This window comes from Pseudomonas retamae, from assembly GCF_043496865.1.
GTDB classification, from domain to species: Bacteria; Pseudomonadota; Gammaproteobacteria; order Pseudomonadales; family Pseudomonadaceae; genus Aquipseudomonas; species Aquipseudomonas retamae.
The window spans coordinates 344,741-460,083 of sequence record NZ_JBIEIL010000001.1 but is presented as its reverse complement, the minus strand read 5'-3'; the positions used below and the strand labels follow the sequence as shown (position 1 = coordinate 460,083).

At 59.9% G+C, this 115,343-nt stretch carries 93 protein-coding genes (2 of these 93 running past the window's edge); 42 read left to right on the top strand and 51 right to left on the bottom strand.

Translation table 11 applies throughout. The annotated features are described in order from the left end of the window. The 15 genes from ACGSLL_RS01860 to ACGSLL_RS01790 form a co-directional block, all read right to left on the bottom strand. Positions 1–416: the 5' portion of a DUF4123 domain-containing protein gene (locus tag ACGSLL_RS01860; RefSeq protein ID WP_394502602.1), read on the bottom strand. The gene continues 448 nt to the left of window position 1, outside the view; 416 of the gene's 864 nt are visible here — the first part of the coding sequence; it begins with the start codon at positions 414–416; its stop codon lies off the left edge, out of view. Further along, a complete protein-coding gene (locus ACGSLL_RS01855; protein WP_394502600.1) occupies positions 407–2,461 on the bottom strand; it encodes a type VI secretion system Vgr family protein in 2,055 nt (684 codons plus the stop codon). The genes ACGSLL_RS01860 and ACGSLL_RS01855 overlap by 10 nt, the downstream gene beginning before the upstream one ends. 450 nt (positions 2,462–2,911) lie before the next feature. Then, a complete protein-coding gene (locus tag ACGSLL_RS01850; protein WP_208937464.1) occupies positions 2,912–3,532 on the bottom strand; it encodes a transglycosylase SLT domain-containing protein in 621 nt (206 codons plus the stop codon). A 45-nt stretch (positions 3,533–3,577) separates the two neighbouring features. Continuing rightward, on the bottom strand, positions 3,578–4,516 hold the full coding sequence (locus ACGSLL_RS01845) for a carbohydrate kinase family protein (RefSeq protein ID WP_394503074.1): 939 nt from the start codon (positions 4,514–4,516) through the stop codon (positions 3,578–3,580). A 13-nt stretch (positions 4,517–4,529) separates the two neighbouring features. After that, on the bottom strand, positions 4,530–6,026 hold the full coding sequence (gene xylB, locus ACGSLL_RS01840; protein WP_394502597.1) for a xylulokinase: 1,497 nt from the start codon (positions 6,024–6,026) through the stop codon (positions 4,530–4,532). Between the two features lie 310 nt (positions 6,027–6,336). Beyond that, positions 6,337–7,809, bottom strand: a complete 1,473-nt coding sequence (locus tag ACGSLL_RS01835) for a mannitol dehydrogenase family protein (protein WP_394502595.1) — start codon at positions 7,807–7,809, stop codon at positions 6,337–6,339. A 15-nt stretch (positions 7,810–7,824) separates the two neighbouring features. Further along, positions 7,825–8,928 (bottom strand): ABC transporter ATP-binding protein, encoded by a 1,104-nt coding sequence (locus ACGSLL_RS01830; RefSeq protein WP_394502593.1) that lies wholly within the window; start codon positions 8,926–8,928, stop codon positions 7,825–7,827. Between the two features lie 164 nt (positions 8,929–9,092). Then, the gene (locus tag ACGSLL_RS01825) at positions 9,093–9,923 is read right to left on the bottom strand and encodes a carbohydrate ABC transporter permease (RefSeq protein ID WP_394502591.1); all 831 of its coding nucleotides are present in this window, start codon (positions 9,921–9,923) and stop codon (positions 9,093–9,095) included. A gap of 8 nt (positions 9,924–9,931) precedes the next feature. Continuing rightward, positions 9,932–10,858 (bottom strand): carbohydrate ABC transporter permease, encoded by a 927-nt coding sequence (locus tag ACGSLL_RS01820; RefSeq protein WP_394502588.1) that lies wholly within the window; start codon positions 10,856–10,858, stop codon positions 9,932–9,934. A 154-nt stretch (positions 10,859–11,012) separates the two neighbouring features. Beyond that, complete coding sequence (locus ACGSLL_RS01815; RefSeq protein WP_394502586.1) at positions 11,013–12,323, bottom strand: ABC transporter substrate-binding protein; 1,311 nt, start codon at positions 12,321–12,323, stop codon at positions 11,013–11,015. 283 nt (positions 12,324–12,606) lie between these two features. Next, entirely contained in the window at positions 12,607–13,512 is a 906-nt protein-coding gene (locus ACGSLL_RS01810) for an AraC family transcriptional regulator (RefSeq protein WP_394502584.1), read from the bottom strand. Between the two features lie 88 nt (positions 13,513–13,600). After that, positions 13,601–14,455, bottom strand: coding sequence for a PI-PLC domain-containing protein (locus tag ACGSLL_RS01805; protein WP_394502582.1), 855 nt, complete (start codon positions 14,453–14,455; stop codon positions 13,601–13,603). Positions 14,456–14,577: 122 nt separating this feature from the next. After that, the gene (locus tag ACGSLL_RS01800) at positions 14,578–15,882 is read right to left on the bottom strand and encodes a glycosyltransferase (RefSeq protein ID WP_394502580.1); all 1,305 of its coding nucleotides are present in this window, start codon (positions 15,880–15,882) and stop codon (positions 14,578–14,580) included. An 86-nt stretch (positions 15,883–15,968) separates the two neighbouring features. Next, complete coding sequence (locus tag ACGSLL_RS01795; RefSeq protein WP_394502578.1) at positions 15,969–19,886, bottom strand: hypothetical protein; 3,918 nt, start codon at positions 19,884–19,886, stop codon at positions 15,969–15,971. 178 nt (positions 19,887–20,064) lie between these two features. After that, positions 20,065–20,424 carry a response regulator gene (locus ACGSLL_RS01790; RefSeq protein ID WP_394502576.1) on the bottom strand — a complete coding sequence of 120 codons (360 nt, stop codon included), beginning with the start codon at positions 20,422–20,424 and terminating at the stop codon, positions 20,065–20,067. Between the two features lie 259 nt (positions 20,425–20,683). Here ACGSLL_RS01790 and ACGSLL_RS01785 point away from each other — a divergent pair, with 259 nt between their 5' ends. The 5 genes from ACGSLL_RS01785 to ACGSLL_RS01765 are packed head-to-tail and all read left to right on the top strand — an operon-like array spanning position 20,684 to position 27,228. Next, positions 20,684–24,175 carry a response regulator gene (locus ACGSLL_RS01785; RefSeq protein WP_394502574.1) on the top strand — a complete coding sequence of 1,164 codons (3,492 nt, stop codon included), beginning with the start codon at positions 20,684–20,686 and terminating at the stop codon, positions 24,173–24,175. Continuing rightward, complete coding sequence (locus ACGSLL_RS01780) at positions 24,175–25,008, top strand: CheR family methyltransferase (RefSeq protein ID WP_394502572.1); 834 nt, start codon at positions 24,175–24,177, stop codon at positions 25,006–25,008. The genes ACGSLL_RS01785 and ACGSLL_RS01780 overlap by 1 nt, the downstream gene beginning before the upstream one ends. Next, complete coding sequence (locus tag ACGSLL_RS01775) at positions 25,005–25,598, top strand: chemotaxis protein CheB (RefSeq protein WP_394502570.1); 594 nt, start codon at positions 25,005–25,007, stop codon at positions 25,596–25,598. Before ACGSLL_RS01780 ends, ACGSLL_RS01775 begins: the two co-directional genes overlap by 4 nt. Then, a complete protein-coding gene (locus ACGSLL_RS01770) occupies positions 25,592–26,806 on the top strand; it encodes a hybrid sensor histidine kinase/response regulator (protein WP_394502568.1) in 1,215 nt (404 codons plus the stop codon). The genes ACGSLL_RS01775 and ACGSLL_RS01770 overlap by 7 nt, the downstream gene beginning before the upstream one ends. 44 nt (positions 26,807–26,850) lie before the next feature. Then, the gene (locus tag ACGSLL_RS01765) at positions 26,851–27,228 is read left to right on the top strand and encodes a response regulator (protein WP_039761562.1); all 378 of its coding nucleotides are present in this window, start codon (positions 26,851–26,853) and stop codon (positions 27,226–27,228) included. Positions 27,229–27,264: 36 nt separating this feature from the next. Here the strand turns inward: ACGSLL_RS01765 and ACGSLL_RS01760 are convergent, their stop codons facing one another. The 3 genes from ACGSLL_RS01760 to ACGSLL_RS01750 all read right to left on the bottom strand — a co-directional run bounded on the left by ACGSLL_RS01760 (position 27,265) and on the right by ACGSLL_RS01750 (position 31,613). Continuing rightward, the gene (locus ACGSLL_RS01760; protein WP_394502565.1) at positions 27,265–28,935 is read right to left on the bottom strand and encodes an ATP-binding protein; all 1,671 of its coding nucleotides are present in this window, start codon (positions 28,933–28,935) and stop codon (positions 27,265–27,267) included. After that, on the bottom strand, positions 28,932–30,434 hold the full coding sequence (locus tag ACGSLL_RS01755; protein WP_208937475.1) for an ATPase domain-containing protein: 1,503 nt from the start codon (positions 30,432–30,434) through the stop codon (positions 28,932–28,934). The genes ACGSLL_RS01760 and ACGSLL_RS01755 overlap by 4 nt, the downstream gene beginning before the upstream one ends. Positions 30,435–30,557: 123 nt before the next feature. After that, complete coding sequence (locus tag ACGSLL_RS01750; protein WP_394502562.1) at positions 30,558–31,613, bottom strand: tetratricopeptide repeat protein; 1,056 nt, start codon at positions 31,611–31,613, stop codon at positions 30,558–30,560. A 171-nt stretch (positions 31,614–31,784) separates the two neighbouring features. Between ACGSLL_RS01750 and ACGSLL_RS01745 the strand changes: the two genes are divergently transcribed. The 3 genes from ACGSLL_RS01745 to ACGSLL_RS01735 are packed head-to-tail and all read left to right on the top strand — an operon-like array spanning position 31,785 to position 35,079. Continuing rightward, positions 31,785–33,920 (top strand): FUSC family protein, encoded by a 2,136-nt coding sequence (locus ACGSLL_RS01745; RefSeq protein WP_394502560.1) that lies wholly within the window; start codon positions 31,785–31,787, stop codon positions 33,918–33,920. After that, positions 33,910–34,110 carry a DUF1656 domain-containing protein gene (locus ACGSLL_RS01740; RefSeq protein ID WP_394502558.1) on the top strand — a complete coding sequence of 67 codons (201 nt, stop codon included), beginning with the start codon at positions 33,910–33,912 and terminating at the stop codon, positions 34,108–34,110. Before ACGSLL_RS01745 ends, ACGSLL_RS01740 begins: the two co-directional genes overlap by 11 nt. A 3-nt stretch (positions 34,111–34,113) precedes the next feature. Then, a complete protein-coding gene (locus ACGSLL_RS01735; protein ID WP_394502556.1) occupies positions 34,114–35,079 on the top strand; it encodes an HlyD family efflux transporter periplasmic adaptor subunit in 966 nt (321 codons plus the stop codon). Positions 35,080–35,239: 160 nt separating this feature from the next. On the opposite strand, the gene ACGSLL_RS01730 is transcribed toward ACGSLL_RS01735, so the two are convergent. Continuing rightward, positions 35,240–36,616 (bottom strand): aspartate aminotransferase family protein, encoded by a 1,377-nt coding sequence (locus ACGSLL_RS01730; RefSeq protein WP_394502554.1) that lies wholly within the window; start codon positions 36,614–36,616, stop codon positions 35,240–35,242. Positions 36,617–36,773: 157 nt separating this feature from the next. Between ACGSLL_RS01730 and ACGSLL_RS01725 the strand changes: the two genes are divergently transcribed. Next, on the top strand, positions 36,774–37,379 hold the full coding sequence (locus ACGSLL_RS01725) for a TetR/AcrR family transcriptional regulator (protein WP_394502552.1): 606 nt from the start codon (positions 36,774–36,776) through the stop codon (positions 37,377–37,379). 12 nt (positions 37,380–37,391) lie between these two features. Here the strand turns inward: ACGSLL_RS01725 and ACGSLL_RS01720 are convergent, their stop codons facing one another. Continuing rightward, complete coding sequence (locus ACGSLL_RS01720) at positions 37,392–38,669, bottom strand: OmpP1/FadL family transporter (protein ID WP_394502550.1); 1,278 nt, start codon at positions 38,667–38,669, stop codon at positions 37,392–37,394. A 131-nt stretch (positions 38,670–38,800) separates the two neighbouring features. Between ACGSLL_RS01720 and ACGSLL_RS01715 the strand changes: the two genes are divergently transcribed. Together ACGSLL_RS01715 and ACGSLL_RS01710 are read left to right on the top strand one after the other, a co-directional pair. Continuing rightward, on the top strand, positions 38,801–39,922 hold the full coding sequence (locus ACGSLL_RS01715) for an AI-2E family transporter (protein ID WP_394502548.1): 1,122 nt from the start codon (positions 38,801–38,803) through the stop codon (positions 39,920–39,922). A gap of 89 nt (positions 39,923–40,011) precedes the next feature. After that, on the top strand, positions 40,012–41,625 hold the full coding sequence (locus tag ACGSLL_RS01710; RefSeq protein WP_394502546.1) for a mechanosensitive ion channel family protein: 1,614 nt from the start codon (positions 40,012–40,014) through the stop codon (positions 41,623–41,625). A 55-nt stretch (positions 41,626–41,680) separates the two neighbouring features. Here ACGSLL_RS01710 and proP read toward each other — a convergent pair whose 3' ends face one another. The 6 genes from proP to ACGSLL_RS01680 all read right to left on the bottom strand — a co-directional run bounded on the left by proP (position 41,681) and on the right by ACGSLL_RS01680 (position 51,653). Continuing rightward, on the bottom strand, positions 41,681–43,183 hold the full coding sequence (gene proP, locus ACGSLL_RS01705; protein WP_208937535.1) for a glycine betaine/L-proline transporter ProP: 1,503 nt from the start codon (positions 43,181–43,183) through the stop codon (positions 41,681–41,683). Between the two features lie 329 nt (positions 43,184–43,512). Continuing rightward, positions 43,513–44,811, bottom strand: a complete 1,299-nt coding sequence (locus tag ACGSLL_RS01700; RefSeq protein ID WP_394502544.1) for a carbohydrate porin — start codon at positions 44,809–44,811, stop codon at positions 43,513–43,515. Positions 44,812–44,895: 84 nt separating this feature from the next. Further along, the gene (locus ACGSLL_RS01695) at positions 44,896–47,301 is read right to left on the bottom strand and encodes a glucose/quinate/shikimate family membrane-bound PQQ-dependent dehydrogenase (RefSeq protein WP_394502542.1); all 2,406 of its coding nucleotides are present in this window, start codon (positions 47,299–47,301) and stop codon (positions 44,896–44,898) included. Between the two features lie 230 nt (positions 47,302–47,531). Beyond that, positions 47,532–48,434, bottom strand: coding sequence for a bestrophin family protein (locus ACGSLL_RS01690; protein ID WP_394502540.1), 903 nt, complete (start codon positions 48,432–48,434; stop codon positions 47,532–47,534). A 91-nt stretch (positions 48,435–48,525) separates the two neighbouring features. After that, positions 48,526–49,404, bottom strand: coding sequence for a ZIP family metal transporter (locus ACGSLL_RS01685; RefSeq protein ID WP_394503072.1), 879 nt, complete (start codon positions 49,402–49,404; stop codon positions 48,526–48,528). Positions 49,405–49,835: 431 nt separating this feature from the next. Beyond that, positions 49,836–51,653 carry an NAD(P)-binding domain-containing protein gene (locus tag ACGSLL_RS01680; protein ID WP_394502538.1) on the bottom strand — a complete coding sequence of 606 codons (1,818 nt, stop codon included), beginning with the start codon at positions 51,651–51,653 and terminating at the stop codon, positions 49,836–49,838. Positions 51,654–51,895: 242 nt separating this feature from the next. On the opposite strand from ACGSLL_RS01680, the gene ACGSLL_RS01675 reads away from it, so the two are divergent. From ACGSLL_RS01675 to ACGSLL_RS01665, 3 genes are all read left to right on the top strand, one after another. Continuing rightward, on the top strand, positions 51,896–53,782 hold the full coding sequence (locus tag ACGSLL_RS01675; RefSeq protein ID WP_394502536.1) for a sigma-54-dependent Fis family transcriptional regulator: 1,887 nt from the start codon (positions 51,896–51,898) through the stop codon (positions 53,780–53,782). A 72-nt stretch (positions 53,783–53,854) separates the two neighbouring features. Next, complete coding sequence (locus tag ACGSLL_RS01670; RefSeq protein ID WP_394502533.1) at positions 53,855–54,373, top strand: DUF3833 domain-containing protein; 519 nt, start codon at positions 53,855–53,857, stop codon at positions 54,371–54,373. A 117-nt stretch (positions 54,374–54,490) separates the two neighbouring features. Then, complete coding sequence (locus tag ACGSLL_RS01665) at positions 54,491–56,548, top strand: 2Fe-2S iron-sulfur cluster-binding protein (protein WP_394502531.1); 2,058 nt, start codon at positions 54,491–54,493, stop codon at positions 56,546–56,548. Between the two features lie 18 nt (positions 56,549–56,566). On the opposite strand, the gene ACGSLL_RS01660 is transcribed toward ACGSLL_RS01665, so the two are convergent. Continuing rightward, positions 56,567–57,025 carry a winged helix-turn-helix transcriptional regulator gene (locus ACGSLL_RS01660; RefSeq protein ID WP_394502529.1) on the bottom strand — a complete coding sequence of 153 codons (459 nt, stop codon included), beginning with the start codon at positions 57,023–57,025 and terminating at the stop codon, positions 56,567–56,569. 96 nt (positions 57,026–57,121) lie between these two features. On the opposite strand from ACGSLL_RS01660, the gene ACGSLL_RS01655 reads away from it, so the two are divergent. Next, positions 57,122–58,051 carry an aromatic alcohol reductase gene (locus tag ACGSLL_RS01655; protein ID WP_394502527.1) on the top strand — a complete coding sequence of 310 codons (930 nt, stop codon included), beginning with the start codon at positions 57,122–57,124 and terminating at the stop codon, positions 58,049–58,051. 51 nt (positions 58,052–58,102) lie between these two features. Here the strand turns inward: ACGSLL_RS01655 and ACGSLL_RS01650 are convergent, their stop codons facing one another. Further along, entirely contained in the window at positions 58,103–58,879 is a 777-nt protein-coding gene (locus tag ACGSLL_RS01650) for an alpha/beta fold hydrolase (RefSeq protein ID WP_394502524.1), read from the bottom strand. 300 nt (positions 58,880–59,179) lie between these two features. On the opposite strand from ACGSLL_RS01650, the gene ACGSLL_RS01645 reads away from it, so the two are divergent. Both ACGSLL_RS01645 and ACGSLL_RS01640 read left to right on the top strand, forming a co-directional pair. After that, a complete protein-coding gene (locus ACGSLL_RS01645; RefSeq protein WP_394502522.1) occupies positions 59,180–59,392 on the top strand; it encodes a hypothetical protein in 213 nt (70 codons plus the stop codon). A gap of 138 nt (positions 59,393–59,530) precedes the next feature. After that, positions 59,531–60,160, top strand: a complete 630-nt coding sequence (locus ACGSLL_RS01640; RefSeq protein ID WP_394502520.1) for a glutathione S-transferase family protein — start codon at positions 59,531–59,533, stop codon at positions 60,158–60,160. A 48-nt stretch (positions 60,161–60,208) separates the two neighbouring features. Here the strand turns inward: ACGSLL_RS01640 and ACGSLL_RS01635 are convergent, their stop codons facing one another. Next, positions 60,209–61,114 carry a LysR family transcriptional regulator gene (locus ACGSLL_RS01635; protein ID WP_394502518.1) on the bottom strand — a complete coding sequence of 302 codons (906 nt, stop codon included), beginning with the start codon at positions 61,112–61,114 and terminating at the stop codon, positions 60,209–60,211. Positions 61,115–61,226: 112 nt separating this feature from the next. On the opposite strand from ACGSLL_RS01635, the gene ACGSLL_RS01630 reads away from it, so the two are divergent. Further along, entirely contained in the window at positions 61,227–62,150 is a 924-nt protein-coding gene (locus tag ACGSLL_RS01630; RefSeq protein ID WP_394502516.1) for an SDR family NAD(P)-dependent oxidoreductase, read from the top strand. On the opposite strand, the gene ACGSLL_RS01625 is transcribed toward ACGSLL_RS01630, so the two are convergent. From ACGSLL_RS01625 to ACGSLL_RS01595, 7 genes are all read right to left on the bottom strand, one after another. Next, positions 62,147–63,601 (bottom strand): TrkH family potassium uptake protein, encoded by a 1,455-nt coding sequence (locus ACGSLL_RS01625; RefSeq protein ID WP_394502514.1) that lies wholly within the window; start codon positions 63,599–63,601, stop codon positions 62,147–62,149. The two genes, ACGSLL_RS01630 and ACGSLL_RS01625, sit on opposite strands and share 4 nt — an antisense overlap. 140 nt (positions 63,602–63,741) lie before the next feature. Continuing rightward, positions 63,742–65,709, bottom strand: coding sequence for a choline BCCT transporter BetT (betT, locus tag ACGSLL_RS01620; protein ID WP_258449296.1), 1,968 nt, complete (start codon positions 65,707–65,709; stop codon positions 63,742–63,744). A 135-nt stretch (positions 65,710–65,844) separates the two neighbouring features. Further along, a complete protein-coding gene (locus ACGSLL_RS01615) occupies positions 65,845–66,789 on the bottom strand; it encodes an alpha/beta hydrolase (RefSeq protein ID WP_394502511.1) in 945 nt (314 codons plus the stop codon). A 62-nt stretch (positions 66,790–66,851) separates the two neighbouring features. Further along, positions 66,852–67,874, bottom strand: coding sequence for a transketolase family protein (locus ACGSLL_RS01610; protein WP_090283349.1), 1,023 nt, complete (start codon positions 67,872–67,874; stop codon positions 66,852–66,854). Further along, complete coding sequence (locus ACGSLL_RS01605) at positions 67,871–68,719, bottom strand: transketolase (RefSeq protein WP_394502508.1); 849 nt, start codon at positions 68,717–68,719, stop codon at positions 67,871–67,873. Before ACGSLL_RS01605 ends, ACGSLL_RS01610 begins: the two co-directional genes overlap by 4 nt. Positions 68,720–68,736: 17 nt before the next feature. Beyond that, a complete protein-coding gene (locus tag ACGSLL_RS01600) occupies positions 68,737–70,035 on the bottom strand; it encodes an MFS transporter (protein WP_394502506.1) in 1,299 nt (432 codons plus the stop codon). 97 nt (positions 70,036–70,132) lie between these two features. Beyond that, complete coding sequence (locus ACGSLL_RS01595) at positions 70,133–70,882, bottom strand: SDR family NAD(P)-dependent oxidoreductase (RefSeq protein WP_394502504.1); 750 nt, start codon at positions 70,880–70,882, stop codon at positions 70,133–70,135. Between the two features lie 193 nt (positions 70,883–71,075). Between ACGSLL_RS01595 and ACGSLL_RS01590 the strand changes: the two genes are divergently transcribed. Beyond that, positions 71,076–71,993 (top strand): LysR substrate-binding domain-containing protein, encoded by a 918-nt coding sequence (locus ACGSLL_RS01590; RefSeq protein ID WP_203417900.1) that lies wholly within the window; start codon positions 71,076–71,078, stop codon positions 71,991–71,993. A gap of 12 nt (positions 71,994–72,005) precedes the next feature. Here the strand turns inward: ACGSLL_RS01590 and ACGSLL_RS01585 are convergent, their stop codons facing one another. The 3 genes from ACGSLL_RS01585 to ACGSLL_RS01575 form a co-directional block, all read right to left on the bottom strand. Continuing rightward, positions 72,006–73,313 (bottom strand): CitMHS family transporter, encoded by a 1,308-nt coding sequence (locus tag ACGSLL_RS01585; RefSeq protein WP_394502501.1) that lies wholly within the window; start codon positions 73,311–73,313, stop codon positions 72,006–72,008. A gap of 81 nt (positions 73,314–73,394) precedes the next feature. After that, positions 73,395–73,718: an AtuA-related protein gene (locus tag ACGSLL_RS01580; protein ID WP_394502499.1), complete on the bottom strand. Its 324-nt coding sequence runs from the start codon at positions 73,716–73,718 to the stop codon at positions 73,395–73,397. Next, on the bottom strand, positions 73,718–75,070 hold the full coding sequence (locus ACGSLL_RS01575; RefSeq protein ID WP_394502497.1) for an acyclic terpene utilization AtuA family protein: 1,353 nt from the start codon (positions 75,068–75,070) through the stop codon (positions 73,718–73,720). Before ACGSLL_RS01575 ends, ACGSLL_RS01580 begins: the two co-directional genes overlap by 1 nt. Before the next feature lie 103 nt (positions 75,071–75,173). Here ACGSLL_RS01575 and ACGSLL_RS01570 point away from each other — a divergent pair, with 103 nt between their 5' ends. Further along, positions 75,174–76,073: a LysR family transcriptional regulator gene (locus ACGSLL_RS01570; protein ID WP_394502495.1), complete on the top strand. Its 900-nt coding sequence runs from the start codon at positions 75,174–75,176 to the stop codon at positions 76,071–76,073. A 34-nt stretch (positions 76,074–76,107) separates the two neighbouring features. Here the strand turns inward: ACGSLL_RS01570 and ACGSLL_RS01565 are convergent, their stop codons facing one another. Beyond that, positions 76,108–77,430, bottom strand: coding sequence for a chloride channel protein (locus tag ACGSLL_RS01565; RefSeq protein ID WP_394502493.1), 1,323 nt, complete (start codon positions 77,428–77,430; stop codon positions 76,108–76,110). A 151-nt stretch (positions 77,431–77,581) separates the two neighbouring features. Here ACGSLL_RS01565 and ACGSLL_RS01560 point away from each other — a divergent pair, with 151 nt between their 5' ends. Together ACGSLL_RS01560 and ACGSLL_RS01555 are read left to right on the top strand one after the other, a co-directional pair. Then, positions 77,582–78,466: a diguanylate cyclase domain-containing protein gene (locus ACGSLL_RS01560; protein ID WP_394502491.1), complete on the top strand. Its 885-nt coding sequence runs from the start codon at positions 77,582–77,584 to the stop codon at positions 78,464–78,466. Between the two features lie 60 nt (positions 78,467–78,526). Continuing rightward, positions 78,527–80,203 (top strand): SulP family inorganic anion transporter, encoded by a 1,677-nt coding sequence (locus ACGSLL_RS01555; RefSeq protein WP_394502489.1) that lies wholly within the window; start codon positions 78,527–78,529, stop codon positions 80,201–80,203. A 6-nt stretch (positions 80,204–80,209) separates the two neighbouring features. On the opposite strand, the gene ACGSLL_RS01550 is transcribed toward ACGSLL_RS01555, so the two are convergent. Both ACGSLL_RS01550 and ACGSLL_RS01545 read right to left on the bottom strand, forming a co-directional pair. Beyond that, the gene (locus tag ACGSLL_RS01550; protein ID WP_394502487.1) at positions 80,210–81,373 is read right to left on the bottom strand and encodes a serine hydrolase domain-containing protein; all 1,164 of its coding nucleotides are present in this window, start codon (positions 81,371–81,373) and stop codon (positions 80,210–80,212) included. Positions 81,374–81,552: 179 nt separating this feature from the next. Beyond that, positions 81,553–83,406, bottom strand: a complete 1,854-nt coding sequence (locus ACGSLL_RS01545; RefSeq protein ID WP_394502485.1) for a DUF1302 domain-containing protein — start codon at positions 83,404–83,406, stop codon at positions 81,553–81,555. A gap of 334 nt (positions 83,407–83,740) precedes the next feature. On the opposite strand from ACGSLL_RS01545, the gene ACGSLL_RS01540 reads away from it, so the two are divergent. The 3 genes from ACGSLL_RS01540 (at position 83,741) to ACGSLL_RS01530 (ending at position 87,832) form a co-directional block, all read left to right on the top strand. After that, positions 83,741–85,288, top strand: a complete 1,548-nt coding sequence (locus ACGSLL_RS01540) for an AMP-binding protein (RefSeq protein ID WP_394502483.1) — start codon at positions 83,741–83,743, stop codon at positions 85,286–85,288. Between the two features lie 13 nt (positions 85,289–85,301). Continuing rightward, positions 85,302–86,465, top strand: a complete 1,164-nt coding sequence (locus ACGSLL_RS01535) for an acyl-CoA dehydrogenase family protein (RefSeq protein WP_394502481.1) — start codon at positions 85,302–85,304, stop codon at positions 86,463–86,465. A 110-nt stretch (positions 86,466–86,575) separates the two neighbouring features. Continuing rightward, on the top strand, positions 86,576–87,832 hold the full coding sequence (locus ACGSLL_RS01530; RefSeq protein ID WP_394503070.1) for an MFS transporter: 1,257 nt from the start codon (positions 86,576–86,578) through the stop codon (positions 87,830–87,832). Between the two features lie 37 nt (positions 87,833–87,869). Here ACGSLL_RS01530 and ACGSLL_RS01525 read toward each other — a convergent pair whose 3' ends face one another. Beyond that, the gene (locus ACGSLL_RS01525) at positions 87,870–88,823 is read right to left on the bottom strand and encodes a LysR family transcriptional regulator (RefSeq protein ID WP_394502479.1); all 954 of its coding nucleotides are present in this window, start codon (positions 88,821–88,823) and stop codon (positions 87,870–87,872) included. 219 nt (positions 88,824–89,042) lie between these two features. Between ACGSLL_RS01525 and ACGSLL_RS01520 the strand changes: the two genes are divergently transcribed. Genes ACGSLL_RS01520 through ACGSLL_RS01510 form a run of 3 tightly spaced genes read left to right on the top strand, consistent with a single transcriptional unit; the run spans position 89,043 to position 91,079 of the window. Continuing rightward, the gene (locus ACGSLL_RS01520; RefSeq protein ID WP_394502477.1) at positions 89,043–90,407 is read left to right on the top strand and encodes a DUF1329 domain-containing protein; all 1,365 of its coding nucleotides are present in this window, start codon (positions 89,043–89,045) and stop codon (positions 90,405–90,407) included. Further along, positions 90,407–90,793 (top strand): YidH family protein, encoded by a 387-nt coding sequence (locus ACGSLL_RS01515; protein WP_394502475.1) that lies wholly within the window; start codon positions 90,407–90,409, stop codon positions 90,791–90,793. The genes ACGSLL_RS01520 and ACGSLL_RS01515 overlap by 1 nt, the downstream gene beginning before the upstream one ends. Positions 90,794–90,839: 46 nt before the next feature. Next, positions 90,840–91,079 (top strand): hypothetical protein, encoded by a 240-nt coding sequence (locus ACGSLL_RS01510; RefSeq protein ID WP_394502473.1) that lies wholly within the window; start codon positions 90,840–90,842, stop codon positions 91,077–91,079. A 13-nt stretch (positions 91,080–91,092) separates the two neighbouring features. Here ACGSLL_RS01510 and ACGSLL_RS01505 read toward each other — a convergent pair whose 3' ends face one another. Further along, the gene (locus tag ACGSLL_RS01505; RefSeq protein ID WP_394502471.1) at positions 91,093–93,054 is read right to left on the bottom strand and encodes an alkyl/aryl-sulfatase; all 1,962 of its coding nucleotides are present in this window, start codon (positions 93,052–93,054) and stop codon (positions 91,093–91,095) included. A 400-nt stretch (positions 93,055–93,454) separates the two neighbouring features. Then, entirely contained in the window at positions 93,455–93,922 is a 468-nt protein-coding gene (locus ACGSLL_RS01500; RefSeq protein WP_394502469.1) for a metallophosphoesterase family protein, read from the bottom strand. 394 nt (positions 93,923–94,316) lie between these two features. Between ACGSLL_RS01500 and ACGSLL_RS01495 the strand changes: the two genes are divergently transcribed. Both ACGSLL_RS01495 and ACGSLL_RS01490 read left to right on the top strand, forming a co-directional pair. Further along, positions 94,317–94,547 carry a hypothetical protein gene (locus ACGSLL_RS01495; protein ID WP_394502467.1) on the top strand — a complete coding sequence of 77 codons (231 nt, stop codon included), beginning with the start codon at positions 94,317–94,319 and terminating at the stop codon, positions 94,545–94,547. 66 nt (positions 94,548–94,613) lie between these two features. After that, positions 94,614–95,489: a DNA-binding protein gene (locus ACGSLL_RS01490; protein WP_394503068.1), complete on the top strand. Its 876-nt coding sequence runs from the start codon at positions 94,614–94,616 to the stop codon at positions 95,487–95,489. Between the two features lie 531 nt (positions 95,490–96,020). Here the strand turns inward: ACGSLL_RS01490 and ACGSLL_RS01485 are convergent. Further along, on the bottom strand, positions 96,021–96,920 hold the full coding sequence (locus ACGSLL_RS01485) for a LysR family transcriptional regulator (RefSeq protein WP_394502465.1): 900 nt from the start codon (positions 96,918–96,920) through the stop codon (positions 96,021–96,023). A 131-nt stretch (positions 96,921–97,051) separates the two neighbouring features. Here ACGSLL_RS01485 and ACGSLL_RS01480 point away from each other — a divergent pair, with 131 nt between their 5' ends. From ACGSLL_RS01480 to ACGSLL_RS01465, 4 genes are all read left to right on the top strand, one after another. After that, positions 97,052–97,855, top strand: a complete 804-nt coding sequence (locus ACGSLL_RS01480) for an NADPH-dependent F420 reductase (RefSeq protein WP_394502463.1) — start codon at positions 97,052–97,054, stop codon at positions 97,853–97,855. Between the two features lie 177 nt (positions 97,856–98,032). Further along, positions 98,033–98,731 (top strand): NADPH-dependent F420 reductase, encoded by a 699-nt coding sequence (locus ACGSLL_RS01475; protein WP_394502460.1) that lies wholly within the window; start codon positions 98,033–98,035, stop codon positions 98,729–98,731. Positions 98,732–98,781: 50 nt separating this feature from the next. After that, positions 98,782–99,549, top strand: a complete 768-nt coding sequence (locus ACGSLL_RS01470; protein WP_394502458.1) for an SDR family NAD(P)-dependent oxidoreductase — start codon at positions 98,782–98,784, stop codon at positions 99,547–99,549. A gap of 326 nt (positions 99,550–99,875) precedes the next feature. Beyond that, entirely contained in the window at positions 99,876–100,316 is a 441-nt protein-coding gene (locus ACGSLL_RS01465) for a GNAT family N-acetyltransferase (protein WP_394502455.1), read from the top strand. A gap of 571 nt (positions 100,317–100,887) precedes the next feature. Here ACGSLL_RS01465 and ACGSLL_RS01460 read toward each other — a convergent pair. The 3 genes from ACGSLL_RS01460 to ACGSLL_RS01450 form a co-directional block, all read right to left on the bottom strand. Beyond that, positions 100,888–101,940: an AraC family transcriptional regulator gene (locus tag ACGSLL_RS01460; RefSeq protein ID WP_394502452.1), complete on the bottom strand. Its 1,053-nt coding sequence runs from the start codon at positions 101,938–101,940 to the stop codon at positions 100,888–100,890. 6 nt (positions 101,941–101,946) lie between these two features. Further along, the gene (locus ACGSLL_RS01455; RefSeq protein ID WP_394502450.1) at positions 101,947–102,945 is read right to left on the bottom strand and encodes an AraC family transcriptional regulator; all 999 of its coding nucleotides are present in this window, start codon (positions 102,943–102,945) and stop codon (positions 101,947–101,949) included. Between the two features lie 319 nt (positions 102,946–103,264). Continuing rightward, positions 103,265–103,861, bottom strand: a complete 597-nt coding sequence (locus ACGSLL_RS01450) for a TetR/AcrR family transcriptional regulator (RefSeq protein ID WP_394502448.1) — start codon at positions 103,859–103,861, stop codon at positions 103,265–103,267. 119 nt (positions 103,862–103,980) lie between these two features. Here ACGSLL_RS01450 and ACGSLL_RS01445 point away from each other — a divergent pair, with 119 nt between their 5' ends. From ACGSLL_RS01445 to ACGSLL_RS01435, 3 genes are read left to right on the top strand one after another with little or no spacing between them, the layout of a single operon-like run. Continuing rightward, entirely contained in the window at positions 103,981–105,138 is a 1,158-nt protein-coding gene (locus ACGSLL_RS01445; protein ID WP_394502445.1) for a MexC family multidrug efflux RND transporter periplasmic adaptor subunit, read from the top strand. A gap of 27 nt (positions 105,139–105,165) precedes the next feature. Further along, the gene (locus tag ACGSLL_RS01440; RefSeq protein ID WP_394502443.1) at positions 105,166–108,297 is read left to right on the top strand and encodes a multidrug efflux RND transporter permease subunit; all 3,132 of its coding nucleotides are present in this window, start codon (positions 105,166–105,168) and stop codon (positions 108,295–108,297) included. 3 nt (positions 108,298–108,300) lie between these two features. Beyond that, positions 108,301–109,710, top strand: a complete 1,410-nt coding sequence (locus ACGSLL_RS01435; RefSeq protein ID WP_394502441.1) for an efflux transporter outer membrane subunit — start codon at positions 108,301–108,303, stop codon at positions 109,708–109,710. 96 nt (positions 109,711–109,806) lie between these two features. Here the strand turns inward: ACGSLL_RS01435 and ACGSLL_RS01430 are convergent, their stop codons facing one another. After that, the gene (locus tag ACGSLL_RS01430; RefSeq protein ID WP_394502439.1) at positions 109,807–110,373 is read right to left on the bottom strand and encodes a TetR/AcrR family transcriptional regulator; all 567 of its coding nucleotides are present in this window, start codon (positions 110,371–110,373) and stop codon (positions 109,807–109,809) included. A 267-nt stretch (positions 110,374–110,640) separates the two neighbouring features. On the opposite strand from ACGSLL_RS01430, the gene ACGSLL_RS01425 reads away from it, so the two are divergent. From ACGSLL_RS01425 to ACGSLL_RS01415, 3 genes are read left to right on the top strand one after another with little or no spacing between them, the layout of a single operon-like run. Beyond that, a complete protein-coding gene (locus ACGSLL_RS01425; protein ID WP_394502436.1) occupies positions 110,641–110,823 on the top strand; it encodes a hypothetical protein in 183 nt (60 codons plus the stop codon). 8 nt (positions 110,824–110,831) lie between these two features. Then, entirely contained in the window at positions 110,832–111,479 is a 648-nt protein-coding gene (locus tag ACGSLL_RS01420; RefSeq protein WP_394502434.1) for a 3-hydroxyacyl-CoA dehydrogenase family protein, read from the top strand. Beyond that, positions 111,479–112,261, top strand: a complete 783-nt coding sequence (locus tag ACGSLL_RS01415) for an SDR family NAD(P)-dependent oxidoreductase (protein WP_394502432.1) — start codon at positions 111,479–111,481, stop codon at positions 112,259–112,261. Before ACGSLL_RS01420 ends, ACGSLL_RS01415 begins: the two co-directional genes overlap by 1 nt. Positions 112,262–112,269: 8 nt before the next feature. On the opposite strand, the gene ACGSLL_RS01410 is transcribed toward ACGSLL_RS01415, so the two are convergent. After that, a complete protein-coding gene (locus ACGSLL_RS01410; RefSeq protein WP_394502430.1) occupies positions 112,270–112,851 on the bottom strand; it encodes a TetR/AcrR family transcriptional regulator in 582 nt (193 codons plus the stop codon). A gap of 405 nt (positions 112,852–113,256) precedes the next feature. Here ACGSLL_RS01410 and ACGSLL_RS01405 point away from each other — a divergent pair, with 405 nt between their 5' ends. Then, positions 113,257–114,681: a DUF1329 domain-containing protein gene (locus tag ACGSLL_RS01405; RefSeq protein ID WP_394502428.1), complete on the top strand. Its 1,425-nt coding sequence runs from the start codon at positions 113,257–113,259 to the stop codon at positions 114,679–114,681. A gap of 21 nt (positions 114,682–114,702) precedes the next feature. Next, on the top strand, positions 114,703–115,343 hold the start of the coding sequence (locus tag ACGSLL_RS01400; protein WP_394502426.1) for a DUF1302 domain-containing protein. 1,003 nt of this gene lie beyond the right edge of the window; the window shows 641 of its 1,644 coding nt (coding positions 1–641); it begins with the start codon at positions 114,703–114,705; its stop codon lies beyond the right edge, outside the window.

Genomic DNA, 115,343 nt, shown 5'->3' with positions numbered 1-115,343 from the left:
GCCAGTGCAGCCCACAGACTAGGTTTGTGATAGCTCAACAAACTCTGGCCGCCAGAACCATCATTGGCCCGCAGGAGCCAACGTGCGTGCGCCAATGACTTGATCGGATCCGCGGTGGTAAGGGCGATGCCAGAGTAGTTCTCTTCGCACAGTTTTGCCGCCTCGGCGGCCAAACGACTGCCCCAAGGTGCGACCAGCCAGAGAGGCCCGTCGGCGGCGATTTCAGCAAAATCGGTATTGAGAAAAAGAGCTTGTGCCTCCACAGGTTCACCGACGAGGTAAAGACGGCTCATGGCCTCTGGCTGGCGGACGCGGTCAATGATGAAACATAGCGTCACATCAGAGCTTTCTCTCGGCAGTTCCTCGAATGAGTAACGTGGAGCTTCGAGGAGGGTGCTCAGCGCTTTTACATGCATGTGCAATCCTTACGGCTGCAAGCGCCGTTACTTTGTTTTCCGCACAACGGCGTGATGCCGGACTCGCTCAGGCGCTTGGGTAGCGGAATAGGGACGGTACCAGCCTTATCTGCATCAGCCACCTTCATCGGCCCCGGCAACAACGGCGCCGCCGGCGTGCCCACCCCAGGCGAGCCGCCGGTGTTGACCTTCACTTCAGCGCCGCTGATGGTCACGCCACCGGCGTCGACTTTTACGAAGCTGCCGCCGGCCTTGGCGGTCAGTTCCATCGCGCCTTCGACCACCACTCGCTGGCCGGCGTAGTAATGGATTTCGTTGCCAGCCTCAACAAACTGCCCAGTCCCCACCTTCACATGCTGCGTTACACCCACCGTCAGGTGATCGTCAGCGCGCATCTCACTGATCCGGTCCAGATGGGTAATCCGGTGCTCTTCAACCTTGAATTCGCTCAGAGTATTGGCTTCAACCGTGTCATGCCGTTCGTTGCCGACGCGAATCTTCTGGTCGTGTTCGATGTTTTCGTCCCAGTCGCGCTGGGCGTGGAGGTAGATCTGTTCGGCGCCTTTCTTGTCTTCGATGCGGAATTCGTTGTAGCCCTTGCCGCCCGGGGAGCTGAGGGTTTTGAAGGTGCTGCGGGTCTTGTTCGCCGGCAGGTCGTAGGGGACGACGTTTTCCTTGTGGTACAGGCAGCCGCTGACCAGTGGCTGGTCGGGGTCGCCTTCGAGGAAGGTGACGAGGACTTCCATGCCGATGCGCGGGATGGCGATGCCGCCGTAGGCCGCGCCGGCCCAGCCGCTGGCGACGCGCAGCCAGCAGGTGGTTTTGTCGTCGGACTGGCCGTCGCGGTCCCAGTGGAACTGCACTTTGACGCGGCCGTACTGGTCGCAGTGGATCTCTTCACCGGCGGGGCCGGTGACGATCGCGGTCTGGCTGCCGAGGACTTTTGGTTTCGGGTGTTCGAGGGCAGGGCGGTAGTGCGCGTCCCACGGGGTGGCGAGGAAGCTGTTGCGGTAGCCCTGGTGGAAATCGCTTTTGTTGTCGGTGACGTCGCTGGTGACGTTTTCGCCGAGCACTTGCGGTTGTTTGCCTTCGTGGAAGACTTCGAGCAACAGCCACAGGTCGTTCCATTCGGCGCGCGGGTGTTCGGCGAGCGTGAGGAAATGGCCGCTGGTCAGGGTTGGTTCGTCACCTTTGCCTTCGGCGAGTTTGTAGTCGCTGCGATGGCGTTCCAGCGCACGCGTCGAGAGGAACTTGCCGCGCTCGCGGGTGGTGAAGCGGCCGGGGTAGTCGTAGTCCTCGAGGTCCGGAGCGAATTCGGACTTGACCGCACCCTCGGGCAAAAGCTTGGGTTTCTCGAAATCGTAATCGCGGCGGCTGACGCGGGTGGTGCGGGTTTCCAGGCGCAGGTTGAAGCGTTTGATCACCGGTTTGTCGGCGGCCATGCCGGAGTCTTGCTGGTAGCTCACCGGTTTGAGCTTGCGGAAGACCGTCTGATCGTCGCCGAACACCAGTTTGTGGCCGCTGCTGCTGTGCTGGAAGTGGAAGTGAATGCCTTCCTCTTCGCACAGGCGCTGGATGAAATGCAGGTCTGACTCGTCGTACTGCACGCAGTAATCGCGTTCCGGGTACTCAGCGCCGAGCTGAAAGCTGTAGGCGTCGGCGAGGATGCCGCGGTCTTCCAGTACCTGCGCGATGATTTTCGGCACCGTGAGTTGCTGGAAGATCTGCTGATCGTGGTTGTGCCGCAGGTAGGCCAGTTGCGGCACCAGGCTGAGGCTGTAACGGGTCAGGGTCTTGCCGGAGTCGCCTTGCTCGATGCGATAGACCAGACCGTGGATCTGGCCTTCGCCGGTGGCGCCGAAGGTCAGCACGCCGGGCTTGTGCAGTAGCTCTTCGAGGTTGAGGTCGGGGCGGGCGCTGACCAGTTCGAGGTCGAAACGGAACGGCTCATTCAGGGCTTCGCGACCGGTGAAGCTGAGGACCTGCAGGTCGGCGTTGGCGCCTTCGAGGGTGAGGGTGATGTGGGTTGCGTTGGCGTCCAGCATGCCTTGAATTCCGTCCGTGAATAAGCAGGACACAGATGTTGCAGGATTCGGCCGTCTCGTTCAAGGCGCAAAAGGCGTAGGTGGGGTGAGTCTGGGGTATAGGGAAAACCCTTAGGGGTGGCGTTTCGGCTAATGAAATCGGGTGATTGGTGGGGAGTGGGCCGCGCAATTGGCGATTTTTCTTACGCGTTGATGTTGGAGAATCAACTGTCGAAGTTGCCGGGGCGTACGGCAGGTGGCGATCTTTGGCGTCTGGTCGATGGCTTTCGCGAGCAGGCTCGCTCCCACAGGGATTGTTGTCGTATTGAGGGATGAGGCTGGTTTTCAATAGGTCAGTGACTGGAAGTCAGCTATCGCGAGCAGGCTCACTCCTACAGGGGAATGGTTTCAGGCATGAGGGTTCAACTATGGAAGTTGGCCCTGCTAGCGACGGCGGTCGAACATTCGCCATTACAACCAATGCCAGAACCGGCTCCAGAATCCGCGGTTCAAGTCCTCTTTGCACCCGGCATATTGCCTTGCGTAAGTGTCGGAGCGCACCTGTACCTTGCGCGCGGTCGGGGGGAGCCAGGCTTTGCTGGCGTAGGTTTTGTTGCGGAAGCCGCCCCAGCCTTCGTGGTAGTTGAGGTACTGATTGTAGGCGTCGTACTTGTAGACGCCGTTGATCGAGGTGGTTTTGTCCATGTACCAGCCGATGAAGTCGATGGCGTCATCGAAGTCTTCGCGGTCGGCCCAGTTGCGGCCTGTGCTTTTCTGGTAGTCGGCCCAGACTTCATCCTTGGCCTGCGCGTAGCCCGAGGCGGTGGAAACCCGGCCCCACGGGATCACCCACAACAGATATTTGCGCGGGGTCTTGGCGTCGTAGCGGTAGCCGGATTCCTGATACATGATCGCGAAGGGCACCTGAATCGGCACGCCCCAGCGTTTTTGCGTGACTTGGGCGGCGTCGTACCAGTCGCTTTTTTCGCGAAAGATTTCGCAGATGTCTTCTGGCGAACGGGGCGGCGAGGTGCCGCACCCGGTCATCAGTGCTGCCAGTGTCAGTAGTCCAAGTGTCTGCCCGTATTTCAAAAGCGGTTATCCCGTCGTGCGCAAAAAAGCCGACAGTCTACGCGCTCAGCTCAACTGCTGACGATAGGGCAGATCCGGGCCGGTGTTGCTGCAGGTCAGCGCGGCGGCCTGGACGGCGAAGCGGAGCATGGCGTCGATCTGTTCGCGCGCCAGTTGCTGTACGCCTTCGACCGAGTCCAGACCATTTTCGGTGAGCCAGGTAATCAGCGCCGCCTGGAAGGTATCGCCAGCGCCAACAGTGTCGGCGATTTTCACCGAGACTGCTGGCACCGACCAATGTCCATGCTGACGGCTGAAGACGCTGGCGCCGTCGCCGCCACGAGTAAGGAAAACGATCTGACAGCGATGCTCGAGCCAGCGCTCGATGACCTGCTGCGGATCCTGTTCGGGATAGAGCAGGCTCAGGTCTTCATCGCTGACCTTGATCAGGTCCACTAGCGGCACCAGTGTGGCGATGCGTTCGCGCCACAACTCAATGCTCGGTTCGGGATTGAGGCGTACGTTCGGGTCGAGGGTGATCAGGCGCTGGCCGCTTTCGCGCTGCACCAGTTGCAGCAGGGCGTCGCCGATCGGCTGCACCACCAGCGAGAACGAGCCCACATGCAGGCCGCGCACCTCGGTACCGAGAATCGGCAGATGCGCCGCGCTCAACTGCCGGTCGGCGCAGCCTTCGCCACGAAAGCTGTAATGCGGCGAGCCGTTGGCGCCGACCGCGACCATCGCCAGCGTGGTCGGAGCGGCGAACTCGACCAGATAATCCGGGCACACGCCTTCGTCTTCCAACACCTGCTGCAAACGGCGACCGAGGTAGTCGGTGGACACTCCGCCGAACAGCGCCGAGTCGACACCCAAGCGGCGCAAACCGACGGCGACGTTGAACGGCGAACCGCCGGCGATCGCCTTGAAATTGACCTTCGAGGCCAGACCGCTGGCATCGTCTTCACTGAAAAAATCGAACAGGGCTTCGCCACACACCAGGTACATGAATGTTTGCTCTTTATAAGGTTGCGACATGCTGTTGATAGCGTTCATAAGCCTGCTGGAACGCCGCGACATTGGCGGCGATCGGCAGGGTTTCGCTGCTGGCATCGAGTTTCACGCAGCGCTGGCACAGATCTTCGAGGCGGTCTTGCTCACCGTTGGCCGATGCAGTGCACCACGCTGCCTGGATTGCCGCGCCAAGCGCCGCGGCTTCGCTTTGCTCGGTGCAGATGACCGGGGTGTTCATGATATCGGCGACGATCTGCCGCCATACCGCACTCTTCGAACCACCGCCGATCAGGCAGATGCGCAGGCTTTGTAAACCATTGCGCCGCAGTAGATCCAGTCCGTAACGCAAACCGAAGGTTGTGCCTTCGACGGCGGCGCGGCACAGGTTGGCCTGGGTCAGGTTGTCCAGCGTCAGGCCATGCAGGCTGCCGGTGGCGTGGGGCAGGGCGGGGACGCGCTCGCCGTTGAGGAAGGGCAGCATGCACACGCCCTCGGCGCCGATCGGGGCTTGGGCGACCAGCTCGTTGAAGCGCGGCAAATCCAGCGCGAACAACTCGCGAATCGCACCGGTGGCGTTGGTCAGGTTCATCGTGCAGATCAGCGGTAACCAGCCACCGCTGGAGGAGCAGAACGTAGCCACGGAGGCATCCGGGCTGACGGCCGCTGTGTCGGAATAGGCGTAAACCGTGCCGGAAGAGCCGAGGCTCATGGTGATCGCGCCGGGTTGAATATTGCCTGTACCGATGGCGCCCATCATGTTGTCGCCGCCGCCACTGGCGACCCGCGCGTTGCGGTTCAGGCCAAGCTGTTCGGCGACCGCCGGCAGGATCGTGCCGACCGCTTCGTGGGCTTCGATCAGCTCGGGCAGCGCCGCTTCGAGGCGCCCGCTGCTGTCGATGTCGCGCAGCAGTTGCAAGTCCCACTGGCGGGTGCGCACGTTGAAATAGCCGGTGCCGGAGGCATCGCCATATTCACTGCAGGCGCGGCCGGTCAGCCAGAAGTTCAGGTAGCCATGGGGCAGTAGAATGCGTGCGATTTTGGAGAAAACGATGGGGTGTTGCTCTTTGGTCCAGAGCAGTTTCGACACGGTATACCCCGGCGCAATGACCACGCCCAGACGCTCCAGCGAACCTTGCTGGCCGCCCAGATGGCTGAGCAATCGGTCGTTTTCGGGGCTGGTTTCGGTGTCGCACCACAGCTTGGCCGGGCGCAGCACTTCGCCTTGATCGTCGAGCAGGACCAGACCGTGCTGCTGGCCGGAAACGCCGATACCGAGGATGTCCTGACCATCGACATTCGCTGCCTGCAACGCCTGGCGAGTGGCGAGGGCGAAAGCCTCCAGCCATTGCTGTGGGTCCTGCTCGCGGCGCCCGTTGGCGCCGCTGATCATGGTGTGGGGTGCGGCGCCTTGGCCGAGGACCTGACCACTGACGGCGTCGAGGATGATCGCTTTGGTGCCTTGGGTGCCGCAGTCGATGCCGAGGAAGAGCTTTGTTGTTGTCATTTATGCACCGGTCGGATTGTGTTGAAGATCAAAAGCTACCCCCTCACCCCAGCCCTCTCCCCCAAAGGGGGCGAGGGGGAAGGGAGCAGATCGGGGGATGTTCAAATCCAGCGTTCGACTCAATATCGATCGTTCCCACGCTCAGCGTGAAATGCCTCAATGGACGCTCCGCGTCCGCTGTTCGCTTTTTGGTGGGACGCAGAGCGTCCCGGGCTGCATTCCCACGCAGAGCGTGGGAACGATCAGTCACTCGCAGCCACCACGGTCAGTCCCCTCTCCCTTTGGGAGACGGTTAGGGTGAGGGGGCTTTTCAGGCGAGCACTCGTTCCAGCGTTCGCGTCACGCCTTCGTCGCGCAAGCTGTTGTAGCACCACTCGAACGCCGCCACAAACTCCGCCGATTTCGGGATCGCCGCACCAAAAATCTCCTCGACCCCCAGCAACCGCTCAGTGATCAACTCATCCTCTGCCACCAACGTCTGACAAAATGCCGCCCGTGGGTCAGGAATCGTGTACGTATCGCCGTTCTCATCGACACCCTTCAAGTACAACGCCCACGCCGCCACCACCAACGCGGCGCGCCGGGTCTCGCGGCCATCGGCGATCAGCCGATTGATCGTCGGGATGGTGAACTTGGGAAACTTCGACGAGCCGTCCGAACACACTCGTTCCAGTTGATCGGCAATCGCCTGATTGGAAAACCGCGCAACCAGCGTGTCCTTGTAATCGCTCAGATCAATGCCCGGCACGGGCGCCAGTTGCGGAGTCACGTCCAGGTCCATGTAGGCGCGCATATAACGCACGAACAGCGGGTCGTTCATGGTCTCGTGGACGAAGCGATAACCCTTGAGGAAGCCCAGATAAGTCAGCGCCAGATGGCTGCCGTTGAGCAGTTTGATCTTCATTTCCTCGTAGGGCGAAACGTCGTCGGTGAACTGCACGCCGACCTTCTCCCACGCCGGACGGCCATTCACGAACTTGTCTTCGAGCACCCATTGCACAAACGGCTCGCAGACCACCGGCCAGGCATCGTCGACGCCGTGTTTGTCCGCCAGTTGCAGGCGATGCGCGGTGCTGGTCATCGGCGTGATGCGATCGACCATCGCATTGGGGAAGCTGACGTTGGCGTCGATCCAGCTGCACAGATCGCGGTTGCGCAGCGTGGCAAACGCGAGCAACGCCTTGCGGGTCACCGCGCCGTTGTGCGGCAGGTTATCGCAGGACATCACGGTAAACGCCGGAATCCCCGCCGCGCGGCGCTTTTCCAGAGCAGCACAGAGAAAGCCGAACACGGTTTTCGGTGCCTCTGGATGAGCCAGGTCATGCTGGATCTGCGGCAGGTGCGCCATGAACTCGCCGTTGCTGTCGTCGATGCAATAGCCGCCCTCGGTGATGGTCAGCGAGACGATGCGGATCTGCGGATCGGCGAGTTTGTCGATCAGCGCCTGAGCGCTGTCCTCGGCCAGCAGCATGTCGCGGATCGCGCCGATTACCCGCACTTCGGTGTCATCGCTGTCACCCAGTTCGAAGAGGGTGAACAGATAATCCTGTTCCTTGAGATCGTCACGGGCGCGGCGGTCTTCGTCGCGTAAACCGACGCCGCAGATCGCCCAGTCCAGTGCTTCGCCGCTGTTCATCAGGGCGTCGGTGTAGTACGCCTGATGCGCGCGGTGGAAGCCGCCGACGCCAATGTGCGCAATGCCCTGGCGGGTGTCGCTGAGGCGATAGGCCGGCAGTTGCACTTCGGCGGCAAGACGGTTGAGGTTCTGTTGGTTGAGTTTCATCGGATAGTCTCGAATTCAGGCGGCGGCACGCAGCGGTCGGGTCAACGCGACACCTTCGGCATCGAATAAATGGCAGTGGGCAGCGTCCAGGTGCAGGTTCAGTTGTTCGCCATAACGGCTGGCGAGATCACCGCGCACGCGCATGGTCAGGGCTTCGCCGGCGTTGGTGGTGACGTGGCAGAACGTATCGCTGCCCAGGCGTTCGCTGACGTCGGCGACCACCGCCAGGCTGCAATCGCCCGGTTTCGCCAGTTCCAGATGCTCAGGGCGGATGCCCAAAGTCACCGCGCTGCCGACGCTGAGGCTGGCGGCGTTGAACGGCAGGTTGATGCGCGTGCCGGCATCCAGCGCGACTTCGCAGCTCTGCGCATCGACGCGGGCGATCTTGCCCTTGAGAAAGCCCATCTTCGGCGTGCCGAGAAAACCTGCAACGAACAGGTTGGCCGGATTGTGATACAGGTCCAGCGGCGAGCCGACCTGTTCGATGCGGCCGCCATTGAGCACCACGACCTTGTCGGCCATGGTCATTGCTTCGACCTGATCGTGGGTGACGTAGATCATCGTCGCTTGCAGGTCTTTGTGCAGGCGCAGCAGTTCCAGGCGCATCTGCACGCGCAGCGCGGCGTCGAGGTTGGACAGCGGTTCATCGAAGAGAAAAATCTTCGGGTTGCGCACGATGGCACGGCCGATCGCCACGCGCTGGCGCTGGCCACCGGAGAGTTGTTTCGGCTTGCGTTCCAGCATCGGGCCAAGCTCGAGAATGCGCGCCGCTTCGCCGACTTTCTTCTCGACTTCGGCTTTCGGCACGCCGGCCAGATCGAGGGCGAACGACATGTTCTTCTTAACGGTCATGTGCGGGTACAGCGCGTAGGTCTGGAACACCATCGCCAGATCGCGCTTGGCCGGGCTGACTTCGGTGATGTCGCGGCCATCGAGTTCGATGGTGCCGTCGCTGACTTCCTCCAGGCCCGCGATCAAACGCAGCAGGGTGGATTTGCCGCAGCCCGACGGACCGACGAAGACCACGAATTCCTTGTCGTTCACTTCAAGGTCGATGCCCTTGATGATGGAAAAACCTTCGAAGCCTTTTTGCAGATTCTTGATTTTCAGGTTGGCCATGAGATGGGCCTCCGCAATTTACTATTCAGTTAAACCGGGCACGCTGTTCCATGTAGGAGCGAGCCTGCTCGCGAACGCGGTGTGTCATTCAACCGTGAAGTCGCTGACACGGCCCTTTCGCGAGCAGGCTCGCTCCCACAAGGGCGGGGTTGGGTTGTGGATGCTCATTTCACGGCACCGAACGAGAGGCCGCGCACCAGTTGTTTCTGGCTGATCCAGCCGAAAATCAGGATCGGCGCGCAGGCCAGCGTCGACACGGCCGACAACTTGGCCCAGAACAAACCTTCAGGGCTGGAATACGAGGCGATCAGTGCGGTCAGCGGTGCGGCTTTCGACGAAGTCAGGTTCAGCGACCAGAACGCCTCGTTCCAGCACAGGATCAGCGACAGCAACACGGTCGAGGCGAGGCCGCCCTTGGCGATCGGCAGCAGCACCCGGACCATTTCCTGCCACAGCGTGGCACCGTCGAGGCGGGCGGCTTCGAGGATGTCTTTGGGGATGTCCTTGAAGTAGGTGTAAACCATCCAGACCACGATCGGCAGGTTGATCAGCGTGTAGATCACGATCAGCGCAATGCGCGTGTCGAGCAGGCCGAAACTTTTGGCCAGCAAGTAAATCGGCATCAGCACGCCCACCGGCGGCAGCATCTTGGTCGAGAGCATCCACAGCAGCGTGCCTTTGGTGCGCTGGGTTTCGTAGAACGCCATCGAGTACGCCGCCGGCACCGCAATCAGCAGGCACAGGGCGGTGGCAGTGAAGGAAATCACCACCGAGTTCCAGGCGAAACTGAAGTAGTCGCTGCGTTCGTTGATGTGCAGGTAGTTCTCCAGCGTCGGCATGAAGATGAACCGCGGCGGTGTGGCGAATGCGTCGATTTCGGTCTTGAAGCTGGTCATCACCATCCACAGGATCGGGAAAAAGATCACGATCGCGATGGCCCAGGCCAAAGTGCCGAGCAACAGGCTTTGCAGGCGGCGGGATTGTTGGAGAGTCATGGCGGGCCTCACGCTTTGTCAGTCAGGTTTTTGCCGATCATTCGCACCAGAATGATCGCCGCGATGTTGGCGATGACCACGGCAATCAAGCCGCCCGCCGAGGCCATGCCGACGTCGAACTGCACCAGCGCCTGGTTGTAAATCAGATAGGCGAGGTTGGTCGAGGCGTAGCCGGGGCCACCGTTGGTGGTGGTGAAGATTTCGGCGAACACCGACAGCAGGAAGATCGTTTCGATCATCACCACCACGGCAATCGGCCGTGCCAGATGCGGCAAGGTCAGGTGCCAGAAAATCGCGATCGGGCCGGCGCCGTCCAGCCGTGCAGCTTCTTTCTGTTCCTGATCCAGCGACTGCATGGCGGTCATCAGAATCAGGATGGCGAAGGGCAGCCATTGCCAGGAGACAATGATGATGATCGACAGCAGCGGGTAGTGCGCCAGCCAGTCCACCGGTTGCGCGCCGAACAGCTTCCAGATGTAGGCGAGAATCCCTGAGACCGGATGAAAAATCAGGTTCTTCCAGATCAGCGCGCCGACGGTGGGCATGATGAAGAACGGCGAGATCAGCATGACCCGCACCAGACCGCGACCAAGGAATTCGCTGGCTTCGAGCAACGCACTGATCAACACGCCGAACACCACGCTGATCAGCAACACGCTGCCCACCAGCAGCAACGTATTGGTGGCGCCAGGCATGAAGCCCGAGTCGGTCAGAAAGTAGGTGAAGTTCTCCACCCCGACAAATTCGTTCTCGCCGGGGTAGAGCAGGTTGTAGCGGATCATCGAAAAGTACAGCGTCATGCCCAGCGGCACGATCATCCACAGCAGCAACAGGGCCACCGATGGGCTGACCAGAAACCAGCCGGGATTGCGCACCCGCAGTTTGCGCTGGGGTGGCGCCAGTTCAATGTGGGCTTTGGCAGTTGAAGTATTCATGGTGATCACAACCGAGTCAGACAGACCAATGGAGATCCCTTGTGGGAGCGAGCCTGCTCGCGAAAGCGGTGGGTCAGTGTCATAGATATTGATTGACACGACGCCTTCGCGAGCAGGCTCGCTCCCACAAAGGCAGGAGCAAGTCGCTCAGCGGTTACTTGGGATAACCCGCACGCTTCATCTCGCGCTCGGTGGTTTGCTGGGCCGCAGCCAGGGCTTGATCCACTGTGGTCTGGCCGATCAGCGCCGCCGAGAACAACTTGCCGACCTGAGTGCCAACGGCCTGGAATTCAGGAATGGTCACCAGTTGAATGCCGATGTAAGGCACCGGTTTCAGTGTCGGTTTGCCCGGGTCTGCGGCCTTCAGTGATTCCAGGGTGACCTTGGCGAACGGCGCGGCGCTCATGTAAGCGTCGCTGTAGGTCGAGGCGCGAGTGCCGGGCGGCACGTTGGCGATGCCATCGGTTTTCGCCACCAGCTCACCGTATTCTTTGGAGGTGGCCCAGGCGCTGAACTGCTTGGCGGCGTCCTTGGCTTTGGAGCTGGTTGGAATCGCCAGCGCCCACGAATACAGCCAGGCCGAACCCTTATCGGTGACCTGATGTGGAGCGAAGGTGAAGCCGACGTGCTCGGCGACTTTGCTTTGGGTTTTGTCGGTGACGAAGGAGCCGGCGACGCTGGCGTCTACCCAGATCGCGCACTTGCCGCTGTTGAACAGAGCGAGGTTTTCGTTGAAACCGTTGCTGGAAGCGCCCGGCGGGCCGGATTTCTTCATGGTGTTGACATAGAAATTCAGCGCGTTTTTCCATTCCGGGCCGCTGAATTCCGGTTTCCACTGCTCATCGAACCAGCGCGCGCCATAGGCATTGGCCACGGTGGTGATCAGCGCCATGTTCTCACCCCAGCCAGCCTTGCCGCGCAGGCAGATACCGTACTGTTCCTTGTCCTTGTTGGTGAGTTTTTCGGCGAACCCGGCGATCTCTTCCCAGGTCGGCCGCTCGGGCATCGTCAGCCCGGCGTCCTTGAACAGGTCGGTGCGGTAATAGGTGATCGAGCTTTCGGCATAGAACGGCAGGGCATACAGCGAACCTTTCACTGACAAACCTTCGCGGACCGAAGGAAATACATCGTCGAGGGCGTAACTGGCCGGCAGGTCTTTCATCGGCTCCAGCCACCCCTTGGCGCCCCACAGTGCGGCTTCGTACATGCCGATGGTCAACACATCGAACTGACCGCCCTGGGTGGCGATGTCGGTGGTCAGGCGCTGACGCAGAACGTTTTCTTCGAGCACGACCCAATTGAGCTTGATATCCGGGTGCTCGCTCTCGAACGTTTTCGAGAGTTTCTGCATGCGGATCATGTCGCTGTTGTTGACGGTGGCGATGGTCAGGGTCTGGGCGCCAAGGCTGACGCTGCTCAGGGTCATGCAGGTGAGGGCAAGCAGAGCTTTTGCAGTGGGTTGCATCGTGCACTCCTTTTCTGCACCCGGCGGGCAACAGAAGGACAGTTATTGTTTTTGTGTCTTCCGACGACAGGAAGAATCTGCGCTGATTACAGCCTTCAATCAGCGCAGTGACAAATCATCCCTAGCACTTTTATCGATACTTTTTTGCACTGGGGTTTAAAGGTGTTAACGCAGGGAAGGGGTTTGCAGCGGGGGAGGAGTATGGAATCTGTATAGGTTTTCGACCGCAACGGTGTCCTCTGTGGGAGCGAGCAGGCTCGCTCCCACAGGGGATGCGGTGGTGTCAGAGATGGTTCTGCTCGGTCAGGCGCTGCACCGCGAGCCGCCGATAATGTGACGGCGTCATGCCCTTGAGTTGTTGAAAACGCCGGTTGAAGTTGGAGATGTTATTGAACCCGGATTCGAAGCACACCTCAGTCACCGGTTTGTCGCCATCGGCCAGCAACTCGCAGGACTTGCTGATGCGCAGGCGATTGACGAACTCGATGAAGTTGCGTCCGGTGGCCTGTTTGAACACGCGGCTGAAATAGGTCGGGGTCATGCCCAGGTGCTCGGCAACTTCCTCCAGCGAGATATCCCGAGCGTAATGGCTGAAAATGTAATCGACCGCGCGGTTGGTGCGGTCGATGTTGTGTTCATCGGCCAGTTGCGGCGTGGTTGCGCCCGACAACAACAGGAAATCATCACTGGCCGCGAGCAACTCCATCAGGATGAAGAAATGCCCGAGGCGAGTAATGCCGGTGGAGTCGGCGATGCGCTGCATCAGCGTCATGGCCTGGCGAATGGTGCGCTTGCAGCGAAACTCGATACCGTACTGCGCGCGATCAAGCAGCGGTGCCAGGGTTTTCAACTCGGCAAACACTTGATGGCCGCTTTCAAACAATTCATCAGTGAAATTGACCAGCATGTCGCGCTTTTCCACCACTTCGTCTTCGCCGACCTGGCTGATCCAGTTGTGCGGCAGATTGGGGCCGGTCAGGAACAGCGTTTCCGGGTAAAAGTTGCCGATGTAGTCGCCGATGAACACCTTGCCGGAACTGGCGACGATCAGGTGCAGTTCGTATTCCTTGTGAAAGTGCCAGCGCACCAGTGGGCAGGGGAAGCCGTGCTGACGATAGATGATGGACAAGCCGTTATGGTCGTCCATCAATTCGTAGGAGGGGTCGGTCACGCGAGCGGTTCGGGTCATGGCGCGCTTCTTGTTGTTGATCGCCTGGCGATGATGCCTCGTTTATCCAACGTTGCGCCAGTTCACGTTGGTCTTGCGGTGCCTGTGCTTATGCAGACTTCTCAGCGGCTTTTTGCAGGTTGGCCGTCAGGCAAAAGCGCACCAGACCGGAATTCTTGATGAAATCGAAATTGATGATGTGGCACTTTCTCGCCCAGTCCGATTTGTCCGTGTCAAACCATTCATCCAGCGACTCGAGAATACGCTGCGGACCGCCCACGGTGTAACTCGTCGCCGACAACGACCATGCGCGCAGCGTGCTGATTGGCGTACTTAAAACGTTCGCTATGTAAGCTTGCAGATCGGTTGCGCTGACAAACGATTTTCCAATCCATTTATGATCGATCTTGCTCTGGAAACGATGGTCGTCAGTTGCCCAGGTCATCGGCGCCGCCACCATGATTCGTTGCAGCGGACTGACTGCTTTGAGTTGCCCCAGGTTCAAATGCAGATTTTGCGCCGGAATCATTCGATCGCCGAGGTGCTCGAGCATTAGCGCTTTGAATTGCGAATGGTCAAATTCCTTTGCGCCATCTTTGAGTTCATGAAAGTCGAGAATGATGAATTCATCAGGGCTTCGCTCATAAAACCCTTTTATATCTCGCACCAGATCTTCCAGTGTCCGAGAGGAGCGGTTGCCATTATGTTGAAAGCGAAATTGCGCGAGGCCTTGGGCGTCCGCCACAAACACTAGACGAACATCAAGCGCTCGAGCGCCACGATTCAACTGTGAATAGAACGAAACGTCCTGGCAGGCCAGCCAGTTTTCGCCAAACGGCACCGCATATCTGGCTTCCAGGTCGCAGCCGGCGTTATGCGTGCCCGGCAGGGTCAATTCATAAAGCGACAGGTTGTCAATTTGTGAAGCGTCGGCCATCCATTGATGAGCTTGAAAGTTGTTCATGTCATATATCCTGCGTAGTTTTCAATAATTTAAAGTGCGCGCGCAGGATGTTTATAAAGGCTCGTTATCGAATGGCCAACATGACATTCAATGCAAGTCATGTAGATAATCTTTGTTATATTTCAGTCGCTTTCTTTAGCGCAGCGATTTTTCGCTTCAATCCACTGTGACATGTATTGAGTGCTCTTGTGCGAATGATGACGCAACATGCTGCCGGTGAAGTTTTCAACTCTCCGGCGTTGAAGATGTTGCATACAATAAAGCAGTTTTTCAATCAGCGCCGGCCCATGCACCGACTGTGAATAACGCTCGGTCAGCAGGGTATGACCGGCCGCACGCGCCTGCTGCCAATGCGCCTCGTTGTCATGGAGCGCGACAGCGCTGTTGGCGAAATCGACTGCGCTTTGGGTAATTGCACCGGGCCAGGAATATTCGCCGTGCATGCCCTCGGCGCCCACCGGCGTGGTCACACTGGGTGTGCCGCACAGCATGGCGTCGACCAGTTTGCCTTTGATGCCTGCGCCAAAGCGCAACGGCGCCAGGCAAACCCGCGCGACCGACATGACCTGCAACGCATCTTCGGCCCAGTTCATGATGTGAAAGCCTTCCTTGACGTTGTGCAGTGCCGTGGCTTTCGGAGGGGTATAGGCGCCATAAATGTGCAGTTGAGCCTGCGGCAATTGCTGCCGAATCAGCGGCCAGATCGTGGTTTTCAGCCATAGCACCGCGTCCCAGTTGGGTGCGTGGCGAAAATTGCCGATACTGAGAAAGTTCGCCCGTTCAGCCCAAGCTGCGGCCTGATCAGCAGGCGGATCGATCATCAATGGACACCAGTGCAGTAACTGCGCAGGCATGCCGAACTGCTCGACGAGCAACTGGATCTCGACCTGAGAAATCATCAGGTTCAAATCGCAACGATACAGCGCGGCTATTTCGCGTTTGGCCAGATCGGTCTCGGCCATCAATGCGAACTTATCACTCAGCGCGGGCGCAAACACGTCGCTGAAATCATTCTGCTCAGGATCGAGCTTGAGGCGTTGCTTGAGACGTTGATGGCGGGCATGTCGCAGACTTTGCAAGTCAGAGGTTTCCAGCACCCGCAGCGCCTGCGGACAGTGTTTTTCCACGCGCCAGCCAAACTGCTCCTCCATCATGAATTGATCGAACAGGACAATATCCGGCGCCAGTTCGCTGATGAAATGGTCGAAGCTGCTGTTGTTGAGTTCGATCGGCACTTCACGGATGCCGAACGCAGCCAAGTCGGCCTTGTGCTCACCGGGGCCGGCCGGGCTGCTGAAGGTGATGTGCCAGCCTTGCTGCAGGAAGGTTTCAAGGATCTGCATGACATGCCCGCTGGCCGCCGAAGAGCGTGGCTCGGGCCAGACGTAGCCGATAACCAGAACTTTGGTGATGTGATTGTGAGGCATGGAGAACCCTTGAAGCCTTGAAGAAAAAAGGGCGCAATTAAACCACACTGCCGGTGGCCCTATGCGCCCTGCTCAAAGTTGAGCGATCAAGGATACGGCGTGGCTTTGGACAGACTGAGCAGAACCGGTCCATCGATGAACTTGCCATCGGTGGCCTTGTTCAGCGCTTTTTCAATGGTTTTTACATTGAAATCAAGCGTAGCGGGGCGGGTTTTGTGTTGGTCCAGCAGCGCAACGGCAAGTAAAAAGGATTCTGCGTTAATCAGCGCCGGATGATCCTGTATTAATTTCGGCAATCGGCCTTTTATCTGCTTGAATTCGTCGAAGCCCGGGCTGTGCGCCAGTGCGAAGTGCGGATTAGCCAGATTCGCAGGATCGGCTTTGTGAGCATCCCGGGCAAATTCCAGTAGGCCGACCGCGTCGAATTCTGCGTGATGCAAATCCGGGAAAGTTTGTCCGTAGTACATATCCAGCGCATCGGGTGCGCCATGCGACATTTCATGCACGATGACATCGCCGACGCTGGCGTCGTCATATCTGGACAGCTTGTAAAACTCATCCAGATTGTCCGGGTAGATGGCCAGAAACCGGGTTGCAGCCCTGTCTATTTTTACACCGTTGAAGTAACCGTCCTTCCAACGTTTGTAGGTCATCGGCAGCAAGGCCGCCAATGTCCCCCGTTCATAAGGGCGAAAGACCACGTTCGACAATGCCACCGAATCCAGATCGTTGCGCATTGAGCGAAAACTCAGGGTCAAATGGTCGATCGCTTCGGCCGAATCGGTTCCGAACACATGCCTGAGCACTGCACGTACGTCATTGTTGTGGTCGACTTGCGCCAGCGCGCTGATGGCGCTTTCCAGCTTGCTTTTAGCATGTGGAATGGCCTTTTTCAGGTAACCGCGGGTATAGCTGTGCGGTTTGGGGCGACCGAACAGGCGCTTGATCGGCGCGAAGTTGCCCAGATCCAGGATTTTCAGCCGAGGCCCCCAGGCTCCGCCGACCTTGAGGTTGAGCGCATGCCAATTCTTGTTGCGTTCCAGCACGGCAATATCGAGCACCTGGCCCACGCTGTCCGCGTGATGCCATGAGGCATGGCGCAAGTCATCAAGCCGCTCGAACCTGATCAGGTTGTAAGCGTCGGCCCCCGCTACCAGTTTGCGTAACTGTGTACTGGCGGCCCTGATGGAATCGAGGCCGTGCTCACCGAGAAACACAATGCCGCGTCCGGCCAGCCTGAACCCCTTGCGAGCCAGTGCGGGCAAGCCGTCGATCGGATTGATCAACGACACCGCGGCCCGCGCGACGGCCTTGGATATTTTCAACAACTTAAGGGTTGTCGACCCGGTTTTGGCGATGATGCTGGCCGCAGATGCCCCAAGCCCCACAAGCAGACCAATGATCGACAACCCGTCGAGAATACAACCGCCGATACCTTCTGCCACCCGGTCAGTTCGTCCCGAGCCGATGTCCTCTACGCACTGTTTGAATGGCACGACAACGTTGATTACCACGGTTTGAATCGTTTCCTTGAGGTCGCGCCATTTTTGCAAATCAGTTTGGGTATTGAGCGATGCGTACAATTCTTCGCGATGCGCGACGGGGTGGTTGTTCAGTATGCACTCGGCAATTTCTTCGACTTGCCGGGAAAAAAACAGCGCGACGGGCCTGAACTCAGTTGCATCAAGATCCAGTTGCCAGAGTTTTTCCACGACAACACTGGAAGTCACGTCACTGCGCGGTTCGCTGCCTGCCTGATAGGCCGCAAAGTCCAAGGGCCAGTCCCGCGTCGGGTTCTTGGGTTGAAAGTCGTGAACGCTACCCGTGAATGAAAGCGTAGGACGATCATTTATGATGCCGCTGTCTTGCAGTCTGGCAGCCAGTTCGGGGCGCTCGCGACACAAGCCGCGCAAGGTGAATAATTCATAGGCGCGCACATCGTCGCCGTTCTCGCAGCACAAAATAATGCCGTAGCGTCCTTTTGCCTCGTTCCGTGCGAGTTGGGTTTCTTGTTGTGAGTTGAGCGAATTAACTGACTTCCTGACGGTGTAAAGCGTCATGTTGCCACGGGTCAGCATACGACGATGTTCTTCGGGCATGTTGCAGACGGCCAGCTTGATCAACGACGACAGCCCTTCGCGCACGCCTTGGTAGTACTCGTCGAAAGCCTGGTCAAACAGTTGTCCCGGCGACTCCAGTTCAGCAAGACGCGAGAAGGCATCGGCAGGAGGATTGAAATTGCTCTGGCTCTTGAACTTGGCGGACAACTTTCCATGTTCAACAAGATCGCCGGACAAATACAGGTCGAGAATCGACAGGCGTAGCCGCAGCAAATCGTGCGCCGCGTATTCGCTGTAGTCATTGTTGGCGGCGAGAATATCCCAGAACTCGCTGAGAATACCGGTTGGATGGGCAGCCCTCAGACCTTCCAGCCAACTGCGTTCGCCAAGGCTGCTCAGGTAGGTGAGTTCGAAGGTTTTCTGTTCCAGATAGGGACCGTCCGGCATCACCTTTTTGAGCGCTTGCAGGCCAATCCGCGCGCGGTCCGGCGGAACGCTGGACAGGGCCGTCTCAGACTGACCGAGTGCTTCCATGTACCGCTTGAAATACGTTGCGGCTTTTATGAGGTCCGCTTTGTCGTAGGCTTTGTCACTTCGGTAAGCAACTACGTCGTTAAGCACTGCCCAGTTGAGCACGGGGACAATTGCTGTGAGCTCGTGCAACTCGGCTTGCCCGGAAGATACCGGAGCCAGCTCTGAGAACGCCTTTATCCGCTCGAATGCCATCATTCGCGACGAGCCAGGCGATGCCAGTTCGATCAGCGCCACGGCCTGTGCAATGGACACCCAGCCCGGCTTGTCCAGGGTCAGCCCGGCGGGAATGTCCTGAACAAGAAATTCGGGCGCTGTCCCGGCGAGCAGCAGGTGCGCAGCCAACGGAGCATGATCCGGTGTCGCCAGACCCTTGCGCACCAGATGCTCTTCAAATGCTGCGCGCACTTGCGCCGGGTGGCATGTCGCGCTGGCGGGTTGGTAGAGGTCATAGCCGGCGATCATGGATGAGCTTGCTGGCTCGATCATATCGATGATCAGTGCAGCCGCTACCATCTCTCTGAGTTGGCGGGTTCGTACCGAATCATCTTGCGTGGACAACGACCATTCGAGGCGTTGATGGACAGTTTCACCCAGTGTTTTTGCAATCGGCTTCTTCAGGAAGCTTTCGATGAACTTGTCCGCGTGCTCACGTTTATCGGCTATCGGAATCAAATTGAAGTTCGCGTATGACAGCTTCTGTAAAAGACCGGACTTGCCAAGCGTCAGTTCGTTGGCCAGTTGTCTGATGGTCTCGCGGTCAGTCGCCGACAAATAAAATGGCGACTTTTCAGCGGCGCTCAATAACTCGTGGTAATCGCCAAGAGCAGGTGGGGCGGGCAACTCGAATTCGAGCCAGGCGATGAGATTCCTGGTCTCGGCAATGCTGTTCGGCACGTTCAAACCTTCGAAGGCCAGCCACTGATCGATCGCATAATAATCATCAGCATAAACATAGCCGCCGGTCTTGCCGGCAAACTCCGCAAGCATAGCCAGATCTTCCGCCAACGTCGCGTCAACATCGGCAGCCACTTCGATATCGAACCGGGAAGATCTGTAAAGCATGAACAGATTGGCTTTAGCGTCGATACCAAACTGTACGTCGACGGGGTATGAGTATTTGCGCAGCAGATCAGCGAAGGACTGGCTCTGGCTCAACTTGCGCAATGCCTTGCGCGGCGGATCGCAAACTTCATCGAAGCTGCTGCCGACCACCCGGCTTATGAATCGGTTGCCCAGGTCAAGAAAAGTGCCGGGTGGCTGCGCGGCGCTTGCCGAGTAGTCACCAAAAGTCGTGGTGGCATCGGTTTGTGTAATGGCTTGAAGCAGCGCTTGGGCAACCAGCGCTTTTTCCTGTTTGTCATAAACGGAGCGGTCGACAATGATACTGGCGTCGGCTGACAGGGACTGCATGGCGTCTATCCTTGATATTATTTTGAGGGTTATTGGTTGCGTATCGTTTGAGACGCATCCAAAAGAGCCCATTCAGAATAATTGCAGGACAGTAAGAAACAGCAGCGTTAGTTAATTACCGTTTGTTTGGCAATATGACAAGTTGCTTCCGTAAGATTCTATTTACGGTAATGTTTGGTTATTCAAGTATGGCTTTGACTTTGTCGCGAAGTTGATCAATGGAAAACGGTTTGCCGATCATGTGCATGCCTTCCGGGACATCAATGGATTCCGCGTAACCACTGGCGAACAGGACCTTGAGGGCAGGGCGCAGTTTGCGCGCTTCAATCGCCAGCTCGCGACCATCCATGCCGGGCAGCCCGACGTCCGTCATCATCAGATTGATTTGCTCGGATGGCGCTCCGAGAACAGTCAGGGCCTGCTCGCTGCCGTCAGCCTCAAGCACCTTGTATTCCAGCTCCTCCAGCACATCCACAATAAGCATGCGCACGATAGCGTCGTCTTCTACGACAAGGATGGTGGGTGGAGTGGCAGACATGGCAGGGCTCTCAAAAAAACGGGGGACAGCGGTCAATCGAATGACCGGACTCTTGCATGAGTAAGTGGCGCATAGCCACAAGTTCCCGGCCTGATACAAAAAAAAGCGCGGGGCAGCGTGGCGGCGACAGGATAGCGGTTGGCGCCGTCCGCGTGCAGGGGGATGTAGGAAATTGCCATCAAAAGTGTCAGAAAAATGGATCCAGACCGGGGTTTTCGGGCAAACTCCACGTTTTTCAACAGTTCGACAAGGCTGCCTCATGTCCTCTCCGTCTTCGGTTGATGAACAACGGTTTCGCAAACTCCTGACTCGCAACATCAGCCTGCCTTTGGGCGTTGGCGCACTGAGCGCCGTGTTCTTCGTGTCGCTGATCACCTATTTGCTGTCGGTCATCCAATGGGTGGAGCACACCGACCGGGTGATCAATAACGCCAACGAAGCGGTGAAACTCACCGTGGACCTGGAAACCGGCATGCGCGGCTATTTGCTCAGCGGTGACGAGCATTTCCTCGACCCATACGAGACTGCCAAGCCGCGCATCGCCGTGGCGCTCAATACTCTGCTTGAGCTGACCGCCGACAACCCGGTGCAGACGGATCGTTTGCGCCGCCTGCAGGCATTGCAGGTCGAATGGGCTAATTACGCGCAATCGATGATCGATCTGCAACGCAGCAGCGGCGATTATCGCGGCGCGGTCAAGGCCGGGCGCGGCAAGCGCCTGACCGACGAAATCCGCAAACAGTTCGAAGACGTCATCGAAACCGAACAAGTGTTGCGCGCCACGCGCAATGAAGATGTGCGGCGTACCACGATCTGGAGCATCAGCCTTTATCTGCTGTTTATCGGCGTGATCAGTGGCTTGCTGGCGTATGTCGGTCGCCGCGATCTGGTCAATCTTTCGCAGAGCTATAGCGCGACTTTGGCGGCCCAAGAGGCCAGTGCCGAGCGTCTGGAAAAACAGGCGTGGTTGCGCAACGGCCAGACACAACTGGCCGAGCAAGTGTTGGGGCAACTGACGCTGAATCTGTTGGGGCGCAATATTCTGCAATTCTGCGCGCAGTATCTGGGCAGCGCCGTGGCCGCGTTGTACGTGCGCGAAGAGCACGGCGGACTGAAACGCGTAGCCACTTACGGGTTCTCCCGTGAACAGGAAGAGCAGGACCAGGCAATATTCAGTGGCGAAGGCATCGTTGGCCAGGTCGCGCAGCAGGCGCGGCTGATTCGTCTGGATTCGGTGCCGAGCGATTACTTCAAAGTCAGTTCCGGCCTGGGCGAGGGCTTGCCGCACAGTGTCGTGGTGGTGCCGACCAGCGAGGATGAGCGCGTCAACGGCGTGATCGAGCTGGGCTTCCTGCGTCCGCTGAACCAGCGCGACATCGAATTGCTGGAACTGATTGCCGGCAACATCGGCACATCGATCGAAGCGGCGCGTTACCGTCAGCGCCTGCAGGAAGTCCTCGCCGAAACCCAGCAGCTCAATGAAGAGTTGCAAGTTCAGCAGGAAGAATTGAAAACCGCCAACGAAGAGCTGGAAGAACAGTCGCGGATTCTCAAGGAATCCCAGGCGCATCTGGAAACCCAGCAGGTCGAACTGGAACAGACCAACGAGCAACTTGCCGAACAGGCGCAGACCCTGGCCGAGCAGCGCGATGCCATGGACCAGAAAAACACCGAGCTCAATCAGGCCCAGGTGCAACTGGAAGAACGCGCCGAAGAATTGCAGCGTTCGAGCAAATACAAGTCCGAATTCCTCGCCAACATGTCCCACGAATTGCGCACGCCGTTGAACAGCTCGCTGATTCTGGCCAAGTTGCTGGCAGAGAACCCGCAGGAAAACCTCAGCGCCGAGCAGGTCAAGTTTGCCGAGTCGATCTATTCCGCCGGCAACGACTTGCTCAACCTGATCAACGACATTCTGGATATTTCCAAGGTCGAGGCGGGCAAGCTTGAAGTGCTGCCGGAAAACACCAGCGTCGGGCGCCTGGCCGAAGGTCTGCGCAATATGTTCGAGCCGTTGGCCGCAGACAAACAGTTGGCCTTTACTGTCGACCTGCAGCCGGGTGCGCCGGCCATGTTGTACACCGACCGCCAGCGTCTGGAGCAAGTGATCAAGAACCTGCTGTCGAACGCATTGAAGTTCACCGAAAAGGGTTCGGTGAGCTTGACCATCGCCGGCCAACCCGACGACCGTATTGCATTCATCGTTCGCGATTCGGGCATCGGTATTGCGCCCGACCAACAGGAAAGCATCTTCGAAGCGTTCCGCCAGGCCGATGGCACCACCAACCGCAAATACGGTGGCACCGGTCTGGGCTTGTCGATCTCCCGTGATCTGGCAACCTTGCTTGGCGGCTCGATCAGCGTCAGCAGCACGCCGGGGCAGGGCAGTGTGTTCACGCTGCTGCTGCCAACTCAATACAGCGAGTCTGCTGAAGTGGCCTCGGCGCCGTTGACCTTCACGCCGCCTGCGCCAGCAGCGCCCGCAGCGCCGGCGCTCAATGTGTCACCGCTGGCCCCGGTGCACATTCCGCGTTTCGCCGATGACCGTGACAAGGCACCGTTCAACACACGCTGCATTCTGGTGGTAGAAGACGAACCGAATTTCGCCCACATCCTTTACGACCTCGCGCACGAGCTGGGTTATCAGTGCCTGGTCGCCCACGGTGCCGACGAAGGCTACGATCTGGCCAAAGAGTTCGTCCCGGATGCGATCCTGCTCGACATGCGCCTGCCGGACCACTCGGGTCTGACCGTGCTGCAACGCCTCAAGGAACACGCCGGCACCCGGCACATCCCGGTGCACGTGATTTCCGTCGAAGACCGCGTCGAAGCAGCGATGCACATGGGCGCCATCGGCTATGCGGTCAAACCGACCACCCGCGAAGAGCTCAAAGACGTATTCGCCCGTCTCGAAGCCAAGCTGACGCAGAAGGTCAAACGCGTGCTGCTGGTCGAGGATGACGATCTGCAACGCGAAAGCATCGCGCGGCTGATTGGCGATGAAGACATTGAAATCACCGCGGTGGGCCTGGCCCAGGATGCGCTGGAGCTGCTGCGCACGACGATCTACGATTGCATGGTCATCGATCTGAAGTTGCCGGACATGCTCGGCAATGACCTGCTCAAGCGCATGTCCACCGAGGACATCTGCTCGTTCCCGCCGGTGATTGTCTACACCGGGCGCAACCTGACCCGCGACGAGGAATCCGAGCTGCGCAAGTATTCGCGCTCGATCATCATCAAGGGCGCACGCTCGCCGGAGCGCTTGCTCGATGAGGTCACACTCTTTCTGCACAAAGTCGAATCGCAGTTGTCCCATGAACGGCAGAAGATGCTCAAGACCGCACGCAGCCGCGACAAAGTCTTCGAGGGCCGCAAGGTGCTGTTGGTGGACGATGATGTGCGCAACATTTTCGCCCTGACCAGTGCCCTGGAGACCAAAGGCGCAGTCGTGGTGATCGGCCGTAACGGTCGTGAAGCGATTGATAAACTCAACGAAGTCGAGGACATCGATCTGGTGTTGATGGACGTGATGATGCCGGAAATGGACGGCTTTGAAGCCACCATTGAAATCCGCAAGGATCCGCGCTGGCGCAAGCTGCCAATCATCGCGGTCACGGCCAAGGCCATGAAGGACGATCAGGAGCGCTGCCTGCAGGCGGGCGCCAATGATTATCTGGCCAAGCCCATCGACCTGGATCGTCTGTTCTCACTGATTCGTGTGTGGTTACCGAAAATGGAACGCATTTAGTGGAACGCAGTACACCCGCCGAACGAAACAGCGAAATCGAGCTGCGCCTGCTGATCGAGGCGATTTATCTCAAATACAGCTACGATTTTCGCGATTACTCCGGCGCTTCGATCAAGCGCCGGGTGCAACACGCGTTGAGCCAGTTCGAGTGCGCGACGATTTCGGCGCTACAGGAAAAAGTGCTGCATGACCCGACGGCGTTCATGCAGCTGCTGCAGCTGCTAACGATTCCGGTCAGCGAGATGTTTCGCGACCCTTCGCACTTTCTCGCCATCCGCAACGAAGTGGTGCCGCTGCTGCGCACCTATCCTTCGCTGAAAATCTGGATTGCTGGCTGCAGCACGGGTGAGGAGGTCTATTCGATGGCGATTCTGCTGCGCGAAGAAGGCCTGCTCGATCGCACGATCATTTATGCCACGGACATCAACCCTCGCTCGCTGGACAAGGCCAAGCAGGGCATTTTCTCGATGGAGAATGTCCGCGCCTACACCGCCAATTATCAGCAGGCCGGTGGTCAGCGCTCATTCGCCGACTACTACACGGCGGCCTATGGCTACGCGATGTTTGACAAGACCCTGTGCGAGAACGTGACGTTTGCCGACCACAGTCTGGCCACTGACAGCGTGTTCTCGGAAACCCACTTGATTTCCTGCCGCAACGTGCTGATCTATTTCAACAAGAAGCTGCAGGATCGGGCCTTCGGGCTGTTTCATGAATCGCTGTGTCACCGCGGCTTTCTGGTGCTGGGCAGCAAAGAGACGCTGGATTTTTCCAACTATGCCAACCGGTTCGAAGCGCTGGTGAAGCAAGAACGGATCTACCGCAAAACATGAACGAAACGGCGGTTTTGCCTCGTGTCGAGGCCGTTGTGGTCGGAGCTTCCGCCGGTGGCGTCGAGGCGCTGCTGAGCCTGCTCGGGCCGCTGCGCCGTGGCTTCAGATTGCCGATCGTTGTGGTGTTGCACCTGCCTGAAGAACGCCGTAGCCAATTGGCCGAGGTCTTCGCCCGACGTTTGCAAATGCCCGTGATCGAAGCCGCCGACAAGCAGGATATCGAAGCCGGCACGGTGTATTTCGCCACGCCCGGTTATCACCTTTCGATCGAAATTGACCGTAGCTTTTCCTTGAGTCAGGAAGACCGTTTGCACCATTCGCGGCCCTCGATCGATTTCCTGTTCGAGTCCGCCGCCGACGTCTACGGAGCGACGCTGGCCGCTGTTTTACTGACCGGTGCCAATCACGATGGCGCCCGCGGCCTGGCTTACGTCAAGCGTTGCGGTGGTTTGACCATCGTCCAGGACCCCAACGAAGCGCAGGTCGCCACCATGCCTCAGGCTGCAATGAACATTCGGCAGCCGGATCATGTCCTACCCATTCACGACATCAGCGGTCTGCTTGTCGAGCTGGAACGAATCGCATGCTAAGTAACATCCAAGCCAAACTGCTGATCGTCGATGATCTGCCGGAGAATCTGCTGGCACTCGAAGCGCTGATCAAGCGCGAAGACCGCACGGTCTACAAAGCCCTGTCAGCGGATGAGGCGTTGTCGTTGCTGCTGCAACACGAGTTCGCCATGGCCATTCTCGATGTGCAGATGCCGGGCATGAACGGCTTCGAACTCGCCGAATTGATGCGCGGCACCGAGAAAACCAAGAACATCCCGATCATTTTCGTCAGCGCCGCCGGCCGTGAACTGAACTACGCGTTCAAAGGCTATGAGAGCGGGGCGGTGGACTTTCTGCACAAACCGCTGGATATCCATGCGGTGAAAAGCAAGGTCAACGTGTTCGTCGATCTGTATCGCCAAAGCAAAGCGTTGAAGCAACAGCTCGAAGCGCTCGAACAGGCTCGTCGCGAACAGGAAGCTTTGTTGCAACAACTGCAAAGCACTCAGGCCGACCTCGAGCAGGCCGTGCGCATGCGCGACGACTTCATGTCGATCGTCGCCCACGAAGTGCGCACGCCGCTGAACGGTCTGATCCTTGAAACCCAGCTGCGCAAAATGCACCTGGCCCGCGACAACGCTTCGGCGTTCACCCTCGACAAGATGCACGCGATGGTTGATCGCGATGAGCGGCAGATCAAAAGCCTGATTCGCCTGATAGAAGACATGCTCGACGTGTCGCGCATTCGCACCGGCAAGTTGTCGATCCGCCCGAGCCGTTTCGATCTGGTGCAACTGGTGAGCAATCTGCTGCAGAACTTCGCTCAACAAATCGAGGCCGCCGAGACCGAAGTGTCGTTGACCGTATTCGGCCCCGTGGAAGGTTACTGGGACGAGTTCCGTATCGAGCAAGTGGTCTCGAATCTGCTGACCAATGCCTTGCGTTATGGCGGCCGAAGCCCGATTCAGGTGCGCGTCTACCGTGAGGGCGAGGAAGCGCGAATCGAAGTCCAGGACCACGGCATCGGCATCAGCAAAGAGAACCAGAAGCGCATTTTCCAACAGTTCGAACGGGTTTCCGCCAAGACGGTAGTGGCCGGGCTCGGGCTGGGTCTGTTCATTTCCGAGCAGATCGTCGCCGCCCATGGCGGCTCCATCGTCGTCGAAAGTGAAATCAACGAAGGCGCCCTGTTTCGCGTTTGTCTGCCAATCCAGGAAAACGGCATATCCGACGCAACCTCTGATTGACCGCACGGTCGTATCAGCAGCTATTGACCGAACAAAGGCTTCCCATGAGCGTAGATGCACAAGATGTAGTACTCGTCGTCGAAGACGAACCGGTTATCTTGATGGTTCTGACGGATTATCTGTCGGGGCAGGGCTATCGCGTGTTGCAGGCGGAAAACGGTGAGCAGGCGTTCGAAATTCTGGCGAGCAAGCCGCACCTGGACATGTTGATCACTGATTTTCGTTTGCCGGGCGGAATCTCCGGCGTGCAGATCGCCGAGCCCGCCGTCAAACTGCGCCCGGATCTGAAAGTGATCTTCATCAGTGGTTATCCGCAGGAAATCCGCGAGACCGGTAGCCCGATCACCAACAAGGCTCCCATTCTGGAGAAACCCTTCGATCTGGACGTGCTGCAGGAAAAGATACAGGAATTGCTGGCCTGACTGCCTGGCCCGCTTGCGCGGGCCGTGGATTGCCAGTCAGTTCTTGATCATCTCGCGTACCTTGGCGGTGAGCAGATCGAAGGTGAACGGCTTGGTGATCATCTGCATGCCAGAGTCCAGAAACCCGCCGCGCACTGCCGCGTGCTCGGCGTAACCGGTGATGAACAGCACCTTCAGACCGGGCCGGTATTGGCGGCCGACTTCCGCCAGTTGCCGGCCATTCATGCCCGGCAAACCGACGTCGCTGATCAGCAGATCGATGCGCTGCGTCGAATTGAGGAACGGCAGCGCTGTGTCGGCGTCGCCTGCCTCAACGTAGGCATAACCCAGCTCGCTGAGCACAGCACAGACCAGAACGCGCACCGCTGGATCATCCTCGACGATCAGTACGGTTTCGCCATCCAGCGCATCCGGCGAATGCTCAACGTCTTTATCGTCGCTGACCATCTCTTCACCGCGAAAGCGCGGCAGGTAGAGTTTTACCGTAGTGCCTTGATCGATTTCGCTTTCGATCGAAACATGGCCGCGCGACTGCTTGCTGAACCCGTAAATCATCGACAGGCCCAAGCCTGTGCCCTGGCCGATCGGTTTGGTGGTGAAAAACGGATCGAAGGCACGGCTCATGACACTTTGCGGCATGCCGCAGCCGTTATCGGTGACGCTGAGCATCACGTAATCACCAGGCTCGAGATTACTGTAGGCCTCAGTGAAATCGCGATGCAGCACCTGATTGCTGGTCTCGACCACCAGTTTGCCGCCGTCGGGCATGGCATCACGGGCGTTGATCACCAGGTTGAGCAGGGCGCTTTCCAGTTGATTGGGGTCGGCTTCCGCGATCCAGAGGTTTTCATCCAGACGCATCTCCAGATGAATGCTTTCATTGAGGCTGCGCTGCAATAACTCGCCCATCGACAGCACCAGGGTGTTCATCTGTACGGCTTTGGAGTCCAGCGACTGGCGACGCGAAAAAGCCAGCAGACGATGGGTCAGGCCGGCAGCGCGGTTGGCTGAGGTGACGCCCAGATCGATCAGGCTGTCGAGATCTTCGGTGCGCCCACGGGCCAGGCGCCGACGGATCAATTCGAGGCTGCCGATGATCCCGGTAAGCATGTTGTTGAAGTCGTGCGCGATGCCGCCGGTGAGCTGGCCAACCGCTTCCATTTTCTGCGACTGGCGCAACGCTTCTTCGTTGTGGCGCAGCTGCGCGGTGCGCTCCTCGACCTGTTGCTCAAGGGTTTCGAGGGTCGATTGCAGGCGCCGTTCGCTTTCGCTCAGGTCGATCAGGCGATCGCGCGCTTCATATTGTCGTCGTCGCCCACGCAATGCGGCGGAGACCATACTGACCAGCGTCACCGGATGAAAAGGCCGTTCAAGGAAACTCACGTTACCGAGCAGATCACTCAGTCTGGATGACGGTCCCTGTTCCTGACCGCCGTGGTGGGTCAACAGAATGATCGGCAGATCCGACCACGCCGGTTGCTGTTCCAGCCAGGCGAACAGCGTTTCCATTTCCGGTCCGCGCAGGGCCTCGGCGGCGACCAGCAGCAAACCTGCACCCAGGTCCAGTTGCGTACACAACTCACCGAGAGCGGGAGTGACGACGCCACCGTAACCGGCCTCATTGAGAATCTTCAGCGCAATCTGACTGTCGCGACCCAGGGGCGCCAGAATCAGCGCCCGTTCGGCCAGTGGCACCTCGAGATTCACAAGCTGTCTTCCTGAAGCAGCGGATTGTTCGCGCCGAGGTAAGTTGGAACGCCGCGCAGTACACCTTGAAACGCTTCCAGCGGTTCGCCGATGGTCATGCCGACTTTCGAGATCCGGAATTCACGAATGGTCGATTCGTGACTGCCGGTGCGTTTCTTGATGATGGAAATCGCTCGGCGGACTTTGCCCAGCGCTTCGAAATAACGCAGCAGCACCACGGTGTCAGCCAGATAGGTGATGTCGACCGGCGCTTGCATGTCACCGACCAGGCCATGCTGGGCGACCGTCATGAACGTCGCCGCGCCTTTACGGTTCAGGTACAGCAACAGTTCGTGCATGTGCAGGACCAGCGCGTTTTCTTCCGGCATTGCAGCCTGATAGCCGTTGATGCTGTCGATCACCACCGTCTTGATTTCGCGCTCGTCGACGCAACGCCGCACACGATGGGAGAACTCGCCCGGCGACAGTTCGGCAGCGTCCACCTGTTCGATCAGCAGATTGCCGGTGGCTTGCAGCGCCTTGAGGTCGATACCGATGTTTTTCATCCGTTCATGCAGCAGGCCGAGTTCTTCGTCGAAGATAAACAGCGCAGCCTTTTCACCACGACCGACCGCGGCTGCGGCGAAGATCATCGAGATCAGCGACTTGCCGGTACCGGCAGGACCAAGAATCAGCGTGCTGGAGCCGGTCTCGATGCCGCCGCCGAGCAGCGCGTCCATTTCCTTGATGCCGCTGGACAGCTGCAACCGCGCGTACTCGCCACGGTGTTCGGCCGCTACCAGACGGGGGAACACATGCACGCCGTCACCCATGATGGTGAAATCATGGAAACCGCCGCGATACTTCTGCCCACGGTATTTGACCACCCGCACGCGTCGCCGCTCGGCGCCGTAGGTCGGCGTCAGTTCCTCAAGGCGAATCACCCCGTGAGCAACACTGTGCACGGTCTTATCGAGGGATTCGGTTGTCAGGTCGTCAAGCAGCACCACGGTTGCGTTATAACGCACGAAATAATGCTTGATGGCCAGGATCTGCCGGCGATAACGCAGGGAGCTTTGCGCCAGCAAGCGTATCTCGGAAAGGCTGTCGAGCACCACGCGGGTCGGCTTGAAACGCTCGACCGCTTCGAAAATCTGCTTGGTCGCCTCGCCCAATTCCAGGTCGGAGGAGTACAGCAGACTTTGCTGATGCTCGGCGTTGAGCAGGCTTTCCGGCGGCGTCAGCTCGAAGATTTCGATGTTTTCGTCCAGCGTCCAGCCGTGGGACAGCGCGCCTTGGCGCAGTTCGTGCTCGGTTTCCGAAAGCGTGATGTACAACGAGCGCTCGCCGGCTTTCGCGCCGGCCAGGAGAAAATGCAAAGCGACCGTGGTTTTGCCGGTTCCGGGCTCACCCTCCAGCAGAAACACATGACCGCGAGACAAGCCACCGGCCAGGATGTCATCCAGACCCGCAATGCCGGTAGCGGCTTTCGCACTGATCAACTCGTTAGAAGTAGACAAATAATGTCCTCTCATGACTAAGGGAAGCGCGACCATCGATGCATTGGGTCGGCCTGAATAACTTGACCTTAAGCCGTGATGGCAGTTCCGCTTATTGTTTGCGGATGTTGCGGGTTTTTACGCTCAAAGACCCTGCTGCAGCGCCGGATCGTCCGGGTTCAGCTGTTCGAGTTGCGCGAGCAGAATCTGCACATTTTGCAGCTGGCCGCTTTCTTTCCAGTAATTGATCAGCAGAACCCGAGCCTTGCGGTCGGCGGGATGGCGCTGGACGATTTCCTGTAGTTGCTTCTGCGCCGCCTCCAGTTCTTCTGCGCTGTGCAGGGTGGTGGCGAGGTCGTAGCGGTAATCCTTGTTGTCCGGTTCCAGCTCGACGGCTTTGGACAAACCGAGCAGGGCGTATTCACGCTGGCCGTGGTGCAGCAACCACAAGCCCAGGGCATGTTGCAGATAGGCCGAATCAGGCTGGGCCTTGAGTTGTCGAGCCAGCAATTGGCGGGCGGCATCGCTTTGGCCCAAGCGGTCGAGGACATCAATTTGCATGACCAGCGCCGGCAGATTACCCGGCTCCAGACGCAGCGAGTTTTCCAGGGCGACTTGCGCTTGCTTGAATTCGGCGTTGTGGATGTGCAGGCGCGCCAGTTGCGCGTAATTGCTGGCGCTTTCCGGTTGTGCCTTGAGCGTCTGTTCCCAACCATCGATGGCTTGTTGCAGCGGCGCGAAATACAGCCCCAGCTCATCAGGCGTCAGGCCGAGCAGGGCGTTGATGGCGGCAAAACGCACATTCTGATCGGCATCGTCGAGCATCGGCCCCAACAGCAGGCTGCGTTGCCCGCCCGGGACCAGCCCGACCACGCTCTTGATGGCGGCCAATCGTACTTCGGGGGCTTCATTCTGCAGGTCGGTATCCGCCAGTTTCAGCGCCTGTGGGCTCGGGTAGTTGGGCAGCTCACCGTGCAGCCATACCCGGCGTTTGACCGAGATATCCGGGCGCCCCAGTTGCTGATACAACTGGCGTGCCGCGCCCGGTTCGCCGGTACGCGCCGCGTTCAGTGCTTCACTGTAACCGTGCTTGATCGCATCGGGGATCACTGGCGTAGTGCTGCGCAGCGAAATCCAGGCCACGATGACGATAAGCACCAGGCCGAGGCTGATAAACAGATAGCGGCGAGACTGAGGCATGCAGGTTTCCGAAACAGGCGTTGTGGAGCAGAGCGGCAAGCTTCGGTCAGCGCGGGCGATCAGTCAAACCCTGTGCATGTGAATCGTCCTACAAGCTGCGTCGACTCCGTTGCGCACCAAGCTGGCGATGCAGTGTCTACGCTTGCAGAAGTCGCCTCAACGAGTGTGCCCATGCAAGCCCTGTTCATTTACTTCAAGGCTGTGATCCAACCCGGTCAGGCCGTTCTGCTGTTTGCCCTGCGTACCATTGCGGCGGGGTTGCTGACGCTGTATCTGGCGTTCGTATTCGACCTCGACCAGCCCAAGTGGTCGATCATGGCGGTGGTCATCGTCAGTCAGCCATTGGCCGGGATGGCGCTGGCGCGCAGCTTCGGCCAGGTGATCGGTACCACCCTCGGCGCGGCCGTTGCCGTGCTGATCATGGCCATTTTTCCCCAGGCGCCATTGCCCTTTATCACGACGCTCGCGCTGTGGCTGGCGCTGTGCACGGCCGGTGGCACACTGCTGCGCTACACCAGTTCGCAAGCGTTCGTGCTTAGTGGTTACACCGCGGTGGTCGTCGCGCTGCTGGCGATTCCCGATCAGGACGGCACGTTCCTGCTGGCGGTGACTCGCGTGACTGAAACCTTGCTGGCGGTGGCGTGCGTGTGCGTGGTCAGCCTGCTGACGGCGCGACCGCAAGCTGTGGCCAAGGGTTATTTCGCCAAGGTCGATCAGGTGATCAAACTGGCGGCCAGTCATGCCGCGGCGGTGCTGCGCACTGAAGAAAGCGAAGAGGATTTTCAGCGCCGCCAGCAGCAACTGCTCGGTGAAATCAGCGCACTGGAGGGATTGCGTCGTCATCTGTACTTCGATGCACCGCGTCTGCGCAGTGCGAACAATCTGGTTTTGCTGCTGGGCAATCAATTGATGCTGCTGACCTCGCGACTCACCGCATTGCGCCACCAGCGCGAACTGCTCACCGAGCGCTGGGAGGGTGATCTGCCGCTGGAGGTGCAGCGCCTGCGCAGCGAAGAACTGGCACTGCTGGACGAGCTGGCGGCGCAGGGACGCTCATTGTCCAGCGAACGCCGTCATCATTTCGTGACCTTGCAGCAGCAATTCGAAGGGCTGGCGTACGAGGCTGAACAACTGACGGAAAACATGAGCGCGACCCTGCGTTCGCTGGCCTGGGCGTTACGCTGGGAGCAGGCGCGGCTGTTGCAGCAACTCGATCAGATCCTCGAATTGAGTGATGCGATTCAGGAGGGGCGGGAGGCCAGCGTGCTCTTTCGCGGTCAGGTCAGTCCGCTGCATCTGGACTTCACCCTGGCTTCGATGAACGCGATCCGCGCGTTCACGGCGCTGCTGGTGGCCGGCTTGATCTGGATCGAAACCGCCTGGGATGGCGCACGCGGCGGAATGATTCTGGTGGGGATTCTCTGCTCGCTGATGGCGACATTTCCCCGACCGCTGATGGCCGCGCAGAGCTACGCCCGCGGCCTCGGCCTGGCGCTGGTGGTTTCGGCGCTTTATCAATTCATGCTGGTGCCGGCGATCAGTGATTTCGAACCATTGGCGTTACTGCTGGCACCGCTGCTGTATGTCATCGCGATCGGACTGGCGAATCCGGCGACGACGGGTATTGCCATGGGCCTGGGCTTGTCGAGCTTCTTGATGATCGGTCCGCAGAACGTCGGCACCGGGCAGAACACGGCGATTCAATGGTTCGAGTTCGCTGGCGCCTACGTCAGTGCGGCGATGCTCGCGCTGTTGGTCTACGCGTGGATCTTCCCGTTTCGCCCGGCATTGCGCTTGAGCCGCTTGTATAACGAAGCGCGCGAACAGGTGTATGCGCTGAGCAAAACCCCAGCAACCGATGAGGAACAATTTGCCTTCGAAAGCCGTATGGTGGATCGCCTGACCAGCATGCTCGGCCTGCTGCCCGCCGCCAACGGTCGGGAGACACAACGACTGTATGAAATCAGCCTGGCATGCGTGGCGCTGGGTGTGGCGATGCACCAATTGCGGCAGCAGGCACAAAACAATGCGTTGCTCAATGACGCGTTCAGTCAGCATCTGGCGTCTGCGCTGCGCAAGACCGGGCGTTTTGTCGCCGGGCGCGAGGATGTAAAACTGGCGCCACTGCTGACGACGCTGCGTACCTTGGGCGACGAACTGGACGATTTGCACGTCGCCAGCCATGAACATTTGTGGTCGGTATTTCGTATGCGTGTGGCTCTGCTGATTATCGTGTCATTCCTGCAGCGTCACGGTGAATTCATCGAACGCTCGATTGCGGAAGGAGAACCGGCCCTTGCCCATTGATTTCGAGATTGGCGGTGTGTACCTGCCGCCCATTACCCAGGCTTTGTTGTTGGCCATACCGATATTCATGGTGCTCGACTGGGGGCTGCGCCGTCTCGGCGTGCTGCGGCGGGTCTGGCACGAAGCGCTGTTCGAAGGCGCCTTGTATGCGTGCGTCTGTGCGACGCTGATTCTGTTGATGGGAGCCTGAGCCTTGAAAGTGTTATTTGCGCGTTTGGTCACATTGGCGGTGGTGGGGCTGGCCATCGTGCTGGGCTGGTTTGCCTGGGAGTATTACACACGTGCACCGTGGACTCGGGATGCGCGGGTGAGGGCGGATGTGGTGACGCTGTCGGCGGATGTTTCAGGGCGCATTGTCAGCCTGGCGGTGCAGGACAACCAGCATGTCGACAAGGGGCAACTGCTGATGGAGATCGATCCGGCGCGCTATCGCCTGGCGGTGGAGCATGCGCGCCGCTCAGTGGAAGTTGCCCGGGCATCGCTGGGCCAGTCGCAAGCGGCCATCGTCGCCAGCGAAGCCTTGCTCAAGCAGCGCCAGAGCGAGGAGCGTCGGCGGCGCAAGCTCAAACAGGGTTTTGCGATTTCCGGTGAAGAGTGGGAGAAATCCAGTACCGATGTGGCAGTGGCCCAGGCGGATCTGTTGCGCAATCAGGCCAATCTCGGCCTGGCCGAGGCCAATGTGCAGTTGGCGGTCGCCGCACTGACACAGGCCGAACTTGATCTGCAGCGTACCCGCGTCGAGTCGCCGGTCAGCGGCTATGTCACCAACCTGTTGACCCGTCAGGGCGACTATGCGACAGCGGGTGGTGCGTTGATGGCGCTGGTCGACAGTGATTCGTTCTATATCAGCGGTTACTTCGAGGAAACAAAATTGCCGCGCATCAGCGAGGGTGATCGAGTACGTGTGCAATTGATGAGCGGGGGAACCTTTGGCGGTACGGTGCAGAGCATTGCCTTCGCCATTGCCGACCGGGAAAACGCACCGGGTAGCCGGCTGCTGGCCAATATCAACCCGAGTTACACCTGGGTGAAACTGGCGCAGCGGGTGCCAGTGCGGATCGAGATCGATGGCGACTATGCCGGGAAGAGCCGTTTGCGTGCGGGTACGACTGCTACCGTGACGGTGCTTGAGGACCATAGCTCAGAGGTGCGCCGTTAGCCCTTGCGGGACTTGCCTGCAAGCGATGGGATCGAGCATCGTCATCGCCAGCAGGCTGGCTCAACGGATAGACTGCGGTCCAACTGAACGAATGCGATCAAAGGGTGGGAGCTTGCCTGCAAGCGATGGCGACGGTTCGGCCACGCATCACTTCAGGCAATCACAACACACCAAACTCCTGCGCCGTTCTATCCACCGCAATCCGCGTCTTGTCGATCAATTCATCGAGCTCCCGACGTGTGGCTATCAGCGCTGGCGCCATGATCATCCGCCCGAGCGTCGAGCGAATGATCAAGCCCTCCTCAAAGCCGATCGTACGGCAGCGCCAGGCAATGTCGTTTTCGTTGGCAAAGCGTTTGCGGCTGGCCTTGTCTTCGGCGAACTGCAGCGCCGCCACTAGCCCCACACCTTGAATTTCACCGACCAGCGGATGATTGCCAAACACTTCGCGCAAACAGTTTTGCAAGTACGGACCGGTGTCGGTCCTGACTTGGCTGACCACGCCTTCGTCGCGCAATGCCTTGAGATTGGCGATCGCCACCGCTGCTGCCACCGGGTGTCCGGAGTACGTCAGGCCGTGGGCAAAGACGCCACCTTTTTCCACCAGCGCTTCGGCCATGCGCCGCGAGAGGATCAAGCCACCCATGGGGATGTAACCGGAGGTCAGGCCTTTGGCAATCGACAAGGTATCAGGCTCAAACCCGAACGCCTCATGCGCAAACCATTCACCAGTACGGCCGAACCCACCGATCACTTCGTCTGCGCAGAGCAACACATCGTATTGACGGCAGATGCGCTGAATTTCCGGCCAGTAAGTGGCCGGCGGAATGATCATGCCGCCCGCACCCTGAAACGGTTCGGCGACGAATGCGGCGACCTTGTCGGCACCCAGTTCAAGGATTTTGTCTTCCAGCTGTCGCGCTGCACGCAGGCCGAATTCCTCCGGGCTCAGATCGCCTTCGTGGGCGAACCAGTACGGCTCATCAATGTGCGCAACGTCGGGAATGCTACCGCCCATTTCATGCATGAATTTCATCCCGCCCAACGCCGTCGCCGCGAGGGTCGAGCCGTGGTAGCCGTTCCAGCGGCCAATCATGACTTTCTTCTCGGGCTTGCCCATGACCTGCCAGAACTTGCGCACGGTGCGGATCAGCACCTCGTTAGCCTCGGAACCAGAGTTGGTGTAGATCGCGTGGCTGTAGTGTTTGGGCAGCAGGCTGAAGAGCAGCTCCGAGAGCTCGATCACCGCCGGGTGAGTCGTGTGGAAGAACATGTTGTAGTAGGGCAGTTGCTCCAGCTGTTTCGCTGCCGCGGCGGCCAGATCCTTGCGCCCGTAACCAAGGTTGGTGCACCACAGTCCGGACATTCCGTCCAGATAACGTTTGCCGTCGTTGTCCCATAGGGCCAGCCGATGACCGCTGACCATCACCCGCGGGCCTTCTTCGTTGAGCGCTTTCTGGTCGACGAAGGCGTGAATGTGATGAGCGGCGTCGGCAGCCTGATAGTCGCGGGTCGAACGGTTGAGTTCAGCGGGCATGGCGGTTCTCCAGAGGAATGGAAGGGCGCGTGCGCTCAATCCAGCGCTGCACAACTGAAGTTTTGTCACCTTAAAATATTTTTGTAAAGAAAATATTTGTCGATGGAAAAATATCGCCGTACGCTGGGCGTCATTGGCACGGATCATCAGAGGCAACATGAGCGGACTCAGAGAGCGGCAGAAGGAACAGCGCAGGGAAGTCATCGCGGCAGCGGCACTTGAACTGTTCAAAACCCATGGATTTGCCGCAACCACCCTGGACCAGATCGCCGTGCAGGCAGGCGTTTCCGCCCCGACCGTGGTGAATTACTTCGGTGGCAAACAGGAGATTCTGCTGGCTTTGCTCAAGCAACCCGACGAGCAGGCCATGCGCGAGGCGCGGGCCAATCTGGACGCAGACAGCGATCCGCTGGAAGCATTGTGCGAGTTCGAAGGGTTGATGACCGATTACCAGTTGCAAGCCATGCCGGCCTCGTTATGGCGCGAGCTGGCGCCGTTTCTGCTGACCGGCGAACTGGCCGAGGCGATGAGCCCGTGGAATGCGGCAGTGATCGAAGAAACCAAGGCCCTGCTGCTGCATTTTCAAGCGCAGGGGAAAGTGCGCGAATCGATCGACCTCGACGTGGTGGCGACTCTGTTCAATCAGTACGCAAACATGGCTTTCATCCGCCTTGCCACGCAGGAAACACCGGACCGCAGCGCGCACGCTTCGCACATGCGCGGGGTGCTCAATCTGCTATGCCACGGCATGCTCGCGAACTGACCAGCATAAAAGTCAGAAGCGCCAGGTCACGCCACCGCCAACAATATGCAGCGCACTGTTCGGGTAACTGCCCGACAGCGTCTGGCCGTTTCGCTTGGTCTGTTGCACGTCCATATCGCCGAGCCAGACCAACGTGTAATTGAGGTTGAGGTCGGTGTCTTCGGCAAGTTTGTAGCTCAGACCGGTTGCCAGGCGCCAGGCGTCGTTCATCGGGTTGTCGACGGTGCGGTCCTTGTCTTTGACGGCCGAACTGTCGTAGCCCACGCCCATGTTCCAGCGCAGTTTTGGGCTGATCTGGTTCTGTGCGCCCACTGACAGGTGCCAGGTGTCCTGATATTTGCGGTCCACCGCACGGGAGACGTTGCCGGCGGCGGAATCCACCGAGACGCCGATATCGGCAAAGTCGCTCCAGTCCTGCCAGTTCACCGAACTGAGCAGCGTCCATTGTTCATTCAATTGATGGGCGATACTCAGCGTTGCGGTCTGCGGGATGTTCATGTCGATTTCCAGCTCGTCGACATCTAGCCTCGACAACGCCAGATTGAGCAGCGGATTGCGCACGCCGTGGACTGACGGCGAATCCTTGAACTCCATTTTGACTTTGCTGGTATAGGCCAGACCGACTGTGGTGCGCTCGTTCAATTGATAGCGTACGCCGAGATTGAGCCCGGTGCCGACGTCTGTGTCCTTGTATTGCAGGCGGCCATCCTGCTGGAACGGGTCGCCGGGCAGGAAGGCGTTATTGTCGATGGCCATTTTGGTGTAGTAGTAGCCGTAGACCAGACGCGGGCCGATGCCCACTGACAGGTCGTCAGTGATCTTGTAGGCGAAGGTCGGCTGCATCGAGATGCCGATCAGCGTCGATTCCTGAGAGAAATAGCGCCCGGCCCAGTCGTCATCATATTTGACGCTCAAACCGAAGTTGCCGTACATGCCGAAGCCGATACTGGCGCGGTCATTGAGCTCATGGCTGATAAAAAAACTGCTGCCCGGCAGGATCGGCAGCGGGTTGCCGCCTTCGTTGCCGCCGAAATCATTGTCGCTGTCGCGATCAAAACCCAGGCCACCGAATATCGCCTGGCCGGTCAGGGTGACCTGCGTCCCCTTCAGCGCGGCGATGCCGGCCGGGTTGCTCATCAGCACGCTCGGGTCAGTCGCCAGCGCCGCCGAGCCGGCATTCGCCAGCCCCGCGCCTTCCTGGCCTGCCTCGTACAAATCGATCCCGCCAGCGAATGCCTGACTGCCGGCGCCGGCCAGCGCGAGAAGGATCAGTGATTGCGTGGTTTTCATCCCGGCTTCCTTATCAATGAAGATCAGCCTTCAGGTTTAGTCGCGAATCGGCCTGATCACCAGTCGAGACGGGTTACCGTTTGTGAACTAGGCTCACAGCGGTTCAACGGTACCCTGGCAGGAGAGCCTGAATGGACGACAAACCGCTGCTGACCTTCAACAGTTCCCGCGCGTTGCTGGACGTGCTCATCCGGGCCGGATTGATCACCGTGCTGGTGTTGTTCTGTTACGACATCTTTCATCCATTTTTGAATGTGATGCTGTGGGCGCTGATCCTCGCGGTCACCCTGTATCCACTGAACCAGAAGCTCGGTGCGAAACTGGGCAATCGCTATGGCTGGGCGGCGATCATCCTGGTACTGCTGGGGCTGGCGATTCTGATGTTGCCGCTGAGCCTGCTCGGCGCCTCGATTGCCGACTCGGTCAAGAGCGGCATGCACACGATCGAAGCCGGGCAGTTCGAGATTCCGCCGCCACCGGCCAGCGTCGAGGCGTGGCCGCTGATTGGCGCGCCGCTGTATGGCATCTGGCTGCACGCCTCGCAGGATCTTAGCTGGGCGTTTGAAGAATTGGCGCCGCACCTCAAGGACTGGGGCCGAGTGGTGCTGCATCAAGCCGCGGGTGTTGGCGCCGGGATCGTGGTGTTTGTGATTGCGCTGATTGTCGCCGGACTGATCATGACCCACGGCGCGCGCGGCCACAGCACCGCCGTGGCGATCACCACGCGGATTTCCGGGCCGGTGCGCGGCCCGCAGATCGCCGAACTGTGTACGGCGACCATTCGCGCCGTGGCGCAGGGCGTGGTCGGTATCGCGTTCATCCAAATGCTGTTGATCGGCGTCGCGCTGGTAATCATGGGCGTGCCCGCCGCCGGTATTCTCGCCTTGCTGGTGCTGCTGCTGGGCATCACCCAATTGCCCGTGCTGCTGATCACGGTGCCAGTGGTGATTTACGTCTTCGCCCATCAAGGGGTTGGCGCCGGCACGGTTGTTTTTGCGGTATGGATGGTGATTGCCGGGCTTTCCGATAACGTCCTCAAACCGATGCTGCTGGGACGCGGCGTCGCCGTGCCGATGCCGGTGGTGCTGATCGGCGCGCTGGGTGGCATGGTCACCAGCGGCATTATCGGGCTGTTTACCGGGCCGGTGATTCTGGCGGTCGGTTATGAATTGTTCATCGGCTGGGTCTATCAACCGGCCAATGTGACTGACGTTCTGGAGGATCCGGGCAGCGAAATTGGCCGTGACATTTAACCCGGCGCGCGAATCTGACAACCGTTCATCGCTCGACTACGCTGGCTTACGTATCCCTCTCTGACACTTGGGCGTAAGGAAACAGGCGCATGCGAAGCAGGCTGCTGGCGGTTGGGATGGTGCTGTTCGCGATGCTCTGGAGCGATATTGGCTGGGCGCTGGATGTCGCGCCGAAAACGGCCGACGAAGCGGTTGAATTGAAGGTCGCCAACCGCAGCATCATGCTGTTTCGCGCGACCATTCTCGGCGAGGCGCCGGCATCGCGGGTCAAACGCGCGAAAATGGTCATCAACGAAGCGCTTAACGAAGACGCCGAACTGAGGGTCAGCACGGATTCGATCCAGAACAGCTACATCGTGCTGATCGGCGACAAACGCGCCTTTATCGTTGCGCCCAAGGACATCGACAGCCTCGAATATTCCTCGGTACAGGAAGCCGCCGAAGGTGCGGCCGAGCGGCTGCGTCAGGTGGTGACGGAAACCCGCGAAGCACGCAATCTACAGATGATCGTGCGGTCGCTGGGGCTGGCCGCCGTGGCCACGCTGATTTATCTCGGCCTGCTCTGGTGCCTCGCGTGGTTGCGTCGCAAGTTGCTCAGCAAACTGCCAGCGCTGATGGACCGCCACACCCGCGCACTGAAGTTCGGGCGGGTGCAATTGATCGATGCAAATTTTCTCTATCCGCTGGTCAGCCGTTTTCTGTTGCTGTTGCGCTGGTTGCTGATTTTGCTGCTCACCTACGAGTGGCTGGGTTTTATCCTGTCGCGGTTTCCCTATACCCGGCCGTGGGGCGAGAGCCTCAACAATTACCTGTTCGAACTGGCCGGCTATCTGCTGCAAGGGATTGTCGATGCGATCCCGGGCCTCGGCGTGGCGCTGGCGATTTTCTTTATCGCCCGTGGCGTCGTTGCTTTCACCCGGCGGGTCCTGCGGCGCATGGCCACGCCGGGGACGTTCAGCTGGCTGAACCACGAAACCTTGCAACCGACGCAGCGCCTGACCGCGCTGGCGGTGTGGCTGTTTGCGTTGGCCATGGCGTATCCGTATTTGCCCGGCGCCGGCACCGATGCGTTCAAGGGTTTGTCGGTGTTGATCGGTCTGATGATTTCCCTTGGCGCGACCAGCGTGGTCGGGCAGGCCGCAGCGGGTTTGATCCTGACCTACACGCGCACGCTGCGTCCCGGCGAGTTCGTGCGCATTGGCGAGTATGAAGGCACGGTGACTGAACTGGGCATGTTCACCACGCGGATTCGTACCGGTCTGGGCGAGGTGCTGACGCTGCCGAATTCGATGATCACCGGCACCGTTACCAAGAACTATTCGCGCACCGTGCAAGGCCCCGGTTATGTGGTCGACACCGTGGTGACCATCGGTTACGACACGCCGTGGCGACAAGTGGAGGCGATGCTGCTGGAAGCGGCAAAACGCACGCCGGGCGTGCTGGAAGATCCACCGGCGCAGGTGTTCCAGACGGCACTTTCGGACTTTTATCCCGAGTACCGACTGGTCGCCCAGGCTATTCCAAGCCAGCCACGCCCGCGCGCCGTGCTGCTGAGCATGCTCCACGCCAATATTCAGGATGTGTTCAACGAATACGGCGTGCAGATCATGTCGCCGCATTATCTGGGCGATCCGCCGCAAGAGAAGCGTGTGCCGCCAGAGAAGTGGTTCACCGCGCCCGCGCAAGCGCCGCGGGACCAATGACCTACGCATAAAAAAGTCCGCCACAACGGGCGGACTTTTATGCTGAGGTTTCGCCTCAATCGATACGCGGATGCTGTTGCGCCAGTTCATTGCGCTTGGCTTGCAACGTAGCGATTTCAGCATCGATGTCTTCGATTTTCTGTTCGATGTTGTCGTGGTGCTCTTGCAGCAGTTCCTTGGCTTCTTCAAGGTCGGAGGCCGCAGGGGCTGCTCCGCGCAGGGGTTTGTTGGCGGTTTCCTTCATGGTCACGCCGGTGACCAGACCGACCACCGCGATGACCATCAGGTAGTACGCCGGCATGTACAGGTCGTTGGTACTTTCCACCAGCCAGGCCACAGCGGTCGGCGTCAGACCGGCAATCAGCACCGAGACGTTGAAGGCGCTGGCCAGTGCGCTGTAGCGGATGTGTGTGGGGAACATCGCCGGCAGGGTCGAAGCCATCACGCCGATGAAGAAGTTCAGCAGCACGGCGAGAATCAGCAGACCGGAAAAGATCAGGCCGATGCTGCCGCTGTTGATCAGCATGAACGCCGGAATGGCGAAGATGAACAGGCCAATGCTCCCAACCACAATAAATGGCTTACGGCCGATCTTGTCGCTGATGAAGCCAATCAATGGCTGCACGAACAGCATGCCGACCATGATCGCGATGATGATCAGCACACCGTGGTTTTCGCTGTAATGCAGATTGTGCGTCAGGTAGCTCGGCATGTAGGTCAGCAGCATGTAATAGGTGACGTTGGTCGCCGCCACCACGCCAATGCAGGTCATCAGGCTGCGCCAGTGTTTGGTCGCGACTTCCTTGAAGGAGACTTTCGGGCCGCCGGCCAGACCTTCGCGGTCGCCTTGCTCGAGTTTTTCCACGTGCTGCTGGAACGCTGGGGTTTCTTCGAGAGCATGGCGCAGATACAGGCCGATCATGCCCAGCGGCAGGGCGAGGAAGAACGGCAGGCGCCAGCCCCATTCCTCGAAACGCTGCTCGCCAAGAATCGTCGAGATCAACACCACGACACCGGCGCCGAAAACGAACCCGGCAATCGAGCCGAAGTCCAGCCAGCTGCCAAGAAATCCGCGCTTGCGGTCCGGCGCGTATTCGGCGACGAAGATCGAGGCACCGGTGTACTCGCCACCGACCGAGAAACCCTGCGCCATTTTCGCCAGCAACAGCAGAATCGGCGCCCAGATGCCGATCGAGGCATAGGAGGGGATCAGGCCGATGGCGAAGGTACTCAGCGACATGATCACAATGGTCGCGGCGAGGACTTTCTGCCGCCCGTATTTATCGCCCAGCGCACCGAAGAACAAGCCGCCCAACGGCCGGATCAGGAACGGTACGGAAAAGGTGGCGAGTGCGGCGATCATCTGTACACCGGGATCGGCACCGGGGAAGAACACTTTGCCGAGCACATAGGCGACGAAGCCATATACACCGAAGTCGAACCATTCCATGGCGTTGCCCAGTGCGGCGGCGGTTATCGCCTTGCGCATCTTGGCGTCGTCGACAATGGTGATGTCTTTCAAACCGATCGGTTTGACGGTTTTCTTGCGTGGTTTCATTGCGATGTTCCCGCTCGCTGATTCAGATGACCGCTGCGATGCCATCTCTATGATGGCGTCGGTTCTTCTGGCTCAGATACATGCGGACACGAAATAATTCACCGATGGCGGGAATTAATTTCGACAGGTGTGCGGCGCAATACCGAACCCTGTGGGAGCGAGCCTGCTCGCGAAGGCGGCGGTACATTCAGCATCGCAGTCGCCTGATCCGGCGCTTTCGCGAGCAGGCTCGCTCCCACAGTGGTTTGTGTCCTGCCACGATGTTGCTGCCGCCCCCAAACCCTGGAGTGAGCCTGCTCGCGAAGGCGGCGGTACAGCCACTACAAGACTTACAGCGCTGCCTTCACCTGCAACCCAAACACCAACGCATTGTCGATGTCCTGCCCGGAAAACGCGCCCGGTTCGATGATGTATTGCAGGTTCGGCCGCAGCGTCAGCCACGGTGTGGCCTGGTAACCGTAGCCGAGTTCGATCAGTTGCTCGGCGCTGTCCAGGTTGGGAAACGCGGTGCCATTGGCCAGCGCGGCGTCTTGTTGCACGTCGCGGCTGCGCGGGTTGGGCACGGCGCGGCCGTAGCCGAGGGCGAGGGTGTCGCGCGGGCGACCTTCGAACGGTTTGTACAAGACCACGCCGGTGCCGTACCACCTGCTGAACGGCGAGGCGGCTTGGCTGGCAGCCGAATACTGGCCGAAAGCGTGCAGGGTGCGGCCTTCGGAGGATTGCGAACGCCATACCGCTTGATCGATCAGCAGGTAATGCCCGCCACGACCGGAAACTTCGTCATCGCTGCCGATGCGTTTGACGTCGGAGCTGTCGTAGTAATAGCCGAGCTTGTACTCGCCCGGAAGCGCGCCGGCGTGTTTGTACACCAGCTCGATCGGCACCACGGTGCCAGTGGTGTGTTTCGGCCCCAGGTGCCAGGCGCGGCTGGAGTTGCCGTTGCTCGACGGGTCGACATTGAACGCGGCGACGCGCAGTTGCCACGCTGGCGACAGGTCGTATTTAAGTCGCACGCCCAAGTGCGCGTTGGGGTAATTGGCCCAGCCGCTGCCGCCGGACATGTTCAGCGGGTGGCCGCAGAAACCGGCGTTCATGAAGTTGCACAGAATGCCGCTGTCGAGGCCGCCGAGGTCGTTGCCCATGGCCATGTAACCGAGTTTGACGTTGAGCGCCGGGGTGAACAGGCTGCGCTCGTAACTCAGTTCGGTCAGGCGCGTGTACAGGCCGCCGTAGTTTTCCTGGATCGGCAAGCGGTTGCCGACCAGATCTTCCGAGGCGCTGTTGCCGCGGCGGTCGTTGATGGTCAACTGGACCTTGCCGGCATTGTCGACGCCGTAGAGTTTGCTCAGATCGAACTGCACACCGAGCTTGATGTTCTGCGAGTAACGCGCCGAGCGATGCAGGCCGCCGTCGGCGTTGTAAGCGGTTTCGCCGCTGTAGTCGCCGCTGAATTTGATGCCGTCTGCGTCGAGTTGATGGCGCAGGCCGCCCCAGTCACCGGTGAGGGTGCTGCGGCTCAACAGGTCGGAATCGTCAGCGGCGAACGCGGGGAGGGTGGCGGTGCAGGTGAGGCCCAGCAACAGGCCTTGCAACAGCGTGGAGCGGGAAAAGCCAACAGCCAAAAACATCAGAAACTTCCTGCTGAAAACTTGAGCGATAGGGAAAAGCAGCGCGGCACCCGAAGGTGCCGCGCTTGACGTCGAAGACGTGGATTACGGCAGGGCGTAGGCCATCACGTAGTCGCCACGATCAGTCGACTGACGTGCGCCACCGGCGGTGACGACGATGTACTGCTTGCCGGTTTTCGGCGAAACGTAGGTCATCGGGCCGCCCTGGCTACCGACTGGCAGACGCGCTTTCCAGACTTCCTCGCCGTTGCCGCTGTTGAAGGCGCGCAGGTAGAAGTCCTGGGTGCCGGCGATGAAGATCAGGCCGCCCTGGGTCGACAGGGTGCCGCCGAGGGTTGGCAGGCCGATCTTGATCGGCAGGTGCATGCGGATACCCAGGGGACCGGTGTCTTCAACGGTGCCGACCGGCACTTGCCAGGCGACTTTCCGGGTCTTCATGTCGATCGCGGTCAGGGTGCCGAATGGCGGCGCCTGGCACGGAATGCCGGCCACCGACAGGAAGCGGTTCTTGTTCACCGCATACGGCGTGCCTTTGAGCGGCACTGCGCCCATACCGGTGTTCAGTGCTTCACCACCGCCAGCGGCCTGGCCTTTGTTCTGCGACGGAATCATCTGAATCCACAGGCCCAGGCGCATGTCGTTGACGAAGATGAAACCGTGCACCGGGTCGGTGGAAATGCTGCCCCAGTTCATGCCACCCAGCGAACCCGGGAAACTCAGCGATTTGTCGGTACCCGGCGCGGTGTACAAGCCGTCGTAGCGCATGCCCTTGAAGTCGATGCGGCACAGCAGTTGATCGTAAGGCGTGGCGCCCCACATGTCCGACTCGGTCAGGTGTTGCGCACCGATCTGCGGCATGCCCACCGATTTTGGCTGGGTTGGCGAATACGGCTCGTTAGGAATGTTCGCTGCTTTGACCGGCACGTCCTTGACCTCGGTCAGCGGTTTGCCGGTGGCCCGGTCGAGCACGTAGATCTGCCCGGCCTTGGTGCCGATGACCAGCGCCGGAATGCTTTTGCCGTCCTTGTCGAAGTCGATCAGGCTCGGTTGCATCGGCAGGTCGAAATCCCAGAGATCGTTGTGCACGGTCTGGTACACCCAACGCTCTTCGCCGGTGCTGGCGTCCAGCGCCAGGATCGACGCGCCGTACTTGTGGTCCAGTTCACTGCGCTCGACCCCGTAGATGTCGGTGGACGAACTGCCCATCGGCAGAAACACAGTGTTGGTTGCCGGGTCGTAGGACATTGGCGCCCAGCTGTTCGGCGTGCTGCGCACATAGGTGCTGCCGTCGGCCGGAGCCTTGCGATCCTGCGGGTTGCCCGGGTCGAACGCCCAGCGCATGGCGCCGGTGATCACGTCAAAGCCACGAATCACGCCGCCGGGCATGTCACTTTGCACGTTGTCAGCGACGCGACCACCCACCACAACGGTGGTGCCGGCCATCAGTGGTGCGGACGACAACTGATAGTAGCTGTCCGGTACATCACCCAGACCGGCCTTCAGATCAACCTGACCGTTGTTGCCGAACCCCTGGCAGAACTCGCCGGTGTCGGCATCGACTGCGATCAGACGAGCATCGATGGTGTTGGTCAGCAGGCGGCGCTGGCAATTGGCAGCTGGCGCCGGTTTGGCTTCGATGATCGGCGAATTGGCCGGCTGCGCGATGGCGGCGGTGGCGTCGAAATACGCCATGCCACGGCAACGTTGCCAGACTTTCGATTGAGCGTTGATCTGGTTTTTCCAGATTTCCTTGCCGGTGTCGGCGTCCAGCGCGATCAGGTTGTTGTGCGGGGTGCAGATGAACACCTTGTTGCCGACCTGCAACGGGGTGAGCTGGTCTTCAGCGCCATTGCCGTCGCTTTCGGCGACATCGCCGGTGTGGTAGGTCCACGCCACTTTGAGTTTGTCGACGTTGTTGCGGTTGATCTGATCCAGCGCAGCAAAGCGGCTGCCGCCTTCGGTATTGCCGTAGTGCGCCCAGTCTTTCTGCGCCTTGGCCGGCTCGACCGGGGTCAGGCCCGGGCCGGCGCCGGTGTCGGCAACGGTCGGGTGGGCGACGAACATGTTGCCGCCAGCCACGGCCACGCCCACCGCCAACACGGCGGCAACGGCATAAGCACCACGACCGGCAACTTCACCGTTGGCACGTTTGAGCAGGGGATACACCAGCGCCACGACCAGACCGATCACGCTGAACATGAACAGTCGCGAGAACACCGGCCAGAACACCAGCCCGGCATCGCTCAGCGCCCAGATCGCGGTGCCCACGAGGAACGCTGCGAATAGCCACGCACCACTAGTCTTGAAGCGGGCGATCAGCAGGCCGGAAACCGTCATCACCAATCCACCGACCAGGAAGTACCACGACCCTCCCAGGCTGACCAACTTCACGCCGCCTGCGGCCAGCGCCAGGCCGAGCAGGGCGATGACCACGCCCAGCCCGACGAGAATGAATTTTGATATGCCCGAGAGGCGTTGACTCTGGTTCACGTTGAATGTCCCCGTTGAAATGAGGCGTGCAGTATATCGTTAGGTAACTACCTAGTTAAAACACAAATTTTCACGATAAAGCGTAGCCCGCGATTCAGGCGCGCGTTGAACGCTGTGTTACTGGATGAGTTTGTACGAAGGCAGCCGAGGAAAAGCTTCGTTGTGTCAGTACCGGTGGGATTTCTGACAGCTTTTGACTGGCCGACGCGCGGCGGCCGACGGCAAGGGGATCAGGCGTTTTCTTCGATCCGGCGCACATCGCCAAGCGAATCGCGCTGCATCGACTGCAGGTTTTTCTCGATGGTTTCGCACAGTGCTTCCATTTGGATCTGGTGCTCGCTGTGGCGGAACGGGCTCTGCAGGTCGGTGCCGATGCGTTCAATGGCCAACAGCATGAAGCCGACCACCGTCGAGGCCAGAGGCGTGAACCAGCCCAGCGACTCGACCAGCCCGACCGGCACGATCAGGCAGAACAGCGAAATGAACAGCCGCGGAAAATACACATAAGGGTAGGGCAGCGGCGTATTGGCAATTCGCTCCATGCCGCCCTGGCTGTTGGACAGGTCCACCAGCGTCGACTCCAGCCGCGCCAGACGAATACTGTCCAGACGCCCGGCCTTGTATTCGCGCGCCAGCAATGCTGCCGAGCCGGTAAGAATGTCGTTGGCGAAATTGTTGGTGGTGCCGCTGCGGGCGAATTCATCCGCCGGAATGAACGCGCGGACTTCATCCGGGCACGGCAGCCCTTGCAGATGCGCGGCGAGGCAATTGACGTACGCGACGTGACGGCGCAACAACGTCGACTTGACCGGATTGACCTCACGGCCGCCATCGTCCAGCAGCGTCAGCACCTGACGGGCGAAGCTGCGCGAGTTGTTGATCATCGAACCCCACAGCGTGCGCGCCTCCCACCAACGGTTGTACGCGCTGCTGTTGCGGAAACTGATCAGCACCACCAGCGCCGAACCGAGCAACGTCAGTGGCATCAACGGCAGATTCAGCTTGGCGTTGAGAAACAACATGAAATCCACGGTGACGGCGATGTCCCAGAGCAACAGCCAGAACAGCGACCAGCCCACATAGCCGAGGGTCTTGATGATCAGACGGTATTTTTTGGCGATGGCAGCTTTCAAACCGGAACCTCGTACGAGCAGTGGCGATCAGGATTGATGCCCTAACTCCGACGCTGTTTTTGCGCTAAAGGTCCGCGGCCTGCTAAATCGATTAACCCAGCGCGGTGTCGAGGAACATCATGACGCCGAAGCCGAGCATCAGCCCCAGCGTTGCCGGGGTTTCGTGACCGTTGCGGTGGGTTTCCGGAATCACTTCATGGGAAACGACAAAGATCATTGCGCCGGCGGCCAGCCCCAGCGCGATCGGATAGCCGAGCGCAAAGCCGCTGGAAACCCCCAACCCGATCACAGAGCCCAACGGCTCCATCAAACCCGAGCCAATGGCAATCAACGCGGCGCGCCAGGCCGAAATACCGGTCACGCGCAGCGCCAGGGCAATGGCCAGACCTTCGGGGATGTCCTGAATGGCGATGGCGGTGGTCAGCGGCAGGCCGACTTTCATGTCGCCATCGGCGAAACTCACACCGATCGCCATGCCTTCGGGCAGGTTGTGCAGGGTGATGGCGAGGACGAACAGCCAGACCCGATTGATGCGCTGCGACTCGGGTCCACGGCGACCGCTTTCCTGGTGCTCGTGGGGCACGAAGCGATCAAGGCCGATCATCAACGCCACGCCGAGCGCCAGACCGAACACCACCACACCGGCGGCCAACAATGAATTGCCGGTCATTTTTTCCGCGGCGTCGATGCCCGGCAGAATCAGCGAAAACGAACTGGCGGCGAGCATCATGCCGGCAGCGAAGCCGAGCATGGTGTCTTGGGTACGTGAGGCAATGTCGCGCAGGACCATGGCTGCCACGGCGCCCAGTGCCGTCGCGCCGAAACCCGACAAGCCGCCCAGTACGGCCAGACGCAGGTTGTTTTCGTCAGCACCGACCAGTGCGGCGTAGCCGCTGATCAACAGCAACCCGGTGACGACAATCAGCGTCGCCCAGAACAAGATCCCCGGCCAGCCGCCACTCGACGCCATGCTCCACCAACTGCGCATGGTCGAGTTTGCGGAAGACGAGGGAAGTGACATGGGGCCTCCTGTGGTTTGGGTTGAGATGCGGGTGTGCTCACAGATATCAGAAGCGATGGGGTGGGGAGGAATTGCAAATTTTTTCCGGGACAGGCGACAGACGGCAAAAGCAAAGATCAAAAGCCCCTCACCCTAGCCCTCTCCCGGAGGGAGAGGGGACTGACCGCTGTGGATGTAAGAGATACGCCGACCTGAGCGTTCGGAGGTGGCCTCAGGCTTTGAATATCAGCCCCGAGCCTGACCGAGATCTGGCCAACGACGAAGATCGGCTCCCTTTCCCCTCGCCCCCATGGGGGAGAGGGCTGGGGTGAGGGGGATCGATACCGGCCACCACATATAACCAGCGCCGACCCCCACAAGCATAGGCACCCGCAACTCAATCAGCGCAATGACCCGCCATCCCCATAAACACTGACATCCAGCCCTTCAAACCGCGCCTTCAACTGCAACGCCAGATACAACGAATAATGCCGCGACTGATGCAGATTACCGCCGTGAAACCACAGATTGTCCTGCCGAGTCGGCTTCCACATATTGCGCAATTCCCCCTCGTACGGCCCCGGGTCGTTGGTCGTGCCAGACCCCAGCCCCCAGCAGCGCCCGACCTTGTCAGCCACCTCCTGGGAAATCAGCTTCGCCGCCCAGCCATTCATCGAGCCATAGCCGGTGGCATAGACAATCAGGTCCGCCGCCAGCCGGCTGCCGTCGGTCAACACCACCGCGTCCGCTTCTATGTGATCGACGCCCAGCCCCGGCGCACTCTTGAGTTTGATCGTGCCGTTGGCGATCAGCTCGGACGCGCCGACGTCGATGTAATACCCGGAGCCACGGCGCACGTACTTGAGGAACAGACCAGACTCATCATCACCGAAATCGAGCATGAAACCGGCCTTGGCCAAACGCTCGTAAAAGTCTTTGTCGCGGGTTTTGATCGCGTCGAAGATCGGTTTGTGAAAGCTCGGCATGACCTTGTACGGAATCGAGGCAAACAACATATCGGCCTTGTCGGTGGTCAAGCCTGCCTCCAGCGCGTCTTCGGAATAGAGCCCGCCGAACACCAGTTCCATCAAGCTGTCGGAGCGTACGATGTGCGTGCTCGAACGTTGCACCATGGTCACTTCGGCGCCGTTTTCCACGAGGTCGGCGCAAATATCGTGGGCCGAGTTGTTCGCACCGATGACCACCGCACGCTTGCCGCGCCAGGCATCGCCGCCGGGGTGACGACTGGAATGATGTTGCTGCCCTTGAAACACGTCGGCACCTGGAAAACGCGGCACATTGGGCACGCCGGACATGCCGGTGGCGAGAATCAGCTGCGTCGGTTTCAACGTCAGCCGTTCGCCGTCGCGCAGCACTTCTACCGTCCAGGTCTGAGTCTGCTCATCGAACCCGGCGCTCAGGCATTCGGTGCGCGACCAGTAGTCGAGCTCCATGACCTTGCTGTACATCTCCAGCCAGTCGCCAATCTGGTCCTTGGGCGTGAACACCGGCCAATGATCGGGGAAGGGCAGGTACGGCATGTGGTCGTACCAGACCGGGTCGTGCAGGCACAGCGATTTGTAGCGCCCGCGCCACTGATCGCCGGGCCGTTCGGCCTTGTCGATAATCAGGGTCGGCACGCCGAGACGCTTGAGCCGCGCGGCGAGGCCGAGCCCGCCCTGACCGCCGCCGACAATCAGGCAATACGGTTGGGTGGTGATGCCCAGCGCCGCTTGTTCATCGCGGCGCCGCTCCAGCCAGTTACGTTTGTCGGCATGAGCGTGGCCATGGGTGGCGCCCATTGGTCGGCGGCGACCACTGGGTTCTTCGAAGCCCTTGAGTTCGCGCATGGTTGTCAGCAGCGTCCAGCACAAACCGTCCTTGAGTCGCACGTAACCCTTGCCGCGCGCGGCCTCGGTTTCCAGGCTCATCCACCCTTCGAGCACGCCGTCGGTCAGCGTGGCTTCGCCGTCGAGTTTCCATTGTTGTGGCCGGGTCTGCTCAAGACGGGTTTCGAGCAGGTCGCGGATCGCCGGTTTGCCTTCGAGCGTGACAAGGTTCCAGCTGAACAGCAGCAGGTCACGCCAGTAGCATTCGTCGGCAAACAGCTCCAGCGTTGCCTCCACGTCACGTTGAGCGAGACGCTCGCCGAGGGTTTCGATCCAGGCAGCCAGTTGTGCGGTCGGCGTTTGCAGGGGCGCATCGATAGCGATGTTCATAGGGCTTCTCCGATCTTGTTGTTGTAGGAACAACAGCCCCGGAGCAAGGCTCGGGCCAGCTTCGGCAAAGCCCCGTGGCAGAGCGGTTGGCGGCATGAATCGCCAATCGTGTATCGGCGCTGTGTCACGAATTCGGGAATGGGCGATGACACAGTGTCACGTCGGGCAAAAAACGCCGGTTTCGGACTTTTCATATAAGCTGCAAACAGTCCCGTGTCCGACCGTAGCGGAGAACAACAACAATGAAACCGGCCTTGATCAACGCCCATGCACAGCAAGTGCTGCAAGCCGTACAGGGCAGCGTCGCCAGTCCTGGCCCCGTTGCCGATCTGGCGATCACTCGCTCGTGGCGCCGCTGCCTCGATCAATACCGCCTCGATCCCGCCAGCCGCCGTGCGCCGGATGTGGTCGAGCAAGCACGTTTGCAGGATCACCGCGCGCCGCTGGAACACATCATCGCCGTGGCGCACTGGCAGATGAACAGCCTGCACCAGCAGCTCGGGCGTGACGGCCATGTGGTGTTGCTCACCGATGCGCGCGGTGTGGCGATCGACAGTGTGTTCAACGATGCCGAGCGCGCCGGGTTCCAGCGGGCCGGGCTGTGGCTGGGCTCGGTGTGGAGCGAGGAGCACGAAGGCACCAATGGCGTCGGCACCTGCCTGGTCGAGCGTCAGCACGTGACCATCCGCCGCGACGAACACTTTCGCGGCAAGCACGTTGGCCTGACGTGCTCTGCCAGTCCGATCTTCGACCCGAGCGGCGAATTGCTCGCGGTGCTCAACCTGTCCTCGGTGCGCGAGGAGCAGAGCCTCGAACAGCGTTTCAAAGCCATGGCGCTGACCAATCTGTCGGCCAAGCTGATCGAGAGCTGTTTCTTTCTGGGACATGACCCGCAGCGCTATCTGCTGCGTTTTCATCCTGACGCCGGGTTTGTCGGATTGCTGGGCGAAGGGCTGCTCAGCTTCGATGAGAATGCGCGGATCTGCTCGATCAACGACGCGGGCCTGGAACTGCTTGGCCTTAGTCGTGAGCCGATCATCGGCCAGTCGCTGACGCTGCTGCTGGAGACACCGATTGATCAACTGATCAGTCACGCCGGCGCGCAACCCAGCGTTTGCTGGCCGCTGCGCCTGGCTGACGGTCGGCCGATGTTTGCCCAGTTGCGCGAACCGCTGCGTCGGCCACAGCCTGCCATTCCCGCGATCGCGCCCATCAACGACGCGCGCGTCTGTCTCGAAGACCCGCGCCTGCAACGCGGGTTTGCCCGTGCGCTGCGGGTGCTGGAACGCGACGTACCGGTGTTTCTTCAGGGCGAAACCGGCACAGGTAAAGAAGCCTTCGCGGCGGCGCTGCACCGCGCCAGCTCGCGGGCGAGCCAGCCGTTTGTGGCGATCAATTGCGCGGCGATTCCGGAAACGCTGATTGAGAGCGAGCTGTTCGGCTATCGCGGCGGCAGCTTCACCGGGGCGCGCAAGGAAGGCATGCTCGGCAAGCTCGAACAGGCCCACGGCGGCATCCTGTTTCTCGATGAAATCGCCGACATGCCCCTGGCCCTGCAGACGCGCCTGCTGCGTGTACTGGAGGAACGCCAGGTGGTGCCGCTGGGCGCCACAAGCGCACGGCCACTGGATATACGTCTGATCAGCGCCAGCCACCAGAACCTGCAAGCCTGCGTGGCCGAAGGGCGCTTGCGTGAAGACCTGTTCTACCGCATCGGCGGTTTTGCCGTGCAACTACCGGCGCTGCGCGAACGCTCGGACAAAGGACAGCTGTTTGATCTGCTGCTGCGTGAAGAAGCGGCCGAAATGCGCGTCCGACTGGACGCCGGGGTCAAGGAGCGCCTGCTCAAACAACCCTGGCCCGGTAACGTCCGGCAATTGCGCACCTGCCTGCGGACCTTGGTCGCGCTAGCCATCGATGGGCGCATCAGCCTCGATGATCTGCACGAATTGCTGCCGGACAACGCCGAGGCAGTGGAAAACCCGCTGAACGTGTCTGAACGACAAACCCTGCTGACCTTGATCAACACCGAGCATTGGCACATCGCCCGGGTCGCCGCGCGGCTGGGTATCAGCCGCAATACGCTGTATCGCAAGTTGCGCCAGCACGGGATAACCCGGCCCGGGTGATCGCAGACTTCGTGCTATTGGCGCAACGCAACGGCTTTACCGTCCGATTCCTGAACCCAGAGGCAAGCGCTCATGTTGAAACTCTGCACCCTCCTGTTATGCCTCGCCCTGGCCAGTTGCAGCGGCGTCGACGTGCGCAGCTACAGCCAGGAAAAACCCACGCTGGAGTTGCGCGAATTCTTCGAGGGTCGGGTCGAGGCCTGGGGGATTTTTCAGAAGCGTTCAGGTGAAGTCGCCAAGCGCTTTCATGTGGTGATCAATGGCCATTCCGAAGGCAGCAAGCTGATTCTCGACGAGTCGTTCACCTACAGCGATGGTACGAAACAGAAACGCGTCTGGACCCTGACCCCGGACGGCCCCGGCCAATGGCGTGGCACTGCCGGCGATGTGGTCGGCGAGGCGCGTGGCGAGACCGCCGGCAACGCCTTGCGCTGGCGGTATGTGCTGCGTTTGCCGGTGGACGGCGAGGAGTACGACGTCGAGCTCGACGACTGGATGTACCTGATGGATGACAAGACCCTGATCAACCGCTCGTACATGAGCAAGTTTGGGGTCGAGGTCGGTCAGATCACGTTGTTTTTCCGTAAATAACCGCCGACGAAAGGCGCCAGTCCGCAAGCCGAGGCACGCGAAGCTTTGGACTACACTCGTAGCTCCAACCGGCGGGCGTGCTCGCCTGTCTCGTCGCGGCGCGTGCGGAGAATGGCGATGAACCCAGTGGCTGACGCAGCAGAACCCTCTCCCTGGCATGACGGCGAGCTGGCGTTACAGCGTTCCGTGGGCGCGGTGGAGATCATGGCGGGGCCGGGGCAGCGGCAAATGGCCCGCACCTGGATGCCCGATCAACACCGGGATTTTTACGCCCAGTTGCCGTTTATCGTCGTCGGCGCGGTCGATCCGCAAGGCGAGCCATGGGCGACGATTCGCTGCGGTCAGCCCGGTTTCCTGAGTTCGCCAAACCCCGAAACCCTGCACATGGCCATTGCGCGCGAGCCCACCGATCCGGCGGAAAGCGGCATCAACGAGGGCGATGCAATTGGCCTGTTAGGCATTGAATTGCACACACGGCGACGCAATCGCATGAACGGCATCGTCCTGCGCCAGGGCGACGACAGCTTTGCCGTCACCGTCAGCCAGGCTTACGGCAACTGCCCGCGCTACATCAACCTGCGCCAGTTCAGCTTTACCGATGAGCCGGTCGGCGGCGTCAGCGAAACCACCACGCTGGACGCGCGGGCGCGTGAACTGATCAGCACGGCCGATTGCTTCTATGTCGCCAGCTATATCGTGCGCGACGGCGCGCGGCAGGTCGATGTTTCACATCGCGGCGGCAAACCCGGATTTGTGCGCATTGACGAGGAGGGCGTGCTGACCATTCCGGATTTCTCCGGCAACCTGTTCTTCAACACCCTGGGCAATATGCTCGTCAATCCGCGAGCGGGGCTGACGTTCATCGACTTCGACAGCGGCGACCTGCTGCAAATGAACGGTCACTCGGAGATCATTCTCGACAGCCCGGAAATCGCCGCGTTTCAAGGCGTCGAGCGCTTGTGGCGCTTCACGCCGCAGCGGATTATCCATCGGCAGAAGGCGATCCCGCTGCGCTGGGCGAGCGTGGCCGAGGGCGACTCGCCGAACTCGTTGATGACCGGCAGTTGGGCGCAAGCCGCCGAGCGCTTGAAGGCCGAAGCGTTGCGCGATACCTGGCGCTGGTTACGGCTGGTGCGGGTCGTCGACGAGAGCCAAAGCATCCGCTCGTTCTATTTCGAATCCACCGATGGCGCGGCACTGCCTCGTTTCTCTGCCGGGCAACATCTGCCTTTGCGGCTGCAACTGGACGGCCAGAAAGCGCCGGCCATTCGCACCTACAGCCTGTCGAGCGCGCCCTCGGATGATTTTGTGCGCATCAGCGTCAAGCGCGATGGCAGCGTATCTTCACATCTGCACGCGCATTTCAGACCCGGTGACACCATCGAAGCGCGAGCGCCGCAAGGGCATTTCACCGTCGACCCGACGCAGCGCCGTCCGCTGGTGCTGATTGCCGCCGGCGTAGGCGTTACGCCGCTGTTGTCGATGCTGCGCGAAGTGATTTATGAAGGCCGGCGCATCAACCGCATACGCCCGACGTGGTTTGTCCAGAGTGCGCGATCCGTGGCCGATCTGGCCTTTGGCGAAGAAATCAGCGAACTCGCACGCCTGGGCGGCGACAAAGTTCGCGTGCTGCGCCTGATCAGTCAGCCGGAAACCGATGCGCGCGAAGGCGAGGGCTTTGAACTGGCCGGGCGGATCGACCTGCAGGTGCTAAAAAATCTGCTGCCGCTCGACGATTACGACTTTTACCTGTGCGGCCCCGGCGCCTTCACGCAGGCACTGTATGACGGCCTGCGCACGCTGCGCATCCATGACGAGCGCATTCACGCAGAAACCTTCGGCCCGTCGACGCTGGTGCGGGACCTGGAAACGCTGGTCCCGGCGCAGCAGCAAGTGGCGAAATCCAGCGAACCGGTGAAAGTGCTGTTCTCCGGCAGCGGCAAGGAAGCACGCTGGATGCCGGACAGCGGCACCTTGCTGCAGCTTGCCGAGAGTCGCGGGCTGAGCCCGGAATTCAGTTGTCGCGGCGGCTCATGTGGCACCTGCAAAACACGGCTGGTCAGCGGCCAGGTGCATTACCTGAACATGCCGGCGGAAACGCTGGCGGAAGGTGAGGTGCTGATCTGCTGTTCGGTGCCGGCGCAGGGCAGCGAGACGCTGGTGCTGGAGATCTGACGCGAGGTCCTGGCGCGGCTACTTGATCGCGTCAGGATCTTCCGCCATCGGCGTCGGAATCTGCCACGCCGGTTTTTGCCCGTCCTGACGGTCGAAAGCGCGCCGCGCGGTGCGAAAGTCTTCGACGTTTTCGACCACCCAGGTCCACACCGGTGACATGCGCACCAATAACTCCCGGCCCAGCGCCGTCAGCTCGTACTCGACACGCGGCGGCACCTCACCGAACTCACGACGCACCAGTAGACCGTCGCGCTCCAGCGCGCGCAGGGTCTTGGTCAACATGCGCTGGGTCACGCCGGTCATCTGGCGTTTTATCTCGGCGTGACGCATCGCGCCATACACCCCCAAGGCATGCAGGATGCCCAGTGACCAGCGGCTGCCGGCGTGTGCAAGCACTTCGCGGCGCACGCCGTCATCGTCTTTTCTGAGCGTCTGGCAGATTGCTTCGGCGTGCCTCAGCGCTTGCTGGTCGGTCATGTCTTCCCCTGGTATCACGCGTGTGCCTTCTTACGAGCGCTGACGGTTGCTGCCAGCATTGGCGCATCTTACAGGCAACGGTTTTGAGGAGACATCATGACTCACACAACACAATCCATTCTGGTGCTGGGCGCCGGAGAACTCGGCTTTGCGGTATTGCGCAATCTTGCGCGAGTGGCAAAGCGCGCGCCCGGCTCGACCATCAGCGTCCTGCTCAGGGACTCGACCATCAATTCCCGAGTGGCGGAAAAAAAGGCCGAAATCGATGAGCTGCGCAGCCTCGGCATCCACATGGTGGCCGCCGACCTGGTCAACGATTCGATCGAGCAACTGGCAGCCGTGTTTGCCCGGTTCGACACGGTCATCGGCTGCGCCGGCATGGTTGCCGGTCGCGAAACGCCGATGAAACTGGCGAAAGCGGCGCTCCAGTCTGGGGTGAAGCGCTATTTCCCGTGGCAGTTCGGCGTGGACTTTGAGGTGATCGGCCGTGGCAGTCCGCAGGACCTGTTCGATGCGCAGCTCGACGTGCGTGAATTGCTGCGCGCGCAGAACCAGACCGAATGGGTGATCATCTCAACCGGCATGTTCACCAGTTTTCTGTTCGAACCGGTGTTCGAGGTGGTTGATTTCGACAACGACACCGTCAATGCGCTGGGCAGTCTGGAAAACAGCGTGACGCTCACCACGCCCGAGGACATCGGTACGCTGACGGCGCAGATCGTGTTCTTTGAGCCTCGCTTGCGCAATGAAATTGTTTACCTGTCCGGCGATACGCTGAGCTATGGACAGGTCGCGGGCATCCTCGAACATGCGCTAGGGCGACCATTCAAGTCCAACGTGTGGAGCGTTCAACACCTGATGGACGAACTGCGAAAAGACCCCACCCATCACATCAAGAAATACCGCGCGGTGTTCGCCCAAGGTCGTGGCGTGGCATGGCCCAAGGCAGGGACGTTCAATGAACGGCAGGGGATCGCGGTGACCACTGCGCAGCAATGGGTTCAGCAGAATCTGGCGGGCAAGTAACGCTTGAAAAGCATCCGGCAACCAGGCCGGATGCGGTCAGCGGCTTTGCCGTCATTGCGCGTTGGCAGCCTTTTCGATCAGGCTGGCGACGACTTTCGGGTTGGACACCATCACCACGTGCGACGCGCCTTTGACCACGATGGTCTGTTTCGCGTGCGCGCGTTCGGCCATGAATGCCTGAGCTTGCGCGGGGATGTTGTGATCCTGGTCGCCGTAGACGAACCACGACGGGATGGTTTTCCACGCCGGTTGCGTTGCGGCTTCGTTGAGCGCCGCGACGGTGACCGGACGTTGCGTCGCCGCCATTACGTTCGCGTCAGCGGTGGAAACATCGGCCGCGAACTGGGCGTGGAATTTGTCCTGCTGGATATACAGATCCTTGCCGCCGTCAGCCAATGGCACAGGCGGGGCGAGGGTAGGGCCCAGCGTGCCGCCGGGGAAGCGCCCGGACAGTGCCGCGGCTGACTCGCCGGCGTCGGGCGCAATGGCTGCGACGAATACCAGCGCTTTGACATTGGCGTTGCCGTAAGCCGCTTCGCTGATCACCGGCCCGCCGTAGGAATGCCCGACCAGCACGATTGGCGTTTTGATGGTGGCAAGGATATCGGCGACCGATTGCGCATCGCCTTTGAGCGAGCGCAGCGGGTTCGACGCGGCGATGACCGGGTAGCCGTCCTTTTCCAGAAGGTTGACCACGCCGTTCCAGCTGCTCGAGTCGGCGAAAGCACCGTGGACGAGCAGGACGGTTGGTTTGACCGGTGCGGCGAATGCAGCGCTGGCGGCAGCCATCGCGGCGACGAGGGCCAGGCCTGTAAATAACTTGTTCATTGGTTGTTACCTGTGGGTGAAGGAGGGATGAAGCAGCGCGACCTCTTGATGCACTGCGGGGCGCATGGTCGGTTGTGAGCACGGCAGGAGAGAACAACCAGGAACGGCAAACCACTGTTGCGGTATTTGCAATGGCAGCTTTTGCTTTTGAACCGTCGCCAGCGCGCCGATTGTTTCATCCAGCGCAATCAAGCCATGACATCGCTGCGCATTCTCTAAACCGCCGGTGCTGGAGAGACTGCTGCCCGGAGCGAACGACCGTTGCGGTCATCGCGAATGTCACATAACCGGGAGATAACCATGGCCGACGTCACTTCACACCGCTTTTGCCCAGCCGTCTCGCAAACGTCGCACCCGCTCGACCGTGAGCACGAAGCCAGTTTCCTGCTGCCGCAATTCATGAGTGCGCTGGCCGGCGAGTTCAGCGCATTCGGCGTGAGCGAGCACTATCAACCGTGCGCAGATAAAAGCCTGTTGGCGAAAATCTGTGCCTTACTCAAGCGGCTGCGCTGAAGATCGGCGCCGATCATTCCATCCAGTGAAATGCTCGATTGCTGTCGGCGGTTATTCCGCCGTTTCACCACCGGGAGCAAGATCAGCCCATCGACGCGATCACCGGGTCGAATCCAATAACAACCGGAGTACGCCACCATGTCCCAGCAACCGATCAAACTGTATCGCCACCCCTTGTCCGGCCACGCCCATCGCGTCGAACTGATGCTGTCACTGCTCGGCCAGCCGACCGAACTGGTATTCGTCGACCTGATGAAAGGCGCCCACAAAACCCCTGAATTTCTTGCCTTGAACCGGTTCGGCCAAGTGCCAGTGATCGACGATAACGGCACCGTGCTGGCGGACTCGAATGCGATTCTGGTGTACCTCGCCGCGAAATACGGCAACGGCGAGTGGTTGCCCAGCGATCCGGACGCCCTGGCCAAGGTTCAGCGCTGGTTGTCGGTGGCTGCCGGGCAGATCAGTTCAGGCCCGGCGACGGCGCGTTTGATTACGGTGTTCGGTGCCGGTTACAACGCTGAAGAGGCGATCAGCAAATCGCATAACCTGCTCAAGGTCATGGAAGACGAGTTGGCCAACAGCCGATTCCTCGCCGGCGACCAGCCGACTGTTGCCGATGTGGCCGCCTACACCTACGTGTCACACGCCCCGGAAGGCAATGTCGCGCTGACGGATTATCCGCATGTTCGTGCCTGGCTGAGCAGCATTGAAGCGTTGCCCAACTTTGTCGGCATGCAGCGCACTGCCGTTGGCTTGCAGCACGCCTGAGCCAAACAGCGAAGCCGCCCGGCCTCTGCGCCGGGCGCGCCTTTGTTCTTACTTCCCCGCAGGTGCCACAACCTCACGCACAAGGTCGATGAACGCGCGCAACCCTGCCGGCATATGCCGGTTGGCCGGGTAATACAGCTGCAGGCCGGGGTACTCCGGCGTCCAGTCTTCCAGTACGCGAACCAGTTTGCCCGAGGCGATATGGGCAGCTGCAGCGAACTCATTGCTCCAGGCAATTCCCGCCCCTTGCAGCGCCGCCTCCAGCATCAGGTGATGACTGTCGAGGGTCAGCGCTCCGCTGACATCCACCGCGTGCTCGACGCCACGCTTGTGAAACTCCCACTTGTAGATCGCCCCGCTGGGAAAACGCACGCGGATGCAGTCGTGCGCGAGCAGATCCGCCGGGACCCGTGGTTTTGTGCGGTTGTTAAAGTACGCCGGCGCCGCGACCACGGCAAAACGCAAGGGCGGGGTGATCGCCACGGCAATCATGTCCTGCGGCACGCTTTCGGCCAGACGAATGCCGGCATCGAAACCACCGGCGACGATATCGACCAGGCTGCGGTCGGTGACGATGTCGACGCGCATCTCCGGATAGCGCTTGAGGAACTGCAGAATGATCGGCGTCAGCACCATTTCTGCGGCGCCTTCGGAGGTGTTCAGGCGTAGGGTGCCGGCCGGCGCATCGCGAAATTCGCTGACCGCGTCCATGGCGGCAGAAATATCGCGCAGGGCAGGCTGCACGCGGGCGAGAAATTGCTCACCGGCTTGGGACAGCGAAACGCTGCGCGTGGTGCGGTGGAACAGTTTCACCCCGAGGCGCTGCTCCAGCGTGGCGATCGCGTGACTTAGCGCCGAAGGTGACATGCCCAACTCCACGGCGGCGCGACGAAAGCTGCGATGGGTCGACACGGCGACCATGGCATTGAGTTCGACCAGTCCCGGTTTGCTCATTGTGCGAACTCCTGCATCAGTTCATCCGATATTAGCCCGATTGTTTGTCACAGTGCCGGGGCTTATTTTGCTTGCAGCAGTCGCCACCGCACTGCAGCAAGAGGAATCAGGCATGACACGCATCAGCACACCGTTCGGCTTTCATTCAACCGCGCAAGCAGTCATCGAAGGCGTCGACCTCAGGGGCAAGCGCGCGATCGTTACCGGCGGCGCGGCCGGCATCGGCGCGGAAACCGCCCGTGCCCTGATCAACGCCGGCGCACAGGTGACGCTGGCAGTGCGGCGCCCGGAAGCGGCGCAATCGATCGCCGCCGAACTCGGCGCGCAGGGCAGGGGCACGGTCGACGTCCGGGCGCTGGATCTGGCGGATCTGGATTCGGTTCGCGCGTTTACCCAGGAGTGGTCGGAGCCGCTGCATATTCTGGTCAACAACGCCGGAATCATGGCCGTGCCGGAGCGCACACTGAGTGCGCAGGGCTGGGAAATCCAGTTCGCCACCAACTTTCTCGGCCATTTTGCTTTGGTGCTCGGGCTGCAGAATGCGTTGATCAAGGCCGACGGTGCCCGAGTCGTCTCGCTGAGTTCCAGCGCCAACCTGTTGGGCCCGGTGGTGTTCGACGACATCAACTTCGACTTCCGCACCTACGAGGGTTTCGCCGCCTATGCCCAGGCCAAGTCGGCCTGCGCGCTGCTCGCGGTAGAAATCAGCCGACGCTGGGCACATCAAGGCGTGTTGGCCAACGCGGTGAATCCGGGGGCCATCGCCACCAATCTGCAGAAACACACCGGTGGACTGAAAACGCCGGTCGAACGCCAGAAGACCGTGCAGCAGGGCGCGGCGACCTCGGTGTTGCTGGCGGCTTCGCCATTGTTGGAAGGCGTGGGTGGCCGCTATTTCGAAGATTGCAACGAGGCGCTGGTGGTCGATCGACGTCCGGCCGACTACACCGGCGTTGCACCCTATGCCGTCGACCCGGACAACGCGCAACGCCTGTGGGAAACCGCCCTGCGCATGATCGGGCAGGGCGAGCGTTAGTACTTCCAGAACACCGGCGTGATCAACACCAGCACCGTGAGGATTTCCAGTCGCCCCAGCAGCATGCCGATGGTCAGCAACCATTTCGCGGCATCAGGCAAGGTTGAGAAGTTGCCCGCCGGGCCAATGATCGTGCCCAGTCCCGGCCCGACGTTGCACACCGCCGTGGCGGCGCCGCTGAGGGCGGTTGTCCAGTCGAGGCCGATCAAGGCCAGCCCGAGAGCGATCACCGCAATGGTGATGGTGAAGAAAAACGAGAAGGTCAGCAGCGAACGCACGATCTCCTCGTCGATCGGGTGGCCGTTGTACTTTTTCTGGATCACTGCGCGCGGGTGGATCAGTTGCTTCAAGCTGCTGACCAGCAGCGCGGCGGCCACCTGAAAGCGGAAGATTTTCAGGCCACCGGCGGTGGAACCGGAGCATCCGCCGACGAAGGTCAGGTAAAAGAACAACAGGATGGAGAAACTGCCCCACAGCGTGTAATCGCCCACCGCAATCCCGGTTGTGGTGACCACCGAGGTGACGTTGACCGCGACGATGCGAAACGCATCCCACCACGAGTAGTCGCTGTGCAGACACAGCCAGGTGCCCACCACCAGCCAGGTGATCACCAGAAAACCGATGAAACCGCGCACCTGATGATCCTTGAACAGGGCGCGACGGTGGCCTCGCAAGGTCGCGACATACAGGGTGAACGGCAGGCTGCCGGCGATCATGATCACCACCGCAACCCAGTGAATCGACGCTTGCGTCCAGTGCCCAAGCGACGCGTCGGAGGTCGAGAAGCCACCCGTGGAGATCAGCGACATCGCATGGTTGATTGCTTCAAACGGCGTCATGCCGCACAGCCACAGGGCCAGCGCGCCGGCAGAGGTCAGACCTATATACAGAAACAGGATGTATTTGGCGGCGACATGGGAGCGCGGCGTGACTTTCTCCGACCAGTCAGAAGACTCGGTCTGGAACAGCCGCATGCCACCGACCCGCAGCAACGGCAGGATCGCCACCGCCATGCCGATGAAGCCGATACCGCCGAGCCAGTGCAGCATCGAACGCCACATCAGCAAGCCCGGCGAGGCATGGTCCAGGCCGCTGAGTACCGTGGAACCGGTGGTGGTAATGCCGGACATGGTCTCGAAAAAGGCGTCGGTATAACTGATGTGACTGATCAACACCATCGGCAACGCGGCGAAGGCACACACCACCACCCAACTGGCGGTGGTCAGCAGGTACATGTCGCGCGGGCGAAGCTGAGCCGTCTCTGGACGCCCGCGCGCCACCAGCAACAGGCCACAGACGACGGTAATCACGCTCGACCAGAGAAACGCCGAGAGGTCGTCGCTGCGCTCGAACGCCACCAGTGTAAGCATGGGAATCGCCATGCTCACGGCGAGAGTGATCAGGAAGATGCCGAGAATGAAACCGATTAGCCGCAGTGCTGCAAAAGACATGGACGTTCGTCTGTTGAAATAACGGCGCGTAGTATCGGATGTCGGCATGGCGGGTGCGTAAAATTTGCGTAATTTTTTCAGCTTTTGCGCAGCAGCGTTGCCGTGACTGGCGCTGATGTCCAGTCACGGCAGCGTCATGATCAGCCGACCAGATGCAGAAACTGCATGTGTCGCTCGTACTGGTCGAGGATGTCGCCGATCACTTCCTCGCGGGACCAGCCCATGATGTCCTGATCCTGGCCACCCTCGCGCAAGTGCACTTCGGCGCGGAAGTATTTGCGCTCCTCATCCTGGGTATCGGCCATCACAAAGCTCGGCATGGTGTAAGGATGCGGCCGCACTTCGTAGATGAACTGCGGGTTGTCAGCGCCGCCGACACTGAGCCGCACGCTGTTGTCTTCCAAATCCTCGACAGTGCAGACATAGCCTTGCTTGCGCCATTCCTCGGCGACCGACAGGCACGCCGGTTTCGCCGTCTCCGCAATGAAGCGCAGCACGTGCGCGCGGCGCGGGAACATGGCCATGGTGCGCAAGCGTCGTTGCCAGCCGCCCGGGTGGCGACTGACGCCCGGCGACATCGATTGATAGCGCAGGCCGCGCTTGGTCGCGTCCAGTTTCAAGGCCTTGAGCAAGCCGCGCATGCTGAAGAGCAGGGTGATGGTGAAGGGCAATGCGCTGGCAATCGTTGCGGTCTGCAAGGCCTTGAGCCCGTCAGCCAACAGCAGGGCGATCGCCACCAGGCCCATGCTCGACGCCCAGAACACCCGCTGCCAGACCGGTGTGTTTGACGATCCGCCCGAGGCGAGCATGTCGACCACCATGGCGCCGGAGTCCGCCGAGGTGACGAAGAACACCACAACCATGACGACCGCGACCAGCGAGATCACCCCGGAAAACGGGAAGTGCTGGAGAAAGGCGAACAACGCTAGCGAGGTGTCTTTGTCGATGGCCGCGCCGAGGTCAGTGATGCCTTCGGTGAGGATCATGTGAATCGCGGTATTGCCGAACACGGTCATCCACAGCAGCGTAAAAGCGGCGGGCACCAGCAGCACGCCCATCACAAACTCGCGAATGGTGCGGCCACGGGAAATGCGCGCGATGAACAACCCGACGAAGGGTGACCACGCCAGCCACCAGCCCCAATAGAACAGCGTCCAGCCGCCAATCCAGTCGGTCGGTTGGTAGGCGTACAGGTTCAAGGTGCGGCTGACGATTTCGGTCAGGTAACCGCCGGTGTTCTGCACGAACGTCTGCAGGATCAGCACGGTCGGCCCGAGGACGATCACCATCAACAGCAACAACACCGCCAGACCAAGATTGAGCTCGGAGAGCCGGCGTACGCCTTTGTCCAATCCGGTCACCACGGAAATGGTCGCAAGGCCGGTGGTGGCGACAATCAGAATGATCTGCACGGTGGTGTTGATCGGCACGCCGAACAGCGCGTTGAGCCCGGTGTTGATCTGCGCCACGCCGAAACCCAGCGACGTCGCCACGCCGAGCACGGTGCCGATGATGGCGAAAATGTCGACCGCGTGGCCGATCGGCCCATGAATGCGGTCACCGATCAACGGATACAAGGCAGACCTGAGGGTCAGCGGCAGCCCGTGGCGGTAGCTGAAGTAGGCGAGGATCATCGCCACGATGGCGTAGATCGCCCAGGCATGCAGGCCCCAATGAAAAAACGTGATTTTCATCGCTTCCCGCGCGGCTTCAACGGTGCTGCCATCGCCCACCGGCGGGTTGAGAAAGTGCATGACCGGTTCAGCCACGCCGAAAAACATCAGGCCTATGCCCATCCCAGCCGAGAAGAGCATGGCGAACCAGGTGGTGCTGCTGTAATCGGGGCTGCTGTGGTCGGGCCCGAGTTTTATATCGCCGTAGCGACTGATGCCGAGAAACACCACGGTACCGAGGATGATCGCCACGGCCAGAATGTAGAACCAGCTGACGTTGGTGATGATCCAGTTCTGCACATTGGCGAACACCACTTGCGCGTGGGCCGGGAACACACTGGCGTAGATGACCAGTAAAAGCAGGAGCACGCCCGAGGTGTAGAACACCGGAGGGTTGAGTGTCGGAGCGGCGCCCGTGTCGGCCTTGTTGGTCATATAAGTCTCCTGAGGTCGGTCACAGCGCGGTATGCGACTGAAGGGAAAATCGCGCGGCGTTTCAGATGACCATAGGGGACGGGCGTCGTTCCGCAACGCCTTGGCGGCGTTTTTTTGCACGCACCGGCAGATTATTTACGCGTTGGCGATCATCCGTTGCAGTGCACAGGCAATATCGCCGGCGGACTGCTCGGTAATCGCCCCCGGATATTGATCGAACATATGCGGGGCGCCGGGGTAGACATGCAGCTCGACGGCCACCCCGGCGCGCGACAATCTCATCGCGTAGGCGACGTCTTCTTCAAGAAACAGGTCCAGCGCTCCGACCGAGATAAATGTCGGTGGAAAGTCGCTGAGGTCTGGCTGCAAGGCCGGTGAAAACCAGCCTGTCTGTTGCTGATCAAGCGTCTGCTTGCCGCGCAGGCAGTCCCAGCAAAACCGGTTCGCCTGAGCCGGCCAGCCAATCACCCCCGTGGTGACGTTGCGGTGCGGCGAGTCGGCGGTGCCGGTGCGGTGATCGAGCATCGGATAGATCAGCACCTGACCCGCCATCGGGTAAGCGCCGCGATCCCGCGCGAGAATCGCCAGCGCGGCGGCCAGTCCACCGCCGGCACTGTGGCCCATGATCACTGCTCGGCCAGTGTCGACATTGAGCTCTTGCTGATGGGCAAATATCCAGCCGAGCGCCGTGTAGCAGTCTTCAAGCGGCGTGGGGAAGGGATGTTCGGGTGCGAGCCGATAATCGACCGAGACGATCAGCACACTGAGTTGTGTGGCGAGATCGGCCAGATAATCGTCGGCCATTTCCGGTTGCCCGAGGACGAAACCGCCGCCGTGAATATAGAGGATGGCCGGATAGGGTGTGCTGTGTGGGGCGCCGTCAGGCCTGTAGAGACAAAGGCGCAGTTGTTCGCCGTCGTGCGCCGTGGTCCGTACGCTTTCGCCGCGTGCCTGTTCCGGGGTTTTGTATGTTGCATGCACGCGCGCTCTGATCGCCGGCAAGGTTTGCAGTGACCAGACATCTTTGCCAGACGCCAGAAACTCGCGAAACGCCGGATCCAGCAGTTCATGGGGTTGCACTGTTCTGCCTCCTTTTTTCGGTGACAGGGCGCTTTCGAACAAAGCACCCCGTACCCGTCAAACTACAGCCAGGCCTTGATCTGCGCACACACCGCCGGCGTCGAAATGCCATAGCGATCATGCAGCGTCGGCAACGCACCGGCGTCAAGGAACGCGTCGGGCAGGGCGATCTGGCGGAACGTCGGCGTCACGCCATTGCGCAACAACAGCCCGGCAACCGCTTCACCCAAGCCGCCAATGATCGAGCTGTTCTCCGCGGTGACCACCAGCCGCCCGGACTTGCGTGCCTCGGCAAGAATGGTCTGTTCGTCCAGCGGCTTGATGGTCGGCACGTGCAGCACGGCAACATCGATACCGTCGGCCTGGAGCTGCTGGGCTGCTTCCAGCGAACGCATGGTCATCAAACCGGTGGAGATGATCAGCACATCGTTGCCGGTGCGCAGGGTCTTGGCCTTGCCGATCTCGAACTGATAGCCGTACTCGTCGAGCACCAACGGCACATTGCCGCGCAGCAGACGCATGTACACCGGGCCTTGGTGCGCGGCGATGGCCGGCACTGCCTGTTCGATTTCCAGGGCGTCGCAGGGGTCGACGATCATCAGGTTGGGCATGGCGCGGAAAATCGCCAGGTCATCGGTGGCCTGATGGCTGGGGCCGTAACCGGTGGTGAGGCCGGGAAGGCCGCAGACGATTTTGACGTTGAGGTTTTCCTCGGCGATGGCCATGCAGATGAAGTCATAGGCGCGACGCGACGCGAACACCGCGTAGGTCGTGGCGAACGGCACAAAACCCTCACGGGCCATCCCGGCGGCCGCACTCATCAGCAACTGCTCGGCCATGCCCATCTGGTAGAAACGCTCCGGGTGCGCCTTGGCGAAAATGTGCAGGTCGGTGTATTTGGACAGGTCGGCGGAGAGCCCGACGATGTCCGCACGCTGATCGGCCAGGGCCGCCAGTGCGTGGCCGAATGGCGCCGAGCGGGTCGCCTGGCCCTCGGAGGCAATCGAGGCGATCATCGCCGACGTGGTCAGGCGCTTTTTGACCGGCTCGCCGGTTGCGGACGGAGTGTTGGCGGCGTTGCTCATTGGTCTTTTCCTTCTTCGAGGTTGCGCAGGGCCAGGTCCCATTCGTGTTCTTCGACGCGAATGAAGTGGGTTTTTTCCCGGGTTTCCAGAAACGGCACGCCTTTGCCCATTTTCGTGTCGCAGATGATCACGCGCGGCTGGCTGCCGGGGTGGTTGCGCGCGGCATCGAACGCCGCAACCAGTGCGGCGAGATCGTTGCCATCGACGCGCTGGGTGAACCAGCCGAAGGCTTGCCAGCGATCGACGATGGGCTCGAACGAGAGGATCTCGCTGGAGTAACCGTCGGCCTGCTGGTTGTTGACGTCGACAATCGCAATCAGGTTGTCGAGCTGCCAGTGCGACGCCGACATTACCGCTTCCCAGGTCGAACCTTCGTTCAGTTCGCCGTCCGACAGCAGGTTGTAAACGAAGGAGGACGAGCCTTTGCGCTTCAGGCCCAGGCAGGCACCCACCGCGATGCCCAAACCCTGACCCAGCGAACCGCCGGTGATTTCCATGCCGGGGGTGTAGGCGGCCATGCCCGACATCGGCAGGCGGCTGTCATCCGAACCGTAGGTTTCCAGTTCGTCGAGCGGAATGATCTCGGCTTCGATCAGCGCTGCGTACAACGCAATCGCGTAATGGCCGATGGAGAGATAGAAACGATCGCGCTGTTCCCATTCCGGGTCTGCCGGACGGTGGTTCATCGCATGGAAATACGAGACGGCGAGCAGGTCGGCGGCGCCGAGGGCCTGGCCGACGTAGCCCTGACCCTGAACCTGACCCATGCGCAGCGCATGGCGACGAATATTGTGCGCACGCTCCGCCAGACTCAGGGATGCAGCGTTTGAAGACTCGATAGTCATGATGAAACTCCGTTGATTCAACGATTGACCAGGGCGGCAGGGATGCGCAGCACCAGTGTGGCGCCGGCGAACAACACGCCCGTGATCAGGTACATGCCGATGGCGCTGGAGCCGGTCAGGGTGGTGACCCAGCCAATCAGATACGGCGAGCAGAAACCGGCGAGGTTGGCGAAGCTGTTGACCGCAGCGATGCCGGCAGCCGCGGACACCCCGCCGAGCAGCGTGGTGGGCAGCATCCAGAACAGCGAAGTCGCCGAGAGGATTCCCGAAGCTGCCAGGCACAGGCTGAGGATCGACAGGGTCGAGTTGCCGCCCATCATTGCCGCCAGACTCAAACCGATCGCCCCGGCAATCATCGGCACGATCAGATGCCAGCGGCGTTCGCGGTGCTTGTCGCCGCTGCGGCCGACCAGCAGCATCGCGGCAATCGCGCAGAGGTACGGCAGACTGGTGAGGAAGCCGATGTGCAGCGGATCGGAAACGCCCGAATTGCGCACCAGCGTCGGCAGCCAGAAAGTGATTGCGTACTGGCCCATCACCACACAAAAATAGATGCCGGCGAGCAACCACAAGCGCCGGTCGCGAATGAACTCGCCGACCGAGGCGTGGGTGACTTTTTGCTGATCGTCCTCGGCCAGTTCGCGGCTGATCAGGGCTTTTTCGTCGTCGTTAAGCCAGGTCGCCTGATGCACGCCGTCCTTCAGATAGCTGAGCACCAGCAGGCCGACGAGCACCGTAGGCACCGCTTCAAGGACGAACATCCACTGCCAGCCGGCCCAGCCATGCACACCGGCAAAATGGTTCATGATCCAGCCGGACAGCGGGCCTCCGACCATGCCGGACAGCGGAATGGCGATGAACCACAACACGGTCATGCGCGCCCGCCGGTAGGACGGGAACCAGTAAGTCAGATAGAGCAACAGGCCCGGCGCCAGACCGGCCTCGGCAATCCCCAGCAGAAAGCGCAGGGCGTAGAACTGCCACGCGGTTTCGACGAAGGCAAACAGCGCCGAGACAATGCCCCAGGTGATCATGATCCGCGCGATCCAGACGCGCGCGCCGACCTTGTGCAGGATGATGTTGCTGGGCACTTCGCAGAGGAAATAGCCGATGAAGAACACGCCGGCGCCCAAGCCGTAGACGGTTTCGCTGAGGGCCAGATCGTTCATCATCTGCAGCTTGGCGAAGCCGACGTTGACCCGATCCAGATAGGCGCACAGGTAGCACAGCATCAGGAACGGCATCAGCCGCCAGGCCGTCTTGCGATAGGCGGAAGAGCGCACGGTCGAAACCGCTTCGAGCGACAGGGTAGTCATGGTCTGATCTCTTGTTTTTATTGACCGCCAGGCCTTCAGGCCGGGCTGCGTCATCGATCCAGAACCGCACGGGCCACGCAGGCCCGCCCAGGAGTTGTCAGTGAATCAGCATGCCGCCGTTCACGTCGAGGGTGACGCCGGTCAGATAAGAGGACAGGTCGCTGGCCAGAAACAGCGCCGCGTTGGCGACGTCCTGAGCCTCACCGAGACGGCCGAGCGGAATGCCGTCGATGATTGCGTGGCGGCGCTCGTCCTGCATGAGGCCGCCGGTGATGTCGGTGTGAATCAAACCCGGGGCGATGGAGTTGACGCGAATATTGTCCGGCCCCAGCTCACGGGCCATGGCTTTGCCCAGCCCCAGCACACCGGCCTTGGCCGCGCTGTAATGTGGGCCGCCAAAAATCCCGCCACCGCGCTGCGCCGACACCGAAGACATGCAGACGATGCTGCCCGAGGCCTGCTGGCGCATCAGCGGAATCACCGCTTGCGACATCAGCAGGGTGCCGCGCAGGCTGACGTCGAGCACCTTGTCGTAATCGCAATGGCCAATCTCGAGGGTTTTCAGCGGCTGGGTGATGCCGGCATTGTTCACCAGAATATCGATACGACCGAAGTGCTCGATAACGGCAGCGACGGCCTGTTGCACCAGCGCCTGATCGGCGACGTTGGCAGCGAGGCCCAGGTGGCCTTCGCCCAGGGACGCCGCGGCATCGCGGGCGGCGGAGGCATCCAGATCGAGGATCACCACTCGTGCGCCGTGTTGCGCAAACGTGGTCGCGGTAGCGCGGCCGATGCCACGGGCAGATGCGGCGCCGGTGATGATTGCGACTTTGCCTTGAAGAAGCATGGAGGAGTCCCTCAAATTGTTTTTATTGGGTCGGTCCGTGAAAAACCGATGACTCAGCTTGTCCTCCGTGGCGGGGGTGAGCAATAACGCGAAAGTCATTCAATGCTGAAAAAAATTCAGCACTCGTCAATCCGGCTGGCGAGTGATTGAATGCGAACAGCCCAAAAACCATAAGAAATCTAACGGAGCCGCCATGCGCACCGATTCCGATGCCCCTGTGATCCTGCCACCACTGAGAGCAATTCAGGCCTTCGAGCAAACCGCGCGCTTCGGCAACGTCGCCCGCGCCGCCGAAGTGCTGGACCTGACGCCGTCAGCGGTCAGCCATCAACTGGCCAAACTCGAAGGCATGATCGGCCGGCAATTGTTCGTGCGCGCTGCGCGCGGTGTGTCGCTGACGCCGGTGGGCGAGCAGTATTTGAAAGAGGTTTCCGGAATTCTCCACAGTCTGGCCGTGGCCACCGAACGCGCGGCCAGCGATGTCAGCCTCGATTGCCTGCGGCTGCACTCATCGCCAAGCTTTGGCCTGCTCTGGCTGATGCCACGTCTGGAAGCGTTTCGCGCCAGTCATCCGGACATTCAGATCAACCTGTCCTGTTCCTACGAGTCGCTGCATTTCAGCCGCGACAAGATCGACGTCGATATCCGCCATGGCACGCCGAACTGGCCGAGCTACGAGGTGCGCACGGTAAGGAATGAAAAATTCGCCGTGCTGACGTCGCCGAAGCTGCTCGCACAGAGACCGGTCCGCGCGGCGGCGGACCTGCTCGATCATGATCTGATTCTCTCGGAAGCAACCCTGCTGAAGTGGCCGCAATGGTTTGCCCAGCATGGCCTGGCGCGACCGGAGCGGCCTTATGCGCTGAGCTTCGACCGCTCTTATATGTCACTGGAGGCGGCCAGTCACGGGCTCGGCTTTGCCCTGGAAAGCACCTTGCTGGCGCAAAAGTATCTGGCGGCCGGCACTCTGGTTGAAGTGGCACCGGAAGCACTGAGTGCTGCGGTGGCCGCGCATCATCTGGTGTTTCCCAAGGCGCATTCGACGTTTCCCCGGGTCCGGCGCTTTCTCGAGTGGATCGAAAGCGAGCTGGGCCATGGGTTCGTCTATTGAGCCGGATTGACCTCAGGTCGGGATCGCGCCGCTGAGCACGGCAAACGCCAACATCACCAGACTCACGCCCCAGGCCCAGAAAAACGTGTACATGATGTGCTTGCGCAACTCGACCCCGGCCAGCGCCAGGGCAAGGTAGACGCTGGGCACCACCGGGCTGATAGCAAAACCGGTGTTTTCGCCGATCAACATTGCCCGTGCGACTGCTTCCAGAGGCACGCCGGCAGCGACCGCCACATCGCGGATCACTGGCAGTAACGCAAAGTAGTAGGCGTCGGGCGAAAAGATCATCCCCAGCGGTACGCCGAACGCGCCGATGATCAGGTGCAGGTATTGCGCAGAGCCGTGGGGCAGGGCGTCGATCAGCGCCAGGGCCATGCCATCGGACATTTTCGCCCCGGACAACACGCCGAGCAGCACACCGGCCGCCATCATCACCAGGACCATCTGCAACGCATCGGCCGCATGCGCCTTGATGCGCTCGGTCTGCGCCTCCAGCGAGGCAAAGTTAAGCGGCAGGGCGATGCCCAGACCGACCATGAAGCAGGCGTACAACGGGAAAATCCCACTGAACAGGCAGGCGAGGATGGCGACGGTCAGGGCGACGTTGAGCCAGTAACGCCACTGGCGCGGTGACAGCGCGTGCTCGCGTTCTTCGGGCTGGGCCAGTGTGGCGTCAAAACTCGACGCCGCGCCCAACGATTTCGGCAACCGACGCTGCGCCCGCAATCCGAGCCAACCGGCAATCACCAGCAGACAGGCAAAGCCCACCAGTTGCACCGGAATCAGCCCCATCCACAGCGCCGTCGCATCGAGCCCGGTGGTGGCGGCCGCGCGAGCGGTGGTGCCACCCCACGGCACCATGTTGCCGACGCCCGCCGTCGTGCCGACCAACAACAAGAGCATGTTCGGGCTCATGTTCAGGCGTTTGTACAGCGGCAGCAGCGCCGGAATGGTCAGCAGAAAAGTAGCGGCGCCGACGCCGTCCAGGTGCACCACCGCCGTCACCAAAACCGTGACCAACGCCACGGCCAGCGGCTTGCCGCCGGTACGGCGGATCAGGAAATTCACCAGCGGATCGAACAGGCCGCGATCGCGCATGATGCCGAAATACAGAATGGCAAACAGAAACAGCGCAGCGGTCGGCGCGACCGTGATCAAGCCGTTCTTGATGAAGTCGCCGATTTGCGGCGGCGCGAAACCGGCCAGCAGGCAGACGGCGACGGGGATTGTGGTGAAGCCCACCACCGGGCTGATTCTGCGGAGCAAAATCAGCGCGATGATGCTGAACATCATGAGAAAACCCAGTGCAGTGATCATGGATATGGCATCTCGGTATTGTTTTTATTGTTCGATTGGGTCCGATGGGGTGGCCCGGTAAAACCTGTCAGAGGAGGGTGGTCAACCCGGTGCCGGCAAGCACAACGACAGCAGCAGGTAACTCAGGCTTTTGCCATGGCGGTCGAGCCCCGGACTGCGATTCACCCCGCCTTCGAGCGCATCCTCGAGAACGAAATTCAGGGCCTGCAGTGTATCGATCTCGTAGCGATGAACGTTCGAAGGTCGGCGGCTGGCGAACTGCTCGGCAACGCGCTCGACGGTCAGCTCGCGCTTGAGCCAGTCGTAATGCGCGGCGTCCAGCGGCAGGACCACCACGCTGAGGATATTGCCTTTATCACCGGCGCGGGCATGGGCGAAATCAGCAAGCGTGACAAATGCAGTCATCAGAACCACTCCATGCGCGTCTCGATTTCATCGCGCGCAATCAGAAAACCGTGGGTGGCGATCGACTCGCTCAAGTGCCGGCGAACGCCGCCACCGCCAGCCGGGCCGTTGGTGTAGAGGGACTCGACCTCGGCCAGCAGCAGGTCGACCTGAGCGCGGTCCTTGTGTACCAGACCGACCCTGACCGTCACGTCCGCCACCTGCGGCGCATGCGCCAGACACTGGTTGAGGTAATCGCCACGGGCATCGTTGAACAGACTCGCGACGCCGGCAATGTCGATCCACGGCTGCATTTGCGAGGCCAGTTGATCGAAGCGTTGCAGGAGGATTTCGCGGGCAAGCTTCGCCCGATCGACCGCGCCGGGGCCCGCATAGGAAATCTCGGCTTCACCAAACCACATGCCGCGCACGCCGGCCAAACCCTTGAGCTGCGCGGGACGCGGGTGGCCTTGAATACCGCTGATCGCCACGCGATTGGGCGAGAGGGTGGTCACGCTGGCTTCGCCAAGGTCGAGCACCACATCCGGTGTGAGGTAACGGCGCGGGTCGTGGACTTCATACAGCAACTGTTCCTTGACCGTGCGCTCGGTCACGCAGCCGCCGGAGCCGGCCGCTTTGGTGATCACCAGCGTGCCGTCAGCACTGATCTCGGCGATCGGGCAGCCCAAGCGCGCTGGATCGGGCACGTCCTTGATGCCGGGATGGCCAAAATAGCCGCCGGTGACCTGAGTGCAGCATTCCAGCAGATGCCCGGCCGCTGTGGCGATGGCCATTTTCTCCCAGTCATCCGCGGCCCAGCCGAGGCCATGGCGGATCGGCCCCACCGCCAGCGAAGGGTCGGCAACCCGACCGCAGAGGACGATGCCGGCGCCATCATTCAAGGCCTGGGTGATGCCGTCGGCTCCGGTATAAACGTTCACCGAAACCACATCGTGTTGCGCAACGTCGAGGTCCAGCCACTGCTCAAGACGTTGTTGCTCAACGTTCAACAAGTCATCGCCGAGTACGCAAGCGATCTTCAGATCAGCGTGGCGGCCGCCCAGTTCGGCGCGCAGACGCTGGGCGGCGGCGCGTGGATTTGCCGCGCCGCCATTGGTGATGATGGGGATGCCAGCCTCAATGCAGGTATCAAGCACCGGGCGAAGAAAGTCGAATAAGCGCGCCGCGTAGCCGCTCTCGGGGTCAGCCTGTTTACGCAGCTGCGCCTCGGCGAGGGTGCGCTCGGCGAGCAGTTCATACATCAGATAGCGTTTGCCGCTGCGGCTGGCCAAATCCTGCGCCAGGCGCAAACCCGCGTCGGGGCGATCATTGGCGAAACCTGCGCCACAACCGATATGAATTGTTGTTGTCATTGCGTCGGACTCGGCATGTGTTCGCGGCCATCATGCGAGCGTTGGATTGTTCTGTGAATTTTAAATATTCTAAGAATTAATCCATTAATTTTATCGGTTGAGCATGGACATCAACTTCCGCCAGCTGCGCGCGTTTATCTTGATCGCCGAGACCTCAAGCTTCACCCGTACCTCAGAAAAACTGCACGTCTCGCAGCCGGCGCTGAGCTACATCATCCGCAAGCTCGAAGAGACCATCGGCCTGCAGCTACTGGCGCGCAACACCCGCAGCGTCGAGCTGACCCCGGCCGGCGAACACTTCCTGCTCCAGGCCCAGGCCATGCTGCGCGACATGGAAAATGCTGTGCACGATGCCCGCGAAACGCTGAATCTCAATCGCGGCAGCATTCGTTTGGCAGCATTACCGACTGCGGCGGCGTCGTTTCTGCCGGAAATCATCGCCGCGTTCATGCGCGATTTTCCCGGCGTGCAGGTATCGCTGCGCGATGGGCGCGCGGGGGAGGTGAGCCATTGGGTGCAAAGTGGCGAAGTCGATATCGGCATAACGTCGCGGCCGGAAGATCTGTCCGGACTGGAATTCGAGGCGCTGATGGACGACAACCTGGTGCTGCTGGTGCGCCGGGATGCTCTGGCGGGTAGCACTGACGAGCGCTGGCAGTCGCTGCCTTATATAGCGCTGACCCCGGACACCAGCATTCGTCCGCTGGCGGATGCGGCGTTGGGGTTGTTGGGTGTGAAGGCTGAATGTTCGTGGGAAGTTGCGCATATGAGTACCGCAGCGGCGCTGGTGCGTGCGGGGTTGGGGTTTACGTTGTTGCCGGCCAGCGCCACGAGGTTTTTGCGTGTTGATGCGGAGGTGGAGGTTTTGCAGATTGAACAGCCACAGCAGCGATCGTTGGGGTTGTTGCAGAGGAAACCGTTGAAGCAGACGCCGTCGATGCAGGCGTTTGTGCGCCGGTTGAGTGGCCAGTTTTGTGAGGGTGCAGAGGAAACGGTTTTTTAGGGTCCGCTGCCAAGCCCGTGCAGCACGATAAGACCTATCGCGCTGGACTCTTTGGCGTGGCGGCAGATTCCGCACTTTGGAGAAAACCTCGCGCCAATTGCTGATACAACTCAGGCCCCATTCTTGAACTGACAGCCTTGGCAATCAAAGCGACCGCCATGAGACTGATCACCATACTGTGGCTATCGATCATCTCCATCACAATGATTGCGGAGGTGATTGGCGACTGAGTCACGGCAGCCAGAAAACCAACCATGCACAGTGCAATCGTGGGCTGCGCAGCCAGGTGAAATAGTTCTGCGCTATTGGCACCGACGGCGGCCCCTACAGCGAGCGAGGGCGCAAAAATACCTCCGGGAATGCCAGAGAAATAGGTCACAACGGTCGCCAGGAAGCGAGTAATGGGCGCATGCCATGGCAGGACTACATCGGATGCGATGACCTGAGAAGTGATGCCGTAACCACTACCGAACGACATTCCGCCACTCAGCCAACCCAATATTGCAACGAGCAATCCACAAATGCCGGCAAACCACACTGGGTGCAGCCGCCGCCATTGCCAGATGATGAAGTGGGGATGCCGCTGCGGCCATAACAACATTCGGCTAAACAAACCACCCAGTAGTCCACAGCCAACTCCTATCACCAATGCCGGGACGACGATGTCAATGTTGATGTCCTGAATGCCAAAATGACCGAAGTAGTTGTAGTTTCCTTGCAAGGCAATGGCAACCATCCCGGAAAGGATGATGGTACTGAGAAGAACGCCGCTGGTACGGGTTTCCAGTTTGCGCCCAAGTTCTTCGACGGCGAATGCGATCCCGGCCAGGGGCGTATTGAAGGCAGCCGCAATACCTGCTGCACCTCCCGCCAGAATAAGATCCTCGCTGCGCACGATTCGCGCATTGGGCAGGAAGCGGTGGAAGAAATGCATGATGGATGCCGCAACCTGAACCGAGGGGCCTTCACGCCCCGCCGAAAAGCCGCCGGTCAGCGCTAGTGTTCCGAGGCCGATCTTGGCGAAAGCAATGCGCAGTGAAACCAGTCGTTCAATGGGCTTGCCTTGACGCGCGAGCCGTGTTGCAGCGATGACCTGAGGAATTCCGCTGCCTTGGGCACCGTCGAAAAAGCGCGTCGTCAGCCAGACTACGAACATGCCGATCAGTGGGGTGTAAACAAGAGGAAGCCACGCTCGCTCTGCGGTCTGTTGCGCAAATTGGGCCAGGGCGATGTCCGCGAGCCTTGCAAAAGCTACCACCAGCAAGCCGGCAATGGTTGCCGCGATCCACAACGTGACCCTGGTGCGCCAGCGCATGGAGGCGAAGCCTCGGCGTAACAGCAATATCGGTTTGATCACCCGAAGAGTTCCCCTTGAAGTCGCCATATTGACCGCAAGACTAACCAAATAAGCAGCTCGTTCCAAACAGCTTTGCCACCGTCGCAATTCCTCGCAGTACATCCTGTAAAAAGGGATATGATCGCGCTCAACGACTCAGATCAGATGATTTATGGCCATCGATTTACAAACGCTCTATCCCAAACTGATCCACCTGATGCTGGATACGGTGTTTGTGGTCGATGAAAGCGATCACATTGTTTTTGTGAGTGATGCCTGTAAGACCCTGTTGGGCTACCTGCCGGATGAGCTGATTGGCACCAATATCACGCGTTATATGCATCCCGAAGACCTGGATGCGACGCGGGCTTCGATTACTCGGGTCATGAGTGGTCAACCTCATTTTGATTTCCGAAACCGTTACATCCGCAAGGATGGTGCCGTCGTGTACATCCTCTGGGCTGCATTCTGGTCGGAGGAAGTGGGTGCCAGGATTGGGGTCGCAAGAAATGTTACAGCTCTAGCCAAAGCCGAGGAGGAATTACGCTTCCTCGCTCACCACGATCCGCTGACGAAATTAACCAACAGGTCGCTCTTTAATGATCGACTGATATCTGCACTGCGCACTGCACAGCGCCAAGGTAATGAGCTGGCTTTGCTGTTTCTGGATATCAATGACTTCAAGAGTATCAATGATCTTCATGGCCACGCGGCGGGGGACCGTGTTCTGTGCATTGTTGCCCAGCGTCTGAAAAGCTGTGTGCGTGAAATAGACACCGTGGCTCGCATTGGTGGCGATGAATTCACGGTGCTGCTGACAGACGTTACGTCCAGGGACGCGATTTCCCAACGGCTGGATGAGATTCACAAAGTAATGTCTGAGCCACTGCCCCCCGAATTTGCCGCACTCACGATGCCCTTGTGCAGTATCGGCGTTGCCTATTATCCGGAGCACGGAAAGGATGCCGATACACTGCTCACTCATTCCGATAGCGAAATGTACCGTATGAAGAGGTATCGCAACGTGGGAAGTTTGAGGCAGATCAAGGTCGACTAAGACGTTTCAGACTATCAGTGCTGTCAATGTCATCCGCGTTCAACCACTGGGGAGCTAACCATGACTGCGATCGGTGAGGCATGGAAGGCGGGGTTGTTGGGACGAGGACATTGGTTCCGCAATCTGGTGTCTGGCGTGATCGTCGGCATCGTGGCACTCCCGCTGGCCATGGCGTTTGCCATTGCATCTGGCGTCAAACCCGAGCAAGGCATCTACACCGCAATCATCGGTGGCCTGCTGGTTTCGCTGTTTGGTGGAAGCCGCTTGCAGATTGCCGGGCCGACAGGTGCGTTCATCGTGATTCTGGCGGGCGTCACGGCCGAGCATGGCGTTGACGGTCTGCAAGTCGCCACGATGATGGCCGGGGCGATATTGTTATTGCTGGGGATGGCTCGGCTCGGTGCAATCATCAAGTTCATACCCGACCCGGTCATCGTCGGATTCACGGCGGGCATCGGCGTGATCATTTGGGTCGGGCAGTGGAAAGACTTTTTCGGCTTGCCGAAGGTCGTGGGAGAGCACTTCCATCAAAAGCTCTGGCACCTGCTTCAGGCTCTGCCGAATCTTCATCTGGCCACGACCCTGCTGGCGGTACTCAGCCTTTTTCTGGTCATCAGCGCGTCTAGAATTCCCGGTCTCAAACGAGTGCCTGGTCCACTGATCGCGATGGCGGTCGCGACAGCGATACAGTCCACCTTTCATTTCGAGGGGGTCGCCACGATTGGCAGTGCATTTGGTGGCATACCGCAAGGTTTGCCAGCGCTGGGCCTGCCTGAAATCACACTATCGCGTGTTATCGATCTGATTGGTCCGGCATTCACCATCGCCATGCTTGGGGCAATCGAATCGCTGCTGTCCGCGACGGTGGCCGATGGCATGGCAGGTACCAAACATGACTCCAATCAGGAGCTGATCGGGCAGGGCGTTGCCAACCTGGTCACACCGTTGTTCGGCGGTTTCGCCGCTACCGGTGCGATTGCCCGCACGGCAACCAATATCCGTAACGGCGCCACCAGCCCACTGGCCGGCATTACGCATGCGCTCACCCTGCTGCTGATTATTGTGTTTCTCGCGCCTCTGGCTTCAAACATCCCGCTGTGCGCGCTGGCCGCAATTCTTTTTGTGGTCGCGTACAACATGAGCGAGCTGAAGCACTTCAAACGCATGGTCCAGCGCGCCCCGCGAGCAGACGTTTCGATCCTGCTCATCACCTTCGTTCTTACGGTGTTCAGCGACTTGGTGATCGCCGTGAATATCGGCGTCATTCTTGCGATGCTGCATTTCATGCGCCGCATGGCCTCATCGGTGGAAGTGCAGCAGATCGTCGAGCAAGATCTGGAGGAAGAACTGAGGGCCAACGGACAGGCTCGACTGCCAACAGGCACTTTGATTTACACGATTGAAGGGCCCTTGTTTTTCGGCGCGGCAGAAACCTTCGAACGCGTCCTGGCACAGACACATACCGACCCACGCCTGCTGATTATCCGCTTGAAGCACGTACCGTTCATGGATATCACGGGCTTGCAGGTGCTGGAGGAAGTCATCGAGCAACTGCATGAACGGCATATCGTGGTGAAACTCTGCGAGGCGAATTCGACGGTGTTCAACAAGCTCGACAGGGTGGGGATTCTGCAAGCGATCGGCGCGGAGCATTACCACGCCGACTTCAAAACCGCGCTGGTTGAAGCGGCCAATTTCGCAGAGGAAACACCGGCGCTCCGAAAACCAGCTCCGTGATGACGTTCAGTCCCTCAACTCTGCCAATATCGCATTGACCATGTGTGTGAACGTCACGGGTGAGTCGATCAGCCGTGCAGCCACTTTTGCTTCTCCCGCCGCGCTGGTAGCGCGTCTGGTTTGGTCGGCAGTGGAGGACAGTTTAACGATCACTACTTCACGCTTCGGGTTGATGTAGATTTTTTGTCCGAAGCGACCACTGGCCTCTACCGATCCGTCCCCGTCATTGCGCTGAAACCAATAATTGCGATAGGCATAGCCGGGCCGGCCGGGAGCGAGATTGCCTTGCGCGAAAATCGCCGGATCGCCCGGCTGGAATGTACTGCGCACGGCTTGATTGAAACTGTCGGTGCCGGGGTCGCGAGCCAACTCGCGGCGGACCATTTCGGCGAAGCGCGCAGTGTCTCGCAGATTTGTACTGATCCCGCCGCTGGCCATCTCTGTGCCCAGTTCATCGATCTGAACATAGCCATCGTCCTCAGCGAAGCGCGACCAGATCCGTTGCTGCACCAGTTGCGCCCAATTCATTCCGGAGATACGCCGCAGCGCCCAGGCCACCGCCTCGGGTGAGCCATTCTGATAAAAAAACCTGCCTTCCCCAGGGGCCATTTGCGCGACTTTCAAAAAAGCATAGATATCGCCGGGCATTTTTGCGCTACGCGGGATGAGCCCGGTCGCGGCGAACAAACCGAGGTCCGGCGGCACCGCTTCGGGGTAGGCCACCGCCACCTGCATATCCAGATTGGCCTGCACCGTGGCCTCACCAAACGGCGTGCCGCTCAGTTCAGGGACATAACTGGCCAGTTTCGCCTGCGGGTCGAGTTTGCCTTCAGCAATGAACTGCGCTGCCAGCAGGCCCGTGACCGATTTGGTCATCGAAGCCCAGATGTGCGGTTGGCCGGGTTCAAAGCCTTCCAGATACTGTTCAAACACCACCTGGCCGCCGCGCAGGACGATGAAGCCATCGGTCGCGGTGTCTTGCAGGTAGCGGGCGAGGGTCAGGTCCTCTTCGCCGGCCTTGAAGGTGACCGGGCCGAGACCCTGCGGTGCAGCGTCGATGAGTGACAACGGTTGTGCAGCGCGAGCAATGTTGCGCGTTGCGGACACTTCCCGGGCATGTCGTATTGACCAGCGAAGGAAAGGCGGTTGGAAGGCGTTGGCTTTGTTCACACGAAACTCCGGTGCGGGTGGAAAACCACGCATGACGCTGGTATCAGCTGAGCCAGTCGCGGCAAGGGCCGGACAGATGGCGCTGGATAGCAGCAACGCGGCGCCCAGTGCAAATGGGGATTTGGGCTTGTCAGAGGTGAACCGGGCAGGGCACTTGTGCATGCGTGTTTTCCTTTACGTTAGAAGGTGGCACCAATGGCAATGGAGGCGAAGTCGCGGTCACCGCGCGTGCCGTAAGTGCCATCGATGTAATCGGTGTAAGACAGGCTCAGCGAATACTTGCTCATGAACGTCGCATCAAGGCCCAGGCTGACGGAGCGCGAACCTTCGTTGAACGCCGAGCCATCGCCCGGCGAATAGCCTTTGACGTCATGCGCCCAAGACAGGTTGGGGCGCAGGTCCAGCCCCGGCATCACCCCCGAATAACTCAAGGTCGCGCGCATCCGGTAGCCCCAGGAGAACGGTGTGACGAAGCCTTCGTCGGTGCAGTATTGCGGGCTGCTTGAAATGGCTCGACAGAGGCTGTTGTCAGCCAGCGCACCGTTGCCATAAGCGCCGGATCGACCATAGCGAGGCCCGTTTTTGCCCTCCAGGCCACCGACGTAAGTGGCGCCGGCTTCACCGACCAGTAGCAACTGATTCGCCCCCAGCACCTGGCCGAAAGAATGCATTGCCGAGACCTGCGCCTGGGTGACCTCCTTGCGCCGATAACCGTTGAAAAGAGTCGAGTCGGTGGTCGGCCTCAGGCCGGGTTCGGACAGTGGACTGCGCCCGTTGGCATTGAGCAGCGACTGCAGCACATCCGTGCCATTGAGTTGCACGGGCATATTCGGGCGGTAGCTGAGTTCGCCCTGCACCGCCGTACCGGTGTGCAGAGTGGTCGAGAACGTCAAGCCGTATAAACGAATGTCTTCGGGGTATTGGGACAGGTACCGGGACGTTCCCATACGCAGCGCACCGGCGAGGGTCTGGCCGGCGCTGGACGCCAGGAAAGCACCGCAACCTGCCGACGGCACACCCAGATTGCTGCACAATTGCGGAGCGAAACCGGTGTTGCTGTAATACCGGCTGCTGACGGTTCCCAGATACGGCGAACGGCTGTGGTAATTGGCGGCATAGACGCCGAATTCAGCATCCAGTTGTGTGACATACCAACGTAACGACAGGCCCCATTGGCCGCTATTGCGTGCGTCCTGATCAGCGCCGCGGGGGATGCGCACGCCTTCCTCACCCATGACCACGCCGAACGGGCCCAGCCCTCGATTGGCTGCGGCGGCGTTGACCAGGCGGCCGCCGACATCGAGGCCGGTGCAGCCCTCGGGTGTGAAGTCGTTTCCCGAAAAGAACGTACCGCAGTTGTCCAGTTGGGTCTGTTCCCAATCCAGCTGGTAAAAAGCGTCAAAGGACACTGCTTCATTGATGTTCTGCGTCATGTAGAGCAAGTTCACCGGCACCAGTGCGTCCTTCACCTCCGAACCCGGCCGGCGCAATGCCGCCTGGTTGAAAGGATTTACAACGTTCAAACCGCCCTGGATGAAGATGCTTTCCCCCCAGTTCACCACTTGCTTGCCGACACGCGCCGAGCCCGGCTCGCCGTTGATGTCGTAGAAGTAATAGACGAAGGCGTCGAGCAACTGGAAGCCTGCCGTTTTGGCCGATGCCTGGCGATTGTCGTCGTCGATGTCCTTGAAGCGTTGGCTGTGATCACGCTGCGCGGTGTCGTACCAGTAGGTACCACGCACGAACATGCCGACGTTGTCGCGCTTGAGTTCCAGGTCATGGGTGCCTTTGAAAATCGTCGAGAACACGTCCCCGGAACGATAATTGCGGCGGCCGTCGTTGCCGTTCGCAGCGCCCAATTGCAGCTTGGCCGGATTGGCAGTGCTGACCCCGACACCGAGCGCCAGCGCAGAATCGAGCTGCCCATCAATGTCGCCCAATGCAAATTCGACTGCACCCACCGGAACAGCGAGCAGACTGCACGAGAGTAAAACCAGCGATGACCGTAGCCGGTCGGATACAGGTGTGTTCACTCTTAACCTCTTATTGTGTTTATTCGAGAGTGAGGGGATGGCGCACCGACAGCAGGAAGAGCACATCAGCCTTGGCCGGCGGCGGTCTGGCTTTTGTCGGTCGGTATCGATAATAGGGAGGCCCCGATAGGGCTCACAAATAGCGTCTTTGGATCGTTGCCATAACACTTCGGCATGGGCGTGACGCGGCAAAATCCACCGTGGCGCAGCGCAAGCAATGGAGCTTTTCAGCCAGCTAAAAGCGCTATGGCCGGCATCAGCAACTGGTATTACGTTCCTCAAGCCCACGCTGTTTAGCATCGTCCCGGTCTTAACTGTCGACGAGAACAACAACGTGAACCTCGGAAAAATAATCAGTCGAAGTGCCAGATACTGGCCAGAGCGGATGGCCGTCATTGATCGTCACACCAGGCTGAACTTTGCACAGCTGGAGCAGCGTACAAATCAGCTTGCTTCAGCGTTACTGGGCCAAGGCATCAGCACGGGCGATCACGTCGCCATCCTCGCGGAAAACCGGGTAGAACTGGTGGAGGCGGAAGTCGCCTTCTACAAGGCAGGCCTGGTGAAAGTACCGGTCAATGCGCGGCTGTCGCTCGAAGAAGTCATTCAGATCATCAACGACTCCTGCAGCGTCGGACTGATCGCCACCCCCATGTTTGCCGAGGCGTTGATCGCACGCCGGGCTGAAGTTCCGGGGTTGCGCTTGGTGGTGACACTGGGTGAGAAGGGCGGTGATATCGCCTATTCGGCACTCCTGGATCAAGGCAATGAGGCGCCGGTCAATTGTGACCTGCCGGACGATGCACTGGCGGTCTTGCACTACACCTCGGGCAGTTCCGGTGTGCTGAAAGCGGCCATGCTCAGCGTCGGCAATCGCAAGGCGCTGATCCGCAAGAGCATCGCCAGCCCCACCCGGCGAGCCGCGCCGGACGATGTGATGGCCCACGTCGGGCCGATCACCCATGCCAGCGGCATGCAGTTGATGCCCTTGCTGGCGGTGGGCGCGTGCAACCTGCTGTTGGATCGCTACGACGATCAACTGCTGCTCGAAAGCATTCAGCGTGAACGCGTGACTCGCTTGTTTCTGGTGCCGGCGATGATCAACCGGTTGGTGAATTTCCCCGGCGTCGATCGCTATGACCTGAGCAGCCTGCGGCTGGTCATGTACGGCGCAGCGCCGATGGCGCCCTCGCTGGTCAAACGCGCCATTGAGGTGTTCGGGCCGATCCTCGCTCAAGGCTATGGTGCCGGCGAAACCTGCTCGCTGGTCACGGTACTGACCGAGCAAGACCATCTATGCGAAGAGGGCGACTATCGACGCCTGGCTTCCTGCGGACGCTGTTACTTCGAGACTGACCTGCGAGTGGTCAACGAAAACTTCGAGGATGTAAAGCCGGGCGAAATCGGCGAAATCGTGGTCAAGGGCCCGGACATCATGCAGGGCTATTGGCGCGCGCCAGAGCTCACTGCGGAAGTGATGCGCGAGGGGTATTACCTCAGCGGCGATTTGGCGACCGTCGATCAACAGGGCTACGTGTTTATCGTCGATCGCAAAAAGGAAATGATCATCTCCGGCGGCTTCAACATCTATCCCACGGAAGTCGAGCAGGTGCTTTACACCTTGCCTGAGGTTTTTGAGGCGGCGGTCATTGGTGTGCCGGATGAACAGTGGGGCGAGGCGGTGCGAGCCGTCGTTGTACTCAAGCCAGGCACTGCACTGAGTGAGGCCGAGGTCATCGATCATTGCGCACGCACTCTGGCCGGGTTCAAGAAACCCCGCGCCGTGGATTTCGTCAGCGAACTGCCGAAAAACCCCAACGGCAAAGTCGTACGCCGTCTTATCCGCGATGCCTACTGGCAAAACAGCGACCGCCGCATCTGACGAGGAGATCACCATGTATCAGCCAAGTGAAAAGGCCAGCCAGATCATCGAGGCCATCGGCGGTTTTATCCGCGATGAGATCCGCCCGCTGGAGCAAAGCGCCGGCCTGAGTTGGTCGGAGCCGCACCCGCGCGAAGTGCTTCAGCAAGTGTGGCAGCGCTCCTGCGCGCAGGGGTTTTACAACGTCATGCTGCCCGAGGCGATCGGTGGCGCGGGGCTGAACGTTTCAGACCTGTGCGCGGTAAAGGAAGCCACGGTCCTGAGCGGTTCCATGCTGGCGCCGCACATCCTCGGTGAACTGTCCGGACCGCCGCGCATCGGGCATCTGTTCAAGGTCGCGAGCCCGGAGCAAGTCGAGACTTTCCTGCAGCCGGTGTGCCGTGCCGAAAAAGCCGTGTGCTTTGCGCTGACGGAGAGTGAGGCGGGCTCCGATGCGACGGCGATCACCACCCGTGCCCGACGCGACGGCGACGATTATGTGCTGAGCGGCAGCAAGCGTTTCATCTCTGGCGCGCCTTATGCGGATATTGCCGTGCTGCTTGCGGTGACCGGCACCGGCGGCGGAGCCCAAGGCATTTCGGCCTTCTTCGTCGATCTGAAGGCGCCAGGCGTGCGCATCGAGAGTGACTATGCGGTGATGTCTGGCGGTGGCGCGCATGGCGACATCTTCATGGATGACGTTCGGGTGCCTGTGGCCAACCGTATTGGCGAAGAGGGTCAGGGGTTCAAACTGGCGATGGGGCGGATCACGCTCAACCGTTTGCTGCATTGCCCGACGTTGTTAGGCATGGCAGGCTTGGCGTTGAACCTGTCGATTGACTACGCGCGCACGCGCAAGCAGTTCGGCCAACCCATCGCGATGTTCCAGTCGATCAGCCACATGATTGCCGACATGGCCACCGAGCTGCATGCCGCGCGCAGCATGGTCTATGCCACCGCAGCGGTGAACGACGCGGGCGGCGATATCCGCACTCAGGCGCCAATGTGCAAGCTGTTCGTCTCCGAAACCGCTTTCCGTATTGCTGACCGCGCGGTGCAAATTCACGGCGGCGCGGGGTTGCTGCGCGGCCATCCGGTGGAGTGGATTTTCCGCGCGACCCGAATGATGCGCATCTTGACGGGTACCAGCGAAATTCAGCGCAACACCATTGCCAAGGGTGTCCTGATGCCGAGCTAGCAGCGAGTGCCGCACGTCCGGTCGTGCAGGGCCGGACGCTCTGACAAGAACAATAACGAGAGACGACCATGACTCACACTGACACACCCGCACGTCTGGGCACCGCCTGGATGATTGCTGTACTGCTGGCGCTGCTGATGCTGGTGAACTTCCTCGACAAAGTGGTCATCGGCCTGGTGGCGGTACCGATGTCCAAAGAGCTTGGCCTGAGCCCGACCGAGTTCGGTCTGGTAGGGGGCGCGTTGCACTGGTTCTTTGCCATTTCTGCGGTCATCGGCGGCTTCGTGGCGAACCGCCGCCCCACACGCACGTTGCTGTTGGGGATGGGCGCCTTCTGGGCGGTCGTGCAACTGCCGATGCTTTTCGTCACTTCGCTCTGGGCCATCATTGCCTGCCGGGTGCTGCTGGGTATCGGCGAAGGTCCGGCCTCGCCAGTCGCTACCCACGCCTTGTACAAATGGTTTCCCAATGACCGGCGCAACCTTCCGGTCGCGCTGTTGCATACCGGCAGCGCCTTGGGGTTGTTGGTCGCGGGCGCAATGATCCCCTGGATCAGCGTGCATTACGGCTGGCGAATGAACTTCATTGTTCTGGCCGTCATCGGCGCAGTCTGGTGTGTGTTTTGGTGGCTGCTGGGTCGTGAGGGTACGCTCGATCGCATCCGTCCGGGCCAGCTGAAGCAGGATGACGAGCGCGTGCCGTATCGGCGCTTGCTCACGGACAGCACGGTGCTGAGCAATTACCTGTGCCATTTCGCCGCCAACTGGTCGCTGGCGCTGACCCTGACCTGGGTGCCGAGCTATCTGGAAAACGGGCTCGGCATCGACCCCATCATGACGGGCCGGGTGTTCGTGCTCTTCGTGGTGGTGACCACGCCGCTGAGTCTGTTCATGGCGTGGCTGTCCCAGCGCATGCTTCGCGGCGGTATTGCAACGCGCTGGTCGCGTGGAGCATTCGTTTCGTTTTGCCTGATTGCCAGCGGCCTGCTCAGCGCAGCGCTGTTCCTGCCGGGATTGTCGAGCATAGAGCGGATCGTCAGCCTGACGTTCAGCGGTGGCTTGGCGCTGGTGATGTATTCGGTAGGGCCGGCCATGCTCGCCGAATTCACACCCGGCAGCCAACGTGCGGGCATTCTGGCGATCGGCAACGGCATTGCCTCGCTCGCGGGTTTGTCGGCACCGGTGGTCACCGGCATCCTCGTGCAGGGGGCGGGGGCCGAGCATCCGGCCGGATACGGTGAAGGGTTTCTGGTCTGTGGCGCCGTGCTGATCATTGCCGGGCTGATCGGTTTGTTCTGGATGGATCCGCAGAAAACCCGCCAGCGACTGGACGAGGTCAAAGGTCTCGCACTGCCTCGGGTCAACTGAACCGCGCGGCGCTGCACGGCCTACCGTTGCGGCGCCCTCAGTGATCGACCGCGCTCAAGGTTTCTTCGGGTGCACGCTCGATCAAACTGCCTTTCCAACGGTCGTCGACGACGGCCTCGACCAGGACGCCGCGGACCAGATCGCGCATGCAGGTGGCCGCGAACGACAGCGGCTTGTGCTGCGAATAAGCCAGGGAAATCGTGCGGGTGATTCGCGGCTCGACGATCAGCCGGGCCGAGATCGGCTCCAGCAATTCTGTCAGCGGCGGCCAGTTGCTGATGGTTGCCGCCAACCCGGCGCGCACCAGGCTGCTGATGCCAGGAGCAGACTGCTGCTCGTAGCTTGAATCGAGTGTCACCCCGGTTTCCATCGCCGCCTGCTCGATCCGACGCCGCAGATGCAGGGCGCGCGGCGGCATCACCAGCCGGGTCGCGGCCGCTTCAGCCAGCGTGATGGATGATTGATCAGCCTCCTGACCCGGTGTGCCTACCCAATACAGGTCTTCGGTGAAGACCGGTTCGGCGATGACGTGTTCCAGTTCCTCAGCGTTTGGCACAACACCAAAATCCACTTTGCCCAGCTCGATCGCCTGGCCGCCTTCGCGACTGAGGCCATCCCATATCGTCAGCTTGATCCCTGGAAACTTCGCCTGTGCCTGCGTGATGATGGTCGGCAACAGCAGCGACGAAGCGGTGGCCGGAATGGAAATCGCGACATGGCCCATCGGATTGCCCCGACTGGATTTGAGCTCGTCTTTCACCGAATCGAGCTTCTGAATCACCGAGCGCGCCACTTCGTATAACTGTCGTCCGGCATCGGTCAGTTCAATGCCGTCGTGCTGACGGGCGAGCAACTGCATTTCCAGTTCGCTTTCCAATAAACCGATCTGACGGCTCAGGGCAGGCTGAGCGATGAACGCCCGGCGTGCAGCATTGGAGAAGCTTCCAGCTTCTGCAATCGCGACGAGGTAACGCAGCTGTTTCAAAGTCATTGGCAAATCTCTGGCTATGCCGAACTGCTATGGCAACTATCTGAAGACGCTATTTGTCGAGGCCCAGAGGGCTACTTAGTATCCATTGATACTCATTCGGAGGCTATCGAACCGGCGCTAAAAATTGTTTTTGCCCACCATCCTGGCAGCCGCTTTGGCGTCTGGCGGGACCACTGCACATGTTCACTCTCTGATAAACACAATAAGAGGTTAAGAGTGATGTCAGCACGTACCAGAGGTTTTATTCAGTCGTCTTTGATCGCGTTGTCATGCTGTGTCTTGCTGGGGGTACCGTGGGCGGGAGGAGCGCTCGCCGCCAGTGAATTACCCCAGAACCTGACGCCGATCGGCGCCGAGCGAGGCGCCACCCCCGACGGGCGAATCCCGGCCTGGCAAGGCGGACTAACAACCGCGCAACAGCAACTGGAAAGCAACGGCACGCCGGTCGATCCTTATGCCAGTGAACGACCGCTGTACGAGATAACCGCAGACAATTACCGCCAATACGAAGATCAGCTGTCAGCGGGGCAGATCGCCTTGCTCAAGCGTTTTCCCGAGACGATGAAGCTGCCTGTCTACCCGACCCATCGCAGCGTCGCCATACCCGCGCACCTCGCCGCATCCGCCGCACGCAATGCCACGCACGCGCAACTCGACGACCAAGGCAACGGTCTGCGAGGTTTTGCCGGAGCGGTTGCCTTCCCTCTGCCAAAAAGTGGCCTGGAAGTGATCTGGAACCACCTGACCCGCAACCGCAATGCCAGTTACACCGTTGTCTCCGACAGCGCCACGCCGCAGGGCAATGGCCGATTTACCCTGATGAGTGCGCGCCAGGAATTCGCTCGACCTGATGGGCTGCGGGGCGCTGATGCCAACAATGTTCTCTACTATTTCACCCACCGAATGACCGCACCCTCGCGGCTCGCCGGGGATGCGATGGTGGTACACGAGACACTGGATCAGGTCGCCGAACCGCGATTGTCTTGGGTCTACAGTTCCAGCCAGCGTCGAGTGAGGCGCGCGCCGGGTATCGCCTATGACACCGCCGGGCCGGGGACGGCAGGCCTGCGCACGGCGGACAGTCGTGACATGTTCAATGGCGCACCCGATCGTTACGACTGGCAATTGGTGGGCAAGAAAATGCTCCACGTGCCGTATAACAGCTATCGCCTGGCCTCGCCCCGATTGCGCTACAGCGACTTGATCAAGCCGGGCCACGTCAACCCTGGTCCGACGCGCTATGAACTGCATCGGGTGTGGGAAGTGGTTGCGACGTTGAAACCGGGAGCCCGGCACACCTACGGCAAACGTCACTACTACATCGACGAAGACACCTGGGCCATTCTCGAGGCCGATGTCTATGACCAGCGAGGCACGTTATGGCGCACCTCCGCAGCGCACAGTTTTTACCACGCCAGCGGTGAGGCGGCCGTGAACGCGATGGAGGTGACCTACGACCTGAAAAGCGGTCGATATCACGTCTCCGGCCTGATAAACGAGCAACGCAATCCATACGCCTTCAACGTGCCGACGAGTCTCTCGTACTTTTCGCCCGGCGCATTGCGCAGCTTTGGTGTGCGCTGATGGGGATGAGTCCGAAGCGCCGCACCTGGACTGAAATCCTGCTGGGCGGCGGCGAGGCGCCCGATCCGCGATTTACGCTGGCCAATGAGCGAACCTTTCTTGCCTGGATTCGCACATCGCTGGCATTGCTGGGCGGCGCCATTGCCATCGAGGCCTTCGCCACACAGGTCTTCGAGCCCGGTTTGCGCATGGCCGTGGCCATTATCCTGTTGGTGTTGAGTCAGTTGGTCAGTGCCGGTGCCTGCTTGCGCTGGCTCCGGGTAGAGCGTGCGCTGCGCCAACGTCGGCCGCTGCCCTTGCCGGCGCTCGCGCCATTGGTGGCGATGGCTTGCGTTACGGCGGTGATGTTGATCGGCAGTGCGCTGTGGCCCCGCTGGCATGGGTGATCCGGGGCTGCAGGCGGAGCGGACTGAATTGGCGTGGCGACGGACTTTGGTCGCGTTACTGGTCGTGCTGGTGCTGGCGGGGCGAGAGGGGGCCTGGCTGTCGCTGGGGATAGGCAGTGTCGCCGCCCTTGGGTTGCTCGCCAGGCAAGGGCGCCGCTATCGCCAGGGATTGGCAATGCTGCGCACGGAACAGGCATCGCCGGCGCCCGTGGTGATTCTGGCTTTAGGCGCGAGCGTCTGTTTGCTGGCGTTGATCGCCATGATCGAGCTGCAAAGCGGCGCCTGAGCGCCGCCCATGTTCAGGGTGTGACGATATTGAAGCGTCCGTCCGTTTCCTCAAGTCCACCCATGAAGCGTAGAAATTTCACGCGCTCACCGGTGATCGTAATATCGCCCACCGTTGCCTCCTTCAAAAAGCCAGTCTGTTTCAGCGCGATGCGATCCAGCGTTGACTTGTTCATGCTGATATTCACGTCGGCTTGATCATGCCGGGTCAAGTCGCGGTGAGTAAGGACACCGTTGCGCAAGGTCAGGGCGTAATCCTCGTTCAGATCGGTGAAGCGCCAGTTGATGCTCAAGTCATGGTCGGCGGCTTTCAGCGCGTCGACCCGCACACTCAAGTAATCGAAGAACATTGCCGGGGTCAGCGCCCGCACCATATCGTCGGCATTCCCGCCGCCGCCGGTTGCAGCCGCAACGCCGTCGCGCAATTCCTGGGCGCCGCTGAGGTAGGCATTGCGCCAGGTCGCGTTCTCGCTCTGGTAGCCCAGTTGTTCCAGCGCATCGGCCTGCAGGTTGCGTGCATCGGCATTGTCCGGCTCGGCGAATACCAAATGATTGGTCAGCTGTGCAACCCAGCGATAATCGCCCTCGTCGAAGGCCTTGCGCGCTTGCGTCAAGAGCTGATCGGCACCCCCCATCGCCGCGACGTAACGCTTGCCTGCGGCCTGCGGCGGCAGTGGATTGAGGTTCGCCGGGTTGCCGTCGTAAAACCCCATGTAGCGCTGATACACCGCACGCACGTTGTGGCTCAACGAGCCGTAGTAATCGCGGCTGTACCACTTGTTCGCCAAGCGTGGCGGCAGCGAACTCAAGGTGTCGGCAATCTCCATGGGCGTCAGTCCCTGATTGATCAGTCGCAGGGTCTGGCTGTCGATGAATGCGTACATGTCGCGCTGGTCAGCCAGATATTCGCGTATCTGCGCACCGCCCCAGGTGGGCCAGTGATGCTGGGCAAAAACCACCTCGGCCTGATTGCCGTAACGCAGCAGCGACTGGTCCAGGTAATGCGCCCAGATCTTCGGATCGCGCACCAGCGCGCCGCGCAAGGTGAGCACATTGTGCTGCACGTGAGTGGCATTTTCGGCCATGCACAGCGCCTTGAATCGTGGGAAATAGATGTTCATTTCCGCCGGCGCCTCGGTGCCAGGGGTGAGTTGGAATTCGACCTCGATACCCTCGAGGGTCAGGCGCTCCACCGGCTGGCTGATTTCCCTGGTAGGAGCAATCAAGCTGATGGTTGCGTTGGCCGGAATGCCCTTGCCCAGCCCGGCATCTACCTGGCCGCGCTCGCTGCGCGGCAACGGTGCGCCGTACATGTATTGAGCGCGACGTTTCATTGCCGGCCCGGCCAACACATTCTCTCCGATGGCGTGCTCGAAAAAACCTTGCGGCGCAATCACCTGGACCTTGCCCGCGGTGACATCCGCTTCGTCGATAATCCCGCGTACACCGCCGAAATGGTCAACGTGCGGGTGCGTGTAGATGACGGTGGTTACGGGCTTGCGCGGGCGATTTTTGAAGTACAGCTCAAGACCGGCTTTAGCGGTTTCCACTGACAGCAGCGGATCGAGCACGATCAAACCATTGTCGCCCTCGACGATGGTCATGTTGGCCAGGTCCAGGCCACGAATCTGGTAAATACCGTCGGTGACTTTAAACAGACCGGCAATGGTGTTGAGCTGCGCGATGCGCCACAAACTCGGGTTGACGGTACCGGGTGCGTTGGTCTGGTTCAGGAACGCGTACTGATTCAGGTCCCAGACGGTCTTGCCGTTCGCATTGCTGACCACACCCTCATACCGCTCGATCAGACCGCGCTGCGCCGCTTCGAAATCGCCGCGGTCGGCGAAGGGCAAACGCTGCAACCATTGTTGATTGCTCTGCAGCGTGATCGCCGTTGCATCTTTAGCCGGCGTCGCGGCAGAACTCATCAGCGGTGCCAACAAGGCAAGTGAAAGCAACGTCGGTGGAAAACGCATGGAGAAGTCCTAGTTATTGTTTGAGCGATCCACTTTAGGGAGAGGGGCGGGCCACAGCCAATACCAGAGCGGCATGACGGCCATCGTGTTTTTTGATGGCTGAGGCTGGTGCATGGTCGGGATCTGTGCGGCGAAGCCGGCCGCTCGCGGAGCCGGGTCGCAGTCAGTTGCTAAATCGCAGAGGCCCGAACGCTCGGTATGAATCGATCAAAGAGTCGAAAAGCGAAATATCCGATGAGGTGAGTCATGGGGGAAGCCGGGGAAGGGTGCAATCCAATGTCGGTCGCGAGATAGAATTACGTCATCCCAGCTGCGTGATTGCCTACGAAACGCTGCGGTAACTGGTGGCTGCGAATTATGCGTGGACTCCCTGTTCTGGATCGCGGTAACCGCAGCGATTTCAGGCGGGGGGATCCAGCAGGTAAATCAGGCGCGGCTCGATGCTGTCGGGTTGTATCTCGAGAATTGCCAGCGTGACCGGCAACTTGAAACGCCGAGGGCCGGCGCTACCAGGGTTCACGTATAGACGATCGCCGCGCCATTCGATGCGCGGTTTGTGGGAATGGCCGGTGATGATGAGCTTTATTTCTGTATCTAGATCGGCGGGGACGTCGGCGATGTCGTGGATAAGCAGGGTGTGCCAGCCGTTGAGAGTGCAGGTCAGAAGGTCGGGAAGGTCTTTGGCCCATGGGCTGCTGAGATCATTGTTGCCGCGCACGGCGTGAACAGGAGCAATTTTGGACAATTGGGCGAGGATCTCCGGATTGCCAATGTCGCCGGCGTGGATGATCAGGTCACAGCCTTGGAGCGCGTCGATGGCTTCGGGGCGTAGGAGATTGTGAGTGTCGGATATTACGGCGGTTTTCATGGGCCAATTCTCCGTGAACGTTTCGGGCGGGTGTGACTGTTTTCGACCCAAAGAAGACGTTCAATCTCATCAATAGCATCGCCATCCAGCACAACATGTGCAGCCAGGCAGTGCGCAGACGCGGGAGAAGCGTTGGGAGGAATACTGGGGACAACAATTTCGCCGTCATCACCGATTGTCGCGGAATCGAGGAACGGGCGCCAGGACACGAGCTGCTATATCTAATAGATACTTGATTTAACAAGTGGGCGATGTCAGATGTTCACAAGCAGTTCACGTGCCTTGTATTGCTGGCTCAATGCTCTGACAATTAACGTGATTGTTCATCGTAAGGTGTACACAGGCCTTCGTGTCTCACCGTTAGCCTCAGCCTCGTCGTCATGACCTCTGACGGTTGGCCCAGGTCACCACGGAGCGCGATGTTTCAAAGGCGCTCGCCATCTACGAAACCCACGAGGTGAAGTTCTGCGTCATCGAGATGCTGCCCGGTCTCGATCTTTTTACTGTCCGGGACGTAAAGCTAGGTTCTGGCATTCAACCGGCGCAGGTCCTCGACCGACAGGCTGATTGCTTCCAAGCAGCGCTTCCGCTCAAGACCAGCAGCGCACGATCGAACCGCGGCTAGCCGCGCCTCTAGCATTTGACAGGGATAACATTCAATTATAAGACCTCATATACGCCGAGGTGAGTCATCGCAGTAGGGGTGCCGGAAAAAGAGGTGTTTACGGCTGCGGATGCAGTGCTGGCGCGTGGTGAGCGGCCGACGGTCGAGCGCATGTGCCTGGAACTGGGTAGGGAAAGTCCGGCTAGAGTCGGTAGGCTCCTCGATATTTGGTGGGCACGTTTGGCCGAACGCCTCAGCGGGGAGACCCGTTTGCCGGCGTTACCTAGTGAGGTGTCGCAGGCGTTTATCGCTGTGTGGCAGCAGGCGATCCACTTGGCGCAGGGCGTCGCCGAACTCGGTCTAGAGGAGCAGCGCCAAGTGCTGGACGCTGAACGTGAGCGACTCGCACAAATTGAAGATAGAGCGCATCAGGATCTGGCAAAAGGGCGCCAACAGGTTTCTGAAGCAATGGCCGGGCGTCAGGCGGCCGAATCTCGCTTGGCTGACCTGAACCTTCTGTTGGTGCAGCGGCAGGCCCAGATTGAGGAGCTCCAGCAACAGCGTGATGTCTTGAGGCGTGAACGGCACGATGCCCAAGGGCAAAATCAAATTCTCCAACAGGAACTCCACTCGCTACGACTCAAGGCCGAGCAGGAGCGAATGGCACAGGAGAACTATTTGCGTGGCGTTGAGGATCGGGCTCACCGCGAGGTTGATCGGGCCCAGGAGAAGGGGAGAGCCGCACTAAGCCTATCAAAAGTAGCCAACCGCAGATGCGACGACTTGCGACGTAGGTTGGAGTCGGCCCAAAACGAGCTCAGCCGAGCGGAGCAACGTGCGGCGGCACAGTTGGCCCGTGCAGAAACTTTAGAACAACAGTTGATTCAGATACGCCAGCTGCCTGAGATCAAGCGCAAGCCACGAGTTAGAAAAAAAACGACATCAAGCAACCCTAAGAACTAACCGCAGGAGTCAGCTAGCGGCCATTAGCGAACCCTCGAAAGTGACCGCTATCGGCCAAAAGCAGACGTTCGTGAGCAGCCAAATGATCGAAGATGAGAGTTTCGAACAGACAGTTTTCCATCGAATCACTGCGGATGGCTTAAAAAGGGACGATGATTCGTAGATGCTGGTCTATGCTTGCTTTCGGTGCGGTCATAGGTAGTTACTTCAGCAAACCCTGAAGCCAGAAATGCAGAATGTAAATTACATACCGAATTTTTACTATGTGAGAAAAATAAACATATTGAAGATTTAACGCTAGGAGAAGTTGCTATGCTGACAGGAAGCATCGTCGCAACCGCGCCTAGTTATTCACCCAGCCTTTCACTAACCGGCCAAAAGCAGCCGTATCACTGACTGCTTACAGTGAAGACGCGCGAAGATAGATAGTGGATTCGATCGCTAATGCCAATGGAGTTCATTTCCATAATGAAGCGTGTTTAGAGGAAAAAGCGCCAACGTCGCACTGACGTCACTAAGTCGCACACTGGACTATCGTTTGTTGCCCTGAAACGCACTTAAGCTCAGGTCCACAAAGCTGCGTACTTTGGGGTCCATATAGCGGCTCGATGCGAATACGGCGTGGACCGGTGCAGGGATCTCCGCCCATCCGGAGAGCACGCAAGCTAAAGTGCCTTCGGCGACATGTGGCTCAGCCATGAAGCGAGGGAGTTGTGCGATCCCCAGCCCCTCAAGCGCTAGGTTTTTTGCGGCGATCGTGCTATTGACGGAACAGCGCGGAGCGGCCGTGACTTTCTCCGAATTCGTACCGTTTACCAGGCTCCAGTTCGAGCGGCCGCGCGTGGCCTTCATGATCAGATCATGATGCTTGAGATCGCTGACCGCGTTGATCCTCGATCCTTGCTTCAAGTAGTCCGGGGTTGCGTACAGCCCGTAGAACACCTCGCCCAGCTTGCGCGCCGACAGTCCCGAATCCTCGAGCGTGCCGACGCGAATGGCGACATCGAAGCCTTCATGAATGATGTCGACTAAACGGTTGGTGTATTCCGCTTCCACCGTCACCTTCGGAAACTGGCGCAGAAACGCGGCGATCCAACTATCCACTACCATAGTCCCGAACTCAGATCCGGCCGTGATTTTAAGCAGGCCCTTTGGCTCCCTAGATTGTTGCGCCACAGCCGCTTCAGCCGCCTCGGCGGCGGTCAGGATGCACATGGCCCGCTCGAAATAATCGCGTCCCACTTCAGTTACGCTCAGACGCCGAGTGGAGCGGATGAGCAATTGTGCACCGAGCTTTTCTTCCATACGTCGGACGATGCGACTGACTCGGGCTTTATCCGTGCCAAGTCGGTTCGCCGCCGTAGTGAAAGAGCCATCGGTGACAACGGCGACGAAGACTTTCATTTCCGGCAAATCAATTGATGTGTTCATAGACAACAGTCTGTGACTTTAGTATCCATTTATCAATGGGCCGATCGAATCTAAAGTGCGCTTCAGGCACTACAAGGTGCTGAATGTCTCTCGGCGGGTCCCGCCGAACCCCCATAGAAGGAATATTCAAGATGACCCAGACGATCGGAATCATTGGCTCGGGCTTGGTGGGCAAATCAGTCGCCCATCTTGCGGTCGCAGCAGGCTACAAGGTCGTGATCAGCAATTCCCGCGGCCCTGACTCCCTTTCCAAGTTGGTAAAGGAACTTGGGCCTCTCGCTCGTGCGGGCTCTGTCGAAGAGGCCATCGCCGCGGGCGATATCGTCTCGCTGGCCATTCCGCTTGCGAACTTCAAAACTCTGCCGGCCGACAAGTTCGTTGGCAAGGTGGTTATCGATCAAACCAATTACTACCCAGGCATGGGCGATTTTCGCCGGACCGATCTCGATCAGGGCAAATTAACTTCCAGCGAACTGATTCAGCAACACCTCAAAGACGCGAAGGTGGTTAAAGGTATCCATAACATTGGCTGGATCCATATGCAGTACAACGCTCGTCCCAAGGGCGATGCCGAACGTACCACCTTGCCCATCGCTGGTGACGACGCCGTTGCTAAGGAAATGATCACACGTTTCATAGAGGCTGTTGGGTACAACGTGGTCGATGCGGGTTCACTCGCCGACAGCTGGCGTATCGAACCCAACACGCCGATTTACTTCTGGCCCTACGCGCCTGAGGTTCCAGAAGGCTTGACCGAGCAAGAGGCCAAAGAAGTCTACCGTCAACGCGGCAAACCGCTTTCGCCAGAACAAGCTCGTCAATTGATCAGCACTACCAAGAGTCCGTCTCCCATCGGAGGAACGCTGGAAGGTCTTCCGCCCATCCATATTGCTCTGTTCCTTGAGCTGGCGAGTGCGAATACCGTCGAGGGGTAATGGTTCTAAACCGGGCGTCTTCATAGTTGGCGTCCGGTTCTTTTGAAGTCACACCGGTCCTATTTCAGATATGAACTGATGTATCTATAGACAACAGTCTGTCGTTCTACATGCTATATATCTATTTTCCATGCCTCCTTACAGTGATGTCTTTCACCGTAAGAAAGAGGGGCTGTGATGAAGATAGGAATACTGAACACCGGGAATCTTGGCAGCAGGCTAGCGCGGGCTTGGGGTGCCGCGAATCACCAGTTGGTGCTCGCCAAGGACGGCGAGGATCGCAAGATTGCGCCGTTGCTAGCCGAACTAGGCGAGCGGGCCCGCCATGGCTCCTTCGAACAAGCGGCTCAATTTGGCGAAGCTGTGTTGTTCTCGGTCTACTGGCCCAGGGCAGACGCTGTGATCGACGCGGTTGGCAGCGCACTCGACGGCAAGATCGTGATCGAAACCATGAATCCGCTCGGCGTCACTAACGAGTTTGTGCACTTTCATGACCATGCATTCATGCGTGACAACTCGACTGCCGAGTATCTGCAAAACCGCCTTCCGCGTGCGCGGGTGGTCAAGGCCTTCAGCCTGTTGGCGGCGCCGGTGCTGGAGGGTGCTGCCTGGTCTGCCTCGGCGTCCAAGCCTAACGTTTTCTACGCAACTGACGACCAGGAGGCAGGCCACGTCGCGCGCCGTTTGATTAAAGACGCGGGCTTCACGCCCATCAATGCAGGTCCTTTGAACGTCGCCCGCCAATTGGAGCAGCTCGGCGTTCTGCTGCACCACATCGCCGAACACGAATACAACGGCGATACCGATCTCATTCGGCTGGGTGTCTCGATTGTGGAGGCACTCCCTGGTCCCATCGTGCGCGAACGGATCTCCTGAGCTTTATGTAGATCACCCCACCAAGAATTCGAGTTTTAATGGAGTTTCAGATGCCACAATCGCTAATGGGAAAAACGGCCCTGGTGACAGGAGGGTCGCGGGGAATCGGTCGATCGATTGCAGAGCGCCTGGCGAAAGAAGGCGCAACAGTCGCCTTGACCTACAACGCAAGCAAGTCCGGCGCCGAGGAGGTGGTTGAAGCCATCGAGAGCGCCGATGGTAGTGCCTTCGCCCTTCATTCAGATCTGTCAGATGTTCAGGCTATCCCCACATTGTTCGAACAACTCGACCGTGAACTCATCAGACGAAACGGCAGTAAAGCGCTCGACATTCTTGTCAACAATGCCGGAAATTCCGGTTGGGGCAGTTTTCGGGATGCAACTCCGGACAATTGGGACGCCATCTTTGCAGTCCACGCTCGAGCGCCGTTTTTCGTCGTTCAAGCCGCACTTAGTCGTCTAAGCGATGGCGGGCGAATCATCAACATCACCTCCGGTGCCGGCGCGCGAGCCATGTCGGCAGTGCCGATCTATTCGATGGCCAAAGCCAGTATCAACAACCTGACCCATGCGCTTGCACAGGAATTGGGTCCGTACGGCATTACGGTGAATGCCGTGGCGCCGGGCTGGGTACGGACAGACATGAACGCGGCCGTACGTGAAAACGTCGACATGGTTAAAATGATCGAAGCTGACACCGCATTGGGCCGCTTCGGAGAAACTTCAGACATCGCCGCGGTCGTGGCGTATCTGGCGTGTGAGGAAAGCCGCTGGGTGACCGCCCAGGTCATTGAAGCAAGTGGTGGCTATAAGCTGTAAAGCTGCCCTTTCATCAGGACCGCGGCAGTGGATGAGTACTGCGTTTTGACCACGAAAGTCACTGCCTATAATGACATTCGATTGCTCATAGGGGCTCCCTGGTACGCGAAGGCGGTCCAACCTTCGCGTACGATTCCTCTCATGAATTTTTATTTGCTAAGCGAACGTCCCCTACTGGCCGCAAGCAGCGCCTCATGACGTACTGCTGTCGGCCAGACGCTGCCGTTTGTGACCTTAGTTGAGTGGTGATAGCAGCCAGCCCAAGGCGCTAGAAACGGCACTCGACTTGCATGACTCTTTGTTTCAACGCGACATAAAGGAATGAAATGAGGAAGGAGTGGCGTACAACCGGCAGCATTCACGAGAAGTATCTGCGTGCCGTATCTGATGGCGTCATACAACACGGGCAGAACTTGTCGCGCGGACATGGCGGAAATGCCGATCCCATAGCCTGCACGCTGATGGATGATGAGGCCTTGGTTGGCGGTGTCACAGGTCGAACTGAGTTTGGCCGTCTTTTTATCAGTTACCTATGGGTAGATACTCCATGGCGTGGGAAAGGCATCGGGACCGAGCTTTTGCACAGGCTTGAGGCACTTGCTCTAGAGCGTGGTTGCCATGAAGCGCTCATTGAGACCCTCGATGACAGCGTGGCGCACTGGTACAAGCGATGCGGCTACCGACTTGTCGCACATCTTCCTCAGTACTGCGGACCTTGGAATCGCCACACACTTTTGAAAAACTTGAAACCGCATGGCGATGACTGACTAAGGGCTTTCATGCTGTATGAGCCGTTTCAAGCCTGCTTTTGGCCGATAGCGACCGCTTACGAACGACCGCACTTGGCCGGAAGCGGTCGTCCGTGAGCGGCAGCTCTCGGCTAGACTTTGTGAAAACACATGCACCGTTTTGAAGTCTGCATTGATACGTAAATTCTGCCAGCGTTTGGTAAGTCTCTCTAAATGATTTCACACAGTCTCGGTCAACAACGGCCTCAAGATTGCATGTCAGTGCCGCGGAGTGGCTTAAGCACTATCGATCCGTCGATTAACACGATGCTCAGGCAATCACCCAAACCGACGTTCATTGTTGCAATTACATCCGGTGGAAGATCGATAATGACGTCTCCGCTCCCATCACCTGGATCTTGGGCATGTCACGATTGTCTGTACAGATTCACTCATAAGGGAAAGACCCTCGTTGAAATGATGGGGTGAGCCCACATCCTACGCCCGCATGTCCCCTGCTGAAAGCTATTGGCCGATAACTGCTACTGACTGCAATCAGCTTGCTGTAAGTGCTGACCTCCAATAAAATACAGTTCCAGTGTAAATATGCTCAAGGTCGTTCTTTCACTCGATTGCGAAGCAACAAGGGCTGTCTGTTCACACCGGATTGCCTGCACCACTCAAGCACCGACACGCCAAACCATCGATGAAAAGCCCGCGAGAATGTACTGACATCGGCGTAGCCCAGCAGGTGCGCTACTTGCGGCAGGCTGATTGTCGGGACCTGCAGGTATTTGCGCACCAATTGCTGGCGCGTCTCGTCCAGCAACTGCTGAAAAGAGGTGTTTTCCTCGGCCAGGTGGCGCTGCAAGGATCTCGGGGTGACGGCCATGCAATCGGCCACTCTGTCGATCGTCGCACGTCCGCTGGGCAACAGATTGCGCAGCAATTGCCTGACGTAGCCCGGCATGGCGTCGGTCGACAGGCGTTCAATGCCTGCCAAATGTTCAGCGATGAGCTGATGCAAGGCTTCACTGGCGCAATCCAGCGGCTGCGCGAGCACGCTGGCATTGAAGAGCAATCCCGAGTGCGCGGCTGAAAACGTCGGCGTGATGTTTAGCGCCTGCCGATAGAGGCCTTCATCCGCCAAAGGCGCATGGCGGAGCATGATTGCCTCGGGTTGCCACGGTTTACCGGCCAGGGTTTGCATCAGTCGCAGACCCACCCCGCACGCCAGTTCTTCGGCCTGCGCCAGGCCGTCGATCTCCTGCTCATCGGCTCGATAACCCAGTAACGCGATGTCGTCGACCAGCTCCAGATAGAGATGCGCTGCGCCGTTGTACAGGGCGAAATTGGCGCGCAGTTCGCGCAGCGCGTCGCCGACGGTGCGGGTGTTGTGAATCAGGAAAAACATGTCACCGAAGACGTCGACTCCCTGATGGAGGCCGAACTCCAGACCGAACAACGCGTTGTTCGAGCGCTGCCGGCACAGCGTCAACAAGCGGCAGTAATTGCGAAAGGACAGGATGTCTTCCGGGCGCTGCAGTGACGCGACATGCAGACACGCCTGGCGCAGCATCCGGTTCGGCTCCAGTCCCTGACGCCGGGCGAATGGATCGAAACCTGTCAGGCTGATGGCGCGAATGAACGGGTTGCAAGCCATGTCGATTTACCGAGGTAAGTGTTGTGTGCGTTGTTTCCACTGCTGCGGGCTGACCCCGTTCCAGCGGGTGAATGCCCGGGAAAATGCGCTCAGGTCGGCGTAACCCAACAGACCCGCTACTTGCGTCAGGCTGAGCGACGAATCGCACAGGTAGCGCGCGGCCATCGCTCGGCGCGTCTGGTCCAGCAACTCCTGAAATCCCGAGCCCTGAGCTTGAAGATAGCGCTGCAAGGTGCGTGGACTGATCATCATGTACTCGGCCATGTCACGCAGCGTGACCGGGCCGTGGGCCAGTTCATTACGCAACCTTTTTTGCAGGTAAGACGGCAACTCCTCCAGCGTCACGCGGGCCAGTTCGTCGATATGTTGCCGGGCCAATTGTCGGTATCTGACGTCTGTCGTGCCCAGCGGTGTCGTCAGTAATGACTCATCAAATACCCAGGCATTGACCGGGCTGTCGAAACGCGGCGCCACCCCGAGCAACGCGCGATAGGCCAGGCGATTGGCCGGAGCACTGTGGCGCAACAGCAGGGCTTTTGGTTGCCAGGCGTGCCCGAGCAGTTCGCGCAGCAGGCAACTGACGATACCCATCGCCAGTTCCACGGTCTGGCGGACCGAAATCAAGGTGCCATCCGTGACGTCGTAAAGCAGCAGGGCGTTGCCGGCCTGACGCTCAAGCTGCACGAGTGCGCCGTCGCTGAGGATGTGGAAATAACGTGTCAGCAAATTCAGCGCCTCGCCGACCGTGGCTGAACTGCGCATGGCGTAGAGCAGGGTGCCGAGACTTTGCGTGCCCTGGCGCAAGCCGAACTGCACGCCGAATAGCGGGTTGTGCGAGCGCTGGGCGCACAAGTCGATCAAGGCATTGAACTGCGCGCCGGACAGTCGAGCATCCAGAGGGTCTTCAGGCAGCTCAACCGCGGCCAGCGCCGAAGCCGGGTCGATGCCCTGACTGGCACAAAACGCCTTGAACCCCAACAGCGCAGTACCTCGAACCGTGGACATCCGCTCAACCCTCAGAATGACCGGCCGCCGCTGGCCGGAAAGAACTGGCACGATTTGCAAAAACGCTGGCGCGATCTGCAAAGCGTTCACCTCGCTCAGAGGGCCAGACTCGAAGCACCCATAACAATAAAACTGCGTTCAGCCCGCGGCTGGACGATGGAGGTGTTCGATGCGTCGGTTCCTGTTTGCTTTGCTCGCGGTCGCCCTGGTTTCGGGTGCGCTGTATTCGCAACACCGGCCAGCTGGCCACACGGTTGTCCATCATTCCAGTCACCCTCCGGTTGCCAGCATCAGCGATGCCTTCACCCATTTTTGAGCGTTAGAGCATCTTTTCCGGCACGCAGGCCTGCTCGCGCAATTGACCACCGGCCAGCGCGCCATGCAGGAACATTTGCTCAAGGGTTCGTGCCGAATCGGCGTTGGCGGCTCGCCCGCGCTGTTCGGCATCCACCAGGCCATACACCAGCGTGATGAACAGCTCGGTGAAAATCGCGGCGGTGATGTCGATGCGAAACAGCCCTTGCTGCTGGCCTCTCAGAAAAAATCCGTCCAGCGCCAACAGGTAAAACTGCCAGCGTGTGTCGCCCCGTTCGAAATCGAGAAAGTCGGGGCGGTAATGCGCCATCAGAAACGCCAGCAACTCGCGATGGGCGAGGTGTTCGCGGATCAATCGGCGTAACGCGTCCAGCGCCTGCAAATGCTGCAAACCGGCGCGGCGGATAATCAGATTGAGCGTTGCTTCGGCGTGTTCTTCCAGTCTTTGCACCAGGTTTTCCCGTGTACCGCAATAGCGGTGCAGGGTGGCCTTGCTCACGCCTGCCAATTGCGCCAGCTCTTTCATGGTTGCCCGCGGCCGGTTGACGACCGCCACGGTCAACGATTTGAGCAGGTGTTCTTCATGGGAAATCAAGTTCATCACCAAGCCTCAAGCGACCGTCACGTAAGATTCACACATTTCTCATATGAGACATTATTGACTCATTAGGATTTGGAAAGTAGCATTCGCACCAAATTCAATCAAGCCTCGGGTGAGTTATGGGCAATTTGCGTGCAGTTGGGATGGCGGGGTCGTTGGCAGTTGCCATTGCGCTGGCCGGGTGTGGACCAGCGAATGAACAGGCGGATATGGCTGAAGTGGCGCGTCCGGTAGAGGTGCTTGCAGTGAAGACTGAGCCGCTGGCACTGACGTCAGAGCTGCCGGGCCGGGTGGAACCGATGCGCGTTGCGGAAGTGCGTGCGCGGGTGCCGGGCATCGTGATGCAGAAGCGTTTTGAAGAAGGTGCTGATGTCAAAGCCGGCGACCTGCTGTTCCAGATCGACCCGGCACCGCTGAAAGCAGCCTTGTCTCGCGCCGAAGGTGAACTGGCCCGTGCGCAATCCGTTGCCCTTGAGGCTCAGGCACGGGTCAAGCGTTATGAACCGTTGGTGAAGATCGAAGCGGTCAGCCAGCAGGACTACGACAGCGCCATGGCCGATTTGCGCAGTGCTCAGGCGGCCACGCGTTCGGCCCAGGCTGATCTGCAAAGCGCCCGGTTGAACCTGGGTTATGCCTCGGTGACCGCGCCGATTTCCGGGCGTGTCGGTCGCGCACTGGTCACCGAAGGTGCCTTGGTCGGTCAGGGCGACGCAACGTTGATGGCGCGGATTCAGCAGCTGGATCCGGTATATGTCGACTTCACCCAATCGGCTGCTGACGCGCTGCGTCTGCGCGAATCGCTCAAGGGCGGCAAACTCTCCGCCGACGACAACAAGGCGTTGTCGATTCGTGTCGACGGCACTGCTTACGAGCGTCAGGGCGCCCTGATGTTTACCGATGTCGCCGTTGACCGCGGCACCGGCCAGGTGTCGTTGCGTGGCAAGTTCGCCAACAGCGACGGTGTGTTGCTGCCGGGCATGTTCGTGCGCGTGCGCACACCTCAAGGCACCGACAATCAGGCCATTCTCGTGCCACAGCGCTCGGTGCAGCGCGGCAGCGATGGCGGGGCGCAAGTCATGGTGGTCGGCGCCGACGGCCGCGCCGAAGCGCGCACTGTGGTGACCGGTTCCATGCAGGGTTCGCGTTGGCAGATCAGTGAAGGCCTGAAGGCTGGCGATCAGGTGATTGTCAGCGGCCTGAGTGGCCTGCAGGCAGGCGCCAAGGTCGCGCCTGCTCAGCCTCAAGCCCAGGCGCAGGCGCCTGAGTCGAAACAGTAAGGGCGCCGTCGCCGCGAGGATTTTCCGATGTCTCAGTTTTTCATCAAACGCCCGAACTTCGCCTGGGTGGTGGCGTTGTTCATCTCTCTGGCCGGTCTGCTGGTCATTCCGATGCTGCCGGTGGCGCAATACCCCAACGTCGCGCCGCCGCAGATCAAGGTGACGGCGACCTATCCCGGCGCCTCCGCGAAAGTGCTGGTGGACTCGGTCACCAGCGTGATCGAAGAGTCGCTCAACGGTGCGAAGAATCTGCTGTATTTCGAGTCGACCAACAACTCCAACGGTATTGCCGAGATCGCAGTGACGTTCCAGCCGGGTACCGACCCGCAGCTCGCTCAGGTTGACGTGCAAAACCGCCTGAAAAAAGCTGAAGCGCGGATGCCGCAAGCTGTGCTCACCCAGGGTCTGGAGGTGGAGCAGACCAGTGCCGGTTTCCTGCTGATCTATGCACTAAACTATAAGGAAGGCACCCAGCACAGCGACACCACCGCACTGGGCGACTACGCCGCGCGCAATATCAACAACGAGCTGCGCCGGGTTCCGGGCGTCGGCAAGCTGCAGTTCTTCTCCTCCGAAGCGGCGATGCGCGTCTGGCTCGATCCGCAGAAACTGGTGGGCTACGGGCTGTCCATCGACGACGTCAGCGCGGCCATCCGCGGCCAGAACGTACAAGTGCCGGCCGGCAGCTTCGGCAGTACGCCGACCAGCAGCCAGCAGGAACTGACCGCCACCCTGGCGGTGAAAGGTACGCTGGATAATCCGGAAGAATTCTCACGCATTGTCCTGCGTGCCAACGAGGACGGTTCCACGGTCAAACTGGGCGACGTCGCCCGCGTGGAAATCGGTCAGGAAAGTTACAACTTCAACTCGCGTCTCAATGGCAGACCTGCCGTGGCAGCGGCGATCCAGTTGTCGCCTGGCGCCAACGCGATCCAGACCGCAACGGCGGTCAAGCAGCGCCTGGCCGAACTGTCGGCGTACTTCCCGGATGACGTGGAATATTCCGTTCCTTACGACACCTCGCGTTTCGTTGATGTCGCGATCGAGAAGGTGATTCATACCCTGATCGAAGCGATGGTCCTGGTATTTCTGGTGATGTTCCTGTTCCTGCAGAACATCCGCTACACCCTGATTCCGTCGATCGTGGTACCGGTGTGTCTGCTCGGCACGCTGCTGATGATGTACGTGCTGGGCTTCTCGGTGAACATGATGACCATGTTCGGCATGGTGCTCGCCATCGGCATTCTGGTGGACGACGCAATTGTCGTGGTGGAGAACGTCGAACGGATCATGGCCGAGGAGGGCTTGTCGCCGGTCGATGCCACGGTGAAAGCCATGGGGCAGGTATCGGGCGCGATCATCGGTATCACCCTGGTGCTGTCGGCGGTGTTCATGCCGCTGGCGTTCATGTCCGGCTCGGTCGGTGTGATCTACCAGCAGTTCTCGGTATCGCTGGCGGTGTCGATTCTGTTCTCCGGTTTCCTTGCCCTGACGTTCACCCCGGCGCTGTGCGCCACACTGCTCAAGCCGATTCCACAAGGGCACCATGAAAAGCGCGGCTTCTTTGGCGCTTTCAACCGTGGCTTTGCCAAGCTCACCGATCGCTATTCGGTGCTGAACAACGGGCTGGTGGCGCGTGCCGGCCGGATGATGTTGGTGTACCTGGGCATTATCGCCATGCTCGGTTTCTTCTACCTGCGCCTGCCGGAATCCTTCGTGCCGGTGGAGGATCAGGGCTACATGATCGTCGACGTCCAGTTGCCGCCGGGCGCGACCCGCACCCGTACCGAAGCGACCGGCGAACAACTGGAGCGCTATCTGGCAACCCGCGACGGGGTTCAGTCGACGTTCCTGGTGTCCGGCTTCAGCTTTTCCGGGATGGGCGACAACGCAGCGCTGGCATTCCCGGTGTTCAAGGACTGGTCGGAACGTGGTGAAGATCAGTCGGCCATGGCGGAAGTCAATGCGCTGAACGAGCAATTTGCCGTGACCAACGACGGTGCGGTGATGGCCGTGCCACCGCCACCGATTGACGGTCTGGGCAACTCCGGTGGTTTCGCCTTGCGCCTGCAGGATCGTGCCGGTCTGGGCCGCGAAGCATTGCTCGCTGCCCGTGATCAGGTGCTAGGTCAGGCCAACGGCAATCCGAAAATTCTCTACGCAATGATGGAAGGTCTGGCCGAGTCGCCACAATTGCGCGTGGTGATCGACCGTGACAAGGCGCGCGCCCTGGGGGTGAGTTTTGAATCGATCAGCAGTGCGTTGTCTGCCGCGTTCGGTTCGGAGGTGATCAACGACTTCACCAACGCCGGCCGCCAGCAGCGCGTGGTGGTGCAGGCCGAGCAGGGCGACCGGATGACTCCGGAAAGCGTGCTCAAGCTTTATGTACACAACACCGCGGGCGATCTGGTGCCGCTCAGTGCCTTCGTCACCACGCATTGGGAGGAAGGTCCGGTTCAGGTGGTGCGCTACAACGGTTATCCGTCGGTGCGCATCGTCGGTGATGCGGGGCCGGGCTACAGCACCGGTGAAGCCATGGCGGAAATGGAGCGTATCGCCGCGCAATTGCCGGCCGGCTTCAGCTACGAGTGGACCGGTCTGTCCTATCAGGAGAAGGTCTCCAGCGGTCAGGCCACGCAGCTGTTCGCGCTGGCCATTCTGGTGGTGTTCCTGCTGCTGGTGGCGCTGTACGAGAGCTGGGCGATTCCGCTGACCGTAATGCTGATCGTGCCGATCGGCGCCATCGGTGCGGTACTCGCGGTGATGGTCGCCGGCATGCCCAACGACGTGTACTTCAAGGTCGGTTTGATCACCATCATCGGTCTGGCAGCGAAGAACGCGATTCTGATCGTCGAGTTCGCCAAGGAGCTTTGGGAGAAAGGTTACAGCCTGCGCGACGCCGCGATCGAGGCCGCACGGCTGCGCTTCCGGCCAATCGTGATGACGTCCATGGCGTTCATTCTCGGCGTAGTGCCGCTGGCACTGGCGACCGGGGCAGGGGCCGCAAGTCAGCGGGCGATCGGTACCGGGGTGATCGGCGGCATGCTCAGCGCGACGCTGCTGGGGGTGTTGTTTGTACCGATCTGTTTTGTCTGGGTGCTGTCGATGCTGCGCAGTAAACCGGCGCCCATTGAACAACCCGCTTTGACTCAGGAGTGACACATGCGTATTTCAGGATTTTCCACGCTGGTGATCGCCATGCTGCTGGCCGGTTGCTCGTTGGCGCCGACCTATGAGCGGCCCGTTGCACCGGTCGCGGACAACTGGGCGGGCGAGTCGCTGAAACAAGGGGCTGCGATCAACCAGCTGGCGTGGCAGACGTTCATCGTCGATCCCGACCTGCGCCGTCTGGTGGAGGTTGCGCTGGATAACAATCGCTCATTGCGCCAGACCCTTCTGGACATCGAGCAGGCTCGGGCGCAGTACCGCATTCAGCGGGCCGATCGGGTTCCCGGGCTGAATGCAAGTGCGTCCGGCAATCGCCAGCGCTTGCCCTCGGACTTGGCCAGCGACGGCCGGGCAGGGGTGGCCAGCCAGTATCAAGTCGGCCTGTCGCTGCCCGAATACGAGCTGGATCTGTTTGGCCGGGTAAAGAGCCTCAGCGACTCTGCGCTGCAGGAATATCTGGCCACCGAAGAAGCCGCCCGCGCCGCGCAGATCGCGCTGATCGCCGAAGTCAGCCAGGCCTATCTGGTTCATGACGGCGCCCAGCGTCGTCTGGATTTGACTCAACAAACCCTGAGCAGCCGCGAATACTCGTTCGCGCTGATCAGCCAGCGCCGCTCCAGCGGCACAGCGACTGCGCTGGATTATCAGGAAGCACTGGGGCTGGTGGAGCAGGCGCGGGCCGAGCAGGAACGCAATCTGCGCGAGAAGCAGCAGGCGTTCAACGCGCTGGTTTTGCTGCTGGGGACAAAGGATGCAGGGAAAGTGATTCCCGAGCGGCTGACGACGCAGCCGATGCTGGTGCAGGACATCGCCCCAGATACCACCTCGACGCTGATCGAGCGCCGGCCGGACATTCTTGCAGCCGAGCATCGACTGCAAGCGCGCAATGCAGACATCGGCGCGGCACGGGCGGCGTTCTTTCCGCGTATCAGCCTGACCGGCAGCTTTGGTACTTCCAGCGCGCAGATGTCCGGCCTGTTCGACGGTGGTTCGCGCTCCTGGAGTTTCGTGCCGAACCTTTCGCTGCCGTTGTTCGATGCCGGTCGCAACAGTGCCGGGCTGAGTCTGGCCGAAGCCCGCAAGGATTCAGCCGTGGCGGCCTATGAAGGCACGATTCAGACGGCGTTCCGCGAGGTCGCCGATGCATTGGCCGCCACCGACACCTTGCGCCGGGAGGAAGCCGCGCGCCGCGCACTGGCCAACACCAGCACTGAAACCCTGAGTCTGGCCAAGGCCCGTTATGAAGGCGGTATCGACAGCCACTTGCGTTATCTCGATGCCCAGCGCACCAGCTTCGTCAACGAGACAGCGTTCATCGAGGTCAGTACGCAGCGGCAGATCGCTCTGGTCGATCTGTTCCGTTCGCTGGGCGGAGGATGGTCCACGCCGACAACCGTCAGATAACGTCTGACAGAAGCTCCTTTGGGTTGGCGCATCCAACCTTTTTTTGCCCCGTGAACCGAAAGGTCACGGGGCTTTTTTTGGCGGGAAAAATGAGGATCAGGGGGCGGGCATGGCGGTGGCTGCGCCGTGCAGAAACATCTGTTCCAGCACGTTGGCCGAGTTGGCACTGGCAGCGCGTCCACGGCGCTCGGCATCGACCATGCCGAAGATCATGGTCAGGAACAGTTCGGTGAACACCGCTGCGGTGACATCGATGCGGAACGCGCCCAGTTGCTGGCCGCGCAGGAAAAAGGCATCGAGGGCGTCGGCATATGTCTGCCAGCGGTCGCCCTCACCATTGACCGCAAATGTGTCGGGGCGGTACTGAAAGAGCAGGAAAACCAGCATCTCCCGATGCGCCAGATGCTCGTTGATCAGACTGCGCAACGCCTGCACCGGCTCGCCGTGCAACAGGTCGGTGGTGGTGGTGATCTGGTTCAGCACCGTCTCACCGTGGCTTTCCATCATCTGCACCAGGTTGTCACGGGTGCCGCAAAAGCGATGCAGCGTAGCCTTGCTGACGCCAGCCGCTTCAGCCAGTTCCTTGAGCGTCGCCCGGGGGCGATCAACGATGGCCAAGGCCAGCGCCTTGATGAGTCGTTCGTCTTGAGGAGTCAGGGACATCAGTCGGTCTCGAATCGAATTTCAATACGCCGGATTGTGCAGGAAAAGCTCATTACTGCAACGAAAACCACCGAAATAGAGCAAATGAGTTCATCTGAGACAGTTTTTGTTCATCGCGCAGGCCCAATTACGCAGCGTTCGACTGTCATGAACTGCAAAAAGCCTGGCGCGATCTGCCAAGCTTTTGCGGCGCCCGTTGCCCAGAATCAAAACCCTCAATGGCAAAAGACACTGCATCTGGCTCCGCCCAGATGACGGAGGTTAGCGATGCGCCCGATTGTTTTTTCCTGCCTGGCCGTGACTCTCGTCTCTCTCGCCATTTACTCGATTCATAGCTTCTATTCGACCGGCTCGTACGGCGCGTTCAGCGCGGTGAGTTCGACGCTGCCGGCGCGCGCGCAGCCTGGATTGCCGGTTGTCAGCATCGGCGACGTATTCCGCAAGTTTTGAGATACGCCATGACTGACCAGGTCAATTACCGTTTCGAAGACGGCCTTGCGCTGTCCGCTCTGAACCGTGCGCCGTACAAGATCAATAAGGTGGCGGTGATCGGTGCCGGGACGCTGGGTGGTGGCATCGCGATGTGCTTCGCCGATGTCGGCATCGCCGTGGCGCTCAGGGATGTGGACAGGCGCACGCTGAACCGTGGCCTTCAACGCATCCACGAAAATTATCAGCACAACGTCCAGCGCGGACAGCTCAGCGCCGCACAAGTACAGCCGCGGATGGAGCTGTTATTCACCACGTTCGACTACGCAGACCTTTCGGATGCCGATCTGATCATTGAGGCGGCGTGCGAAAAGCTGGAAAGCAAACTCCAGGTGTTCCGCGCGCTGGATCAGGTCTGCAAAGCGGGCGCCATTTTCGCGACCCATTCGTCGTCGCTGGATATCGAAGCGCTGGCGAACACGGTTTCGCGGCCACAGGCTTTGATCGGCCTGCGTTTCTGCGGTCCGGCCACCGATATGCGACAGGTGGAAATTGTGCCTTGCCAGGCCACGGTGGCGGATGCGGTAACGGCGGTCGTGGAGATTGTCCGGCGTATCGGCAAACGGCCGGTTTTGTGCGGCAACGCTGCCGAGTCCAATTTTATCGAGGTGCACTGATGACTCACGATTTCGCCCAGAACTTTTCCCTCGCCGGCCGAACCGTATTGATCACCGGTGCCTCCAGCGGCATTGGTGCGCATCTGGCGCGGGTTGCTGCGCATGCTGGCGCCCGGGTGGTGCTGACGGCGCGGCGCGTGGATAAGCTTGCGCAAGTGGCCAAGGACATTGAGTGGGATTGCGGGCAGGCGCTGTCGGTTGAACTCGACGTGACCGATCGCGGCAGTGTCGAAGCCGCGTTCGATACGGCCCAAGCGCATTTCGGCGTGGTCGACGTGGTGCTCAACAACGCCGGAATCGGTAACGGTCAGCGCCCGCTGGAAATCAGCGAAGAACAGTGGCGCGCAATGCTGTCGACCAATCTGGACGGCGTCTGGCGTGTGGCCCAGGTTGCCGCGCAACGGCTGGCCACTGCCGGGCGCAGCGGCAGCATCGTCAACGTGGCGTCGATTCTAGGATTACGCGTCGGCACCGGTTACAGCCATTACAGCGCCGCGAAAGCCGGGGTCGTCCAGTTGACCAAATCCCTGGCACTGGAACTGGCGCGGTACAACATCCGGGTCAATGCCATTGCGCCGGGCTACTTCAAGACCGAGATGAACCAGGCTTTTTTTGAAGGCGAGAAGGGCAGCAACTACATCCGCGACCTGATCCCGATGCGGCGCCTGGGCCAGTTGCACGAACTGGCCGGACCGTTTTTGCTGTTGGCCAGCGATGCCGGGGCGTTCATGACCGGCAGCGTATTGGCGGTGGATGGCGGGCATCTGGTCAGCAGCGTGTGAGGATCGACTCAGTGACTGGCCACCAGCAAGGCCAGTGCCGTGCAAGCAGTCTCGGTTTCGGCTCGCAATCTTTCCAGATCACCGTGAGCCGACCAGGCGATGGTCAGCCCGTCCACCAGTTGGATCAGCAAGCGACTGGTCGCCTTTAAAAACGCTTCGTCCAACTCAGTTCCCATGACCCGCTGCAGCGCCTGCTCGGTGGCTTCAATCGCCACCGAGTAAATCTTGCTGGCCATTTGCGGGTCATTGCGCATTGCCCAGAAGAACAACTCGGTCTGCGCCCTGGCCGCATCCGGATGATCGATGAACCAGGTGATCAACTGCCGCAGAACTTCGGCAGCCGTCTCCGCCGCAGTGGTGCCGGCCGGTACCCGTTCCAGCGCTTGCGGGGGCAGGCTGAACAGCGATTCGTAGACGGCATAAAACAGGTCGTTCTTGGTATGGAACACGTAGTGCAACGAGGCCAACGGACAGCCGGCCTGCGCCGCGATACGGCGGGTCGTGGCATTGGCTACGCCGTGCTCGGCGATCACTCTGATCGTTGCTTCGACGAAATCCTGCCGGCGTAATTCAGCGCCCATTCTGGCCATGGTTCAGCAATCTCCCTTATTCCTGGCGCCCCGAAAACGAAGAGGGCGATGTCGACGCTTGCGGATCCTACAGCAACAAATCGCCAGACGTCATGAACGAAAACAGTATGTGAAACGGCTGCACCAATAATGGTAACAACTGTTTCGTTATTTCCCGTCTTGGTGCGTTCCGGCGAAACAAATGGAAACATTCTCCGACAGTTTTACTGCGCTGTGCGCCCGACGAGATCGCAAACGATTGATAAGAAACGACTAATTCCTGCCCCGCGTATCTTGGCACCGGGCTTGCTTTGATCACACGACTTGGTCATTTGATCAAGTCAGTTGATTAGGTTAGCGCAGGCAACGGGTTGCCACCGTCAAGACGACCCCCGTTGCTGATCAAGGCCCACGAGGATCCCTCCCATGAACACAGTGATTGAGCGCCCCCATAACAATTTTTCTACCGGCGTCGTAATCCGGCATCTGGTCGCAGTGGTCGCCGCTTCGGCGTTTTTCTGTACGGCACAGGCGGCAGACAAGGATCCTGCATTGCTCGGCAGCAAACTGACGCCCCTGGGCGGCGAGGCCGCTGCCAGCGCCGACGGGGTGATTCCCGCCTGGACAGCGCCCGGTCCTCAAGGTGGCAGTTGGAGCCACGGCCAAGTGCGCGGCCAGCAATGGAAGTTCAAGGATGACAAGCCGCTGTTCAGCATCGACTCGAGCAACGTCGCGAAGTACGCCAGCAAGCTTTCACCTGGCCAGGTGGAAATGTTCAAGAAGATTCCGGGCTACCGCATGGACGTGTATCCGACGCGACGCAGTTGCGGTGTGCCGGACTTCGTCGCGGAGAACACCAGGAAGAACGTCGGTTTCGCCAAGCTCGACGGTGACGGTCTGGCGCTGCAAGAAGCTTACGTGCCCGGTATTCCGTTTCCGTATCCGACCTCAGGTGCCGAGGTCATGTGGAACATGAAAATGCGCTACCGCGGCGTCGGTTTCGATATGTCGAAAACCGTTTCAGGGATTTCGCCACGCAAGGGCAGTGAAGACTGGCTGCGAACCTCCACCGACTGGTTCATGTACACGCCGTGGGGCGTGAAGGGCAGCGCGCTGTTCTCGGCATTCGATCGTCTGGAGGTCGCCACCTACTTCAGCTACACCGACCCCGCCGCATTGGCCGGACAAGCCGGGGTGGTCACGACCAAGGCTGGTGAGCAAGCCACCACGTTCTATTACTTCCCGGGCCAGCGCCGCGTGCGGCGCATGCCGGCATATTCCTACGACGCACCGCAGATCGGGCTGGACAATCAATACACCATCGATGAATCCAACGTGTTCTTCGGCCCCATGGACCGCTTCGACTGGAAGCTGCTGGGCAAGCAGGAAATGCTCGTGCCCTACAACTCGTTCGGGGTCTACGACAACTCGGCGAAGATCGAGGACGTGGCCAAACGCGACTTCATCGCTCCCGAATCACGTCGCTATGAGCTGCACCGCGTGTGGGTGGTCGAGGCCACTGTTCGCCAGGGCATGCGTCATCAGGCACCGAAGCGTCTGTTCTACATCGACGAAGACAGCTGGAACGCGCTGATGGCGGTGGACTACGACAAACAGGGGCAAATCTGGAAAGTTCGCGAGGGCTACACGATCCCGGTGTACGAGACCGGCACCTGCGACATGGAAGCCCAGGCGCAATACAACCTGGTTGACGGTCGCTATCTGTACGACATGACCTCCATCGGCACCGGCAAGAATGACCATCGCTGGCTGACCGACGGGGCGAGCAATCCGCGCCTGAAACGCGACTTCTACACCTCAGACAACCTGCGCGCCACCAGCGAACGCTGACCGCGGCTTTCGGGAGCAGACATGAAAAAAATAATCAGCAGAACCTCAGGTCTTGTCATCGCGTGTGCAACCCCATGGGCCATGGCGTTCACCTTTGAAACCGAAAACATTCGCGGCTCATTCGACTCCACCCTCGCCGTGGGCATGGGGCTGCGCACCGAATCGCGTGGTTGCAACCTCATCACCAGCAGCCCCGGCGGGCACAATCCACCCAGTGGCTGTCTGGCGCCCAGCGCCGGGATTGGTGATCAGGGCGACTTGAATTACGACCGGGGCGACCTGTTCACCAATTACATAAAAGGCACCCATGAGCTGGTGCTGAAGTTTCCCGAGGATTACACGTTCATGGCGCGCGGCAGCTGGATCCGCGACTTTGCCGCGACCGACACCAGCGGTGCGTTGTCGGCCGACCGCCCCGCAGGCGTCGGTAGCGACGGCCTGACCAGCAGCGCCCGCGACGATCTGGAGTTCAAGGCGCGCCTGCTGGATCTGTGGGTGAGCAAGAGCTTCGATGTCGGCGATCAGCGGGTTCGCGCTCGCCTGGGTAATCAGGTGATCAACTGGGGCGAGAGTCTATTCGCGGCCGGCGGCATCAACAACACCAACGCCTACGATGTCATGGCCTTGTCGCGCCCCGGTACCCAGCTCAAGGAAGCCTTGCT

Excerpts from the sequence above, each read along its gene's own strand:
- ACGSLL_RS01855 (WP_394502600.1), bottom strand. The coding sequence starts at position 2,461 with ATGCTGGACGCCAACGCAACCCACATCACCCTCACCCTCGAAGGCGCC.
- ACGSLL_RS01845 (WP_394503074.1), bottom strand. The coding sequence starts at position 4,516 with ATGTACCTGGTGTGTGGCGAAGCCCTGTTCGATTTTTTCAGTGAAGAC.
- xylB (WP_394502597.1), bottom strand. The coding sequence starts at position 6,026 with ATGACAACAACAAAGCTCTTCCTCGGCATCGACTGCGGCACCCAAGGC.
- ACGSLL_RS01835 (WP_394502595.1), bottom strand. The coding sequence starts at position 7,809 with ATGAAACTCAACCAACAGAACCTCAACCGTCTTGCCGCCGAAGTGCAA.
- ACGSLL_RS01830 (WP_394502593.1), bottom strand. The coding sequence starts at position 8,928 with ATGGCCAACCTGAAAATCAAGAATCTGCAAAAAGGCTTCGAAGGTTTT.
- ACGSLL_RS01825 (WP_394502591.1), bottom strand. The coding sequence starts at position 9,923 with ATGACTCTCCAACAATCCCGCCGCCTGCAAAGCCTGTTGCTCGGCACT.
- ACGSLL_RS01820 (WP_394502588.1), bottom strand. The coding sequence starts at position 10,858 with ATGAATACTTCAACTGCCAAAGCCCACATTGAACTGGCGCCACCCCAG.
- ACGSLL_RS01815 (WP_394502586.1), bottom strand. The coding sequence starts at position 12,323 with ATGCAACCCACTGCAAAAGCTCTGCTTGCCCTCACCTGCATGACCCTG.
- ACGSLL_RS01810 (WP_394502584.1), bottom strand. The coding sequence starts at position 13,512 with ATGACCCGAACCGCTCGCGTGACCGACCCCTCCTACGAATTGATGGAC.
- ACGSLL_RS01805 (WP_394502582.1), bottom strand. The coding sequence starts at position 14,455 with ATGAACAACTTTCAAGCTCATCAATGGATGGCCGACGCTTCACAAATT.
- ACGSLL_RS01800 (WP_394502580.1), bottom strand. The coding sequence starts at position 15,882 with ATGCCTCACAATCACATCACCAAAGTTCTGGTTATCGGCTACGTCTGG.
- ACGSLL_RS01795 (WP_394502578.1), bottom strand. The coding sequence starts at position 19,886 with ATGCAGTCCCTGTCAGCCGACGCCAGTATCATTGTCGACCGCTCCGTT.
- ACGSLL_RS01790 (WP_394502576.1), bottom strand. The coding sequence starts at position 20,424 with ATGTCTGCCACTCCACCCACCATCCTTGTCGTAGAAGACGACGCTATC.
- ACGSLL_RS01785 (WP_394502574.1), top strand. The coding sequence starts at position 20,684 with ATGTCCTCTCCGTCTTCGGTTGATGAACAACGGTTTCGCAAACTCCTG.
- ACGSLL_RS01775 (WP_394502570.1), top strand. The coding sequence starts at position 25,005 with ATGAACGAAACGGCGGTTTTGCCTCGTGTCGAGGCCGTTGTGGTCGGA.
- ACGSLL_RS01770 (WP_394502568.1), top strand. The coding sequence starts at position 25,592 with ATGCTAAGTAACATCCAAGCCAAACTGCTGATCGTCGATGATCTGCCG.
- ACGSLL_RS01765 (WP_039761562.1), top strand. The coding sequence starts at position 26,851 with ATGAGCGTAGATGCACAAGATGTAGTACTCGTCGTCGAAGACGAACCG.
- ACGSLL_RS01750 (WP_394502562.1), bottom strand. The coding sequence starts at position 31,613 with ATGCCTCAGTCTCGCCGCTATCTGTTTATCAGCCTCGGCCTGGTGCTT.
- ACGSLL_RS01745 (WP_394502560.1), top strand. The coding sequence starts at position 31,785 with ATGCAAGCCCTGTTCATTTACTTCAAGGCTGTGATCCAACCCGGTCAG.
- ACGSLL_RS01730 (WP_394502554.1), bottom strand. The coding sequence starts at position 36,616 with ATGCCCGCTGAACTCAACCGTTCGACCCGCGACTATCAGGCTGCCGAC.
- ACGSLL_RS01725 (WP_394502552.1), top strand. The coding sequence starts at position 36,774 with ATGAGCGGACTCAGAGAGCGGCAGAAGGAACAGCGCAGGGAAGTCATC.
- ACGSLL_RS01720 (WP_394502550.1), bottom strand. The coding sequence starts at position 38,669 with ATGAAAACCACGCAATCACTGATCCTTCTCGCGCTGGCCGGCGCCGGC.
- ACGSLL_RS01715 (WP_394502548.1), top strand. The coding sequence starts at position 38,801 with ATGGACGACAAACCGCTGCTGACCTTCAACAGTTCCCGCGCGTTGCTG.
- ACGSLL_RS01710 (WP_394502546.1), top strand. The coding sequence starts at position 40,012 with ATGCGAAGCAGGCTGCTGGCGGTTGGGATGGTGCTGTTCGCGATGCTC.
- proP (WP_208937535.1), bottom strand. The coding sequence starts at position 43,183 with ATGAAACCACGCAAGAAAACCGTCAAACCGATCGGTTTGAAAGACATC.
- ACGSLL_RS01700 (WP_394502544.1), bottom strand. The coding sequence starts at position 44,811 with ATGTTTTTGGCTGTTGGCTTTTCCCGCTCCACGCTGTTGCAAGGCCTG.
- ACGSLL_RS01685 (WP_394503072.1), bottom strand. The coding sequence starts at position 49,404 with ATGGCGTCGAGTGGCGGCTGGCCGGGGATCTTGTTCTGGGCGACGCTG.
- ACGSLL_RS01680 (WP_394502538.1), bottom strand. The coding sequence starts at position 51,653 with ATGAACATCGCTATCGATGCGCCCCTGCAAACGCCGACCGCACAACTG.
- ACGSLL_RS01675 (WP_394502536.1), top strand. The coding sequence starts at position 51,896 with ATGAAACCGGCCTTGATCAACGCCCATGCACAGCAAGTGCTGCAAGCC.
- ACGSLL_RS01670 (WP_394502533.1), top strand. The coding sequence starts at position 53,855 with ATGTTGAAACTCTGCACCCTCCTGTTATGCCTCGCCCTGGCCAGTTGC.
- ACGSLL_RS01665 (WP_394502531.1), top strand. The coding sequence starts at position 54,491 with ATGAACCCAGTGGCTGACGCAGCAGAACCCTCTCCCTGGCATGACGGC.
- ACGSLL_RS01660 (WP_394502529.1), bottom strand. The coding sequence starts at position 57,025 with ATGACCGACCAGCAAGCGCTGAGGCACGCCGAAGCAATCTGCCAGACG.
- ACGSLL_RS01655 (WP_394502527.1), top strand. The coding sequence starts at position 57,122 with ATGACTCACACAACACAATCCATTCTGGTGCTGGGCGCCGGAGAACTC.
- ACGSLL_RS01650 (WP_394502524.1), bottom strand. The coding sequence starts at position 58,879 with ATGAACAAGTTATTTACAGGCCTGGCCCTCGTCGCCGCGATGGCTGCC.
- ACGSLL_RS01645 (WP_394502522.1), top strand. The coding sequence starts at position 59,180 with ATGGCCGACGTCACTTCACACCGCTTTTGCCCAGCCGTCTCGCAAACG.
- ACGSLL_RS01640 (WP_394502520.1), top strand. The coding sequence starts at position 59,531 with ATGTCCCAGCAACCGATCAAACTGTATCGCCACCCCTTGTCCGGCCAC.
- ACGSLL_RS01635 (WP_394502518.1), bottom strand. The coding sequence starts at position 61,114 with ATGAGCAAACCGGGACTGGTCGAACTCAATGCCATGGTCGCCGTGTCG.
- ACGSLL_RS01630 (WP_394502516.1), top strand. The coding sequence starts at position 61,227 with ATGACACGCATCAGCACACCGTTCGGCTTTCATTCAACCGCGCAAGCA.
- ACGSLL_RS01625 (WP_394502514.1), bottom strand. The coding sequence starts at position 63,601 with ATGTCTTTTGCAGCACTGCGGCTAATCGGTTTCATTCTCGGCATCTTC.
- betT (WP_258449296.1), bottom strand. The coding sequence starts at position 65,709 with ATGACCAACAAGGCCGACACGGGCGCCGCTCCGACACTCAACCCTCCG.
- ACGSLL_RS01610 (WP_090283349.1), bottom strand. The coding sequence starts at position 67,874 with ATGAGCAACGCCGCCAACACTCCGTCCGCAACCGGCGAGCCGGTCAAA.
- ACGSLL_RS01605 (WP_394502508.1), bottom strand. The coding sequence starts at position 68,719 with ATGACTATCGAGTCTTCAAACGCTGCATCCCTGAGTCTGGCGGAGCGT.
- ACGSLL_RS01600 (WP_394502506.1), bottom strand. The coding sequence starts at position 70,035 with ATGACTACCCTGTCGCTCGAAGCGGTTTCGACCGTGCGCTCTTCCGCC.
- ACGSLL_RS01595 (WP_394502504.1), bottom strand. The coding sequence starts at position 70,882 with ATGCTTCTTCAAGGCAAAGTCGCAATCATCACCGGCGCCGCATCTGCC.
- ACGSLL_RS01590 (WP_203417900.1), top strand. The coding sequence starts at position 71,076 with ATGCGCACCGATTCCGATGCCCCTGTGATCCTGCCACCACTGAGAGCA.
- ACGSLL_RS01585 (WP_394502501.1), bottom strand. The coding sequence starts at position 73,313 with ATGATCACTGCACTGGGTTTTCTCATGATGTTCAGCATCATCGCGCTG.
- ACGSLL_RS01580 (WP_394502499.1), bottom strand. The coding sequence starts at position 73,718 with ATGACTGCATTTGTCACGCTTGCTGATTTCGCCCATGCCCGCGCCGGT.
- ACGSLL_RS01575 (WP_394502497.1), bottom strand. The coding sequence starts at position 75,070 with ATGACAACAACAATTCATATCGGTTGTGGCGCAGGTTTCGCCAATGAT.
- ACGSLL_RS01570 (WP_394502495.1), top strand. The coding sequence starts at position 75,174 with ATGGACATCAACTTCCGCCAGCTGCGCGCGTTTATCTTGATCGCCGAG.
- ACGSLL_RS01560 (WP_394502491.1), top strand. The coding sequence starts at position 77,582 with ATGGCCATCGATTTACAAACGCTCTATCCCAAACTGATCCACCTGATG.
- ACGSLL_RS01555 (WP_394502489.1), top strand. The coding sequence starts at position 78,527 with ATGACTGCGATCGGTGAGGCATGGAAGGCGGGGTTGTTGGGACGAGGA.
- ACGSLL_RS01535 (WP_394502481.1), top strand. The coding sequence starts at position 85,302 with ATGTATCAGCCAAGTGAAAAGGCCAGCCAGATCATCGAGGCCATCGGC.
- ACGSLL_RS01530 (WP_394503070.1), top strand. The coding sequence starts at position 86,576 with ATGATTGCTGTACTGCTGGCGCTGCTGATGCTGGTGAACTTCCTCGAC.
- ACGSLL_RS01525 (WP_394502479.1), bottom strand. The coding sequence starts at position 88,823 with ATGACTTTGAAACAGCTGCGTTACCTCGTCGCGATTGCAGAAGCTGGA.
- ACGSLL_RS01520 (WP_394502477.1), top strand. The coding sequence starts at position 89,043 with ATGTCAGCACGTACCAGAGGTTTTATTCAGTCGTCTTTGATCGCGTTG.
- ACGSLL_RS01515 (WP_394502475.1), top strand. The coding sequence starts at position 90,407 with ATGGGGATGAGTCCGAAGCGCCGCACCTGGACTGAAATCCTGCTGGGC.
- ACGSLL_RS01505 (WP_394502471.1), bottom strand. The coding sequence starts at position 93,054 with ATGCGTTTTCCACCGACGTTGCTTTCACTTGCCTTGTTGGCACCGCTG.
- ACGSLL_RS01500 (WP_394502469.1), bottom strand. The coding sequence starts at position 93,922 with ATGAAAACCGCCGTAATATCCGACACTCACAATCTCCTACGCCCCGAA.
- ACGSLL_RS01485 (WP_394502465.1), bottom strand. The coding sequence starts at position 96,920 with ATGAACACATCAATTGATTTGCCGGAAATGAAAGTCTTCGTCGCCGTT.
- ACGSLL_RS01480 (WP_394502463.1), top strand. The coding sequence starts at position 97,052 with ATGACCCAGACGATCGGAATCATTGGCTCGGGCTTGGTGGGCAAATCA.
- ACGSLL_RS01475 (WP_394502460.1), top strand. The coding sequence starts at position 98,033 with ATGAAGATAGGAATACTGAACACCGGGAATCTTGGCAGCAGGCTAGCG.
- ACGSLL_RS01470 (WP_394502458.1), top strand. The coding sequence starts at position 98,782 with ATGCCACAATCGCTAATGGGAAAAACGGCCCTGGTGACAGGAGGGTCG.
- ACGSLL_RS01465 (WP_394502455.1), top strand. The coding sequence starts at position 99,876 with ATGAGGAAGGAGTGGCGTACAACCGGCAGCATTCACGAGAAGTATCTG.
- ACGSLL_RS01460 (WP_394502452.1), bottom strand. The coding sequence starts at position 101,940 with ATGGCTTGCAACCCGTTCATTCGCGCCATCAGCCTGACAGGTTTCGAT.
- ACGSLL_RS01455 (WP_394502450.1), bottom strand. The coding sequence starts at position 102,945 with ATGTCCACGGTTCGAGGTACTGCGCTGTTGGGGTTCAAGGCGTTTTGT.
- ACGSLL_RS01450 (WP_394502448.1), bottom strand. The coding sequence starts at position 103,861 with ATGAACTTGATTTCCCATGAAGAACACCTGCTCAAATCGTTGACCGTG.
- ACGSLL_RS01445 (WP_394502445.1), top strand. The coding sequence starts at position 103,981 with ATGGGCAATTTGCGTGCAGTTGGGATGGCGGGGTCGTTGGCAGTTGCC.
- ACGSLL_RS01440 (WP_394502443.1), top strand. The coding sequence starts at position 105,166 with ATGTCTCAGTTTTTCATCAAACGCCCGAACTTCGCCTGGGTGGTGGCG.
- ACGSLL_RS01435 (WP_394502441.1), top strand. The coding sequence starts at position 108,301 with ATGCGTATTTCAGGATTTTCCACGCTGGTGATCGCCATGCTGCTGGCC.
- ACGSLL_RS01430 (WP_394502439.1), bottom strand. The coding sequence starts at position 110,373 with ATGTCCCTGACTCCTCAAGACGAACGACTCATCAAGGCGCTGGCCTTG.
- ACGSLL_RS01425 (WP_394502436.1), top strand. The coding sequence starts at position 110,641 with ATGCGCCCGATTGTTTTTTCCTGCCTGGCCGTGACTCTCGTCTCTCTC.
- ACGSLL_RS01420 (WP_394502434.1), top strand. The coding sequence starts at position 110,832 with ATGACTGACCAGGTCAATTACCGTTTCGAAGACGGCCTTGCGCTGTCC.
- ACGSLL_RS01415 (WP_394502432.1), top strand. The coding sequence starts at position 111,479 with ATGACTCACGATTTCGCCCAGAACTTTTCCCTCGCCGGCCGAACCGTA.
- ACGSLL_RS01410 (WP_394502430.1), bottom strand. The coding sequence starts at position 112,851 with ATGGCCAGAATGGGCGCTGAATTACGCCGGCAGGATTTCGTCGAAGCA.
- ACGSLL_RS01405 (WP_394502428.1), top strand. The coding sequence starts at position 113,257 with ATGAACACAGTGATTGAGCGCCCCCATAACAATTTTTCTACCGGCGTC.